This is a genomic window from Marinobacter sp. UBA3604 (assembly GCF_002375325.1).
Classification (GTDB): Bacteria; Pseudomonadota; Gammaproteobacteria; order Pseudomonadales; family Oleiphilaceae; genus Marinobacter; species Marinobacter salarius.
In genome coordinates this window covers 89,188-175,758 of record NZ_DFMB01000063.1, presented here as the reverse complement: position 1 = coordinate 175,758, position 86,571 = coordinate 89,188, and the positions used below count along the sequence as shown (strand labels likewise).

The window sequence follows — 86,571 nt, the reverse complement described above, 5'->3', positions numbered from 1 at the left end:
GAGATACACCGCATTGCGTCCGACAAAGCCTGCTGGGTGGAGACACTGATCACGGACCCGGCCACCGGGCAAGCATGGGATTGAGCCGGTCATGAGTGCTATTCAGGAAACAGCCTACCCACGGTTTCGGACGGATATCCCGCAACAGGAACTTGATGCAGTGTACACGCCGACGGCCGTCGAACAGCGCTGGGCTCGTCGGCGCACCCGGCAGATCCAGGAGCGCTTCTTTCTATTACTGCATCTGAAGGCGTATCAGAAACAGGGTTTCTTCTCCTCGTCGGTCGATTTGCCGGGCGATTTGCGTCGTCACATTGCGCAGTGCCTTGGTCTCGACAAGCAACCGACCAAAGCCCAACGACAACAGTATGATCGGTCTGCCACCCGTAAACGCCATATCCCTTGGATTCGGACCTATGTGGGCAGCCGGACGCTGGACGAGGCGGCTCATGCTTGGCTATCGAGCCAAGCAACGAAAGCCGCCGAGTCCCGCGAGGTGCTGGCCGATATCATCAATATCCTTCTGGAGGAATTAGTGCGTCACCGTTTCGAGATTCCCGGCTTTACGGTGTTATTGAGGCTCGCCAAGGATGCCCGGGCCACCGTCAATGACCGCTGTTACCGGTCCATCGTCAGCGAACTCAACGACGAAACAAAGGCACTGGTCAATGACTTGCTGGTATCGCCACCGGGAATCGAGATCAGCGGTTGGCAACGACTGAAGCGAGAAATCCGCAAGCCGACCAATAAAGAAATCCGGTCCTACCTGCAACACCTCAAGTGGCTGAAGGATATCGTCGAGCAATTGCCGGGTGTCAAATCAATTCCCGTGACCAAGCGGCGACAGTTCGCCCACGAAGCACGAGCGCTGGATGTGGCCAAAATGGCTCGAATCCCTGCGCGTAAACGCTATGCCCTGGCGGTGGTCCTGATCCGGCAACAGTATGCCCAGGCGCTGGATGATACCGCCGAGCTTCTGATCAAGCTGATGAGGCAACTGGAAACCACCGCCCAGCAAAATCTCCTGACCTATCAAATGGAGCAGGCCCAGCGTACCGATCGACTGGTGTCCTGCTTTAAAGACGTGTTGACTGCCATGGAGGCCGAGCCAAACCCGTGGCAATCGCTTCAGGCCGTTATCGGAGACAAGCGCCAGGAGTGGCTGGACGAATGCGAGGAGCATCTGGCCTACGCGGGCAATAACTACCTGCCTTTCATGTTGCGACCGTTTCGAACCAAACGCAGCCTGCTGTACAACTGCCTGGAAATACTCACGTTTCAAAGCACCTCCAGCGACTTACTGTCGATTCAACTGATCGAGTTACTCCGGAAGACCCGTTCATTGAAAGCCGAGACGCTGGATTTGCGGGTCCATGCGCCGGATCTGGTCGAAAGCATCCAGCAGACCAAGTGGACGCTCGAAAAGTGGCGCCGTCTGATTTTCATCCGGCCGGACAGTCTGACGGTTCACCGTAAATATTTTGAATTGGCCGTTTTGAATCTCGTAAAACAGGAACTGAAGTCGGCGGATCTGGCGGTCGTTCACGGAGATCGTTTCGACGACCATCGCGATCAACTGGTGAGCTGGTCGGATTACGAGCAGGAAATCGACCAGTACGGGCTGGAAGTGGAGCTTCCCATCGAACCGAAGGCTCTCAGTCGCCATCTCAAGGATCAATTGACTCAATTCAGCCGCTCGGTGGACGCCGCCTTCCCGGACAACACACACGCCGTGATCGAAGACGGTCGCATAGTCATCAAACGCAGTCAGAAGCAGGGGCTGCCAACAAACTGGCAGGCCCTCGATGACGACATCACACGGCGGCTTGGCACCCGCAGCATCGTCGACGTTCTGGTCGATGCGGAGCGCTGGCTTGGGTTACATCGGGAATTCGGGCCACTGTCAGGCTATGAGGGGCGCGTGGAAAACCCCCGGTTGCGGTTCATCGCTACGCTTTTCTGCTACGGCTGCAATCTGGGACCCTCCCAGACCGCCGACTCCATCAAGCAACTGAACCGTCGCCAGATAGCCTGGCTCAACCTTAACCACGTCACTGAAGACAGGCTAGACCGCGCAATCGTCAAGGTCATCAACGCGTACAAGAAATACGAACTGCCCGGATACTGGGGTACGGGTCGGCGGGCAGCCGCCGATGGCACCAAATGGAATCTTTACGAGCAAAATCTGCTCAGCGAATACCACATCCGCTATGGCGGCTACGGCGGCATCGGTTACTACCACGTCTCGGACACCTATATCGCGCTGTTCAGTCATTTCATCCCCTGTGGGGTTCACGAGGCGGTGTACATCCTTGACGGACTGCTTGAGAACCGGAGCGATATCCAGCCGGATACCTTGCACGGTGATACGCAGGCCCAGAGCTATCCCGTTTTCGGGCTGGCGTACCTACTGGGGATCAAGCTGATGCCGCGTATCCGGAATATCAAGGATCTGAACTTCTACCGGCCCGACAGGCGGTTCCGTTACGCGCATATCGAAGAGCTGTTCAACGGTCATATAGACTGGGCGCGGATTGAACGACACCTCCCGGATATGTTGCGTGTGGCCGTGTCCATCAAGCTTGGTAAAATTACGGCATCAACGATCCTGAGGCGGCTGGGAACCTACAGCCGCAAGAACAAACTGTATTTCGCCTTCCGGGAGCTGGGTAAGGTCGTGCGGACCGGTTTCCTGTTGAACTACATCGACGATGTGGAATTACGTCAGACCATTCACGCCGCAACCAACAAGAACGAGCAGTTTAACGGGTTTGCAAAATGGAGTTTTTTTGGTGGCGAGGGCATCATTGCGGCCAACCTCCGGCACGAACAGCAAAAGGTGGTGAAGTACAACCACCTGGTGGCGAATATGCTTATCTTACACAACGTCGAAGCCCTCAGCCGGGTGTTACGCGATATGGCAGCGGAAGGGATCGCCATCACCGAAGATGTCCTGAAAGCGCTATCGCCGTACCGAACCCGTCATATCAATCGTTTTGGAGATTACACATTGAACTTTAGACGTCCGGTAGGGCAGCAGTTGTTTGATTTGAAACTTGCTGAGCTTACCCCTCAAGGGACGGCCGGTGATCAGGTTAACCCCAAACATGAGCCGAAAAATACGGGCTAAACTACAACTAATTCATTTGGTTAGGGGTGTTTTTAGACTATTTTTCACGTTTGTCTGCCAACCCTCAGGCAGACAAGAAGTTTGCCGACGACGCCTTTGATTTCAATATCGACGAGTTTCTCAACCGGCATGATCAGTTAAAGCAGCAACAAACCCAACTCACAGGAATCGAGAAGGAGCGCCCTCGCTTCGAAAAGTTGTACCGTGATTACCAGTCCTACCAGACGCTTCTTCGCAGTCAGCACGATTTCGCCGCTTTCCGGGATGGCGTCAGTAATGCCCTGCAGGACATTGGCTCACGACGCAAAACCACAGTCGAGGCTTTCAATGAACAGAATGAGACGCTGCGCCATGTTGTGCAGACGCTGAAAGGACTGGAGCAGGAAGACCATGGCCTGAAGAAGATAATAAAGTCCGCAGACCAACGAATTAAAAGGGCAGACCAAAACCAGAAAGATGGTGATTTGCTGGTGTCCCATTACGGGGAGATGACCCTTCAGGAAATTGAGGACATCCAGAAAGAGGAACTCGATAGTAAGAAAGGGCATCTGGCTGCCCTCAAGAGTGCCGCCCAGGCGGAAATCCGGCTGGAGCAGATCCAGAAAAAGAAGCTAGAACTCGAGCGCAAGCTGGAATCCCTGAAGGATCGGGAAAGCAAGCAACATTGGCAGTTGCAGAACCAGTTGGATGAAGCCGCCGCGGCACCGCTGCGGGCCGTGGATCCTCGATTGGTGATGGCCAGCCCGGGCCAGGATCTGGACGCCGATAGCAAAGCGGCCATCGAAGCTTTCGCCCGGCTGTTTGTGCCCACGGGTAAAGGCTTCGACTGGTTCGACGCCGAATACTTGGCCCAGCCGGCCCGGCAGACTGACTTTGCAGAGCAGCGCCGGCATATCGAAGGCGAGCTTCATGGCCTGGAAAGGGAGCGGGCGGAGCTGGCAGACACAGCCAACCAGGAACATGACCGGCCGCGGTTGATCGAGCGCACCGAGAAAGAGATTCGCGCCATCGAGAAAGATCTGGAAACGCTCCAGCGTTACCCCGCTGCCACGACCACCCTGCGGGATGCCACTGAGGAAAAGCAGGCGGCGGAGGAACAGCTGGCCAAGCTGGAAGAACAGGCACGGTTGGAGCAGGAGAAGCAGGACGCGGTTCAGCAGAAGGCCGCCAAAGCCAGGGCCGAAAAAGAGCGTATCGAGGAGCGGGAACGGGAACTGGCGGGCCTGAGCCGCAGCGTCGGAACCGTGGAGCACCGATTCCCGCATCTGAAAACCGTGGAAGCGGAACAGCCGTTGGACATTGAACAGGTGTCCGTCGCGGCGTTTGACGATCTGCAAACCCAGTTGGACGACCTGGAAGAGCGCCGCCGCAGTATTCTCGACCACCTTCGCCAGTTCGTGTATCTCGACATTCACGAAGATACCGAAGGCGAATTGCAGAAAGACAGCCCGGCGTCATCCGTTATTCGCGAAACGTTCAAAAGCTTGTCGGATCTGTTTGCCGGCATGGCCGAGCGCTGGAATGTGCTGGAGCAGCAGGTTGGTATCCACAATGAAACCGTGGCGAGCTATCGGCAGGCCCTGAAATCCAACCACGAACACATCGCCCGTTTCGAAGCGCAGCTGAACCGCGAGCTGGAGGGCGTGCGCATCAACGATCTGGTGGAAATCCGCGTGGATATCCACACCGATCCGAAATTCCGCAATCTGGTGGAAGAAGCCAACAACATCGACCCTTATGGCAACCAGCTGCAGTCGGATGCGTTCTATGATCGTTTACGGGTGTTCGTGGCGGACTTTTTCGGGGAGGGCGGTAGCAAGCGCCTGACCATGGACAAGGTGATCACCGGCATTTCCTACCGCACTCGTAAGGAAAACGCCGCGAGCCTGGACAAGAAAGGCCAGTCCACCTCCACCACGGCGTTGATCAATCTGGAACTGGTGTACCGGCTGCTGAAACGGGTGTTGTACCCGGGCGTGCAGCTGTCGTTCCCCATGGTGCTGGACGAGCTTGCCAGCGTGGACATCAGCCAGATGCCCTCGCTGCTGGAACGGTTGCGCAAGCAGGGCTTCAATCTGTTCTCCGCCGCCACTCACAGTGCCAGCGCGGAAGTGATTTACCTGATCGGCCGGCACCTGGAAGTAGGGCAGATGCGCACGGCACGGCCTTACAGCCCACAACGCACCCTGGTTTTCTGGGGTGGGGCTGAGGGATTTACCAACGGCGAATCCCTGAGCCAATGGGCCGATCAGACCCAGAACAGCCTGCTGGAGCCGGCGGATGAGTAAACGCTTCAGCACCCTGGATACCACCCGGCTGTTGTTCGAGCACCCGAAGATTCTGTTCCGGATGATTGAGCGGATGGACCGTAACGAATCCCGGTATATTCGCGAGAGTGATCTGGTGGCCGAGGTGATGGACTATACCCGCACCCTTGGCAATGCGGACCGGGATCGGGTGCGGCTGGCTTTGAACACCGACAACCTGTTCCGCAGCGGCCTGGTGATCGACATCATCAAGGCCGAAGGTGAACGTCGCTTGGTGTTCCAGGATGCCCTGATCAATCTGATGCGGGCCTGTAATGCGTCGCTGTATCAGGAACTGACCGATGCTCGCCTGCGCGGCCATCTGGTGACCCTGCGGGATGTGCGCAATCGGCTGGAAACCAGCAGCTTCAGCGATGCGGACCCGGACTATACCGAATTGAGAGATGACTTGAACGAACGGGTCAGTCAGCTCATCGGCCTGCTGCGCCAGAACGTCCTGCGCATGCAGACCATCAGTGCCCAGCTGGCGGACCTGTCCGGCGACGCCAGCCGCGCGCCTGAGAAATACCTGGAGTTCCGCCAGAACCTGTTTGAGCAGATCGTTACCCTGTACGAGCGCCACATCAAGCCGACCCTGGTGTTTCTGAACCCGGACACCCGACTGCCGGACGGCAGCAACCTGTTCGAGACTCTGGAAGCGATGGTCCGGCTGCTGGAAAGCCACGGCGACCACAGCCTGGCAGACCAGTTGTTCCGTTCCTCGATCAGCCTCAACGCTTTGTACAAACCCATTCAGGCGGTGGCCCAGGAAGTGGAGCACTTCCTCCGGAAGACTCGCCAGGGCATGGTCCAGTACAACGCCATGGAGCATTTCTTTGGAAAACTGCAGGAGTTGAAGAGCGAAACCGAGACCCTCAGTCTCAAACGAAAATGGCTGGAAGGCGGAGACTTTGCCCGCAGCACCGGCTTCCTGGTGGGGCTGCGAGCCCAGCAGCGCCCAAAACACTATGCCTTCGGGAGTTCTTCGAGCTACTATCAGTTGCTGTTTAGCGAACTGGATTTGCGTTTGGACGATCTTCGACGAAAAGCCGAGGCGCCGGTCCTTCAGGAAGTCGATGGCAGCGGCCGCCACACCCGCATTGACCTTCAGCGTATCAACCAGCTCTATCAATGGCTGGAAACGCTGGAACTGCGGCCCACCACTGATCTGGTGCGGGAGCTGCACGGTCGCCTGGATGGCTTTATCCCCGGATACCGTTTTCCGGACTTGCTGGCGGCCCTGAATCGGTTGGTGAACTCACCACCAGAGGGCATGCAGGTGGTCACCACCAACCGCTTTAGAACCCTGGAACATTCACCCGATAGCGAACAGTTTGTCTACCGCAACCGCCGCCTGGAGCAACACCATGTCTGAATTTGATCAGATCCTGCCCGCCCACAGCGCTGCCATCTACCGGGAGTTCCAGGCTGGACGGGTTATTGTGCGTGATGCTTGGGACAGCAATCGTTCCGAGCTACGGTCCAATCCGCTTTATAACCTGCTCTATAACCACATGTCCCACTTTCGGACTTTCTATGAGCATCTCGGTAGTGAGTTGGTGTTCAACGAAACCGGAGCATTTTTCTTCCTTAAGGAAACCAGCGACGACGAAAGCGAGGAGCATGATGAAAACGCCTTTCGTGTGCAGGTGATATTGCTGATTATTGGCCGCTATTTCGCCCGCAGCGGCCGGGACGTTGAATACCTTGGCCGGCCCGATGCCGGTTTGAATGAGCAGGACCTGGCGGCTCTGGCGGGCGATGAGGAGTATCAGGAGATTATCAGGGCGACACGTTTTGAGAAAGGGGTGCCGGAAGCCCTGGATTATCTGGATAAACGCAATCTGCTGTTTCGCTCCGGTGCCGGCCGCTGCTTCCTGAGTTCGGCCGGCCTTTATTTCCTGCAGGAGTTGGTTCGGGAGTATGAGCAAGCGTAGACGCAGAACTACGGTATCAAGACTTGCTATGCATCCTCCCTGACTTTACCTCTTCGTAGTTTGAATATCGCCTTCAAAAATCTTTTTTACTTGAATAAATCGAGCGCTCGTTCTATTTTTGTTGGCGGAGGTCGCGATATGAATAATTCCAATCAAACGAATTCAGACAACGCAAATGGGTCTCTGCGGCTAGACGGCAAGACTGCTCTGGTAACGGGTGCTGCTGGCGGCTTGGGTCAGAGCTTTACTCGTTGTCTCGTTGAAGCTGGTGCCAGCGTCATTGTCAGTGGCCGTCGCCGAGAGCCGCTTGAGTCCCTCAAGGCCGAATTCCCGGAACATGCTGATCGTATCCACGTAGTCACTATGGATGTCACCAACGAGTCCAGTGTCGCTGAAGCCTTCAATACCATGGCTGATGAGATCGCTATCCCGGACGTCGTCGTTTCCAATGCCGGTGTGGCAACGAGCAAGAAGGCTCTGGACCTTAACGGTCAGGATTGGGACCGGGTTATCGACACAAACCTCAAGGGATGCTGGCTGGTTGGCAACGAAGCCGCCCGTCGTCTATCAGCAATTAATCGGGGCGGGAGCATCATCATGATTTCTTCCATCCTTGGTCATCGCGTGGCCGGTAACGTAGCTCCTTATGCCGCCGCCAAGGCTGGTGTCGAACAACTGACTCGTGCCCTTGCGCTGGAATGGGCCCGATATGGAATCCGCGTTAATGCACTGGCGCCGGGATACATAGAAACCGATCTGAACCGCGATTTCTTTGCCAGTGAACCCGGCCAGAAAATGATCCGCCGTATTCCTCAGCGTCGATTGGGGCAGGCTGATGACTTGAGTGGTCCGTTGTTGCTTCTGGCTTCAGGACTTTCCGACTATATGACCGGCAGCACCCTTGTGGTGGATGGCGGCCATCTTCAATCCTCGTTGTAAGGAGTGGGCTGTGGATTTCAATTTGGACCCCATGAACGAGTCGTACCGAAAACGCATCCGGGATTTTGTTGAACAGGAGCTGTTGCCGCTGGAGCAGAACCCGGAAGCCTACGATGAGCACGAGAACATTGCGACGGACTATCTTGAGCAGATGCGTGCAAAAGCAAAGCAGCAAGGCCTGTGGTGCTTGCAGCTTCCCGAGCGCCTGGGCGGCCAGGCGCTCGATATCTCGGGTATGGCTGCCTGTTACGAGGAAATGAACCGTTCGATTTTCGGGCCGGTGGTGTTCAATTCCGCGGCACCGGACGACGGCAACATGACCGTGCTTGCGAAAGTCGGGACAGAGGCCCAACAGGAGCGTTGGCTCAAACCCATCGTTGAGGGCAGGGTGCGTTCGTCTTTCGTCATGACCGAGCCACCTCCCGGTTGTGGCTCGGACCCCGGCATGATGCAGACTACCGCGACGCGCAAGGGCGATCGTTGGGTGATTCATGGCCACAAGCACTTCATCACCGGAGCAGCAGAAGCCTCCCATTTCATTCTGATTGCGCGCACCTCCGAAGATACTCGCAAAGGCCTGAGCGCGTTCCTGTTTCACAAAGACGATCCGGGCTGGGAGATCATCCGGCGTATTCCAATCATGGGGCCGGAAGAACACGGCGGCCACTGCGAGCTTCGCTTTGATGGCCTGGAAATCCCGGACGAAAATCGACTGATGGAGGTGGGTGACGGTCTCAAGGTGACCCAGATTCGACTGGGCACGGCCCGCCTTACCCACTGCATGCGCTGGCTGGGCCTCGCGAGACGCTCCCTGGAGATTGCCACTGACTATGTGGATAACCGGGAATCCTTTGGTCAGCCCCTGGCGCAACGCGAAGGTGTGCAATGGCTGCTTGGTGAGGCAGCAATGGAGATTCAGATCGGCCGATTACTGACGATGCACGCTGCCTGGAAACTGGACCAGGGTGACTTTGCCCGAAAGGAGGTTTCCATGGCCAAAGTGTCGGTGGCAGATACCTTGCACAAGGCGGTAGACACGGCAATCCAGCTCTGCGGCGCCAGGGGGTACTCCAAGGATACCCCGCTGGAGTGGATCTATCGCTATGCCCGCCAGGCAAGGTTGGTAGATGGCGCATCGGAAGTGCACAAAATGGTGTTCTCGAGAACACTCCTGGCTGAGCGTACAGACTTCTGGCACTGGGGAGTCGAAGCCTGATGTCTGCACTTGAGGATACCTTTGCCACTTTTATAACGCGGCAGACTAGAGCCTCCGACGCAACGGTCGTCTCTTTCGACAAGCTTTCCGGAGGGGCGATCCAGGATAACTTCGGGCTAACGCTGGATTTGGAGGGCGGTAACCGTCCTGGGCGGCACGAATTTGTGGTGCGACAGGACGCACCGTCCGGGGTGGCCGAGAGCTTGACCAGGCCGCAGGAATTTCGGGTGTTGCAGGCCGCTTTCGGTGCCGGGGTAACGGCGCCTGAACCTCTCTGGCTGTGCGAGGATCCTGTGGTCACCGGGCAGGTGTTTTATGTCATGGCTCGGGCTGCCGGGAGTGCGTCACCACGCAAGCTGGTCAAGTCGGAGTTTACTGACGAGCAGCGCCGCGCTCTTGTTCGAACGTTTGGCGCAGAGCTTGCCAGGCTTCACAGCGTCAGGCCGCCGGACGATTCGTTGGACTTTCTGTCCATGCCTAACCCGGACAATCCGGCCCTTAGTCGGGTCGCCCTTTACCGCCGCTATCTGGAAGAGATTGGTGAGCCACACCCGGTGCTGGAATGGGCACTGAACTGGCTTGAGGATAACGCGCCGGAACCAGGTCCCACCGTTCTATGCCACTGCGATTTCCGAACCGGCAATTACATGATAGATGGCGACAGACTGACGGCCATTCTGGATTGGGAATTTGCCGCCTGGAGCGACCCTTGCGAGGATCTGGGGTGGCTCTGCAGTCGCAGTTGGCGTTTCGGTGCTGATGAACGGGAAGTGGGCGGAATTGGAGATAAACAGGATCTTCTGGACGGCTACCGGGAGGTAACCGGAGTCAGCATTAGTCCAGCAAGGGTCAACTACTGGGAGGTCATGGCGCTGGTGCGCTGGGCTGCCATTGCCCTGCAACAGGCGCGTCGTCATATGTCGGGTGAGCAGCGCTCGCTTGAGTTGGCGTTGACCGGCCGCATGGTGGCTCAGATGGAATATGACCTGCTGAACCAGATTCAGGAACTGGAGGATGGCAATGATCAATCGACCTGAGACCCGTGACCTGCTAGCCGAGGCTCGCCAGGTGTTGCTGGATTCTCTGGCTCCCGAGCTTGGTGGAGAGCGCAAATACGAGGCATTGATGATCGCCAATGCAATGGGCATGGCCATCCGCGAACAGGAACAGCGAGAGGCGGGAGAGCCTGAATCAACCGACGTCATGCTCTCCCGTTTTCTGGCCGGGCACGCGCTGCCAGAAGAATCGGGGCAGGGTGAACAGACCCTGGCCAGGGCGCTTCGTGAACGCGTTGTCGACGGCAGCGACCGTGAGTTGCGGGCGGTCCTCCGCGCAATGACGGAGACTCGACTAAAAGTAAACAATCCGGGCTACCTGAAATAACCCGAACAATCCCGGATGGTGTGATTTGGGTGTGACATAGGTGCGACATGAACAAGTACAAGAACCTGAACAAGACCACCGCAAACTATTCGCCACTTACCCCGCTCACGCTGCTGCAGCGGTCCGCTCGGGTGTACCCGGACAAGCTGGCGGTGATTGATGATGACATGAACCTGTCCTACCGGGAGCTTTACGCCCGCTGCCGCCAGATGGCCAGTGCCCTGAGTCGACGCGGTATCGAGACAGGCGACACGGTAGCAATCCTGTGTCCGAACTCCCACGAAATGCTTGAGGCCCATTACTCCGTGCCTATGTCGGGTGCGGTACTGAACGCCATCAACATCCGCCTCGATGCTGGAGCCCTGTCTTTTATCCTGGCCCATGGTGAGGCACGGGTTCTGTTCTACGACACCCAGTGGGAAGAGCAGATCCGGGCCGCCGTAGCCGAGCTTGAGGTTAATCCCTTGTTGGTTGGCATCGATAGCAAGGCAGGGAAGAGCCAGGGTCTGGCGGATGTTGATTACGAAACCTTGCTGCAGGAAGGCGATGCGGAAGCTGGCTGGCAGCATGCCGCAGACGAGTGGGATGCCATTTCCCTGAATTACACCTCTGGAACCACCGGCAATCCCAAAGGCGTGGTTTACCACCATCGCGGCGCCTACCTGGCGGCCATGACCAACGCCATGGCTTTCGACATGACGGCCGAGACCGTCTACCTGTGGACCCTGCCAATGTTCCACTGCAATGGCTGGGCTTATACCTGGGCAATCACCGCCGTTGGCGGCACTCATGTGTGTCTTCGGGAGGTGGACAGTCAGGAGATCTACCGCCGAATCGAAGACTACGGTGTCACCCACATGTGCGGAGCGCCGGTGGTGATGAACCTGCTGATACAGGACCTGGGGCGCGCGAGCCTGACACTTTCCCGGCCGGCCCAATTTGCCCTGGGCGGCGCAGCGCCTCCCAGTAGTGTGATTCGCAAGGCAGAAGAAATCGGCTTCCAGATCACCCACCTGTATGGCCTGACCGAAACGTTTGGCCCCTCGACGCTCTGTGTGCCCCAGCCGGAATGGCAGCAATTGCCGCTGGAAGAACGGGCGTTAAAAATGTCCCGCCAGGGTGTTTCCACGCACGGGCTGGATGAAGTTGCGGTGCTGGATATGGTCAGCGGGGAGGCGGTGCCTGCAGACGGAAAAGCCATGGGCGAGATCTGTATTCGTGGCAACACGGTGATGAAGGGCTACCTGAAAAATGAGGAAGCCACCGAAAAGGCCTTCAGCGACGGCTGGTTCCACACCGGTGACCTGGCCGTCATGCATCCGGATCATTATGTCGAAATCCGGGACCGGGCCAAGGATGTGATTATCTCCGGCGGCGAAAACATCTCCAGCCTGGAAGTGGAGGAAGTGCTATACCGGCACCCGAAAGTGTCTGAGGCGGCAGTGGTGGCCATGGCCGACGAAAAATGGGGCGAGGTTCCATGCGCCTTTATTAATCCGATCGATGATGGTGAGGAACTCACGCCCGAGGAAATTATAGCCTTTTGTCGGGAGCAAATGGCGCACTTCAAGGCGCCGCGGAAGGTGGTGTTGGGTGAGTTGCCCAAGACTGCCACGGGCAAGATCCGCAAAAACATTCTAAGGGACACGTTGTCCTGATGACTACGCTGGCCATGGTCAGCAGGAGGTTGCGATAACGCGAACGACGAACTTATGACAATGAAATCGTGGCTTGATTTAACAGGCCAGAAAGTTCCAGTGACAAAAAAGACAAGAACACAGGAGCATTACCATGAAAACATCAAGCATCAAGAAACTGCTGGTTGCGATGACCGCAACCGCTACGTTGGGTACCGCCGGTACCAGTTATGCTGAGGAGCCCATCCGGCTCGGGGGCCTCTACATCCTCTCTGGCAGTGCTGCCACCTATGGTGAGTTTGCCCAGAAGGGCATCAACCTGGCAGTGGATGAAATCAACAGCTCCGGCGGCATTCTGGGTCGTCAGGTCGAAATGGTCTATGAGGACACCCAGGGGAAGGCTTCAGTAGCCATCCAGGCCGCTCGCAAACTGGTCTACTCGGAGGGTGTGGACGCCCTTGTGGGCCTGGACAGCTCTGGTGTGGCCCAGGGTATGGTTCCGACCATGCCGGAGTTACAGAAACCCCTGATCATTACCCACGCTGCCACGCCGGATGTCACCGGCAAGTTGTGTAATTCGTTCACCTACCGTATCAGTGTCAACGTGGCCCAGAATATGAAGGCCGCCGCGCTGGTGGCTGCAGAAACCGATGCCACCAACTGGACCACCATCGGTCCGGACTATGCCTTCGGCCATCAGTCCTGGGAATTCTTCGGAAACTACCTCAAAGAGATCAATCCGGACGTCAACCTGATGTCGGAGACCAACTTCCCGCGCTTCGGCGCCGAGGATTTCACCCCGTTCATTGACAGGGTCATGGACTCTGACGCCGAGGGCGTTCTGATCTCTGTCTGGGGCGGTGACCTGGTCAACTTTGTCCGCCAGGCAAACACCCGCGGGTTCTTCGAAGAGGACCTGGAGGTGATGTTTACCGTGGGCGCCGCGACCGAAGTACTGACCGCACTGGGCGAGGAAATGCCTGAGGGAGTGCACCTGTCTACACGTTACTGGTACGAGGCCTACGACAACGACATTAATGACCGCTTCGTGAAAGCCTACCTTGATGCCTACGGCAACCCTCCCAGCTATAACGCTGAGGGTGCGTATGCCGCCATCTACGCCTACAAGCAGGCGATGGAAGCGGCCGGCAGCACCGAGGGGCCGGCTGTGGCCAAGGCGCTCAGTGGCATGAGCATGGACGCCCCGAACGGTACGGTGACGTTCCGCAAAGGCGATAACCAGGCCATGGTCAGCCCGAACTGGGGTGTTTCCGGCTCCATGCATCCAGAGCATGGCATTCGCACGCTGAACAACCTGCAGATTTTTGACGGCGAAAAAGTAGCCCGCACCGTAGAAGAGACCGGTTGCAAGCTTTGATCTGACGATTGTTCTTTTGCTTGCCGTGGCGCCCTCAGGGGCGCCACGAATCCGGCCCTAACGTAATGAGGTAATACATGTCTGGCATCGGAGCGGCGTTGCTGAATAGTCTCGATATAGGGTTGCTGCTGTTCATTATCGCAGTGGGCCTTAATATCGTGTTCGGTGTGCTGAACATCATCAACTTTGCCCACGGGGCACTTTACATGCTGGGGGCCTATCTGGCCTTCACACTGATCAATATAGCGGGTATGCCCTTCTGGGCGGCCCTGATCCTGGCGCCCATTGGCGTCGCTATTCTGGCCGTCATCATCGACCGGTTGCTGTTGCGCTTTATCTATTCCCGTGACGTAGCAGACAGCCTGCTTCTGACATTCGCTATCCTGCTGATCATTAACGAGAGTGTGAGGATGATCTGGGGGAGTGGCATCCATGTGGTCCAGCCGCCGGATCTGCTGTCAGGTTCGGTGCGGCTGTTAGGCAGTTCGGTTGCCACCTACAGCCTGTTCGTGATCGTCATCGGCCTACTATTGCTAGCTGGTCTCTGGTACCTGTTCAACCGCACTCGTGTCGGCCGCATCATGCGAGCCGCGGCACTGGATCGCGATATGGCCGAAGCGCTGTGCATCAACACCCGGCTGGTGGTGACCGGCGTGTTTGCCTTTGGCGCCTGGCTGGCCGCCGTCGGTGGCGTCATGGCGGCACCCATGCGTGCGCTGGATCCCGGCATGGGGGACAAGATCATTATCGAGTCGTTCATTGTGGTGGTGATCGGAGGGCTGGGCAGCTTTCCGGGCGCCTTGCTTGGAGCCATCATCCTGGGCCTGATTCATGGCTTCGGTGGCCGCTACCTGCCGGAAGTGAACCTGCTGTTGCCGTTCGTCGGCATGGCGCTGGTTCTGTTGTTCAAACCACACGGCATTATGGGCAAAGGGGCAAATGCATGAAAACCAAGGTTCTGATGGCCATTCTGGCTGTGGTGATTGCCGGGCTGATTGCGGTGCCCTGGATTGCTTCCTATTTCTATGTGTTTATTTTTACCGAAATCCTGATCCTGGGTCTGTTCGCGGCCAGCTTCAACCTGATTTTCGGTTATACCGGCATGCTGAGCTTCGGGCATGCGGCGTTCTTCGGTATTGGCGCTTACGCCACGGCCCTGGTGCTGATTCACCTGGAGTGGCCGTTCCTGGTCTGTCTGCTGGTTTCCATGGGGGCGTCCGCACTACTGGCTTTGATGATCGGCTTCCTGAGCGTCCGCCTCAATGAGGTGTACTTTGCCATGCTGACCCTGGCTTTTGGCATGATGGTCTTTGCTATCGCCTACCAGTGGCGCTCGGTGACCAACGGCAGTGACGGCCTCGCCGGGTTTACCCTGGGCTCCTTCGGGCTGGGGCTTGACCTCACTCTGGCGAATCCCTCGGTCTATTACCATGTGGTGCTGGGTATTGTGGCCATCGCCGCGATCGTGCTTTACCTGATCTGCCGCAGTTCGTTTGGCATGATCCTCAAGGCAATCCGTCAGAATCCCGAGCGGGTATCCTTCGCCGGGCTGAACGTGCGGACGTATCGGCTTGTGGCTTTCGTCATCGCCGGAACCTTTGCGGGCCTGGCCGGTGGTCTGATCGCTCCATTCCTGCGCGTGGCGAGCCCCGAGCTTCTGCACTGGTCCATGTCCGCCGAACCGATACTGATGGCCATCCTGGGGGGTACCGGGTTTTTCCTGGGACCGTTCATCGGCTCTGCGGCGTTCGTATTGCTGGAAACCTGGATCACCACTTACACGGAATCCTGGATGCTGGTTCTGGGTATCATCCTGGCGCTGATGGTGATCTTCTTCCGCAAGGGACTGTTGGGCACCGCCATTGACTGGTGGATGGAGGTGAAAAAATGACGAACCCGGTCCTTACCATTGCTAACCTGACCAAGCGTTTTGGCGGTGTCACTGCGGTCTCCGATATCAACCTGGAGGTCATGCCCAAGGAAACCATCGCGATTATCGGCCCCAACGGTGCCGGCAAGACCACCTTCTACAACATGGTGTCCGGCCGGATGCAGCCGACGGAAGGCACGATCACGCTGGACGGCAAGGATATCACCGGCTTGCCTCCCCACAAGATCAGCCGGCTGGGCGTATCGCGATCGTTCCAGATCAATAATATCTTCCCGGAAATGACGGTGCAGGAGAACGTGGAAGTGGTGCTGTCGGCCTATCATGGCCACAGCCGCAAGCTGTTCAATATCGCGTCCCGCAATACCGAAATCCAGAACGAGGCGGTTGAGTTTCTGAAGCGTCTGGGCATCGACAGCCTGAAAGCACAGCGTGCAGAAGTGATCAGCTATGGCGACAAGCGATTACTGGAAATCGCCATGGTGCTGGCAACGCAACCCAAGCTGGTACTGCTGGACGAGCCAACGGCCGGGATGACTCCGGATGAAACCCGGCGCACCACCCAACTGATCAAACAGCTTGCCGGTAGCGGTGACTACACCTTCATGATCACCGAGCATGATATGGATGTGGTCTTCAATCTGGCGGATCGGATTCTGGTCATGCACCGTGGCGAGAAGCTTTTTGCCGGCACACCCGAGGAAGTCAAGAACCACCCGGAGGTGCGTGTTGCCTACCTGGGCGAAGAAGACGACGAAGCGGTCGAGGAGGCCAACCCATGATTCTTGATGTTCGCAACATTCAAACGTTCTACGGCGAGAGTCAGGCGCTCCAGGGTGTTACCCTTCAGCTCGAAGCCGGTGAGACGGTTTGCATCCTCGGCCGGAATGGGGCGGGAAAAAGCACCACTTTGAAAAGCATCATGGGGCTGACGCCTCCGAGATCCGGAGAGGTCGTCTATGAAGGCAAGCCGGTCAAGGGCTGGCCGGCACATCGCATCGCCCGTGCTGGCATCGGGTATGTACCGGAAGACCGCCGGATATTTCCCGGTCTGACGGTGCGGGATAACCTTGATGTAGCCTCCTATCAACGCAAGGGCAGTGCCGCGCGTTGGACGGTGGATGGCATCCTCAAGAAATACGAGATGCTGGGCGAACGGGCGGACCAGGACGGCGCGACCCTGTCCGGTGGCCAGCAACAGATGCTGGCGGTGGCAAGGTCCCTGATGATTCAGCCACGACTGTTGTTGCTGGATGAGCCCAACGAGGGGCTGGCCCCGGTTATCGTGCAGCAGATCGGTGAGCTGATTGACGATCTCAGCCAGACCACAACCATCCTGTTTACCGACCAAAGCGTGCGATTCGCACTCAAGCATGCTCAAAGAGCCTACATTCTGGAAAAGGGCCAGGTTGTGCACGAGGCGAGCAGTCAGGACCTGAAGGCGGACCAGGCTACCCAGGACCGATTCTTGTCCGTGGCATAGCGTGGCTTATAATCCCCGCCGCAGAGGCAAACGGACGTGGCAGTTATGATTGAAAATTACGAAGCATTCCGCGGTGAACTCCGCATGTCCAAGGAGGATGTGATCCGCGATGTGTACCGCCAGAACAAGGAACGCATCAGTATTAAAAAGGAGGCGACGGCGGTCAAGAATCTGACCCGAATCATCGACTCGACCCTGCGGCTGGCCAACTCCAAGGGATTTCATGCCATGACGTTGAGGGACCTTTGCGGAGATTCCGGCATGAGCATGGGTGGGCTGTATGCGTATATCCGCAACAAGGATGACCTGATCCACCTGATCCAGAGCCACGGATTCATTATCACGCGTCGGACTCTGATCCATTACACGGAAGACGTAGAGGATGTCCGGGACAGAATGTTCTCTGCGATTAAGGCACACCTGTATCTGAGCGAGCTGATGCGGGCCTGGTTCTACTTTTCCTACATGGAAGCGAAGAGCCTGCCTGCTGAGGAAAAACGCGACGCTGTCGCCATTGAGCTGGAGATCGAGGAGATCTTTCTCCGGCTCATTGAGGATGGCATAGAGGCCAAGGTTTACCGCTCGAGAAATGCCCGCCTTGTCGCCTCCATGATCAAAGCCTTATTGCAGGACTGGTACCTGAAACGCCGGAAATACCGTGACCAGAGTGTTGCGGTTGATGACTATGCCGCGTTTGTCAGGGATGTGATTGAAAGCTATCTGCTCGGAGAGCGTTGACTCTCCTTCTGTGAGGAATGTGATGACTATCAGACTGACAAACCCGGCACTATTGCGCGAAAACGCCCATATCAACGGCGAATGGGTCCAGGCCCGTTCGGGTAATCGGCTCGCGATAACCAATCCAGCCAATGGAGAGCATCTCGCTTATGTGCCGGATATGGACGCCGAAGATACCCGGCAGGCCATTCGGGCGGCCGAGGCAGCGTGGCCGGAATGGCGTGCTCGTCCGGCCAAGGAGCGAGCGGCTGTTCTGCGTCGGTGGTTCGATCTGGTGATGCAACATCAGGAGGACCTGGCCTGTCTGATGACGGCAGAGCAGGGCAAGCCGTTGGCCGAGGCACGCGGTGAGGTTGCGTACGGCGCCAGCTTTATCGAGTGGTTTGCCGAGGAAGCCAAGCGGGCCTATGGTGACGTCATTCCTGGCCACGGTCGTGACAAGAGGATTGTGGTCATCAAACAGCCGATCGGGGTAGTGGCGGCAATCACGCCCTGGAATTTCCCGGTGGCAATGATCACCCGTAAGGTCGCCCCGGCACTGGCTGCCGGTTGCCCAGTGGTGGTCAAACCTGCTGAAGACACGCCGTTGTGCGCGCTCGCGCTTGCGGTGTTGGCCGAGGACGCCGGAGTTCCACCGGGGATCCTCAACATCGTTACCTGCTCGAAAGACCGGGCGCCGCAGGTGGGAGAGGAACTGACCACCAGCCCTGTGGTTCGCAAGGTGTCGTTTACCGGGTCCACGCCCGTGGGCAAACTCCTGATGCGCCAGGCCAGTGGCACGGTCAAGAAAGTGAGCCTGGAATTGGGCGGCAATGCGCCGTTTATCGTGTTTGACGATGCCGATCTCGATGCCGCGGTAACCGGATTAATGGCCTCCAAGTACCGAAATACCGGGCAAACGTGTGTATGTGCCAACCGCATTTATGTGCAATCTGGCGTGTATGACGAGTTTGTTGACAAGCTTAAGGCTGCGGTTAGCAAGTTGGTCGTGGGAGCAGGCCTGGAAGGCGAAACGCATCAAGGTCCACTGATCAACCAGGCTGCGCTCGACAAAGTCAGGCGGCACATCGCCGATGCGACAGAACGGGGCGCAAAAGTGGTGATGGGAGGCCAGGCACACGCTCTCGGCGGCACTTTTTTCGAGCCCACCATTCTCACGGACGTCACCCAGGACATGCTGGTGGCCAGTGAGGAGACCTTTGGCCCGGTGGCACCGCTGTTCCGGTTTGAGACCGAGGAACAGGCCATCACCATGGCCAACGATTCGGAATTTGGTCTGGCAGCATACTTCTACAGTAATGACATCCGGCGCATCTGGCACGTGGCCGAGGCCCTCGAAACCGGCATGATTGGCATCAACGATGGCATCATTTCAACCGAGGCCGCTCCCTTCGGCGGGGTCAAGGAAAGCGGCTTGGGTCGTGAAGGGTCACGGCATGGCCTGGATGAGTTCATGGAACTCAAATACCTCTGCCTCGGTGGAATGCGCTGAGTCCCTTTTTCAAGGAGAATTGAATGTCTGGCTCCCTATCTCATTTGCGTGTCCTGGATCTTTCCAGAGTGTTGGCTGGTCCCTGGGCAGGGCAGATCCTTGGGGATCTCGGCGCAGAGGTTATCAAAATTGAACGCCCAAAATCCGGGGACGACACGCGCTCCTGGGGGCCACCTTATCTGCAGGGGGCTGATGGTAATGCAGATCTCTCTGCCTACTTCCTGACCGCCAATCGAAATAAGCAGTCCCTTGCGGTCGATATCGCCCATCCCGAAGGGCAGGAACTGATCCGAAAACTGGTCGCAGAGTCGGATGTCATCCTTGAAAACTTCAAGGTCGGGGGCCTCAAACGTTATGGCCTGGATTATGACAGCCTGAAGCAAATCAACCCCAAACTCATCTACTGCTCGATCACCGGATTTGGCCAGGATGGCCCTTACGCGAACCGGCCCGGATATGATTTCCTGATCCAGGCCATGGGCGGGCTTATGAGCATCACCGGGCAACCTGACGGCGAGCCCGGCGCCGGGCCAATGAAGGTCGGTGTAGCACTGACAGACATCATGACCGGGCTGTATGCCACCATTGGTGTGCTCGCTGCGCTCAGTCACCGTGACCGTACGGGAGAGGGGCAGTATGTCGAGGCGGCGCTGTTGGATGTGCAGGTAGCCTGTCTGGCGAATCAGGCCATGAATTACCTGACCACGGGCCAGGCGCCGGGGAGGATGGGGAACGCCCATCCGAATATCGTGCCTTACCAGGATTTTCCTACCGCAGATGGCAACATGGTGCTAACCGTCGGTAACGATGAGCAGTTCACCCGGTTGTGCGATGTTCTTGAGCATCCGGAGTGGGCGAGCGATGAGCGTTTTGCGACAAATCGGGCTCGCGTAGCGAATCGAAAGGAATTGATTCCCAGGCTGCGGCAGGCCACGGTGATGCGGTCAACACAGGAATGGGTGCAAATTCTGGAGCGTTCAGGGGTGCCCTGCGGGCCGGTTAACACCCTGGATCAGGTATTTGAAGACCCACAGGTTCTTGCGCGGGGAATGAAACAGTCTGTTCAGCATCCATCGCTGGGCGATGTGCCGACGGTTGGCAATCCGATCAGGCTGAAGCTGACACCGGTAAGTTACAGGACGGCGCCTCCGCTGTTGGGGGAGCAATCGAAACAGGTCCTTGAGAAGATTGTTGGCCTCTCTTCTGGCGAAATAGAGAGCCTAAGGGAGCGCGGCATAGTCTCGTGATCTGGTGTTGCGTTAGCTTTCCTCAGCCAACGCAACCAGATCCATACGGATATTCTCCACACTCAGCTCCGGCCGGATCAACAGACGGGCCTTTCCTTCGCGGTCGAACACATACACGGCGCCGCTGTGTGAGACGTTGTAGTTACCTTCCGCATCTGGCTCGTCGTAACCAAAGGTCGTGCGGTAACGCTTACTGAGTTCCCTGAGCGCTGGTTCCTCGCCGGTCAGGCCGATGGCCCGGTCGCTGAAAAAACTTACGTAGCTGTCGATGCGTTCGGGGGTGTCCCGCTGTGGGTCCACGCTGACAAAGACAATCTGCGTGTCCTCCCGTAACTCCGTGGGCAAATCCTTTACCGCCCTGGACAGTTTCTGGAGTGTGGCGGGGCAGATATCAGGGCAGGAGGTGAAGCCGAAGAACAGCAGCCGGATATTGCCGTCGGTTTGCTCGGCCGTCACCGTGTCGCCGGAGGTGCCAGTCAGCTCGAAGGCAAGTTCCGGCATCAGGCCGCTGATGTCTTTGCCATTCCAGTTTTCATCGTCGCCAAAGCACCCACCGAGCACCACTAGAGACGCCAAAAGTACCATGGCAGAGATCGCTTTATGACTGCAGGGTAGGAACCGGTTTTTCATGAATGGCTGGCCTTCAGCTTTTCGTTATAGGGCGACACCTTGCCATCTTCACGCATGGCACGTCGAAGGATAATCAGTATGCCGAGGATGCTCATCATGGCCGGGGGAATCCAGGTCAGCAATCCGCCCAGCAACTGGTCCGTTTCTGGCGGCATTGGCCAGGCGCGACCGCAGACTTCGTACACGTCGTACACCATGCCCCTTGAGAACACGATGGTGGCGCCCAGAACCATCTGGGGGATGGCAACCAGGGCCAGAAGAAGGATGCGTTTGCCGTAGCCCAGAGCGTCGCTGACGACGGGTGAACGTGGATCAAAGATCAACCACCAGAACAGCATGCCGTCCAGTAGCATGCTCCAGTTCATCACCCAATACAGATCCCGGCTGAGCATGGCGTCGAAGTGGATCGGGGGCCAGAGCCAGAAGTAGATGAGCCCCACAAACAGGAATGAGGCAATCGCCGGGTGCTGGAGAAAACGGTACACCCATCCCAGCGGTGTTAATGCCCGCCGTATGTCTGGATTGATCAGGCTGTAGAGGAATCGCATCACCGGAAGGGGATTGGACAGGGCAATCAGGATCGGCCCCAGGTGGTGCAGTATCAGATGCTGGCCCCGGTGAACAAAGAACATGTACTGGGAGTAGTAATCGAAACGGGTTTGCATCACGCCGTAACAAAGCATAACGCCCACCACAAATACCAGTATCCGGCCGCTTCCGGGCCGGTCTTCGGCTGACATCCTGACCAGGCCGTACCCGTAGAACGCCAGAACGAGCACGAAACTCAATATGGTGAGCGGCGAGAAGTCATAGGGTACGAGGTAGTCTAAGGCCGACATCGGGCTTGCCTTTGTGCTCTGGGGGTGGAACCGGGTGATTGTTGTTGTAGCTGATCCAGAGTTTTACCGGAGTGACGGCTAAATTCAAGAGATTGTTGGGTTTGCTGTGTTAATCGGGATACCCGGTAATATCCCGAATTTTACGGTACAGCGGCTGAAGCTGGGGATACATCTTCAGGTACACCTCACGATACAGGCGCTCGTAGAGTTTCTGGGTGTCGGCCTGCGGATGGAAGACATCACCCACTCGGGTCATCGCGTTCACCGCCGTCTCGAAATTCGGATGAAGCCCCAGGCCAACGGCGGCGTCGATGGCGGCGCCGAGGCCGGAGGTTTCGTAGGTGTGGGGCCGTTCCGCGGGAAGTCCGAAAACATCGGCGGTCAGTTGCATGGCGGCGTCGCTCTGGGAACCGCCCCCGGCGACTCTCAGCCTGCGGATAGGGACGCCGCTGCGTTTCTCGATCCGTTCCTTGCCTTCGCGCAGGGCGTAGGCCAAGCCTTCCAGTATGGCTCGGTAGATGTGGGAGCGGGTGTGGACGTCGCCAAACCCGATAATGGAGCCCTTGGCTTCCGGCCCCGGCTGGCGAACCCCGGGTGACCAGTAGGGTTGCAGCATCAACCCCATCGAACCGGCGGGAACGGCCCGAACCAGTTCATCAAACAGGACTTCCGGCTCCACGCCTTTTTGCTCAGCCAGTTTCTGTTCCCGTAGACCGAATTCGCGCTTGAACCAGCTCACCATCCAGAAGCCCCGGTAGATCATCACCTCGGTGGAAAAATGACCGGGCAGGGCGGAGGGATAGGGGGGCATCATGCGCACCGGTTCCAGGTAACGCTTGCTGGTGGTGTTGATGGTAGCGGTAGTGCCGTAGCTCATGCAGCCGACATCTGGTGTCAGGCCACCGGAGCCGAGGATTTCGCAGGCCTTGTCCGATGCCGCTGCAATCACTGGCAGTGGCGCCGGCAGGCCAAGGTGCCGGGCCGCGTCTTCGGTGAGGTTGCCGATCTTGTCGCCGGGCTTGACCAGCTCCGGCAACATCTCACGGCGAACGGGCATGGTGAGCCACTTGAAATCACGTTGGCCGGCCCACTGGTGGCGTTTGTAGTCGAACGGGATATACCCCACCTGACTGCCTACGGAGTCTCTGAACTGGCCTGTCAGGCGGTAGTTCAGGTAGCCCGACAGCAGCAGGTAATGCCGGGTGGCCGTCCAGATTTCGGGCTGGTTCTGGGCAATCCAGTTGGCCTGGGTTTTCTCTCGGAAGCGATCAACGGTGGGTTCCAGACGAAGCAGCTTGAACAACCAGCCCCATAAACCGGGCACAGGCCCTTCAACCCGGGCGTGACGTTGGTCGAGCCAGATGATGGCTGGCCGGAGTGGCTTGCCATGTTCGTCCAGATTTACAACGGTGCCACGCTGGGTGGTCAGCGTTACCCCGGCCACTTGCGCCGGCAAGGCATCGGTGTTTTTCCAGAGCAGTTGGCACGCTTTACCGAGGTTTTCCCAAAAATACTCTGGATGCTGTTCCGCCCAGCCCGGCTGCTCGGAGAAGTAGGGTTCAATCTCCTGTTTGCCCTTGCCGACGAGGTTGCCCCGAGTGTCGAACAGCAGGGCCCGCACGCTCTGGGTTCCGTTGTCGATAGCCAGGATGAGCGGTTTGGTCGTGTTCATCCAGTGGCCTCCGGTTTGGCCGGAAATGTGACCGGAAGCGAGTAGCAAGATCGCCAGAGCTCCAGATAACGTGCCTCTTCCCGTTCCCAGGTGGTGTCGTCCCAGGCCAGGATGGGTTTGCACAGGCAACGTATGTCCGGGAGCAGGTCTTCACCGCCTTTTGGAAGCACCAGCCCGAGCCGGGTACGGCGCAACATCAGGTCATCCAGGTGGATCACGCCGGTATTGGCGGCCGCCCAGGCCAGCTCCGCCCACAGGGTGTCGGTGCCGGCAACGGTTTCATGAGTGCCGGCACGCAGGACCTCTGGCAAAGCAGGGCCGTAGAAGCCCTGCAAACGATGCCAGTTCTGATGGCTGATGGCGTCAGGACGTTCGAGGTCTGGGGGCGAAGCAAATACCGGCAGCGCATCGTTTCTGAGATGAAAACCCGGCATTTGCCCCCGTTCGAGTACTTCCCGGGCAATCAACCGGAAGGTGGTTAACTTGCCACCGGCGACGCTGATCAGGCCATTGTCTGACCAGATCACATGCTCCCGATTTTCCTTTGAGGGTTTTCGCGTTCCCTTTGATTGATTAAGCGCGGGTGATTGGGTGACGACAGGGCGCACTCCCGCCCAGGTTGCGATCACGTCACGCTCGGTGATGGCACTGCTGGGGAACAGGCTTGAGGAGATCTTCAGCAGGTAGTCGAGCTCCTCCCGGTTGATGGCGGGCTCATGGGACAGCGATTCTGTGTGGTCGAGGTCCGTGGTCCCCAGCACCGTCGTGCCTTGCCATGGGAAGGCGAATACCGGCCGATGGTCCTCCGGATGAAACAGCGACACCGAACAGGACACCGGAAGCCGCGAATAGGGAACAACCAGGTGGCTTCCCCTCAGGGGACGTATTCGGGTGTCAGTACTGTCGGCCTGCTTCAGCTGGTCCGCCCAGGCACCCGTGGCGTTAATAACCAGTGGGGTGTTGACGGTCATTTCCAGCGTTTGGGAATCCGTGCTGGTGTCAAGAAGATGAACGCCTGTGACGGCGTTGGTCTCACTGTTGCGGAGAACTGCCTTCGCCTCCATATAGTTCAGGCAGATAGCACCGTCGGCCTCGGCTTCTTCGAGTACGCGTTGCACCAGACGCGCATCGTCGGTAACGGCATCGGTGAAGCCGCTGGCACCAGTCAGATGGTTGGTGGACAGGCCCGGCACCCACTGCGATGTGTCTGCCGGGCTGAGTCGCTGCCTGGATGGCTGTCCTGAAAGTCGGTCGTACAGACGCAGCAGCAACTGGAACAGCTTAGGGCCGGGGAACTGTTTCTGGTAGTGAGGCATTATGAAGCGCAGGGGGTCGATTAGCCCCGGCACCTCTGCCAGCATGCGCTCCCGTTCCCGCACCGCGTCCCGCGTCAGGCGAAAGTGCCCGCTGCCGAGGTAGCGCAGACCACCGTGGATCATTTTCGAAGAACGGCTGGAGGTCCCCCAGGAGAAGTCCCGTTGCTCCACCAGTAAGGTGCTCAAGCCGCTGCCGGCGGCTTCGCGAGCGATGCCCGCTCCGGTGATGCCCCCGCCGATCACAACCACATCGAAGGCGGCGTCGCCACGGGCCAGCTGGTCAAGCTTCTGTTCGCGCGTTAGAGGCATTACTTCTGAACCAGTGTTTGTGGATTCATCAAGCCGGTGGGATCGAATGTCTGGCAAAGAGATCCGATGGCCAGCATGCCCAGCTCGCCTTTTTCGACGGGCAGGAAGGGCGCATGATCCTTGCCAACGCCATGTTGATGGCTAATGGTGCCACGGTTGTTAACGATAATGTCCGACGTGCTGGTTTTCAGGGCTTTCCAGCGGGCCAGGGTTTCCTCGTAGCTGTCGGCCACCCGAAACACATAGGTGGTGTAGAGGCTGCAGCCCTGGGTATAAAAATGCGAAAGATGAGTAAAAACGTGAACCATCTCTTTCTTTTCATTCAGTTGGTTACGGAGGTTTTCTTCAATTTGGTTTAAGAGTTTGTCGACGTTGTCCCAGTCGGTGGCGGTTTCCAGGGTATCAACGGCGTACCCGAGTTCCCAGAGGGCTTCTCGCAGGTAGGGCATGGTGAAGCGTTTGGCGGCCCATTTGTCGCCCAGCTTTTTACCGGTGTAGATTCCACCAAACTCGCGGCAGAGTTCGCGAGTTTCCTTTAGGGCATTCCGGCATTGGCGTTTGCTGCCTGTGACGCCAAACGTCATCATGCATTTGCCGTCTTTGGCGCCCCGTAGGCCCAGATAGGACTCAAGCAGGCCAATCATCCCGGGGTGGCCCGCCAGGGCAAGCTGGGTTTCGGTCTCGGTGGCGTTGCTCAGGCGCAGCATCGAGAGCTGGGTGCGGTTCTGCACCAGCTTGCGACACGCTGTTCGAGCCTTGTCCCACGAAGGGAAGAACATGACATGAAAGCTTTCATGGGCCGGCAAGGGCGTGACACGCACTTTCACTTCAGTGATCAGGCCGATTCTACCCTCGGAGCCCAGGATCATCTCGCGGATGTCCGGGCCGGCACTGGAGGCGGGAATCGTGGGGATGTCCAGCGTGCCTTTCAGGGTTTCGATGCGGCCCCCGGCAAACAGCTGCTCGATACGACCATAGCGGAGTGATTGCTGCCCGCTGGACCGGCTGGCGACCCAGCCGCCAATGGTGGACAGTTCGAAAGACTGCGGAAAATGCCCCAGGGTATAACCCAGCGCCCGTAACTGTGACTCCACCAACGGTCCCGGGGTGCCAGCCCCAAAGGTGGCGATCTGGCTTTCCCTGTCCAGGTCTATCAGGCGATTCATCCGCCCCATATCAACGGTCAGCACCGGCTGATCACTGGCCACGGGGTTGATGTGGCCGGCCACGCTGGTGCCGCCGCCATAGGGAATGAGGGCAACATCGTTCTCTTCGGCATACTGAAGCAGGGCCTGGACATCCAGGGACGACTCCGGATAGGCAACACCATCGGGAAATACGCCAAAGTCGCCGCTGCGCATGGCGAGCCAGTCTGCGAGGCTTTGGCCGCGGGCGTGACGCACCCGATCTTCGGCCGTGTCGATACAGCCCGGATTTGGCGGCAGCCTACTGTCTGGCACCTGGGCACAAACATGTTCCAGAGATACATCCGCCAACGGAGTGGCGCTTCCTATGCGCTCGTCCAGAAACCGCCGCCCCTCTTTGGGTAATTCAAGATTGAACTGGTCATCTCCCCAGCCGTTCCAGCGTCGCATGTTGGCCGTTCCTTGTTGGTAAATGTGTGTGCGTGTGAATACTCGTGGGGCAGATTGTACCGCCGGGTACTGTTAACGCAGTGTCGCCTGGCGACAAGTCTTGTGTCTTATGCCGACAGCGGTGAGTCTAGCGAAGGCTGTCCACCATGCGATCATTGAGGCTCTGCCATTGCTCCAGTTTTCTCGCTTCTCCGATTCGTTCGGAGTCACCACTGGAACGGTTCAGCCACAGACCGTCACCGTTAAAACTGTAGACCGGTTCCAGGTCCTGCCTCTGGGACGCGGGTTTGATCTCGTTGATAAGGTTGTCGAGGATCAGTGGATCAGCGTCGGGCTCGGGATACCACGCCAGTACCATATGCGCCTGGTTCAGCTTGAGAGCTTTGACATAAACGATGCGGAGTTGCTCGTCGGGAACGCCCATGGATTTAAGGGTGAGGTATTTTGCGATGGAGAAGTCCTCGCAATCGCCGCCATTGGTGGTCAGCAGTTCAACAGGCGTCGCCCAGTAGTCTTCCTCGCCCCAGTGGGCAATGTCGCTGACAAACCGGACCCGGTTAAAGAAGGAATTCACGAGCCGGAGCTGGCGGTCGACCGCTGCCCGGGAAGCCATATCGTGAAGGTTTTGCCAGGTTTCCAGCCGGTCCTGGGCCTCCTGGCCGAATTCCGAACGCACGTAGGTCATGAGCCGTTCGCTGAGTTCGAAGGCGGCCACCGTTAACGTGATGACCATGAGTAGCATGGAAAGCAGGGAGCCGCTGCGGCGAGGATTCGATGCGGCCGTCTCCATGGCTGTCCTCAGTTGTTGGTTCTCAGGCGTTCGCGAAGTTGTTCCAGGCGCTGCCGGATTTCCTCGCGGCGTTGGTCGCTGGTGTCTGTGTTGGTGGAGGTAGATCGTCTGTCCACACCAGTTGGACGAATTTGAGTGCCACTGGGTTCCTCCTGCTCATTGGAGGTTTGCGTGGAAGCCATGGAGAGCCCCGTTCTGTCTTCATCTTCGGGAAAATAGAGGTTCTCGAGTTTGCCGCTGCGTTCAATGATGATGCGATTGGGGCGAACAGAACGAAGGGTCGCATTGCCAGGCAACTCATCACCCACCAGATAGGCTTCGGTGTTTCGCTTGTCGTCTTCAATCAACGCGCTACCAGGAAAGTCGCCCGAGGCGGCCAGCACACCGCGAAGAAACAGCCGCAGATTGGTTTCCGGCAGGTTTTCAGTATCGGGTTCCGTTTGGGGCGCCTCTTTACCGGGTTCTCCAAACAAGGCAAAAGAGGCCAGGTTTACCTCTGGCACCTTCCGGGTGTCGGTTTCCGCCATTGTCATGTCAGCAGTGGAAGTGGTGTCGCCGGCACTGGTTTCATTCTGCCAGAAACGAACGCCCTGCCACGCTGTCACAGTGATCATGGCGATGCCTGCGACGATGGTGAGTATCAGTGGTAACCTTGAACTGGTAAAAAGCATTGAATGTCCCGAAAAGAGCAGGTGTGGGCCGGCAAAAGGCTCACAGGTTATCAGACTGCAACGATTTATTGGCAGTATAGTGTATAGAGTTATTCAGCGGTTCCATATCCTATGGTAGCCTTTCTGAATTAATTGAATAGAAAGGGATTCCGGAACTTTTTTCTTCCCGCCCCGGCAACAAAACGAGGACGACCGTGGACACAGACACAGAACTTCAGCCGCAGGATGCTCCGCTGGGCCGTCTACCTTTCACGTTCGCCAAACGCAACGGTGTGATTCTGACACGTGACGACGATGGCGACCCTGTAATCCTGGTACGGCCCGGGGCGGGTCACTCAGCGCTGGCGGAAGCCAACCGCATCAGCGGGGGGCGTGCAAGGTTTTCTCCCATTGATCCGGCCCGGTTCGACGCCGCGCTGAACGCCGCCTACCAGAATGATTCCGCCGAAGCCATGCAGATGGTGGAAGGTATTGGCGATGATATGGACCTGGCGTCGCTGGCGGATTCGGTGCCCGAAACCGAAGATCTGCTGGAGCAGGAAGACGACGCCCCGATCATTCGGCTTATCAACGCCATTCTTACCGAGGCGGTCAAAACCAGCGCCTCTGATGTTCATATTGAAACCTACGAAACACGACTTGTGGTTCGCTTCCGGGTGGATGGTGTTCTGCGGGAAGTGGTACAGCCCAAGCGAGCGCTGGCGCCCTTGCTGGTGTCGCGGATCAAGGTTATGGCCAAGCTGGACATCGCGGAGAAACGGGTGCCACAGGATGGTCGTATCGCCCTGCGGGTTGCCGGACGTGAAGTCGACATTCGTGTGTCCACCATGCCGTCATCCAGCGGTGAACGGGTGGTATTGCGTCTTCTGGACAAGCAGGCCGGGAGCATTCGCCTGGAATCCCTTGGTATGGCGGGAGGCGATCTTAAAATACTGCGCCGGCTGATCTATCGGCCCTATGGCATCCTGCTGGTAACCGGTCCCACCGGTTCCGGCAAATCCACAACATTGTATGCGTCGCTGCAGGAAATCAACGATCGTAGCCGGAACATACTGACCGTTGAGGACCCGATCGAGTACAACCTGCCCGGTATCGGCCAGACCCAGGTCAACACCAAGGTGGATATGACCTTCGCCCGAGGGCTCCGGGCCATTCTGCGTCAGGACCCGGATGTGGTCATGATCGGTGAAATCCGTGACCTGGAAACGGCGGAAATCGCTGTTCAGGCCAGTTTGACCGGGCACCTGGTGTTGTCGACTCTCCACACCAACACCGCTGTGGGTGCGATTACCCGCTTGATGGACATGGGCATTGAGCCGTTCCTGATTTCTTCCAGTCTGGTGGGCATCGTGGCACAGCGATTGGTGCGCGTGCTCTGCAAGGACTGTTGTGAACCCTACACACCGAGCGAAGAGCATTGCGAATTTCTGCAGCAGGACCCGGCCAATCCGCCGACAATTCATCGCGCCAAGGGCTGCGAACACTGCAACCAGTTGGGGTATCGGGGCCGTATTGGTATCTACGAGGTGGTCGAGGTCAACGAGGAGATCAGCTCATTGATCCATAAGCGGGCAGGGGAGCTGGATCTCGAACACGAAGCCAGACTTCATGGCCCGAGCATCCATGCCGATGGCGTCCAGAAAATCCTGGATGGGGTAACCACGGTTGAAGAGGTCCTTCGCGTGACCCACCGGAGCAGGTAACTCCATGCCAGCATTCGATTACAAGGCACTCGACAGTCGCGGCAAACAGAAACAGGGCGTTGTCGAGGCCGATGCACCAAGGGCGGTTCGCCAGCAATTACGTGAACGGGGCCTGACGCCCCTGGCGGTGGAGCCGGCCTCGGAGAAACAGGCCCGGAGCAACCCACTGAGCAGCCGGGGCAGCCTGGCAACGGCGGACCTGGCTCTGGTGACCCGTCAGTTGGCGACGCTTATCCAGTCCGGCATCCCCATTGAACAGGCGCTTTCGGCGGCCGCCCAGCAGTCTTCCAAGCCTCGTATTCGCAGCATGCTGATTGCCATACGCGCCAAGGTCATGGAGGGGTACAGCCTGGCGGACAGCCTGGGTGAATTCCCACGGGCATTTCCACGGCTCTATCGCTCTACCGTGGCTGCGGGTGAACACGCCGGGCACCTGGATTTGGTGCTCAACCGGCTGGCGGACTATACCGAGGCCCGGCAGGAGGCTCGTCAGAAAATCCAGTTGGCGGCCATTTACCCAATCATTCTCAGCGTTGTGGCCATTGCCATTGTGGTGTTCCTGTTGACCTATGTTGTGCCGGACATCATCGAGGTGTTTGTAAAGCAGGGGCAGGAGCTTCCGGCGCTGACGGCCGCCATGCTGGCAGTCTCTGATTTTCTGGGCAACTACGGTATCTATCTGCTGATACTGATCATTATGGCACTGGTTGTTTTCCGGTGGTCATTGAAGAAACCCTCGTTCCGGCTCCGCTTCCATAAAAGCCTGCTGAACATGCCGCTGTTTTCAGGCATGGTTCGCGGTGTCAACACCGCACGCTATGCCAGTACACTGAGCATTCTGACCACCAGCGGTGTACCGTTGGTGGAAGCCATGCGTATTGCCGGTGAGGTGCTCTCAAATGACCACCTGCGTCAGGAGCTGCGGGATGCAGCAAGAAAGGTGAGTGAAGGCGGTTCCCTTCATCGCTCGCTGGACCAGACGGGGTACTTTCCACCGATGATGCTGCACATGATCGCCAGCGGTGAAGCCAGCGGCGAGCTGGACAGCATGCTGGAGCGGACTGCGACGATGCAGGAGAACACCCTGCAATCCAAGATTGCCGCCATCGTGGGCCTGTTCGAGCCGATGATGCTGCTGTTGATGGGCATGGTTGTGTTGATTATCGTGCTGGCAATCATGCTTCCGATCCTGAATATGAGCAACCTGGTTGGTTAGGCCAGGACCGGCAGGCCAACCCCATTTCCAAACCCAGAGATAGGGACAGATGAAGAGCGAAACAATGAAACATCAAATGGCACAACGGGGTTTTACCCTGATCGAAATCATGGTGGTCATGGTTATTCTGGGCTTGCTGGTAGCCATTGTGGCTCCCAACATCATGGGGCGAAGTGACCAGGCCCGCGTGACCGTCGCCGAAACCCAGATGAGCAACATCGCTAACGCGTTGGACCTCTACCGCCTTGATAACAGCCATTACCCGTCAACCCAGCAGGGCCTTGAGGCACTGGTGTCCAAGCCCAGTGGCAGCCCCGAGCCGCGGAACTGGAATCCGGAAGGGTACCTGAACAGCGTTCCCGAAGATCCCTGGGGTGCGCCATACCAGTATGTAAACCCAGGCACGGAAGGCCCTTATGATCTCTACTCGTACGGTGCCGATGGCCGAGAGGGCGGTGACGGTGATAACGCCGACATCAGCGTATGGAAGGTCAGGGACTGATAGTGCTCTCCAGGACGCGACAGTCGGGCTTCACACTGATCGAAATACTCGTTGTCCTGGTGGTGGTTGGGCTGCTCGCGGCGCTTGCGGTTATGTCGATGGGTGGTAGCTCGCGTGATCGCGAGATGGAAAATGAAGTACGCGAGCTCTACCTGCTGATGCAGACCGCCTCGGAGCAGGCGATACTGAACAATACTGAACTGGGCCTGATCCTCGAGGAAGACAGCTATCGTTTCGTCGCCTGGGAAGAGTTGAGTGGCGAATGGAAACAGCCAGCCGAGCGGATGTTCCGGACACGGAGTTTTCCGGAATGGATCACGGCGACTGAATACATCGAAAGCGATACCCCACGCCTGGCGTCTGACGAAGATGAACTGAGGCCGGATGTGGTGTTTTTCTCCAGCGGTGAAACCACGCCCTTTGAGATTGAGTTCCTTGTTGGCCGCGATGATTCCCGGATGCATACCATTGCGTCTGATGGCGTTTCTCCCTTGGAATGGCGCCATCCCGGAAGCGAGGAGGTCGAGGAAGAATGAAGGGCCAGCGCGGTTTCACACTGATTGAGGTCTTGGTGGCTCTGCTGGTTTTCGGCCTGATTGCCACCGCAGCCGCTGAGGTGGGTAGTCAGTATATTTCCAGCTATGAGCGGATTCGGGACAAAACACTGGCTGGCTGGGTGGCGGACAATCGCATCAACGAAATCCGGCTTCAGGAAAACCTGCCCTCTATTTCAGAGAACTCGGAAGACATCGAATACGGCTCGTATCAATGGCAGGTAACCACTGCTGTCCTTGCCACCGAAGACCCGTCCATTCTCCGTGTTGAGGTCACCGTGGCTCAGTATCGCGGCAACAGACCTGAGCCCGCCCCGATCCACACGCTGTCTGCGTTTATTGGTGAGAACTGATGTCGGCCCCCATGATCATTGCTCAACACAGGTCGCGTCCCTCCGCTCAAGCTGGCTTTACCCTGATGGAAGTGCTGATCGCGGTTACCATCACCGCTGTTATCGGCCTAGGGGTATGGCAGGTGCTGGGCAATGTGGTCTCGTCGAGGGACCGGGTCAACGAAGTCGCGGAACAGTTTGATAATATTCAACGCACCATGCTCTTGCTGGAGCGGGACATTACCCAGGTGGTGAACCGGTCCGCCCGTGACATTTACGGCGATTTCCGTCCTGCTCTGACCAGCCGTGAGGAAGAGTTTTCATTGATTCTCACCCGCCAGGGCTGGCGCAACCCACTGGGCACTCGCCGCAGCAGTCTGCAGCGGGTGGGCTGGGAATACACCGGGGATGAATTGCGCCGGCGGTACTGGGTAACCGTCGACAGGGGGCAGGAAGACAACAGCCAGGACCTTCTTCTGCTCTCGAACGTCACTGAGTTCACGGTTCGTTTTCTCGATGATCAGCGAAACTGGCGGGATGAATGGCCTGATGAAGAGAGTATGGCCAATATGACACCGGGTACGCGCCCCGATATTCCCTTACCGCTGGGTATTGAGGTCACCATTGAGCATGAACGTTTTGGAGAGCTGGTAAGAACCTTCACGCTTCCTGATTTTGACAACGACGTTGCCCAGGGTGTGGTGAATAGCGTCAACGATGCCGCAGACGATCAGGACGATGATCAACAACAGGATCAGGATCAGAATCCAAACCCTGGCCAGGACTCATCGGGGACAGGAGTGACGGGTGGCTAAGCATCCATTCATTGGTAGGCACGGTGGTCGCCAGAGTGGCGTTGCACTGATCATGGTGCTCCTCGCCATGGCGCTTGTGGTCATGCTGGCAACAGGCATGACCCAGCAGCAAAGCGTGCGGGTATTCCGAGCCAGCCACTACCTTGCCCAGCAGCAGGGGCACAGCGTGGCCCTGGGTGCGGAAGCCTTTGCCCGCCAGATTCTGGTGCGCGACTTTGAGGACGACAAGGAGAACAACCTCATGGTCGACAGCCTGGACGAATTCTGGGCAAAGAATGCCGCCATCCTCCCGCTGGACGACAACGGCGTGGCGGAGGTTCAGATTGATGATCTCGGTGGCAGGATCAACCTCAACGACCTGGTAAGCGCCAACGGGCAGGTCGACCCCATTGTTCGTGATCGAATCGCCCGTTTGCTCCAGGTGCTCGAAATCACCACGGTCAATGTCGATGCGCTGGTGGATTGGATCGACCCGAACGACCAGACCGTCAGCGCGTATGGGGCCGAGGACGGTCAGTACCTTTCTGCGGATCCGGCCTACCGGGCCGGCAATCAACCCTTTGTTGATGTTTCCGAGCTTCGCCTGATTGATGGTATGACCGAGGAAGCTTATCGGGCACTGAGACCACACGTAACGGCGTTACCGGTGACGGGGTTGGGCATTAACGTCAACACCGCGACGGCACCAGTGCTCAGGTCTCTCCATGAGGAACTGACACAGGCTCAGGCAGACGCTATTCTGGAAAGACGCACGGAAGAGCGCTTCGAGAATGTACAGGACTTCCTGGCACTGGATGAATTTGCGGGGCGGGGGATGAAACCCACTGGCCTCGGTCTGCAAACCCGTTTTTTTGAAGTAGTATCGCGGATTACCTACGATAACCGGGTTGCCAACCTGGTCAGCACGGTTTATCGAAGCCCGGAAGGCGAGATGCAAACCGTGTCTCGTGACACCGGGCAAAAGAATCGTATAACCAAGGAACCGTTCACGATCTCCGGGGAATAGGGAAGTCCGGAGCCGGAAAACCGTTACAAAAAGAACCGATAACCCCCAGAGGGTTTCGAAAAAGGAAACTGTTCAGAATGTCATATCGCCTCTACGTCAGGCCACGGCCACCGTTCGCGGACCCCGACGCCAACCCGGAAGCCCAGTTGTACAATTGGGTGCTGGTGGATGCCAGTGGAGATGCCCAGGCCCGGGGAACCGCGGATTCACGAGACACCATCGAGCAGACTCTGACCCAGAACGATCTCGATAACGTGTTGTTGGTGGGGCTCATTCCCGGCGATGAGGCGCTTTTCTGCGTAGCGGACATTCCCGCCAAACAGACGCGATTTGTTCATCAGGCGCTCCCTTACGCGGTTGAGGAGCAGGTTGCCCAGGACATCGAAAGTGTTCATCTGGCCCTGGGTAACCGCACGGAGAAAGGTTTTCGGGTGGCGGCCATAGATCACGGGCAAATGGCCGAATGGGTGATGATGTTCAGTGGTTGGAATCACCTTAAGCTGGATGCGATCTACCCGGATTCAAGCTTGCTACCGTTGACTGAGGGCGGCTGGTCGGTGTGCCTGGATGGCGATTCCGCCATGCTCTCCAGTGATCAGGGGGAGTGGCTCAGTGTTCATGCGCGAAATCTCGCGATGTTTGCACAGACGCTGGCGCTTCCGCCTTCTGATGAAGTCGTTGCCGAGGTGCCGGTGACGATTTATGGAACTGAGCAGGAATTTGAACACCAGCAGGCGGACCTGAGCGAGCTGAAATCGTCAGGGCGCCTGGTGGTTCGCGAGGAAACGCTGGAACTGATGCCGCTGGAACTGCTGGCACATTCCCACCATCATCACCTTTGCCAGCCGATCAACCTGTGCCAGGGGACCTACAGCATCCGCACTGGCAAATCGAGTGCGTTGGGCGCATGGAAGCCGCTGGTTGCCGTGGCCTGCGTATGGTTTGTGATCCAGATTGGCGTGGAAGTGGGCATGGGTTTCTACTATCAGCAGCAAGCCGACGAGATCCGGGAGCAGGCGATGGCGGTTTATCGTGAGGCCTTCCCGGGGGATACCAGGACCCATTCCGGTAACGTGCGCCGGGTTGTTGAAGGGCAGTTGCGTCAACTTCAGGCGGAAGGGCCAAACGCCGGTTTTCTCACGTTGATGAAGTACACGGGTGAACAGTACTCGAAGATTCCCGATTCACGCGCTGTCACCTTCAATTCGGTGAACTACAGCCAGAATCGCGGGGAACTTGTGGTCGATGTGCGCGCAGACAGCTATGACAAGCTCAGCACCCTAAGAAACGGCCTGACCAGTCGCGGATTGGAAGCGAAGATCGGCTCGGTGGTAAATGAATCCAATGGCGCCCGCGGACGCCTGACGGTTTCCGGAGGATAATGGCATGTTAAACAGGATCAAGGAGCAGCCAGCCGTCGGAAAGCTCATCGCCCAGTATGACCAGTTGCCTCGCAGGGACCAGCAGGCTCTGTCTGTTCTTGCGGTGGCCGTTCTCCTCGGCATTCTCTACTTCGGAGTCTGGCGCCCTGCCACGGGTTTCCACAACGAAGCTGTCGAGTCTAGGGAGCGTGCCACTGAACTTTTGGCGTGGCTTGAGGCTAATCGTCAGTCATTGGAGCGTCTGTCCAGTGCCAACTCGTCTTCGGGGGGCGCAGGTTCTGATACGCCGGTAGACGGTAGAGCACTTATGGCGCTGGTGACGCGCAGTGCCAGCGAATCAGGCCTTTCGCTTCAGCGCTTCGAGCCCAGTGGTGAGAACGCCATTCGCGTCTGGCTCGAGGGTGCACCGTTCACCGAGGTGGCCAACTGGTTGGAACGTCTGAACACTAGCCACGGTGTTCAGATAGATCAAGCGTCCATGGACCGACAGAACGATCCAGGGATCGTATCCGTACGTCTGACGTTAACGATTTGAGGCAGACACTGGAGAACATGTGATGAGTGACGGCACACAGAACAAGAATAGCCAGGAGCCAGTCATTGTTCGACTCGATGGAAGTGCCCGAAATGAGGCGATTTCCATATTAGTCCATGCGTACCGGGATGAACCGACGTTCCAGTACCTGTTTGATCATCGTCGGCCTGGCTATCAGCAGCGCGTGCGGGCCACGGTGCGGGAACTGATTGATCTCTATTTTGGTCTGAATCAGGATGCGGTGGGTGTGCTGGTGAACGATACACTTGTTGCCGTTGCCTTCATTGGCGAGCCGGAGCTCCGGCTGAACCTTGCGGAGCAGCTTAGCTGGCGCATTCGCATGGTTCTGACAGCCGGGTTTGCCTCTACCCGTCGTTACCTGGATTACCATGAGAAAATTCGGGAAATGCTACCCCAGCCTCTGGCTCACCAGTTGCCATTGATGGGAGTGAATCCGAACTATCAGAACAAGGGGTATGGGCGACTGCTGTTATCCACGGTTGAGAAGCTCTGTGCGGAAAATCCCCGGGGAAGCGGACTTGTCCTGGATACAGGCAACAGCCGCTACCTTCCGTTCTACGAGTCCGAAGGGTTCCGGAGCCTTGGCACCATTCGCCTGGGAAGCTTTGAGGATCACATACTATTCCGTGAGGTCCGCCCCGACGAACAGGCGGCGGTCTCCGGTTGAATGAACAGATTGTCGAAAAAGACAGGAGACGCTGTGTCTGACAGACAGGATTTTGATCTTATTATTGTGGGTGCCGGTTCCGGTGGTGTCAGGCTGGCACGCATGTCCGCTGCCAAGGGCGCTCGTGTGGCTGTGGTGGAATCGCGCTATCTCGGTGGAACCTGCGTGAATGTGGGCTGCGTGCCGAAGAAACTGTTTGTCTATGGTTCTCACGCGGGTGAAGACATCGAGGACGCTGCGGGCTATGGCTGGAACGTGCCAGGGGATCAGGTCAGTTTTGACTGGACCAGGCTGGTTGCCAACAAAAACGCCGAAATCGAACGTCTTAATGGTATCTATGGGCGCATGCTGGCCAATGCCGGCGTCACGGTTATCGAAGGCACCGCGACATTGAGCGATGCTCATACGGTGGTAGTGGGAGAGCGGTCTTATACCGCGAAGCATATCACTATTGCCACCGGCAGTTGGCCCGTGGTCCCGGATGTGCCAGGCAAGGAATGTGTTCTTACCTCGAACGAGATGTTCTATCTGCCGCAACTGCCGAGGCAGGCAGTGGTCTGGGGCGGTGGCTACATCGCGGTGGAGTTTGCCGGTATTCTTGCCGGGCTTGGCGTTGAGACAACACTTCTCTATCGCGGTGATCTGTTCCTCCGGGGCTTCGATGACGATGTTCGTGAGTTTACCGCTCAGGAAATGCGGAAAAAGGGCGTGGACCTGCGCTTTGGCGTCAATATCGAATCCATCGAGAGCGAGGACACTCACTACAACGTCAACCTGACCGATGGCTCCCGGCTGAATACCGGTCTTGTGATGGCGGCGACCGGGCGCCGTGCGTTGGTGGATGGCCTCGGACTTGAGGCGCTTGGGGTTCAGCTCAGTGCCTCCGGTCATGTGGTTGTGGACGATCACTTTCAGTCCGCCGTGCCCTCGATTACAGCTCTTGGCGATGTTATCGGCACCCCACAACTGACGCCGGTGGCGCTTGCCCAGGGCATGGTACTGTCCCGCCGACTGTTCGGAGACGGCCAGGGCGAGATGGACTATACCTGCATTCCTACGGCGGTCTTCTGCCAGCCCAATATCGGAACGGTCGGCCTGACGGAAGCAGAGGCGAGGGAAGCAGGGCATAAGCTCCGTATCTACCGGTCGGAGTTCAAACCGATGAAACATACCTTGAGTGGGCGGGATGAGCGGTCACTGATGAAACTGGTGGTGGACGCTGACACTGACCGGGTGCTGGGTGCTCATATGGTTGGGCCCGATGCCGGAGAAATAACCCAGGGGATAGCGGTTGCCCTGAAAGCTGGCGCGACCAAAGCGCAGTTCGACAGCACGATTGGTATTCATCCGACCTCCGCCGAAGAGTTCGTCACCATGCGCGAGCCCGTCGCGTAATCTTGCTAAAAGTCGCTGGTTACACCCGTATCCAGCGGCTGAGTACCGTTCTGAGGTGTTCTTTTCTCACAGGCTTGGCGAGGTAATCGTTCATGCCCGACTCTCGACAGCTGGTCTCGGTTCCCGGAAGGGCGTCCGCTGTCAGTGCGATAATCGGGGTTCCGCCCTGGCCGTTGCTCTTTTCCCATTCCCGGATGCAGCGGGTGGTTTCATAGCCGTCCATCACCGGCATCTGGCAATCCATCAGGATAACGTCGTAGCCGGAGTGATTGGTTCGAACCAGATCCAGTGCCTCCTCACCATTGGCCGCTGCGTCTGTCTCAAAGCCCAGCCGCCGGAGCAGGGCAGTGGCGACCCTCTGGTTCACCATGTTGTCCTCCACCACAAGAGCACGGGCTTGCTCGCCGCCGGTTTTGACAGGGCCCTGTTCCGCAGCCTCAACATGATCGACCCGGTTTGCCAATTCAAAGGGCAGCTCGAAGCGGAACTGCGACCCTTTCCCAATGTCGGTCTCGACTTTGACGTGACCGCCCATCAGCTCAACCAGCCTCTGGACCAGCGAAAGCCCCATGCCGGTTCCGCCATAACTGCGTGAATCACCCGTATCAAGCTGCTCAAATGAGTTAAAGATATCGTGAATTCGTTCAACAGGAATGCCGCAGCCGGAATCACTGACAGTGCAGTTGAGCACCAGGCAGTTATCCTCAAGAGAGAAAAAGCTGGCCTGTACTTTGATGAAGCCGTCGCCCGTGAACTTGATGGCATTATCGATAAGGCCCGCCAGGATCTGGCGCAGGCGCGGGGAGTCTCCCAGCACAAGCAGACGATCCGGCCAGTCTCCGATAAACTTGGTGGACAGCGCCAAACCCTGCTGCTCGGCGACATGACGGTAGCTGGCGGTGCAGTTGGTGATGAGCTCTTTCAGGTCAAACTCGCGGTTATCCAGTTCCAGCGTACCCCGGTCAATATGGGAATAGTCCAGGATGTCATTGATGACCGTCAGCAAGTCCTCAGTGGACTGCCGCGCCGTCTGGAGATAGTCCTTTTGCCGAGCGCTCAGGGCCTCATCGGTCACGAGTTCAATCATCCCCAGAACACCATTGAGCGGTGTCCGTAACTCATGGCTCATGGTGGCAAGAAACTCGGATTTGGCTCGATTCGCCATTTCCGCCCGTTCCCGGGCTTTTTCAGAAGAGGCCAGGGTCTCGTCCCGGGATGCCTTAAGGTTCCTCAGGTGCCTGGAGAGAGCATTGAGGCTTTCCTCCAGCTCCCGGGTTTCGCGGGTAGCGCCGGCAAGGCCTACCTCAACTTCCTCGTATTCCCGATTAATCAGTTTTGCAACCCGACGGGACAGGCCATGGATCGGTGAGACGATACTGTTCAGCGAGTGTTTGACGATTAGTAGCGTAAACAGCAGCAACGAAAACCCAACCGCCAGTGATGTCCAGAGGATGTCCTGCCGGCGTGCTGCGAGTTGGGCTTTGTTGACGCCCACCTGAACAGTACCGACGCGAAGCGCTCCTGACCCGAACCCGTAGTTGGGTTCGAACCATTCGGTCTGGCGATCTTCGCCCAGATCAAGCGGTTGCTGCAGTATCTCAGATTCGAAGACGTCGAAGGTCTCCTCAGCACTGATATTGCCCGGGTCGTCCGTGGAGACAAATCCAACCTCGTCGCCGACCACGTTGGAGACGCGTATCCATTGGGCGCGGCTGCGCCGCAGCGATTGCGACAGTATCTGTTCAAGGGACGCCGTGTTCCCCGAAACGACGGCGTATTCAACCGCCGGCGCAAGGCTGTCAGCCAGCATCTGACTGCTGTCAGCCAGGTCCTTGCGGGCGTCATCAAGCCGAGCAGACGTAAAGAACACCATCAATACGATGAACATGACGATCGCTGGAGCGGCACCCAATAGCAGCAGCTTCCGCGTGAGGGGGACTGGCCTGCCCATACGCTTACTCATCAGACGCCTCCTCGGACCCAGCCAACCGCTCGCTAATAGAGTTGATGATCTCCTGACGGTCGGGCAGCGGAATGTTCAGGGAACGCGCAACCTGGTCGTTTAGCTCAATTCTGAAGACATCGGGATAGGCGGGCGGGGGAAACTGACCATCACTGCGGTATTGTTCTATGTATTTTGCTGCGAGTTTGGAGATCTCGGTTAAAGGTGTATAGGTGGATGCCAGCGATCCCGCTTTGACATAAGCCTGACTCGGGCCGATGACAATCCGGTTGCGACGGTAGGCCGTCAACAGGATGTGCTTGATGGTTCGGGGGTTGTATATACCGCTGTCCGGCGCGGCCAGAATAAAGTCACCGTAGTTCAGCGCGTGAATGAGTGTTGGTATCAGGTCGTTGTCGGAACTGACGACAAATACTCGCGCCCGGAGCCCATAAGCTGGAAGTTCATCAACCAGGGACTCGTAGAGTTCGACGGTCTCGGGACGGGCAAGCATCGCCACCCGGGTGGCATGAGGCAGGATCTCCTTTCCAGCGACGGCCTGCCTGATTAATGGGGGGTTGTACAATATGCCTGAAACCGAACCTTCAGAGCGTCCCGCATATCCACTGATAAACGATTGATCCACAAGCAAAGCCAGGATAGGCACATCACGATTCTCTTGCCGAACTCGAGTAAAGGCTTCTGGCCCGAGCGTAATAACGGGCGTGGTTTTGTCCTGAGACGTCTGGCCGCTGCTGAAGGAGCGAATGTTGACGGTGCTGCCCAGCGCCTCCCTAAGAAGGGTGATCATGCGGCGGTTCAGAGCGGAGTTCTCGGAACCGGCCAGATACACCTGGGAACCCGACGAGGATTGCGCGTAAACAGGCTGAAAAGGCACAGACAACACGAAAAGCAGGAACAGTACGGCACCGCCCAGGGCGCGCCGACTGGCATGGCCGCCTGATTCTTTCCCCATTTTGGTGTTGTACGTTGGTTTCATACCGTCCAGGGTCGGGTATCGTCCGTGTGATGCCTTTAGAATCTTACGCCGACTTCAGCGAAGAACTGGTTATGATCCCTGATGATGTTATCAGGACTCAGATCCGTCGTGTCCTTATCCAGATAGTGTTGCATGGTAACGGCAAACTCATAGCTGTAGCCGGTTTTGAAAATGTGCCTTGCCAGCCTCAGGTCCAGACGTTCGAACTGTGAACGCCGGAATTCATCCGCAAAATAGAATGCCGCCGATGAGGTCAGGTTGAAAGGCAGATCCTGTATCCACGCAAAACTTCCTGAATGCCTGACTGACAAACGCCCCAACAGGTCAATGGCATATTGTTTGTCACCGGCATCACGATCATTGGCGCCGGTATAGCGGCCGTCCTGATCCAGATAAGCATAGCTCATCCTCAGTTTTGTATCGGGAAAGTCCAGTGACGCCTCTACTTCAAAGCCTTTCTGATCGAGTGCGACATTGTTGTCGATGGTCCAGTCTTCTTCATTGATGATACCGCTGATCATGTCCCGAAGCTTGTCGTTGAAATAGCGAACTTCCAGTGACAAGGTGGAACTGTCCAGATAGTACTGGCCAAAATAGCTTATTTCCCGGGAGATTATGTGCTCTTCTTCAAGTGTTTTACCATACGTCGACGTGGCGGGGTCGACCAGATTCGCGACCAGGAATCGTTGCCCTTCAAGAAACGTGTACGGTGGCTGAACATTCCTGGGACGATAGGACCAGTCCGGATTCTGTTCGAACGCATCCGGTGTGCGTACTGCCTCGGAGTAGACAAATCGGAGCGTGTGGTTGTTGGCCAGGATGAAGTTGGCCGCCACCCTGGGTGAAAAGTAGCCTTCGTCCGTGGTGGTGGTTTTTTCCCAGTTGCCGCCGGCGTTCAGGGTGAGCCAACGTAAAGGCGAGTACTCAAGGTTCGCAAAAACCTGTGACTGGTAGTTGTTACCGCGGCCATTGAAATAGGTCTCTGATCGATAGGTATCCTTACGATAACCAAGACCCGATACCAACTTCAGATCCCGGTTGAACAACAGGGTATCCTGGATTTCGAACTCCAGGCGGGATTCCTCAATGTCTTCATTCAAATTTGCCCTGAAAGGGTCTACTTCGTTGGCAGTGCAGGGTTCGAGATCAAAGCTGTTTCCCTGAAGAATATTGTTAAAGGTATCCCCGGGAATGCATATGCTCCAGCGCTGCCGCCGATCATAGTTCTGGAAGCTGGCCTGAACATGATAGAAATGGTTTTCGGAGGTCGTCACGTTCAGGCGGGTTTGTAGATAGTAGTCGTCGACGATGATGTCAGGATGGTCATCGGCGCCGAGCTTACCGTTCTTGATCTGGTCCTCCTCATTGACGCCATCCACCACACCGCCGCGCAGGTCCAAACTGTATTGGCTGTTCAGGAACAAACTGCTGTCGTAGTTAAAGGTGTTGATGTCATAGCCATCATGGAAAGGGTAGTAGATGTCGTCGTCTACTTGCTCGTCAAAACCGTCAGATTTGCGTTTCTCGTAGGCCAGTCGCCAGTTATAGTCACCTGAGACGTTGCCGGCGGAACCAAACACCCGTTTATAGCCTCTGGAACCGGTAATGGCGCGGGTTTCAACGCCGGCCGTATCCTCGGGCGCGCGGGTGATGATATTGATGGTTCCGAGGAAGGCATTGATGCCATACGCGGCGCTGTTTGGGCCGCGGCTGACCTCGATTCGTTCTATCAGCTCCAGGGGAACCGGCATGGTATTCCAGTCCATGTCGGACAGGTTAGGGCGGTATGACGTACGGCCATCGACCTGAACCTGCAATCGGCGCTGCTCATAATGTACAGTACCGTGGTAACTGGTCACCGGGTTGTTGCTGCCGACCTCCGCGACGGTCATGCCGGGGACCAGGCGAAACACCTCCACCAGGTTCATGATGCCGAGATCCCGGATCATTTCGCCGGTGATGATGGTGGTCGTGCCGGGCACACGTGACTTCGGTTGCCTGAGGCGGGTTGTGGTCAGCACCTCTGGAATTCTGGAATCCATTTCAAAGGCTTCCGGTGAATCACCAAACGCTGCCAGCTGGAAGATTTGGTCGTTGCTTTCCTCCGCTACCACCGGAACAACGGCAATGAACGTGCCCGCAAACACCGACATCAGGCGACTGCGATAAGTATCAGGGCGAACAAGCCCCGGAATTTTAATGAGATAGGTCGTAACGGGCATGAGTGTCGTTTTATACTTTGCCGAGTGTGGGATTTTTTATGGTGAACGCTTTTTTCATATCCTAGGTGACCAGATTACATTTGTCTCTCTAAAATTTAATGAAAGTCTGATGAATGAGTTACAACTCTATGAATTGTTGGGAAGTATTGGGTATCGAGCCCACCGGTGATCATGCCCGTATCAGGGCGGCATATGAGCGGCAGGAAAAGTTTGCCTCTGGCGAGGAACTGGAACGGCTGCGGCAGGCTTTCAAGGAAGCAACGGGCGGGGAACCGCAAACGGACAACAGTCCATCCGATGCCGGTAATGAAAGGCGGCCTCAGGTTGCTGAGACCCCTGCGGCAGTGAGGCAGGAGGACCAGGAGTTGGATGCCTCGGAACGACAGGTGGTACGAGAGGTGGTTATCCAGGTCCGAGCCTTGCTGAATGATTCAAGTCGCAGCAAGGACGCGCAGATCTGGAAAGCCATTCTTGGAGAGCCTCCTGCAGATCAGCCTCATGTTCGCAAGGAAATTGCCGACGCGCTGGAACCCCAGGTTCGGCCGATGGCGGAAAACGGCAGCTTCCCGGCGCCGGTTGTGCAGTTTCTGGCGGGGTGGTTCGACTGGTATAGCTTGCGGGATGCACATGCCCACGACGCTGACGAGGACGACATGGAGGCGGAAAAGTCAGCGGGGGATCAAGAGCCGCAGGAAGAACTGCCGCCCCAGATGGTTAACTTCTGGCCAGCGGTCATCGGCTGGATCGTCGGCCTGGCTGTATTGGCTACCTTATTCAGTGGTATGGGGGGCGGCGGCTGACGCGGCCTCAATCCTGCGGCGATACGCCTGAGCCAGCATGGCTCCCACAATGACCTGAATCTGGTTGTAGCACATGATAGGCAGCACGATCATGCCAAACCCGGGGTGCCCGGAGAACAGCACCTTGGCCATGGGCAGGCCGGACGCCAGACTCTTCTTTGAGCCGCAGAATACCACGGCGGCCTCGTCCTCCAAGCTGAATCCAAGCCGGCGAACCACAAACATCGCCAGTACCATAAAAAATCCCAGTAGCGCGAAGCACAGCACGATGGCCAGCAGAATCGCCTTCAACGGCAGGTTCTGCCACAGGCCACTCGCGACCGAATGGGAAAAGGCGGAATACACGATCAGCCAGATCACACACTGGTCATAGCGGGAGGTGAGCGTTTCATTCCGAGCCAGGAAACCACCCAACAAGGGGCGCAGGCCGTGGCCAACCGCAAACGGAAGAAGCAGTTGTAGCACAATGTCTTTGAGCGCCTCCGCCACCGAAAAGCCACCGTCGCCCGACGTGCTCACCAACAGTAACAGCAGAAATGGTGTCAGCATCATGCCAAAGACATTGGATGCAGCAGCGCTGCAGATGGCGGCAGGCACATTGCCCTTGGCCATGGCGGTATAGGCAATCGAGGAAGAAACGGCCGACGGCAGCACACCCAGATAGAGGAATCCCAGCCCCAGATCAGGCGGCATCCACTGAGGCGCAAAACGACTGATTTCATTGATGGGTAATGCCACGAGGGGAAAGAAAACAAAGGTGAAAGCGGTAATGATGATGTGCAGGCGCCAATGGGTGGCCCCGGCTACGATCTGTTCACGTGAAAGCGCCGCGCCATGAAGGAAAAACAGGAGTGCCACGGCCACAGTGCCTGCAGTTGCCAGGGCGTTGGCGGCATCACCACGCACCGGCAGGAACGTGGCAAGGACAATCGCACCTAACAGCAATAGCGTGAAGGTATCGAGCCTGAATTTCATGGATGCTTCTTCCCCAAGGCTTTAAGGCTCGGCTGGAGCAGCGCCCTCGACAGAGTTTCCGCCTTAACGGAGTCCTGTCGTCGGATCGCGGCGAGTAGCAGTTCATGATCCTCCTGGGAAGGTTCAGGAAGTCCTGAATCGAGCTCGGTCAGTTCAATGGTCTGTGCCACCGAATTGGCAAAATAGTCGTACAGCTCCGACAGGGCAGGGTTGTGTGACGCTGCGACCAGGGCTGTATGAAACGCATGATCGTGACGGATTCGGCTTTCAACATCGTCACCGGCTTTCGCCCGCTCATCCAGGGCGAGCGTCATTCTCTCCAGGTCCTTGGCGTCCCGGCGTTCCGCAGCGAGCTTCGCAGCCTCGGTTTCCAGCATGATCCGTACTTCGAGCTTGTCTCTTAACTGGGCCCGGTTGATTCTCCGCAGGGTTTCTCCTGCATCCTTTGTGGCTCGAACGTAGGTGCCATCCCCCTGACGTGTCTCCAGCATGCCGACATGCACCAGGACCCTGACCGCTTCACGAACGGTGTTACGGCTCACGCCGAGGGACTCCGACAGTTGCGCTTCAACGGGCAGCCGTTCGCCAATCGCCCAGTGGCCTTTTTCAATGGCCTGGCGCAGGCTTTCTATGGCGGTTTCGACGAGAGAGCCCTTGGAGATTCTGGCGAGCTGCATGTTTAAGATCCTGATAAATGATGACCCAATCATCCTATGAATATGCCGGGGCTGTCAAATGGACAAGCCTGGAGGGAGCAAAGAGAGGCTAAACGGAGGGTTGCAGGAACTCGTAGTCGTCCGGGTTCACCTCCCGCGTGGCCTTGCGGTAAGTGAAGGTGAAACCGGGCCAGTTCACCGTGTTCTTGCCATCGCTGTCCAGGTACCAGGAATGGCAACCGGATTCCCAAACGCTGTCTTTAAGCTTTGTCTGAACGCCCTCCGAGAACGTTCTAAGCCGATCTGGTTTTACATCCATAGCCGTGCCGGGTGTTGCGCTCAATGTATTGATACAACCCAGCACATACCGGACCTGGGACTCCAGCATGTACACAATGCTGTTGTGGGCGAGGTTTGTGTTGGGCCCGTAGAGCATGAAAAGGTTGGGAAACCCGGACACCGTAATGCCCTTGTAGGCCTCCGATCCAGTGGCCCAAGCCTGGTTGAGCGACGCGCCGTTGCGGCCGGTGATCTCCATCGGTGACAGGAAATCCGAAGCCGCAAATCCGGTCCCCAGGATTATCGTGTCCAACCGGTGCAGAGCGCCGTCGGTGGTAATCAGGCCTTCCTCCACGACACGCTCTATACCAGTGGTGACGAGCTCGACGTGAGACTGATCAACGGCTGAATACCAGTCGTTGGAAATCAGTATCCGCTTGCAGCCGATCTTGTAGTCCGGAATCAGATGCCTGAACTTCTCGGGATCGCGAACCTGGTGTTTGGCAAAGCGCTTTGCCTGCCAGGCAAAAAGCTCGAGCAAGCTGTTAAAGCGGGTGAACGCCAGGGCGCGGCTTTCATTCTTCCAATAGATCAGAGAGCGGTAGATGCGGTCCCAGGCCGGAACCTTCTGGAACAGTGCCTGCTCCCATTTATAGAACGGTCGGTCGGGTTTCGGCAGCACCCAGGCAGCGGAGCGCTGGAAAAGGCTGAGAGCTCTTACCTTTGGCACTATTTCCGGCACGAATTGAATGGCGCTGGCACCGGTGCCAATCACGCCAACATTCTTGCCACTCAGGTCGTAGTTATGGTCCCAACGGGCGGAATGGAACGTCGTGCCTGCAAAGGTATCCAGGCCGGGAATATTTGGCCATGCTGGCTGATTCAACTGGCCGGTAGCGGTAACAATGATATCGGCTGTCTGAGACTCTCCGTCGGTAGTGGTGACGGTCCAGGTGTTGGTGGCTTCGTTGAAAACCGCGCTGGCGACTTCGTTATTAAACTGAATATGCCCCGCCAAATCATATTTCTCAACGCAGTGCTGCATATAATCAAGAATTTCCGGCTGCAATCCGAACTTTCTTGACCAGTCGTGTTTGGGCTCAAAGGAGAAGGAGTACAAGTGAGACTGAACATCACAGGCCGCACCGGGGTAGGTATTATCTCGCCAGGTGCCTCCAACCCCGGACGCCTTTTCCAGGAGGGTAAAGGTTTCTATTCCGGCATTCCGGAGCTGGATGGCCATGCACAGGCCGCCAAAACCGGTGCCAATGATGATCACAGACGGTGTGGTACTGCGGACACTCTCGTTCACGGAATCTTCCCTTTGACGTTATTATGGGAATTCGGATACCGGGTAGAGTATACGTCTGACGCGACTTGCGGTAGATGGTCAGAACCGGATTAACGCAGAACCCCATGTAAACCCGCCGCCAAAGGCTTCCAACAGAAGCACCTCATTTTTCTGGATGCGACCATCGCGAACGGCAACGTCCAGCGCCAGCGGAATTGACGCAGCAGAGGTGTTACCGTGCTTGTTGACGGTCACCACCACCTGGTCCATGGACATGTTCAGCTTGCGAGCCGTGGCCGCGATAATCCTCAAATTCGCCTGGTGCGGTACCAGCCAGTCCACATCGGATTTCTTCATCTGGTTGGCTTCAAGGGTTTCGTCCACAATTCTGCCCAGGGTGTTCACGGCAATCTTGAACACTTCATTGCCCTTCATGTGAACATGGCCTTTGCCGGCCCGAACCTGGTCGAAGCCATCGCCAATACCAAAGGGTACGTGGAGCAGGTCTTCGTATTTGCCGTCAGCATGGATGTGGGTCGAGAGAATGCCGGTTTCCTCGCTGGCCTCCAACACTACGGCGCCGGCACCGTCACCGAACAGCACACAGGTGCCTCGGTCTTCCCAGTCCAGAATGCGGGAGAACAGCTCTGCGCCAACCACCAGAACCTTCTTGCTGCTGCCGGTTTTGATGAACTTGTCAGCAACCGATAGCGCATAGACAAACCCGCTGCAAACAGCCTGGATATCGAAAGCCGGGCAGCCATGGATATCGAGTCTCGCCTGTAGAATGCACGCCGAGCTGGGAAAGATCTTGTCAGGGGTGGATGTGGCGAACACAATCAGGTCGATGTCGGCAGGCTGAAGTCCGGCGGCTTCAATGGCCCTGCGGGATGCTTTTTCAGCAAGATCGACGGTGGTTTCACCTTCTACAGCGATGTGTCGCTGCTCAATGCCGGTACGCTCACGAATCCACTGGTCGCTGGTGTCGACGATTTTCTCCATGTCTTCGTTTGTCATGACATTCTCAGGCAGATAGGAGCCCGTGCCGACAATTCGCGCGTACGTCATGTGCTAGTTTCCTCAGGTGAACGGATCAATACTCAGATTCTTTCAATCATCCTATACCGTATTGATCGCCCCCAGCTATTAGCGTTTTGTCAAAGATGAGCGGGAGATACCCCGGAAAAGCTGGTACTCAGCCTGTAATCAGCTATACCTGTAGACAGGAACTCTTGTTGTGAAGGAGTGCTGCTGATGACAGACCTTCCCCTTGGTATGAAGTATTACCTGCTTATTCTCACCTCAAGCCTGATTGAAGACCTCAATGACTATGGCGTCAAATGGATTGCGAACGAACCGGGCATTGCGATTCGTGACGTTGAAAAGGCGTTTTTCTGTGCCCGGGCCCTCGAAAGCAGGATGCCGGACGAACCTGGCCAGGCGGACCCGCGCCTGTGGCCGGAGCTTATGAAATCTATCCATACCATTCGGCGCGTCCTGGATGTGGTCGAGAAAACCACGTTCGATGCCGTGATCGCCGAGGCCCTGGAAACCACGTCCGATATCGCGCGAGCAGATATCAAGCACGTCTTCGAACAAAAACGGGAAGCGGGGGAGGTGGATTTCCGTCTTCACGGACTTCTCAACACCAAACCGGATTCCGGCAAACCGGACCCTGCAGTGCGCGAGGCCTTCATGCTGAAGCGGGCACGTCGTTTTCAAAGCTTTATGGCGTTCGACGGCGCCACACTGAACGACGACGAGAAGGTGATATTGAATGATGCGCAATCGGTCGCCCGCCACATAATGGATGGCGACCGTGATAACCGTCGAATTGATGCACTGCTCGTTATGGGCGCCGTGCTGATTGAAACGGCCAGCGTGAGACCAAAAGCCAGGATCCCACGACTGATCCGGGAGAGCTTTGATCGCATGGCCACCAAGGCTGCGATGGCTCTCGGTGCCATTGTCTATCGTGACGAGTATCTTGAGTTTAAAGCTACTCTCGGATTGGAGCGGCTTGATTCGGATTTATAGGGAGCTGCTTTATACCGTTTTAACGGTTCACAACTCCCGATGATGAATGGCATCCTGACTAACCACTCTGCGAAAAGAAGGAGACGAGGTAATGGGCATTTCCAACCACGAACTTCATAACGAATTCCCTCAGTTTGGCGAATTGATCGACGAACTGAGAAAGAACGACCCGACGTTCCAGCACCATTTTCGGCAGTACGCAGAGCTGGACCAGGAAATCGAAGGCCTGGAACGCAGGGATGCCCCGATCGGAGACGATCAGTTGCACCAGATGAAACAACAGCGACTGCAACTGAAAGATGATCTGTATAAGACGCTTGTAAAGAAGTCGAACGGGGCGGCATAGGTACAAGTTGCTAGGCTCAAAGGCCCCAAAACAAGGCCTCGTAGTGGTTTCCAAGTATGGGGCCGGACAGGAATCATCCATAAAATAGGTAACTACTTAAAACCGATTACGGTTTAACCCTTTGTTGTTATCGATAGATGGATGATTGAAATGAAAAGAGCCGCATCACTGTACAAAGGGTGGAGAACGAAGCGTAACTTCCTCCACCTGGTCCTGACCATGGAACCCCGTCTTCTGAAGGACGTTGGTTACCCACCTGAGCTTGTTGCACAGCGTCTGGATACACCGTTCTGGAAGTTCTGATCTGTTATAAAACAGATGACTATAGAGACATCCTTAGAAACTGGATGAACTCCTTGGCACGCCTTGGCAGGTACCGCCGATCCGAATACATTGCGTAGATCGAGCGGGGTACCGGCTCCGCGCCAAGCTTTAAATGCTGAAGCGTGCCGGCTCCAAGTTCCGCGGCCACATAGTCGCGAGGCACCATTGCGATGCCCAGCCCCTCTTTTACCGCCTCGATTAACATCATGGAGTTGTCCGCAACCAGCGGACCAGCGACGCTGACAGATTTTGTCTGGCCCGAGCCAGTCGAGAGCAGAAACTCCCATCGCTTTGCATCTGAGCTCATGCTGTACATAAGGCATTGATGGGAAGGCAGATCATCGATCGTGGCGGGCACACCTGCCTCGGCCAGATAACCTGGTGACGCCACCAGAATACGATCGAGCGACCCCAGCCGCATTGCAACAAGCGATGAGTCTTCCGGTGCTTCTATCCCCCGAATGGCCACATCAACGCCGCTTCCAACCAAATCGGTAAGTTGGTCGCTCATCTGTAGCCGAAGGGACAGCGACGGGTGTTCTTTCTTGAACTGGAGAATTAACGGGCTGAGAACCTTGATGGACAAGGAAACCGGGCTGGCAATAACCAACTCGCCCGACAGATCGCCGGTATCAGCAACGGAATCGAGCATTTCGCTGGTCTGCTCAATGATAGAAAGGCAATAGGTGTAGAATCGCTCGCCTTCGTCCGTAAAGCTGATCGTACGGGTATTGCGGTTGATCAGCTTCGAGCCCGTCCAGGATTCGAGGAACCGGACGTACTTGGATATAACTGCATTCGAGCACTGGAACTCGTCGGCAGCAGCCGTAAACGAGCCCAGCTCGTAAATTCGCTTGAAATACTCCACACCCTTGAGGCGATCCATGCCGGCGCTCCACATCAGATCTTGATTGATGAGGGAATTATACAGGCAAGCGCCGGTGTGTGGCTGAATTCTATCGGGCCTGTTGATCAGACTCTTTGAATCAGTTGGGAGAGGGGTCGGCGCACCTTTGGCATGTTCGCCATCCGGTCCTCCGCCGTATCACGGTACCCCAATGCTGCAATGACCACGCTGCTCAGATTATCCTCGTTCAATCGCAGGACGCGATCGAGGGCGGCGGGATCAAAGCCTTCCATCGGCGAGGCATCGACACGCTCTATAGCGGCGGCGGCAAGGGTAAAGCCCAGGGCAATGTAAGCCTGCTTTGCGGCCCAGGCCTGCTTGTCAGCGGCCGTTTCCAAACCATTGATGGTACCTTTGATAGCGTCAGCGAACCCGTTCAGATCGGCAATCGCAACCCCTCTCTCGGTCGCCGCCAACTCGATGTAATGATCAACCGTTGAGTCATCCAGATCCGTCTTGGTCGCAAACACCAACAGGTGGGAGCATTCCTTGACCTGTGGTTGCGGTGCAGCGTCTTCATGGATGCGGTCAAGCAGCGAGCGGTCGCTGATGACTTTGATGGTGTAGGGTTGCAACCCATAAGAGGACGGCGCCAATCGTGTGGCCTCCAGTATTCTCTCCAGCGTGCCTTCCGGGAGAGATTTGCCATTCATGCGTTTTGTGGCGTAACGCCATTCTAGGGCTTCCAGAAAATCCATAACAGTCTTCCTGTGTCGGTTTTGGTGGTTGGTTGACTGCTGACACTAAACGATGAGTTTCGGGGAATCGATGCGCAAATCGGCAAAGGAGTTTTCACGAAACGTGTAGTGATCCGTGGTCGCCGCATCGGGATGATAGGGCTCGCAACTAACGGAGAAAAAACCATGAAACAACATGCGAGTACCGCATCTCATCAACCCGATGTAACGTCCATGCTTCTGTTGTTGGGCGTTGGCGTACTGATTGCCCTGATGCTGCCGCTTTCCAGGGCCGCCATGGACATCGGCATGACACCACTGGCGTACGCCTTCTGGCAGGCTTTGGGTGGCGGTATCCTGCTGGTTCTCTGCGGTCGCCGGGGTTCCCCGGTGCGATTCAGCAGGCCCCTGTTTCAATACTTTGGCATCAGCGGACTGACCGCCATTGCCGTACCCAATGCGCTGGCCTTCATTGTTGTTGCCAATATTGGGTCCGGCCTGACGGCGACTCTCTATGCGCTGCCATCCCTTGCCACCTACGGGATCTCCGTCATTCTGGGCATGGAAACACTGAGCAGGAAAAAGTCCATTGGGCTGAGTCTGGGCGTTGCCGGTTGTGTCTGGATTCTGTCGCCCAATCCCGCGGGCATCAATCCGGACTCGCTGCCATGGCTGCTGTTAGGTATGTTGGTTCCGCTGTCCCTCGCTATTGGCAATGTGTATCGCACGTCTCACTGGCCGAAAGGGGCTACTCCAGAGCAGCTGGCCCCTGGAATGCTTCTCGCCGGTGCCGTACTGATTTTACTGGTGGTCGTGGTGACTGGGGGCGCACATTCGCTGCTTGTTAGCGGGATGGATCTCTGGACCATTGTGGCCGTTCAGTCTGTCCTGACTGCGATCAGTTATCGCGGCTTCTTTCACTTACAGAAGCGGACATCGCCAACGTTTCTCAGCCAACTGGGGTTCGTGATTACACCCGCTGGCCTATTGTTCGGGATCGTTTTCTTTGGTGAGTCTTATGGTTGGGCCGTGTGGGGTGGCGTGGTGCTGCTCTTGATAGGTGTTGTACTGGCAAACGGCGCCACCCGTGAACGCAAAACCTGCAACGCGGTCAGGAATCCTGGCTAAGCGCAACGTCGTCGACACGCTCTGGGCCGGACTGCTGACGCCATGCCAACAGAAATATCGCGAGCCCGGCAACGGCGGTTGTGGCACCAACATACCCTGTGGACTGCCATCCAAGGCCGGCACTGATAGCCATCCCGCCCAGCCAGGGTCCAAGAGCATTGGCCACGTTGAACGCTGCGTGGTGAGAGGCGGCGGCCAGTGTCTGGGCACCGTGCGCCACGTCCATCAGGTGGGTTTGCAGCGCGGGCCCAAGGCCAACCATCAAGGCGACCAGGAAGCACATCACCAGCATGGTCCAGATGGTTTCCGTGGCGTAGGGATACAGAAGTAGCATGCTGATGCTCCACAGCAACATCCAGCCAACGCTGCGGAACTGGAGGCGATCAAACAGCCATCCTCCGAGGATGTTCCCAATGAACCCCCCAAGCCCGAAGACCGCGAGTGCGATCGGAATCCAGAAGGGGTCGACCCCGGTGACTTCCAGCAATGTCGGAGCCAAATAGCTGAACACACAGAACATACCGGCAAACCCGATGGAGCCGATCGCCAACGGGTACCAGATTTCCGGACGATTGAACGCCCGGATTTCTGAGAACGGGCTTTGCCGTTCCTCTTGTCGGTTGAGAGGAAGGAAAAGAACAATCATCAACCCGGTAAGGGCTGCAACAGCGCCCACGAACCCGAAGGCGTACCGCCAATCCAGGTGCTGCCCTAGAATCGTTGCCAGTGGGTTTCCGATCAACAGCGCGAAGGTGAGGCCCATCATGACCAGGCTCACTATCTTGGCGCGCTTGTTAAAAGGTACGAGTGAGGCGGCGACCAGAGCAGCAACACCGAAATAGGCCCCATGGGGAAGGCCGGCAATGAACCGGAACACCAGAAGTGATCCATACCCCGGTGCCAGGGCACTGGCAATATTTCCCAGTGCGTAGAACGACATCAATAGGATCAGCAGGTGCCGGCGATAGAGTCTGGCTCCACCAATGGCCAGGATCGGGGCGCCCACGACGACGCCCAGCGCGTACGCACTGATCAAGTGGCCAACCTGTGGTTCCGTAACACCCAGATCCGCAGCAACGCCGGGCATAAGCCCCATGATGGCGAACTCTCCCGTACCTATCCCGAATCCGCCCATGGCGAGAGAGAATATGATCAGTGTAATCCTGGCGGGAGAGTAGGGGGCTTCCTGCAATTGAGAGGGCATGGGGTGGTTGGCCTTGGCTACCAGTCAGTAAATTTGAAACAAGGCCATCCAGTGTGAGCTAATCCACGGCACTTCGGAATACGCGTATGTCCTCAGATCAGCCAGCCGAAGAGGAAGTCGAATAGCGAGCTGAAAAAACCGCCACTGCTCTTGGTGACAGTGGTTGGTTCCGAAGTGTTGTCTGAGGACGAACTTGTGGCCTGCAATGATTCCGAAATCTCCGGATTGCCCGAAGTCGTCGTTTCCTGTGGCAACTGATAATCAACATCCGTTGATGTCTCTTCGGTCGCCTCGGAAGGCACATTGAGTGCTATGGAAGGCTCGGCATCAACGGTTGAAAGCTCTTCGACAGTGGAGGGCTCCTCAACAATCGGGCGCTCGACAGTGGTTTGGGGCTTTTCCGTGGCTGAGGGCTCTTCAGCAACCGCAACTGCAACAGGTTCGCTTTCCGGTTCTTCTACTGTTTGAGGGGCGGGCATTGATGCTTGGGCTATTGTCGGCTCGGGCTGAATTACCGGGTTATCGTCCGTTGCCAGAATGGCATCAGGTACAGGCACCGCTTCTTCTTCCAGGGGTGGTGATTCTGTCGGAACCAGCGCTGGCTCCGGTTGGACCTCTGGTTCAGGCGCTGCAGCAACGAGTTGTTCCTCATTGGCCGACCCGAAACGCTCCTTGTCGATTCCCGCATCAGCCATCGCCCCCTCACGGTTCTGCGCGGTGTTGCCAGTCACTGGATCGCCGTCCTTAACGGCGATTCCCAGGGCGGACAGCGTTTGTGGGTCCAGGTCTCCAGTGGCCTGCAACCCGTCGTGACCCGATTGATACTTCCGGATGGCTGAGCGCAGGGTGTTATCCATCCACCCATCGGCTTTGCCGATATCGTAGCCTGCGCCATAGAGGGCATTTTCAGCAGCAAAGATGGTGTCGGCAGGATCGGCCTGAGCGACTGCACAGAAGGACACCGTCAACGCGGCAAGAAAACCGGGCATCCTGGTAAAACGTGAATGGCTCATGGGTAAATCTCTCCCTGATACGCCGTATTGCTTTTGTTTGAGTATTGAAAGTATCAGTAATTGAACATGTCGCCTATGACGCAGTTAACACAAGCGGAAAAGGGCTCTAGTCCGATGTCTTGAAGCGACGTACCAGGCCGTTAAGGTCCTCTGCCATATCCGCCAGGGAATTGCTGGATTGGTTTACGTGGGCGATATCGTCGGTGAGTTTATCAATGGCACTACTACTGGCCTCCACGTTCTGAGTCATTTCAGCAGCGGTCGCTCGCTGTTGCTCGGTGGCGCTTGCAACTTGTGTCGTCATGTCCACGATCCGGTTCACGGCAGCCATAATTTCCGACAGGGCAGCGCCGGATTTGCCAGCTTCTTCACTGGCTTCCGAGGCCATCTGTTTGGCCTTACTCATATCAACCACCGCGCCAGCGGCACCGCTTTGCAGATTCGAAACGATCCGCTCGATATCGACCGTGGAATCCTGAACCCGCTTAGCGAGGCCACGAACCTCATCGGCAACCACCGAAAACCCGCGTCCCGCGTCTCCCGCACGCGCTGCCTCGATGGCGGCATTGAGGGCAAGGAGGTTGGTTTGTTCTGCGATGGCCTGGATAACGTCCAGTACGTTTCCGATCTCACCGGACTCATCTTCGAGTCGTTGGATGCGCTTTGACCCTGCTTCGACCTGTTCCGCCAGTCGGGTAACGGATTTAATCGCGGTCGACACCGTTTCCTGACCGGTTCCTGCCAGGTCGGCGGCCTGGCGTGCGGATTCATCCGTGTCATTGGTGTTGGAGGCGATCTCGTCGGAGGTGGAGACCATTTCCTGCATCGCCGCCGAAACTTGAGTCACCTGGTCCCGTTGTTGTTCGGCATTGGCAGTGGTGCTGTTTGTAATGCCAGACAATGACTCAGATTCCGTACTGAGACGCCGGGACGACGCGACAATCCGGGAAATGATGTCTTCCAGGGTTTCCAGGAAGGCATTGACCGCTGAGATGAAATCGCCAATCTCGTCAGGGCGGCCCTTGGTCAGCCGGGTAGAAACGTCGCCTTCGTTATTGCCAATATTTTCCAGGTAACCCAGAATTTCCGACCGCGCACGTTTGACGCTGTTGCCCATCATGCGGCTCATCAGCAGGGCGACGACCAACCCCAGAATGACAGACGCAATAAAAGCGGCGAGTGTCAGCTTAAGCGCAGCCTCGGTCTCTGCTTCCGCTTCGTCTGCCACGGTTTCGAGGGAGGCAAAAACCTCTCTCTCAAGACCCTGAGCCATGTCAGTGATTTGGGGTCCCAGAACGTCAAGCTTGTCTTCTTTCGTCCGGATCATCGCTTTTTGCTGAACCAGCAGTTCATTGACCGATGACTGGTATTTCCCAAGTGCCTCTATCGCCGTATCGACATACTGCCTGACGTAACCGGGGACTGAGTCCATATCCAGAAACTCGAGCGCATCGGAAATATCCTCCATGGCATAACCCAGTGCCGTTTCCGAGGACTCGTCGCCATCAGCAAAGAAGCGCTGTGAGGCCATTCGCATCATGAGCGTATCGTGAATCAACTGTTCCAGAACAACTCGCAACCGGCTGTCCGGCTCTCTGTTGGTAACGCCATCCATAGCCCTGCGCAGCGCCTCTGAAGCAGTGGGGCCGTATTGGTCGAGTTCATTGGCAATGATATTTTTGACTTGCTGCTTGGCGGGTACCAGTTCGTTATTGAAGACATTCGCGTACTGCAGTGTCGCCTCCTCGATCTCAGCAACCAGTTGCACGCGGTTGGTACTTTTAATCGTCTGCTGCGCCGCTGACAGCTCACTGAAAAAATCCGTCTCGAGCTGCTTGAAGCGTGCCAGGATGTCTTCGTTACCGGTAGCGTAGTAGTCAAAGACTCCCAATCTCATATTGTAAAGATTGATTAGCACACCGGTCGCAACGGCGGTTTCCGGTGCAAGATCCCTTGCCACTGTATCCATTCGCGCATCAAGGTTTTGAAATTCCCGGATGCTGTAGAAGGTTACGAGTGCGAATAAAAGCAGAATAAAAACAGGTGCGATCAGGAGTTTTCCGCTGACACCTAGCCGACGCTCAATAACTTCTAATTTTTCTACAGCCACTGGTCTGCCCCTCTATGCATGCGAGATCTCTTGGTTAACGGCGGGTTCGGGATAATCTGGAGCCGCTCAGCCAATTTATTCAACGAAGTTTGCTTGGGTCGCAATCATGGGGGAAAGCTCCAGGCTCCAGTGAGCCATCCCGCTTCGGCTATAGATGTAGTGCCCGCTCAGGGAATTCATTTTGGGGATGCGGGCGGGTTTGACACCATTCATGATCAGGGACGCCAAGCGGGCGGCAGTGATGCCCTCCTGGTGAGCCGAAATGGTGAAGCCGCCAATCGCTTGCTGCTTACCAATGTTAATATCCCAAAAGGAAAAGATGGGAACCCGGCTTTGATTAAATGCCCTGGTAATGAGTTCGTCCGGCGCGATATAGGTGCCTTCTGCGTCTCGTATGGTGTGGTGGGTCCCAACGATAATTGCGTCGTACAGTTCGTGGGCCTGAACTACCGACTGCAACCAGGTGTCCTTGTCGTTGGTAAGGACGATGTCCAGTTTGGAGCCATATATTTCGGCACTTCTCTTGTCGCCGAAGTATTCGTTGACTGCGTTTCGCATGGTGGGTGAATCGTCCATTAATACCAGAAAGTGCTCATCCACTTTCAGTACTTTCTGCAGATGACGGATGCTCTCCTCAAAAAATGGCCGTTCCAGCAAGCCGGCGACCAAATCGTGTTCAAGGGTAGGGTGCTGCGCCGGACCGCCGTTGACGCCCAGGAATACCACCGGAATCTTCCGTTCAACCAAGTGGTTGGCCATCAGGGAGAATGCGTTGTCATCTCCAAGAATGGCAATGTCAGGCTGGATCTCGGTAATGGATTGTTGGAGGCGGGCTACTTTTTGGGGCCATTCTGATTTCGGTAATCGTTTGGTGTCGAGGGCAAGCACGCGAATATCGTGGTCCTCGCCCAGCACTGATTGGATAGCGGCAATATAATCGGCATCCCATTTGTAGCCTTGATGATAACTTTCGATAATCACCACGGTTTTGCTGAAACACAGGGGGCTTACCAGCAGAAGAGCCAGGAGGAGCGTACGCATTGGGTGTTCCTTGTTATTTTCCGAGTGAAGTCTGCACCCGTTCTTTCTTGTTGGAAGCGCTTGTTTTTATGGTTATTCCACTGCACCAAACAGGAACCGTGCCAAATTTCTACGTTATTGTTTTATAACAATATTTATTGAAAGGACAGGCAACGGAGTGGGTTTATCGGTGCCGAGTGTCTGGTTTCAGGGACACAATGACCTGGATAGGGGAAAGATTGTCTGATTTATCGGACATCACTGTCCTGGTTTCCGGACTTTGATGGGTTCCACGATCTCCGTGTTTCAGGCATCTCTTTCTGAGTTCGCAGCTTGGCTGGACGCCCAGGCGAACCCGAGCAACCCGAGAATTGGGCCAGGAACCAGAAGCCAGGCGGCATCCAGACCGATATGATCGAACAGCGCAGTGGTTGCGGCTATCGATACCACTGAAATTGCAAAGCCGATGGAGTTCTGGATCGCCAGTGCGGCACCGACCACTTCTTTCGGGCAAGCCTGGGCGGCCAGGGCGGAGAACTGGGGCGAGTCCGCGATCACGGTGGCGCCCCAGGCAAGTAGAAGGACTCCTAGCCACGTGGCGGGTAAGTCACGCCAGAAAAGGGCAAACACCACAGCGCAAACGCAGGAAGATGCCAGCGCACCGAGCGCGACCTTTGCGCTCCCAATACGACGTGACAGAAATCCCCCGACGAGACACCCCAAAGCCCCAATGCCTATGATACTGAACGCCATGCCCGATAATCCGACGGCCGAGTACTCACTGAGCAATGCCGTGTTGGCCACAAGCAGTGGTACTACCGTCCAGAACGCGTAGAGCTCCCACATGTGCCCGAAATAGCCCAGAGCTGCGGCACGAAATCGATTGACCTTGAAGGCGTCAAAGACCGTCAGCTCACGCTCGGAGGTGGTGCCCGACGCATGCTTCGCCTGACCTGTACCGGGTAAATGGGGCCCGTCCCCAAGCAGGTGGATAAGGAATGCACCAAGCAGTGCAAGCATCGATGACGCAAGGATAACGTACTGCCAGGGAAGATCCGCACCGGCTTCTCGTAATGCATGGGGCAGTGCGGTGCCAAGCGTCAACATTGCGACAAGCTGGGCAAGGGCCTGTCCGGTCCTTTCAGGAGCCCAACTGACAATCAACTTCATGCCCACGGGGTAGATACCCGCCAAGCTAAGGCCGACCAGGAAGCGGAACACAATGCCACTGGCCAAGCCCTCCGAAAACCAGGCGAAGCAGGCATTGAATAACGCGCCGCAGGCTGCACTGACCACGAAAATGAGACTCGCACGATACCGTTCTGCCAGGCCTCCCAAAGCCATGATCATTGTGCCCAGGATAAAACCGCCCTGAACGGCGCTGGTCAGCCAGCCAATATCAGCAGCACTGATTTGCCAACTGGTCATCAGAGTGTCCGTGGCACTGTTGGCGCTGAACCACAGCGATGTTCCGAACAGTTGAGCGAGGGCGATTGTCGCAACGGGGCCAAGCCAGCGCAAAAATCTTGAAGGGATGGGGGGAGCCCCCTCAAATTGTCCAGACGTCATAAGTGCGCTCCATATCCGTCGCGGCCATCAGTGTAGACTGACCGGCTGGCACAGTATACTGATGCACCATTCGTCATTTGTCGTAGAACCTGGGCGCCAGATGAAATGGGCAGGAGTGTGGCAGGTTTTCAGTGTTCGCTGGAAGCGTGGTACCTTCGGGCAAGACTTTATCGTTGGATATCAGAAAACTAAAGCGGGTGGATAGACTTTATGGACGTAATAATCATCGGCGCGGGGATTATGGGGACCACTTTTGCCACGTTGGCAAAAGAGCTGGCTCCTGAGTTGAACATCACCATCCTGGAGAGATTGGAGAGCGCTGGAGAGGGTAACTCGTGGGTGTTCAACAACGCTGGCACGGGACACGAGGCAAACTGTGAACTGAACTACACGCCGGTGGATGAAGAAGTTATCTCCGTCGAAAAAGCCTTGAAGATCCATGCGCAATTCAATGTGGCCAAGCAGTTCTGGGCGCACCTGATCAAGAAAGGCGCCATTAAGGACCCCAAGACGTTCATCAATCAGACCAAACATTGCACCATCGTGTCTGAATCCTCAATCGATGAATTGCGACTGCGGTTCAAGGAAATGTCCGCTCATCATTTTTTTGAGACTATGCGTTTCTCAGAGGATTTCGACGAAATCAAGGGCTGGATTCCCTATCTGATGGAGGGGCGTCCGCGCCATGAAAAAATGGCGGCAACTGTCATAGAAACAGGCACGGACGTAAATTTCGGTGCTCTGACCCAACAAATGGCGAAACATGCCGCCCAGGATCTCGGTGTGAAGATTGAGTACGGCACCCACGTAAAGCGCGTGCACAAGAGCCCTGCAGGGAGCTGGCTTGTTGAAACCGAACGTCACGGAGCGCCCGTGCGCTACAAGGCCGATGTGCTGTTTGTTGGTGCGGGTGGGGGTGCATTCCCAATCCTGAAGAAAAGCCACCTGCCATTTGCAAAGCGGTTTACTGGCTTTCCAGTCGGTGGGCGTTTTCTACAAGCCCCGATCAGTGCAGAGCAGGCTGATCATTACCGGGCGAAAACCTACGGTAAAGCAAAAGTGGGCGCGCCTCCCATGTCTGTGCCGCATCTGGATCTTCGGGTGGCAGATGGCCAGCACTACTTACTGTTCGGCCCTTTCGCCTCCTTCAAGCCCGTTCTTGAGAAAGGCCGCGGATTCTTTGATTACCTTCGGGCAATGCGCCTGCATGATATTCCAGGTTTGCTGAATGTCACTCTGGAGCACTTTCCGTTGGTGAAATACCTGGTTTCAGAGACCTTCAAGGGCGAGAAGAGCATGTTCGAGGAGCTTGAAAGCTTTGCGCCCGGCCTGAGCAAAAAGTTTGAATGGAAACCGGTTCACGCTGGCCAACGGGTTCAGATTATCAAGGACGGCGACCTGCAGATGGGAACGGAAATTCTCGTGTCCAAGGACAAGACGTACGGAACGTTGTTGGGAGCATCGCCAGGGGCATCGGTTTCGCCGGAGGTTATGCTGCGGTGCCTTGAACAACTGCTACCGGCCATTTTTTCCAAAGAGGAAGCCAGGAAAGCGAAGAAAGAGATTTTTCCTGAAGATGATCTGGATACCCTGGCCACGAATCCTGATCGTTATCGGGAAATTCGTGATGCCGTTAATAAACAGTTGGGGATAGTTTGAAGAAAGGCGTTCCATGATTCCCGAGTTACAGGTCAGAATCATGGAACGCCATATCAAGAGCTCCTGAGTGGGCGGTGACTGCCCTAGACGTAGAAGTCCAAATCCTCCTGGGCTTTCAACAGATCCCGCATCTTGATGGGGTCATCGCCAAAGAAGAAGACCAGGCCCCAGTGAGTGCCGAAGGCGGACCGGTCAGGAACCGTTTCTTCCACCGGTGCAACGAGTTCGTGTGACTCAAAATAGGGGTGATCAACGCATTCCGGAGGCATTTCCAGCTTGCTGACCACGCGGCGGCGCGGATAAACACCGAAGCAACCGGCATAGCCCTTGGCATCGACCACTTCGCGTGGGAAGAACTTTTCCACTTCCTCTTTGGTGCTCTTGGGATCAAACACCAGCATTGACGCCTGGTACGCATTGAACCCATACGCACGTTCAATCAGCTCAAACGCCTTGAAACCGGGTGGTCGATAAGCAACCTCACCAAAGTACATTTCACCATCAGCAGTAACGAAATACTCCGGATGAATCAAGCCAAACTGAATATCGAACGTTTTGATCAGCAACTCAATCTGCTTGGTAATGGCATTGCGCCAGCTTTCGAGTTGCTCGGTCGCCGGAACGAAAACGGAATAGCCTAGCGTTACGTACTCAGAGATATTCAGAAACTTGATCTTGCCATCGTGAATCCATGCCTCAACGGCAAACTCCCAGCCGCTCAGGTGGCTTTCCATGAGCAACGGATACTCTTCCGCTGGAATGCTGTCAATTTCCTCAAGCGTACGGATCATTCGATGGCCGAGGCAACCAGCCTTGTCAAACGCCTTAACGTGAATCGGGTCGTCCGGGTCGCCATCCAGTTTCAGCAGGGTCTGGTTGACACGCTTCATGAAACGGACGATGTCGTCTTTCTCGTGGGCCTCCTCGAAGATCCCAACCCGAATGCCGCCAAGCTGGGCACGACGCTTCATCAAAGCCTTGTCACGGAACAGAATCGACTGCCCGTACATGCGAGGGCTATTCAGGAGCACTGAGTTGATCGCCCCGGACCACTCAACGGTCTCTTCAAACAGCGGTATGGCAACATCAACGCCTTCCTCTTTCAGCCTTTGAGCAATCTCCAGGGACCGATCATTCAAACGGATAAAGTCCCAAGGGATAAAGGGAATCTTGTTTGCGGTACAGAAATCCGTAGCCCATTCTGGAGCAACTACGATGTAGCGGCGGTCGAACTTCTGTGCGGCCTTGATGGCATTGACGCTCCAGCCAAGCAGGGCGATATAGCCTTTGTTCGGATCCTTTGGGGTCTCCGTACCTTTAACAGAGTCCATTTCCGGATCAAGCCAGGCGGCCACATCATTTGATAAGGGCGCTTCTTGTGTTGTCGACATGTGTCGTTCTCCTTGCAACCTGCCCGATAGGAGCATGTAAGTAGTTGAAATTATTGCGGGGCAAGTGTCGTGAGTTAATACATCCTCTCTACCAACATAGTCGCTATCAACCCAAAATGAAAAGAAGATGGTGTTTATGCCGCTAATCGCTGTCAGCGCGAAACACAGCGCCACTATGAAGTACTGGATACGCATTTTTGGCAATTTCACCCAGTAACCGGATGCCGGCGATACGTTCGTTGGTGGGTTGCTCTATCGGTTGTCGGACCTGGATATAACCGCTGCCGGTCTTGAAGCGTTGGGCGAAGACCCGGAGCAACTTGAAGACATACTGACCTTTGCCAGCGCCTGTCGTGCGCACGCGGTGACTCATGCAGGCGCCTTATAGCTTTCTCGCAAAGATGACTGCGGTCAGTGCCGGCACGCCGAAAACGAACAAGAAGATAGGCAGTTCCGCCATAAAGGAGTATCCGGCATGAAGGATCCCAACCCCCATGTTTACCGCTGCGCACAGGAACCAGGCAACAATGTAGAGGGGCAAAACAGATTTGAACGTCCGGCCCGTAGTCCGGGTGACAATGATCGCAACAGCCAGAAGAGCGAAACCACCCAGAATAATCATTAAGGTATGCATTAATTGAGTCCTCTAGTACTGGTATATGGCGAGTGAAGAGAATGAGGTCGACAGTAGGTTAAGGAGGCGGTAACACCGCCTCCTCTTGGTTGTCCGATTACTTGGTAGTATAGCCACCGTTCACTAAAATGGTTTGCCCCGTCATCCACCATCCTTCGGATACCATGAATCGCACATAGGGGACGATATCCTCGATTTCTGTTAGCCCAGACTTGGAGAACGACGAAAGGGCGGCTGCCGTTTTGTGAAACGCTACAGCATCGTCGCTTTCTGCTGGGTAGAAAAAAGGTGTATCCATTGGGCCGGGACCAATGGCGGTCACTGAAATGCCGCGTTCCCCAAATTCTTTGGAGGCGGCCCGGGTAAAGTGTTCCACTGGCGCTTTCATACCCGCATATGCCGCATAGAAAGGTGTGTAGGCGCCCAACAGAGAGGTCACTAACGTGCAGATCTTTCCATTGTCATTGAGGTATTTCCCCGCCTCTTTCAGGAAAAAGAATGCGGACTTCGAGTTAATCGCACTCATGGCGTCGTATTCTTGCTCGCTGATTTCTACCATGGGCTTCTTCAACACCATGCCTACGGTATTGATCGCAATATCCGGCTTGCCGAAAGTCGCCTCGGTGTCTGCAAATAGCTTTTCGACATTGTCAGCCTTGGTCAAATCCTGTTGAAAGATCGCAGCTTCAGCCCCTGCGGCACGAACCTTAGAGGCCGTTTCTTCGGCCGCTGCCTTTGTTGAATCACTGTTGTAATGAATAACGATGGCTTTCGCTTTATGGGCGGCAAGGTCCTCTGCCAGGAGCCCGCCCAGGTTCTTGGCGCCACCGGCTATGAGCACTACTTTGCCTTCAATGCTGTTTCGAGACATTGTCTTTATCCCTTGCTGTGTGTTTTTCGATTGGCGGATGCTTCCCGCCAGGTTCACAATCAGGTTAGGCTGTAGGTTATCCTGAATAAATAATGCATTTAGAACAGCAGTTGTCGAAAAACACGAACAATTGGATGGTATGGACAGGATTCGGCAAGTACAGGTTTTTATCCAGGTTATGGAAAGCGGGAATTTCACGCGCGCGGCTGAAGCACTGAGCATTCCCCGCTCGACCGTATCTACGACTATCCAGGCCTTGGAGGATCGGCTGGAAGCCCAACTATTGCAGCGTACGACCCGGCAAGTTGTGCCCACTCACGATGGGTTGCAGTTTTTCGAGGCTGCACAAACGCTTGTAGAGGCTTTTGAGGCGGCAGAATCGATATTTCGTCAAAGCCCCCAACAGGCAGAAGGGCGCTTGCACGTAGATATCCCGAGCCGTATCGGGCGTCGTATCGTTATTCCGGCATTGCCTGAGTTTCTGAAGCAGAATCCAAGGGTAAAACTGGAATTCAGTATGAACGACCGAATCATCAACATGCTGACGGAGGGCGTGGATTGTGTGGTCAGGGTCGGACACCTCCCAGACTCCGAGCTGGTATGCAGAAAATTGGGTGATATCGAAGTCATAAACTGTGCCAGTCCGATTTATCTAGCGCAGCATGGTACGCCGATGTCTCTAGACGACATGGGTGGCCACATTCTTGTCAACTACGCGGTCAATCTGCCAGCGTTAGCGGCAGAATGGGAATACGTGGAGGACGGTCGGCAACGGGTAATGAAAATGCAGAGTGCGATTACCGTGGATAACGCAGAGGCCTATATCGCCAGTGCAAAGGCAGGTATTGGCATTATTCAGGTTCCAAAATTTGACGTTCAGGATGATCTTGAAAGCGGGGACCTGGTACAGATTCTCGAAGCCTATAAAGCACCCTCCTTACCTATATCGTTGTTGTATCCGAGCCGTCGAAATCTGCCGTTGAGATTACGTGTGTTCCAGAGCTGGGTAACGGAATTGTTATCAAAATATGGTTTGTGGAGGGACGGTTAATGACGTCCAGCTTCGGTTAGTGTTCGTCACAATTGTCTATACTTATCAGACTATAAGAACGGCGATGACTGCCGTTTCCGAACCAAAAGCGTAGTGGGGCGCCTTTCATGCAGCGTGCAGTATCAGTTGCCATACATTATGGAGTTGTCGCGGTGTTGCTGGTGTCCTTTGGAGCTATTAGCCACGCGGCTGCACCAACGTCAACGGTAAAAATCTGTTATGAGTCCTGGGCTCCCTACATCTTTAAGGATCACGAGGGAGAGATGCGCGGCATTGCCGTGGAACTGATGAATACAGCCCTTAGTGATCTGGAGTTGGAAGCCACTTACGAGGAACTACCGTTCAAACGCTGCGTATCCGAGGTCCAGTCAGGCGCATCGGACGTTGCCATGCCAGTAACGGAAGGGCGGAGCTATCTACTGCACTCACGGACGGTGTTCGCTCACTGGACGTTGGCTGCGATCGTACCTGAGAGTCTATCCATTGAAGAGCCGGTAACTCTGGAGAAGCTGAACGACGTTAGCGTGCTTATTATCAGCGGCTATGTATACCCGGAAAATATTGCACGCTGGGCAGAAACCCATCCGGATATTACAGACATAACCTATTCCGCTGATGGCGAAGGGACGGTGCCTTTCCGCATGCTCGAATTCGGGCGGGCCGACGTATTCATTGAGGACAATTTCTGGAGCGCCAATCTGATTCAAGATCACGATCTGTCGCTTCGCGTTCTGGAACCCGCACTGGGTTCCGCTGTCAGTGTTGCCGGTTATCGCAAGGAACTTACAGGTCTGCGCGATGACATTGACCGTATCCTGGAGACACGAGGACAGTCTTTCAGGGATGAGCTGTTTACGAAGTACACCGGTTATACCGAGTCGTTTTTCTCCGGTCAGTAAACTCAAGCTTCCCGATAAAGCAAACCTAACAACATGGTGATGGGAGAGACCAATGGTCAACCTGAGGATAAACGGACAAGAGCACGAGCTGGACGTTCCGGATAATATGCCCCTGCTGTGGGCTATTCGGGACGTTGTGGGGATGAAAGGCACCAAGTTTGGATGCGGTATCGCGCAGTGCGGTGCCTGCACCGTTCACCTTGATGGGGTAGCGACCCGGTCCTGTGTAATGCCCGTTTCTGCCGCCAAAGGTGAAATCACAACGATCGAGGCCATGTCTGATGACGCGGTTGGCCAAAAAGTCCAGCAGGCCTGGCTGGACCTGGGTGTGGCCCAGTGTGGCTACTGCCAGGGTGGCCAGATCATGAATGCCACAGCTCTGCTGAAGAAAACACCGGAACCGGAAACCCAGGAAATCATCGATGCCATGGCGGGCAACCTCTGCCGGTGTGGCACCTACAATCGCATTCTGGCGGCCATTGAGCGGGCTGCGGACAAGGAGGTGAGCTCATGAGCCAATCCGACGACACACTGCTGCTTGCGAATATCAGCCGCCGCGGTCTTCTCAAAGGGTTGGCCGGAGCCTCTGCGCTCCTGCTCGCAGCCCGATGGGATATTGGGCTGGCCAATGAACAGGCTCAGTTCGGGGCCGGGGCCATGCCGGGGGGCTGGGTAGACAACCCGAATGTGTTTATCCATATCGACGCCAACGGCCTTGTCACCATCGTCAACAACCGTGCCGAAATGGGACAGGGTATTCGCACCAGCCTGGTTATGGTGGCCGCGGATGAACTGGGCGCAGACTGGGACCGGGTTCGCGCGGAACAGGCAGACGGCGATCAGGATAAGTTTGGCAACCAGAATACCGATGGTTCCCGCAGCATGCGTCACTGGTACGACCCCATGCGCCGTGCGGCCGCTGCTGCCAGGCTGATGCTTGAGCAGGCCGCGGCCAATCAATGGGGTGTATCGGTCGACCAAGTAAGGGCGGATATTCATAAGGTTGTTCATCCTGCCACTGGACGTGAACTCGACTTTGGCCAGCTTGCAGAAGCCGCACGGGAGCTGGACGTTCCTGGCCGGGACGGGTTGGTTCTGAAATCCGATAGTGAGCTGCGTTTCATTGGCAAGGAATCCGGCCTGATCAATGGCGAGCTGAAGTCCACGCACCCCAAAGCAATCGATGGTGAAGACATTGTCACCGGCAAGGCGATTTTTGGCGCCGATGTGGATCTGGAAAACACCCTCTATGCAGTGGTGGCCAGACCACCGGTTTATGGTGCGACGGTGAAGAGCGTCGATGACAGTGAGGCCCTGAAGGTCAGAGGTGTTAAGAAAACTGTACGCATTGATGGCACGGGCCAGCCTGCAGCATTTAATCCGCTCGGGGGTGTTGCAGTAGTAGCCACCAACACCTGGGCTGCCATGGAAGGCCGCAGAGCTTTGAAGATAGAGTGGGACAATACTCCGGCCGGTAACAACGCCGATTACACATCGGATACTTACCGTGAATCTCTGGAAAAAGCGGCGCAATCGCCGGGCAAGGTTATACGCCAGTCCGGTGATGTTGAGGCCGCTTTGAAAGAAGCCAATAAGCGGGTGTCAGCCACCTACTACATGCCCCATATGGCTCAGGCTCCCATGGAGCCCCCCGTCGCCGTGGTTCGCGTAAGCGGGGGCCAAGCCGAGGCCTGGGCGCCAGTGCAGAACCCCAGGGCGACGCGAGAAGGCATCGCCGGGCTTCTGGAGATCGACCTGGAAAACGTGACCGTTCATCAAACCCTGCTGGGTGGCGGTTTTGGCCGTAAATCGAAGCCAGACTTCGTGATTGAGGCCGCTCAAGTGGCCAAGGCCTTTGAAGGGCAGCCCATCAAACTGCAGTGGTCCCGTGAGGACGACATTCAGCATGCCTACTTCCATGCGGTTTCTGTGGATCACCTGGAAGCGGGGCTCGACGGTAATGGCAAAGCGACCAGTTGGCGCCACCGTACTCTGTCTCCCAGCATTGCATCGCTGTTCGCGCCGGACCCCAAACACAAGGCGGGCTTTGAGCTGGGAATGGGGTTTAACACCATGCCATTCAGCATCCCTGCTATCCGTTTGGAGAACCCGCCGGCACCGGCTCATGTCCGCATCGGGTGGTTCCGCTCGGTGTACAACCTGCCGCATGCGTGGGCCATCCAGAGCTTTGCCCACGAGATGGCGGTAGCCGCAGGCAAGGACCATCGCGATTACGTACTGGACCTGCTGGGGCCAGGGCGTGAGGTTCACAATCTCACGGTGGGCGACGGCTGGAACTACGGTGAAGATCCTGAGATGTACCCGATCGATGTGGGCCGTATGCGCCGGGTTATTGAGCGTGCCACCGAAGAAGCGGGCTGGGGAAAGGAAAGAGCAAAGGGGCGTGGCCTTGGGCTTGCCTTCCACCACAGCTTTGTTTCCTACACCGCCGTCGTCTTTGACGTGGAAGTGGATGACGGCGGGCAAGTGACCATTCACCGCGCCGACATTGCCTTTGATTGCGGGCCGCAGGCCAACCCGGAGCGAATCCGGTCACAGATGGAGGGTTCCTGCGTGATGGGAATCGGCATTGCCCTGCAAAATGAGGTGACGTTCCAGGATGGTGTCGCTCAACAAAGTAACTTCGACAGATACCTGTTGCCGCGAATGCCAAACGCGCCGAAAGTGGTCCGAGTGCACCTGATTGATAATCCCGATGACGCCATGGGCGGTGTGGGCGAGCCGGGGTTGCCACCGGTCGCGCCGGCACTGTGCAACGCCATCTATGCAGCCACAGGGAAACGCATCCGGCGTCTTCCTGTTGGTGATCAGTTGAGTGCATGACCATGCAAAGTCTGGATGCTCGGGTAGTGGAGCAGGCGATCGAATGGCTGGGGAGTGGCCGGACGATCTGGTTGTGCACGGTGTTGTCCACCTTCGGATCATCGCCCAGGGAGCCGGGCTCACTGATGGTTGCCACCTCGGATGGACATCATGTGGGCTCGCTCTCGGGTGGTTGCGTCGAGGAAGACTTCCTCGAGCGCGTTGCCGCCGGAGAGTACGAACAACCTGCTGTTATTGTTCGTTATGGCTCTCCGGGCAGCAACAGCCCGGAGAGCCCCCGTATTCGCTTGCCGTGCGGGGGCATTCTCGACGTCCTGGTGGAACGTATGGTTGCCACCGCAAAGACCCGGGATCACCTTGAGCGGATTCAGCAGGCCCTGTCCGGCCAAAATGAAATCGCACGGCATATCAGATTGACGGATGCAGTGTGGTGGCTGTCCGATGCTGAACCCACGGGGCCGCGGGTGTTGCAAAATGAAACCGAAGAGACGGTGACGGTTCGTATTGGCCCCGTCGCCAAGCTAATTCTTGCCGGCTATTCAACGGTATCAGAGGCCTGTGCACAGTTCGCCTTAAGCCTTGGTTATGAGGTGGTGCTGTGTGACCCACGGGAGGAAGTCACCAATGGCATGAGCCTGCCGCCGGGTGTTGAGTTTGTGCCCCAACTGCCGTCGCTGTATATCGCTTCGCCTGGTGCTTGCACGCCCTCCACAGCGATAGTCGCCGCAACCCATGACCCCCGCATTGATGATCTGGCCATGATGGCTGCTGTCAAAACCTCGGCAAGCTACATTGGTGTGATGGGCTCTGTTCGTACTTCCCAGGCCCGATCCGAACGACTTCGTCGGACTGGTGGCCTGTCAAAGGAAGACGTTGGGCGGATCCACATGCCCATCGGACTCAACCTCGGCAGTAAAACCCCTTCTGAAATTGCACTGGCCATCGTTGCGGACATGGTGCGTGTCAGGCGAGGGCGTTCGCGTGTCGAATTGTGAGCGCCCTTGCTCACGCCTAGGTTAACGAAAGGTCGGTGGGTCATTGCCCACCGAATACCGGATTACTCGTAAGCGCCTGCGGAGTAGGTCAGCTCGTAACTGTGGCTGTAGATCTCGAGAATGTTTCCGAACGGATCTTCCATGTAAACCATGCGGTAGGGCTTTTCGCCGGGGAAGTATTCACGAACTGGCATGCGCTGTTTACCGCCTGCCGCAACGATTTTCTCTGCAAGGCCTTCCACGTCCGGGTCCTGGACACAAAAGTGAAACACGCCGGTTTTCCAGTACTCGAAGTTGTCTTCCGGCTTTTCTGCGTTGTTGAATTCAAAGATTTCCACACCGATTCGGTCGCCAGTGGAAAGGTGAGCAATCCGGAAAGAGTTCCAGCCTGCGCCAAACACATCGGTACACATGACCCCAATAGGGCTGTCATCTTCCGTGATAGTGGTTTGCGGCATGATCAGATACCAGCCCATTACTTCTGTATAGAACTTCACAGCGGCATCAAGGTCGGTCACCGAAATCCCGATATGGGAAAAACTGCGTGGGTAAGTGGTGCTCATGGTTCTTCTCCTCTGGAAAGTGTAGAACCAGAGTAAGCGGCAATTGCTATAATATAAACAGGTCATTGCTTATCAAATTAATAAGAGTTTCTTATGCTTAATCCCCAATGGTTACGTTCGTTCGTTGTACTTGCAGACGTCGGCAGTTTTACCCGGACAGCCGACCAGCTCGGCCTGACCCAGGCAGCCGTCAGTCAGCATGTAAGACATCTTGAAGAACAGCTGGGGACCCTGGTGATACGGCAACCTCGACGGATGGAGTTAACACCGGCCGGCCACGCACTCCTGGCGTATTGTGATGAGATGGAACAGGCCGATATGCGCTTACGCCTGCGAATGTCGGAAGGCGATAAAACAAAAGGTGAGCTCAGTCTTATCACGCCGGGGAGCTGCGGCTTGCTGCTATACCCACTGTTGCTCGATCTGCAGGAGCAGCATCCTGATTTGGTGGTCCGTCATCGATTTGCACCGGATACGGAAATATTGGATGCGGTCTTGGGTAAACGCTATGAGATCGGCTTGGTTACGGCAAAGCCTGACGATCCCCACTTGACGTCCTCCCACTTCGCCGGAGAGCCACTGGAACTGATTGTGCCGGCAGGGCAATCGGTATCGAGCTGGGCGGATTTGGAGCGATTAGGCTATATCGACCACCCTGATGGCCGGGCCATGGCTACGCGCCTGTTGAGCCGCTGCTTTCCGGGGGAGCCTGGAATCCGCAATATTCCGGTGCGCGGTTTTGTTAATCAGGTAGGCTTAATTCTCGAACCCGTAGCCAGGGGCATGGGCTTTACCGTACTACCGCAATACGCGAGGCAGGCCTTTGCCCGACACAGCGAAATCAAGGTTATGACGCTTGAAAGGGACGTGGTGGATTCGCTCTGGATGATCTCCCGGGCGGAATGGCCCCTGTCTGCGCGCGCTCGCTATGCCATGGAATATCTGAGGCAACAATTGGGAGATCGGTGACGACAACCAAGAAAGCCAAAAGACGTAACCATTGGTTGTGATTGGCATACATTTAATCGATTTTAGCTACGCTATTAGGTGGGATACGTTTTTACCAGCATCACAACGGAATAAGGGGAAGGAACATGGGCACGACCGACAAACCCATTGCGCTGGTGGTTGGGGCTGGTGATCATTTAGGGTCGGCGATCGCACGCCGATTTGCCAGGGAAGGATTCCATCTCGTGGTAACCCGTCGCCGGGGAGATCTGGAAAAGCTCTGTCGTGAAATCAGCGACATCGGATCCACGGCAACGGCAATTCATTCCGACGCCCGTGATGAGACGCAAGTAACGGAGCTGATCAATCGGGTGGAATCAGAGTTGGGCCCTATACGGGTTGCTATCTTCAACGTGGGTGGAAACGTTCGATTCGATCTCTGCGAAACAACCGCCCGGGTGTACCAGAAAGTCTGGGAGATGTGTGCGCTGGCGGGCTTTCTGGTGGGCCGGGAGGTGGCGGCGAAGATGCTGACCCGTAGCGAGGGTACCATCCTGTTCACCGGTGCATCGGCAAGCCTGAGAGGTGGGGCCGGTTTTTCTGCCTTTGCGGGCGGCAAGCACGCGTTACGGGCCCTGGCTCAAAGCATGGCGCGGGAGCTTGGACCAAAAGGAATCCACGTAGGTCACGTTATTGTTGATGGACTGATACGAAACGAGGCGACCGCTGAGTTTCTGCCTGATCTTTATGCCAGTAAGGGGGAGGGTGGCATCATCGAGCCCGATGATCTTGCCGACATTTACTGGCATCTCCATACACAGCCCCGGTCAGCCTGGACATTCGAGCAGGATGCGCGGCCATTTTCTGAGCCTTGGTAAACCCTTTCCAACAAGAGGTAACGATAATGAGTACGAATATCGACTTTTACTATGATTTCATAAGCCCCGCGTCCTATTTCGCATGGATGCGGTTGAAGGAACTCACTGAGGGGACGGGCGCCAATATCAATTACAAGCCGATTCTTCTCGGGGGCATCCTCAAGGCCACAGGCAATACGTCTCCGGTGACCGTCCCAGCCAAATGGGAATGGATCAAAACCGACTTTCAGCGCCATGCCGATCACTATGGCATTCCGTACCGGTTTAACCCGCACTTTATTTTCAGCACGGTCAATGCAATGAGAGGGGCTCTCTGGGCGCTATCGAACGGACAAATCGAACCCTACAACCAGGCAATGTTTTCAGCCGCATGGGCCCAGGGAGAGGACCTTTCATCCCCGGATGCATTGAGGGAGATCTTAACCAACGCTGGTTTTGATCCGGAACAGGTAGCGGTCGCGATGGCGCAACCCCAGATAAAAACAGCGCTGATCGAGGCGACGGATGACGCCGCCAAGAGGGGCGTGTTCGGAGCCCCCACCTTCTTCGTCAACGACGAGATGTTCTTCGGCCAGGACCGTATGGACTGGGTTAAGCGGGCGCTTGGATAACCTGGGCCGCCCTCAGCACCAACACACACCTATTGATTAGCGTCCGCAATCGGAATGCCGTGATAGGCTCATGGAGGTGCAGATTCAGCGTCTGCTCTCATCCCTTACGGATCGATTGCAAGGCACTGGCCCATTTCTCCAACTCCTCGAGCATCGCTTTCCCGGAACCTTCGTGATGCTCGCTCGCCTGGAACACCTTATTCTCATCGAGGAGGTTCCAGGGCATCTGAACCATCACGCCCTCCATCATTGGCATCATTTTCAATGTCGTTACCAGCTGTTTCGCGAGTTGCGCCGAGCGCAGACCACCGGATACGCCACCGTAGCTCACAAACCCGCACGGCTTGTAGTTCCACTCGGTGTACACGTAATCCAGCGCGTTTGTGAAGGAGGGGGGAGGGCAATAGTTATACTCGGGGATAACGTAAACGTACGCATCAGCTGCATCGACGCTTTTTGACCACGCCTTGGTATGATCATGCTCGTATTTCTGTAAACGCGGATGGTTTGGTTCGTTGTAGACCGGTAGTTCAAAATCTGCCAAGTCGACAAGCTCCGACTCAAATCGTCCGTCGGCATTGGCGAATTCGTTGAACCATTTAGCGATCGATGGGCCAACCCTTCCAGGGCGCGTGCTGCAGATGATTGTTTGAAGTTTCAGCGTCATAGCAATTTCCCTCAGTGTTGTGTTCCCTAGTGTCCAAACAAGTGCGAAAGGCCGCAGGTCTTTACCATATCTTTCCGCCGGTCGTACGGCAAAACTGCCATAGAAAATCGATCTGTACCTCTGCCCCTAGCGCTGTCGACTAACGAAACAGCCAGTTTGCAACGAGTCGAACCACTCGGGGCATGATCAAATAGACCACTAGTGCGACGACAGTGGCTGCCACCAAACCATGACGCACACCCCATAACGCAAGCACTGGAAGTTGATCAAATATGGGCTGAAAGACCATTGGTACGATCAACGAGAGTGGCCAAATAACCGCTGTAGTAATGAGCCATTGCTTCCAGCGAGTAGGTTGTTTGGCTTTTGACGTGGGTGGGGTGAACCAGTAATCGATGCCGGTCTGAATCTCTACCTGTTCTTCAGAGGCCAGCGCCGGAACGATGTCGGATACCAATTCCCGCCGAACATCGGAGTTCAGCCAAGTATCGGCTTCTTCGGGTTGAGAAAAGCGCACCGCGATTTCAAAGGTGTCATGCCCTTCGGGCGGTCGTACCACATGAACGCCTTGGTGCCCGGAAAACTGGGCTGCGGCGGCAATAATCTGCCTGAGCCAGGTTTCATAGTGGTCACGGTGTCCGGGTTTCACGGTGTGCCGGATTATGATGGATCGACCAGAGTCATAGTGGATGCTTGGGGCGGCGTCTGCCTCTTGTTCGTTCATAGCGTGCTTCCCAATCTTTGATTGATTGGGGGCGACGTCCTGTCAGCCCCTCAAAAGCAGTTCATGCTCTTTACCCTTGCTAGAGAGCGCCGAATTTTCCTGATTGAAAGTCGAGCATGGCCTGTTTGATTTCTCCCTCTGTATTCATCACAAAGGGTCCATAGCCCACGACCGGCTCATCAATGGGTTCTCCACTCAACACAAGCAGCCGAGCGTCATTATTGGACTCCAGCACAATCTCTTGACCTTCTCTGTCCAGGTTCGCAAGCTCTGCCTCACGCAACACATCAGTGTCATTGATCTGAACTGAACCGTTCAGCACTGCCACCAAGGTGGTGTGGCCTTTGGGCACCGGCAAATTCACACGGGCACCAGGCTCCAGCTTAAGATCCCACACATTGATTGGCGTGAATGTGTTGGCAGGCCCTTTATGCTCAAGATACTCACCGGCGATGACTCGGAGCGTTCCACCATCATCTTCCAGGGACACACGAGGGATATCCTTATTGAGCAACGTCTGGTAAGCCGCCGGCGTGTCCTTTGCCGATGCTGGTAAGTTGACCCAGAGCTGCACCATTTTCAGCAAACCACCTTGTTCAGTGAATTGCTGTGAATGGAACTCCTCGTGTACGATTCCCGCGCCAGCGGTCATCCATTGGACGTCTCCCTCGCCAATGAGCCCACCTGCACCCGAGGTATCCCGGTGTTCCAGCTCACCGCTGTAGACCACTGTCACGGTTTCAAAGCCTCGGTGTGGATGTTGACCAACCCCCCGGGGACGTTGAGCCGGAGGAAATTCCGATGGCCCGGCGTAATCCAGTAGCAGAAACGGCGAGATATTCGATGCGCCCATGCGATCGTAGGAGAAGAGCGAACGAACCGGAAAGCCATCACCCACCCAATGACCGCGAGGGGGACCGTACGTTGTCAGAATCTTTTTCACTTTGACCTCCTAACGGGTCCATCGACCCAACGTTTTTACTGCATCAATGTGACGATAAAACAGCGTACGGGCCCTGAATAGATAGCAATATTCGCACTCAGTGTTCTATACCTAGAACGCTCGCCGCCCGACAGAACCTGACCGGACGACGCCGTTTGACTGAATCAGTCAATCATTATCGGATTGAGTCCAGCGCCTCATTGTTCTGGACTACCTCTTGCGCTCTGGCGTAGCTTTCGATGAGCAATTGGTAGGCAGGGAAGATATAGGTATAGGCTTCCGCCCATGCCTGAGCATCATCACAATGCCAGGTTTTTTGCAGCTCTGAGGCGACCGCAGCGGTGTCCATCGGAACCACACCGGCCTGGACAACTCGAGCCATCGTGATCTCTTGAGCCATTTTGCTGTAGGTGCCGGATGCATCGACGACCGTGAATACCTTATAGCCGTCAGCTACGGCGCTAATAGCAGGGAAGGCCATGCACACGCTAGTGATTGTCCCTGCAATGATTAGCGTTTTGCGACCGGTTGCTTCTACCGCCGCAACGAAATCCGGGTTATCCCAGGCATTTATTTCACCTTTTCGTGCCACGTATTGCGCATGGGGCGCATTTTCGTGTATCTCCGGTATCAGTGGGCCGTTAGGGCCCTGGGGGACAGATGCCGTGGTGATCACGGGAAGCTTGGATAGTGTGGCAATCTTAGCCAGTGCAGTGGCACGAGCTCGAAGTTCGGTCATGGGCATGTCACCGATGGTCTGAAACAGACCGCTTTGGTGATCAATCAGAAGCAATACGGCGTCGTCTGGATCAATAACCGGGCGCTGACCATTAAAATTTGCGGGAGAAGTCATGATGATATTCCCTGTATAAAGATACGATGGGTTGGGGGAGGTATTCGCTGGAAGGACACGAATACCCCGTCATTACGCTACTGCTTCTCAGGCAGAGTGTTGTAACTGGTAATCAAGTTTCGGTAGTCAGGGATGTGGTTTGAGAACAGGGCTCCGAGCCCCTCAATATCGTTGCGCCAGTCACGGTGCAGCTCACAAGCCAGTCCGAACCATGTCATCAATTGGGCACCGGCCTGCGACATCCGATCCCAGGCGGAATGTCGGGTCAGCTCGTTGAACGTGCCGGAGGCGTCCGTCACCACGAATACATCATAGCCTTCGGCCAGCGCGGAGAGCGCCGGAAAAGCAACACACACTTCTGTCACGACGCCGGCGATGATCAGTTGTTTCTTTCCCGTATCTTTAACGGCCTTAACAAAATCCTCATTGTCCCAAGCGTTAATCTGCCCTGGGCGGGCGATGTAAGGGGCAGAGGGAAACTGTTCTTTCAGCTCCGGAACCAATGGGCCGTTAGGGCCAGTCTCAAAACTGGTTGTCAGAATGGTCGGAAGCCCAAAGTATTGAGCCAGGTCACCCATCGCCAATACGTTGTTCTTGAACTTGTCCGGGTCAATATCGCGGACCAAGGAGAGCAGGCCAGTCTGATGATCTACCATCAGTACCGCAGCATCGTTTTTATCGAGTCGAACATAGGGTTTGCTCATGACGTTCTCCTTTCTGGGCTTAGACGGCGCAGTGCACCGTCGTCGTTGGCCCCCTCTCCTTTGGCACTGGAAAAGGGAATAAATTTAACGATAGTTCAGCCAGGGTGGCCTGAGTAGGCACTAATTCTTATACTCAGAGTTCTATATATAGGACGATCGTATATGCAGGATCTGAACGATCTTTTTTACTTCGTGAAGGTGGTAGATCACGGCGGATTTGCGCCAGCGGGCAGGGCACTTGGGTTACCCAAATCCAAGTTGAGCCGGCGCGTGGCAGAGCTCGAGAGTCGGCTTGATACCCGGCTGATTAATCGCTCACCGCGTGTCTTCACTGTTACGGAGTTGGGGAAAGAGTATTATCGCCACTGCGTGGCAATGCTGGTGGAGGCCGATGCGGCACAGGAAGTCATCGATCATTCCCGCTCCGAGCCAGTGGGTTCGATACGGGTGAGCTGCCCGCCGGGAATCATCTACTTTCTGGTGGCCCCGTTGATTATCCGGTTTATGCAGCAGTACCCGAAAGTAAAAATCGAAATGGAGGCTACGAGCCGACGGATCGACGTTGTCAGGGAGGGGTTCGATGTTGCCTTGCGAGTGAGATACCCGCCGCTCGAAGACAGTGACTTAACGATGAAAGTGCTGTCTAAAAGCCCTCAGTGCTTGATGGCCGCGCCAGAGGTGGTTGCGCAGTATCCGAAACCAATAACTCCCGACGATTTATCAAAACTTCCCAGTATCGATTTTGAGCAATGGGATGGACAGCATGTCTGGTGCCTGGATGGGCCCGCTGGTGCGGCCGTTAAAATCCATCACCAGCCACGCCTGGTCACCGATGATGTCTTTACGTTGCTCAAAGCTGCTGTGGGTGGTTTAGGTGTGGTAAAAATGCCGCTCATCGTCGGTGGGCAGGACCTGATTGACGGCAATCTCGTCAGTATTTTACCGGACTGGCGACCACGCGGAGGGATTTTCCATGCTGTTTTCCCGTCGCGCCGAGGGCTGCTTCCTGCGGTAAGAGCATTTTTGGACTTCCTGGCAGACTCACTTGAGGAAGTGGATTTCAGGCTACCGGGCGACGAATGATTTGGCGCCATTGCAGGCCGCATTAGCCGGGGACGTTACCGGGTTGGTCCGTTACCTCATTTACCCTTCGCCAGAGAAATACTGGCACAGGAGAACGCAGCCCTGGCGGCGATGGGGTTCGGCAATGAACATGTGGCTGGGACATTGAGATTGACTGCATCCAGCACGTTTGCCCAGCAGTATGTGTTACCGCTGATGCCGGAGTTTCTGGAGCTTTACCCAGGCATCAATCTGGACTTGCGACTGTCGGATATGGAGCTTGATCTTATCCAGGGAAGTTTTGACCTGGCATTGCGGGACTCGGTGCTTCCAGACAGTAATTTGAAGGCTCGTAAACTGGCAGACGACAGGCGATTGTTGTGCGCCTCCCCGGAGTACCTGGCGAAGTGGGGCACACCGAAGCATCCCGACGACCTTTGTTCCCACCAACTGATTGCGTTTAAATCCCAGGCGACCATCAACCTGATTGGCCCAGATGGTGAACAGGGTAAATTCAACCCGCGTGCGCCTGGTAACCGCCTGATCATTGATGACGGGCTAAGTTATAAGATCGCCACCATGGCAGGCGCTGGCATTGCCATGCATGCTTTATGGAGTGTTCATCGTGAACTTGCGGAGGGCACACTGGTACAGGTTCTTGGGGACTTCCGGATGGACGCAGAGCCGGCGCTCTGGCTGGTTTATCCCAAGTCTAATGTTTTAACGGCGAAGGTACGGGTCTTTATTGATTTCCTGTTGGAGCGGATTGGTAACCGTCCACCGTGGTTGGAGGGAGAGGCGGTAACGCCATCCGAAGCGGATTGACAAAAAAGCACCGTCCCTGGTGCCAAGACGCAAAGAAAGACTTATCGCTCAACCGTGGCTTTCAGGCCGCACTTCACCTCGGATAACGATGTGACCGCTGTAGGGGGCGGGTTCTGCTGAACGGCCTGCTGCATCACGGTCCTGTATCTCACCACGTATGACGAGCTGGCCGCTGTACGGGGCCGGTTGAGCGTTTTCAAAATGAGTCTCGTCCGATTTCCGATCAGCCAGGGTCGCGTGTGCAGGCAGCGCAGCAGCGGCTAAGAGTGATGTAAGGGCAACCAGTACAGTTGTACGCATAACATGTTCTCCAGTTTTGATAAGCGAAGGCTGATCTCCGTTTCGCCAATCGGCGCGAGATCAGATGGAGTGGAGTATGAGCTTGAAGAGAGGTCACGAATAATCAGGAGGCCGCATGAGTCACATCACCAAAACTGATAAATAGAGCTTTTCGGCGACTTACTTCGATGTCTCCTATCTTGACTGATTTTATCGAAATGCATGGAAATAAATTAAATACAATATGTTAAAGGACTAACTTAAATCGTTTTATAGAACCCGCCCCGCCGACAACGATGTAAACATCGCAGTACAAACACCTATTCATCAAAATACATGATGTTTTCAATATCGAGCCCTGATTAGTCGCGCAAGGCGTTCAGTTGAAAAATAGCAGCCAACTTGTTTCCGACCTATCGTCTTTCGGAGTTGGCCATGTCTCATCGTCTGCTTGTACTTTTTCTCACTGTTCTGGTTTTGTCTCCGATGGCTCATGCTGAGAACTCTGATTCTGTCATTGCGCTTTCTACGGACAATGATCTTTTTGCACCCACCCAAACCGATCGGGATTACACCGCAGGTTTGGCCATAACCTATTCCTCAAACTCGGAGGACTTCCTGGGAAATCCGGTTTCCGGAATCAGCCAAAACCTGGACAGGTTCGTGTTGTCGGGTATTGGCGCAGATATTAACGAGCCCGAAAGTGCAGCCCTGGAATTTGGCATCTACGGATTCACCCCTGAGGAAATCAAGGCGAGGGATATCGATCGGGATGATCGTCCCTACAGCAGCCTCGTTTATTTATCGTCAAGCCATAGTTACAGGACCCTGAGTGACGATTCCGGGTGGACCACCTCGATGACCGTCGGAGTGCTGGGCCTGGATGTTTTTAAATCGGGTCAGAATGCGGTTCACAAGGTGGTAGGAAGTGACCGTGCCAACGGCTGGGATCATCAGGTCTCCAATGGCGGGGAACCAACATTCCGATACTCCGCTGCCTATCATCAGTATCTGGATAAAAGCCGGCCGGACCAGCAATTCAAAGTCACGTATTTCGGGTCGGTGGGTTATTTGACTGAGTTTGGTGCCGCGCTTGTTTTTCGGGACGGGCTGATTTCCTCCCCGGACAATCGTTTCAACCCTGAGCTTATGGCTTACGGCGAACGAGCGCCGGGAGTCGCAGCCCCTGGCGGCCGGGAGCATTATTTCTGGGGCGGCGTGTCTGTTAAAGCTCGGGCCTATAATGCGTTCCTTCAAGGCCAATTCAGGCACTCCGACCACGAACTGGATGCCAACGACCTTAACGTGCTCCTGGCGGAAATCTGGGCGGGCTATACCCACAGTTTCGTCGCTGGCACCGAGTTGAGTTACGTGCTCCGGGTCCAGAGCTCCGAAATTAAGAGCGGGACCGGAAACCGCACGCTTGCGTGGGGTGGGCTGGTATTCAGTAAGCGCCTTTAACGGGCTCTATGCCAACCCATCATTGTGAGAAATGGGATCTATATGGCACTGAAATTAGTGCTATCAGCTTGGAGGACCCAGTATTGAAGGTGAGCAATTCCATTCAGGAGCAGATATTATGACGACCATTATTCATGTAACCGATGCGAATTTTGAAAAAGCGGTTGTTCAGAGCGACCGGACAGTTCTGGTTGACTTCTGGGCACCCTGGTGTGGCCCTTGCAAGACGGTAGCCCCGCTGCTTGAGGACATCGCCGATGAGTTCAGTGAGCAACTGACCGTTGCCAAGGTCAACGTGGATGATAGCCCGGAGATTACTGCAAAAATGCGTATCCGTGGCATTCCAACATTGGCCCTGTTTCAGGATGGCGATGTGATTGCCCAACATGCCGGGGCAGGGAGCCTCAGCCAGTTGAGAACGTTCGTTAAAGGGCACTTATAGTTACGCCGAGAACTTACTATGAAAACTCAAGAGCTCCAGTTGCTGTACATCTTCGATGCCATTATGACGGAGCGTTCAGTGACTCGTGCGGCGGATCGCCTGGCCATGACGCAGCCTGCGGTATCAAATGCGATTTCCAGGATGCGCCAGATCTGGAATGATCCGCTCTTTGTGCGAAAGGGCCGCAACATCGAACCCACCTCCTATGCGCTCAGCCTATGGGATCAGGTGGGTGACCCTATGTTCGCTCTGACAAACGCCGTCAGCGCTACGCAGTTTGACCCGGCCTCCGCCCGGCGGACGTTCCGCATTGCAGTAACCGACGTCATCGTCGAGATGATCTGGCGTCAGCTTATTGACTTGCTTGAGCGTGAGGCGCCGGGCGTGGACGTACACGCCGTTCCCTATACACCTGAAGGGAGCTACGACGACCTGAGATCAGCTCACGTTGACCTCGCGATTGGCGTGCTTAACCAGCACGATTACAGTTTGCGGAGTACCTGGCTTCTTGATAGCGGATTTGTTCTCGCAATGCGGGCAGACCACCCGCTGGCAGGCCGGCAAATCACCATGGAAGAGTTTCTGGAAGCCCGGCATCTGTTGGTCACCATGTCGGGCGACGCACACGGTTCTGTTGACAGTTATCTTGATCAAAAAGGGCAGAGCAGGCGTATCGCCGCAACAATGAACCATTTTGCGTCCGTTCCTCAAGTGTTAAGGGAGTCCAATCTCATCGCGGCCGTTCCTGAGCTAATCAGCCAGGATTGCGGATTCGTCGATGGGTTATGGATGGGGGAGCTACCCTTCGATGTAGATCCAACCAGCCTCTACCTCATCTGGCACGCACGCCATGATAGAGAACCGGGGATTATCTGGATCAGGAATCATATCGAAAGACTGCTCCAGGCTCGCTGGCACGACATCATGACCAATTCGCCCTGTGGCCGGCACCTGAAGGCGGTCTAGACCTGATATGCACCAGCGCCGAACGACATCACCGTCGGATTAGGCCGAAGCATGTGCGTATGTCATAAAAAAGGCTGCCCCTGTTGGGCAGCCCTTGAGATTCATCCCTCACTACTGCAACCAGTCAAGCGGCACGTTTCCGGTTAAACCAGTCCTCGGTGCCGCCTTCATAGTCGTAGACTTCCGTAAAGCCGGCATCTTCCAGCTTCTTGGCAGCCTTGGGAGAAGCATCACATTCGAAGTTCGCGCAGTAGACAACGATTTTCCGATCTTTGCTGCCGGTAACTGCCTCGACCTGTTCCAAAAAGGACGGTTCCTCCACAGGAACACTGATGGATGTGCGGATATGTTCTCGGTTGAAGGCATCCCTCGGCAGGACATTGATGAGCACAAAATCTTCGTGCTCGGTTTCGTTCATCTGTTTGAGGTCGTCACGGCTAATACTCTTCATAGCGTTTCTCCTTCGTTAAGGAAATGGCTACCTCACTATCTGACTGTGATGGTTTGAGACGCGATTTCAAGGTCGTTAGCGGCCATCCTCCCGATAGAAAGCACGGCTTTTCTCGTAAACGGCCGCCATATCAATCAGGACAAAGCCCAGCTCCGATTCATGCAGGAAGAAGGTGTAAGTCACTTCTGAGGGAAGGCTCTGCCAATATTCAGGGATACTGCTTTCCCGTTGGTCAATCGCAGGGTAATGCGAATGTTCAAAGTAGCCGGTTTTAGTGTTGTCGTAGGCAACGGTCAGTGGTTCGGGGGATACCACCAACGCGTACCGCTGAAGACCGGGATAGGTAGCGGCGAAGGCGATGATACAGAGCAGGGCAGCAAGGCCGAAGCGCTCTGCTCGGGGAGCACCTTTCCCCAGTTGAACCCCCAAAACACCGAGCAGCAGCCCGGTTGAAATGAATGGCCAAAGTGGCAAGTCACCAATCACGAGATAGTTGGTGAGCAGTACGTAGTCAACGAGAGCATAGGTGCCGAGCACAGCCAGCAGAATTAGCTGCAGCACCATGCCTTTGTGTTTCAATAAGTTGAAATGGTTGGCCAATGGCCCGGTTCGATCAGTTTGGGTTGACGTAAAGTCCACGTTGCCGGTGATTCCGGACAGAGCTTTGACAAGAGGGGCCTCGGTAATGATGGATTCCAATCTCGCCTTGGGCTTTCCAAAGGCGCTGCCCATGCCGATACGGTGATCCGGGTGGCCCTCTCTCAAAAAATGGTAGGGTTGCAGACGATAGGTCCGCCTGTCGGTAACGAGACTGAGTTTTGACTGCTGAAGTGCCTGAGCCATATTCCGGAATCCCGTAACGGCGGTCAGCTCAACTTTCCGAATAGTATTTAACGGAATGCGGTGGTCTCCGGTGGTAAATCCCATTAGCCCGAGGCCGGTCAACCGCGGGATGTGAATCGTCAGATTCTCGCTGTCCAGTTCCAGCCAGACCCGGCGATTAACAAACGCCACGACGCAACCCAGCAGCAAACACAACGCAATTAGGTGCAGTTCGAAAGGCACGTTACCGTGTTCTTCCAGGTATAGTTGGCTGAAATCCTGTTCACCGAGGTTAGGCAGTGCCAATAGCAGCAGGCTTCCAAGCAAAATCGTCAGCAAGGCTCCAATTGTTGCAAACAGGTGGCTGGGTTTGAGAATGCTGGCAGAGTAACGAAAGCGCTGTTTACCCATGGTTCAATGTCGTCCCTGAATCTGTATCCGTGAGTTAGAAGTGTATGATAGATAAAGAGGAGTCCCTATTATGTTAACGCGACATCATTTGGAAATGCCTACAACGGTCGCGACCCTCGACGATCTCGCACCGCTGGCAGACTATTCACTCATGGACACGCTCAACTGCGACCCTGAGGGTAAAGCAAACGGAGCTGATCACGCGCCAAGACAAGTCTTCTCGGGCCACTATGTTCCGGTTAGCCCCACGCCCATCGAAAACCCCGAATACGTCGCCCATGGGAAAAACCTGTTTCACGAACTGGGTTTCGCCGACAGCATGGCGCAGTCCAGCGACTTCATCCGTATGTTCTCCGGCGACTTGTCGCATGTTCCGGAGCCTCTGCGCAACGTGGGGTGGGCGTGTGGCTACGCACTTTCCATCTACGGCACCGAATTCTACCAACAATGCCCGTTCCAGACTGGCAATGGCTACGGCGACGGCCGCGCGATTTCCGTGCTCGAGGCTGTCATCAACAAGCAGCGCTGGGAAATGCAGTTAAAAGGGGCAGGGCGCACGCCCTACTGCCGCGGCGCAGACGGCCGGGCAGTTCTGCGTTCCAGTGTGCGGGAGTTCCTGGCCCAAGAGCATATGCACGCGCTGGGCGTGCCCACGTCACGGTCTCTGAGTCTGTACGTGTCGACAACCGAGAAAGTCAGGCGCCCCTGGTATTCGGAGGGTTCACGCTCGGTAGATCCCGATATTCTTGTATCCGAGCCAGTGGCCATCTCGACACGTGTTGCACCTTCGTTCATTCGGGTAGGGCAGCTGGAGCTCTTTAGTCGTCGTGCCCGCAAGCAGGAACACCCGCAGGCGATGGAGGAGCTCGAGAGGATCGTATTGCACCTGATTGATCGCGAGTACGATGACGTTATCGATCGGTCGCGGACCACAGCTGAAAAAGTGGTGTCGCTCGCACATGAGTTCCGCAGACGACTGACCTCGCTTGTCGCCAACTGGATCCGTGTTGGCTACTGCCAGGGTAACTTCAACAGCGACAACTGTGCCGCGGGCGGCTTCACGCTCGACTATGGACCCTTCGGGTTCTGCGATGTGTTTGATCCGCAGTACCAGCCATGGACGGGCGGGGGAAATCACTTCGCGTTCCTCAACCAACCAGCAGCAGCCGAACGCAATTTCTACTCGTTCTGTTCGGCGGTTCGGCCTTTGTTGGCAGGGCATCCAGAGTGTCTGCAGCAGCTGGAGGACATTCAAAGTGATTTCCCAAAGGTGATGCAGGCGCAAATGGAGACGATGTGGGCGGCCAAACTCGGACTCGACGCGTTTGACGCGGCTTTATTCCGCGAGCTGGCAACACTGATGATGCAGACGCCTGTTGATTACACCATGTTCTTCCGGGAACTCTCATCGTTGCCAGATGACATTGAGCCGCTTAAGAAAAGCTTCTACAAAGGCTCGACCTATGCTGCAGATCCCGAAGGGCTAGACAAGCGTTGGTCAGCGTGGCTCACAAATTGGCAATCGCTGATTCAGCCTGGCACGCCTGAGGAGCTTTCCAGTAAGATGAAGCTCGTTAACCCGAAGTACAGCTTGAGAGAGTGGTTCGTTGTGCCCGCCTATCAGCAAGCGGCAGAGGGTAATTACGCTTTGCTGCGAGAACTGCAGGACGTGATGACGCAGCCGTACGCTGAGCAATCAGAGGCCGTAGATAGAAAATACTATAGGCTGAAGCCGCTGGAGCTCTTTGGTGTTGGCGGGGCGTCGCACCTTAGCTGCTCATCCTGATCGCGCCCCTGATCCAGGCGCTTTCAGCGGCTCCTGAAATCAATGTCCCAGTACATCGGTTTCATTTTTCTTTGCGTTCTTCTCCTTTTTCTTTTCCTTGGGGGTTAAAAGCGGTTTCTTTTTAATGTCTTTTTTTCTGTCCTGACTCTTACTCATGGGATCTGTCCACCTTTAGTTGTGGGTGCATTGGCATTACGCCTTGCCTGATGCCAATGCTTTCAACGCCCAGTATGAACTCAATTTAGCGTAACTGATACGGTCTGGAGGTCAGTGTAATTACCTAAACTCTCTCAGGAATACACTTCCACACCCTCTACAAGATTCGCAAATCTCCCATAACATGAAAATAGCTCCTTATCATTGCTGAGGTCGCTTTCCAAGAACAAGCGGGCCAGCCTTATGCGACCAATAGGATAGTAGCTATTCATATTATCAACCTTATCGAAATATGGTCGCAGTGCCTTATAAGCCTCACTTGCAGCGCTATCACCTTGTTTACTTAGCAGCATTCTTTCAAGCGCTTTTCGTTCCTTCTTTATTCTTTCTAATTTGCACATTTAATCACCTAATAAGGTAGGGGCGGTATCAGTCGATACACGCGCTTGTG

General features: G+C 55.9%; 81 protein-coding genes. 48 read left to right on the top strand and 33 right to left on the bottom strand.

Annotation, left to right across the window (positions count from 1 at the left end; genetic code table 11):
- The first annotated feature begins 91 nt into the window (after nt 1–91).
- From B2590_RS19190 to B2590_RS19110, 17 genes are all read left to right on the top strand, one after another.
- Nucleotides 92–3,130: a Tn3 family transposase gene (locus B2590_RS19190; RefSeq protein WP_227544225.1), complete on the top strand. Its 3,039-nt coding sequence runs from the start codon at nt 92–94 to the stop codon at nt 3,128–3,130.
- 50 nt (nt 3,131–3,180) lie between these two features.
- Nucleotides 3,181–5,418, top strand: coding sequence for a hypothetical protein (locus B2590_RS19185; protein WP_286810133.1), 2,238 nt, complete (start codon nt 3,181–3,183; stop codon nt 5,416–5,418).
- The gene (locus B2590_RS19180; protein WP_286810132.1) at nt 5,411–6,811 is read left to right on the top strand and encodes a hypothetical protein; all 1,401 of its coding nucleotides are present in this window, start codon (nt 5,411–5,413) and stop codon (nt 6,809–6,811) included. The genes B2590_RS19185 and B2590_RS19180 overlap by 8 nt, the downstream gene beginning before the upstream one ends.
- Entirely contained in the window at nt 6,804–7,373 is a 570-nt protein-coding gene (locus B2590_RS19175) for a condensin complex protein MksE (RefSeq protein WP_286810131.1), read from the top strand. Before B2590_RS19180 ends, B2590_RS19175 begins: the two co-directional genes overlap by 8 nt.
- Nucleotides 7,374–7,511: 138 nt before the next feature.
- On the top strand, nt 7,512–8,312 hold the full coding sequence (locus B2590_RS19170; protein ID WP_286810130.1) for an SDR family NAD(P)-dependent oxidoreductase: 801 nt from the start codon (nt 7,512–7,514) through the stop codon (nt 8,310–8,312).
- A gap of 10 nt (nt 8,313–8,322) precedes the next feature.
- Nucleotides 8,323–9,528, top strand: a complete 1,206-nt coding sequence (locus B2590_RS19165; protein WP_286810129.1) for an acyl-CoA dehydrogenase family protein — start codon at nt 8,323–8,325, stop codon at nt 9,526–9,528.
- Entirely contained in the window at nt 9,528–10,565 is a 1,038-nt protein-coding gene (locus B2590_RS19160; protein WP_286810128.1) for a phosphotransferase family protein, read from the top strand. Before B2590_RS19165 ends, B2590_RS19160 begins: the two co-directional genes overlap by 1 nt.
- Entirely contained in the window at nt 10,549–10,911 is a 363-nt protein-coding gene (locus B2590_RS19155; protein WP_286810127.1) for a DUF6285 domain-containing protein, read from the top strand. Before B2590_RS19160 ends, B2590_RS19155 begins: the two co-directional genes overlap by 17 nt.
- Nucleotides 10,912–10,958: 47 nt before the next feature.
- A complete protein-coding gene (locus B2590_RS19150) occupies nt 10,959–12,569 on the top strand; it encodes a long-chain-fatty-acid--CoA ligase (RefSeq protein ID WP_286810126.1) in 1,611 nt (536 codons plus the stop codon).
- A gap of 133 nt (nt 12,570–12,702) precedes the next feature.
- Complete coding sequence (locus tag B2590_RS19145) at nt 12,703–13,926, top strand: ABC transporter substrate-binding protein (protein WP_286810125.1); 1,224 nt, start codon at nt 12,703–12,705, stop codon at nt 13,924–13,926.
- Between the two features lie 77 nt (nt 13,927–14,003).
- Nucleotides 14,004–14,873 (top strand): branched-chain amino acid ABC transporter permease, encoded by an 870-nt coding sequence (locus B2590_RS19140; protein WP_041334926.1) that lies wholly within the window; start codon nt 14,004–14,006, stop codon nt 14,871–14,873.
- Nucleotides 14,870–15,817, top strand: a complete 948-nt coding sequence (locus B2590_RS19135) for a branched-chain amino acid ABC transporter permease (protein WP_085680780.1) — start codon at nt 14,870–14,872, stop codon at nt 15,815–15,817. The genes B2590_RS19140 and B2590_RS19135 overlap by 4 nt, the downstream gene beginning before the upstream one ends.
- Nucleotides 15,814–16,596, top strand: coding sequence for an ABC transporter ATP-binding protein (locus B2590_RS19130; protein ID WP_091643804.1), 783 nt, complete (start codon nt 15,814–15,816; stop codon nt 16,594–16,596). The genes B2590_RS19135 and B2590_RS19130 overlap by 4 nt, the downstream gene beginning before the upstream one ends.
- The gene (locus B2590_RS19125) at nt 16,593–17,297 is read left to right on the top strand and encodes an ABC transporter ATP-binding protein (RefSeq protein ID WP_286810124.1); all 705 of its coding nucleotides are present in this window, start codon (nt 16,593–16,595) and stop codon (nt 17,295–17,297) included. The genes B2590_RS19130 and B2590_RS19125 overlap by 4 nt, the downstream gene beginning before the upstream one ends.
- A 45-nt stretch (nt 17,298–17,342) precedes the next feature.
- Nucleotides 17,343–18,035 carry a TetR/AcrR family transcriptional regulator gene (locus tag B2590_RS19120; protein WP_085680776.1) on the top strand — a complete coding sequence of 231 codons (693 nt, stop codon included), beginning with the start codon at nt 17,343–17,345 and terminating at the stop codon, nt 18,033–18,035.
- Between the two features lie 28 nt (nt 18,036–18,063).
- Nucleotides 18,064–19,527 carry an NAD-dependent succinate-semialdehyde dehydrogenase gene (locus tag B2590_RS19115; RefSeq protein ID WP_286810141.1) on the top strand — a complete coding sequence of 488 codons (1,464 nt, stop codon included), beginning with the start codon at nt 18,064–18,066 and terminating at the stop codon, nt 19,525–19,527.
- A gap of 23 nt (nt 19,528–19,550) precedes the next feature.
- A complete protein-coding gene (locus B2590_RS19110; RefSeq protein WP_286810123.1) occupies nt 19,551–20,774 on the top strand; it encodes a CaiB/BaiF CoA transferase family protein in 1,224 nt (407 codons plus the stop codon).
- A 12-nt stretch (nt 20,775–20,786) separates the two neighbouring features.
- Here B2590_RS19110 and B2590_RS19105 read toward each other — a convergent pair whose 3' ends face one another.
- From B2590_RS19105 to B2590_RS19075, 7 genes are all read right to left on the bottom strand, one after another.
- The gene (locus tag B2590_RS19105; RefSeq protein WP_414673538.1) at nt 20,787–21,404 is read right to left on the bottom strand and encodes an SCO family protein; all 618 of its coding nucleotides are present in this window, start codon (nt 21,402–21,404) and stop codon (nt 20,787–20,789) included.
- A complete protein-coding gene (locus tag B2590_RS19100; protein WP_286810122.1) occupies nt 21,401–22,243 on the bottom strand; it encodes a cytochrome c oxidase assembly protein in 843 nt (280 codons plus the stop codon). Before B2590_RS19100 ends, B2590_RS19105 begins: the two co-directional genes overlap by 4 nt.
- A 109-nt stretch (nt 22,244–22,352) precedes the next feature.
- Complete coding sequence (locus B2590_RS19095) at nt 22,353–23,915, bottom strand: FGGY-family carbohydrate kinase (RefSeq protein ID WP_286810121.1); 1,563 nt, start codon at nt 23,913–23,915, stop codon at nt 22,353–22,355.
- Nucleotides 23,912–25,540 (bottom strand): glycerol-3-phosphate dehydrogenase/oxidase, encoded by a 1,629-nt coding sequence (locus B2590_RS19090; protein WP_286810120.1) that lies wholly within the window; start codon nt 25,538–25,540, stop codon nt 23,912–23,914. The genes B2590_RS19095 and B2590_RS19090 overlap by 4 nt, the downstream gene beginning before the upstream one ends.
- Nucleotides 25,540–27,135, bottom strand: coding sequence for an FAD-binding oxidoreductase (locus tag B2590_RS19085; RefSeq protein ID WP_286810119.1), 1,596 nt, complete (start codon nt 27,133–27,135; stop codon nt 25,540–25,542). The genes B2590_RS19090 and B2590_RS19085 overlap by 1 nt, the downstream gene beginning before the upstream one ends.
- A gap of 127 nt (nt 27,136–27,262) precedes the next feature.
- A complete protein-coding gene (locus tag B2590_RS19080) occupies nt 27,263–27,925 on the bottom strand; it encodes a transglutaminase-like cysteine peptidase (RefSeq protein WP_041334914.1) in 663 nt (220 codons plus the stop codon).
- A gap of 8 nt (nt 27,926–27,933) precedes the next feature.
- A complete protein-coding gene (locus B2590_RS19075) occupies nt 27,934–28,596 on the bottom strand; it encodes a type II secretion system protein N (protein WP_075194812.1) in 663 nt (220 codons plus the stop codon).
- A 194-nt stretch (nt 28,597–28,790) separates the two neighbouring features.
- Here B2590_RS19075 and gspE point away from each other — a divergent pair, with 194 nt between their 5' ends.
- From gspE to gorA, 11 genes are all read left to right on the top strand, one after another.
- Nucleotides 28,791–30,299: a type II secretion system ATPase GspE gene (gene gspE / locus B2590_RS19070; protein ID WP_036207103.1), complete on the top strand. Its 1,509-nt coding sequence runs from the start codon at nt 28,791–28,793 to the stop codon at nt 30,297–30,299.
- Nucleotides 30,300–30,303: 4 nt separating this feature from the next.
- A complete protein-coding gene (gene gspF / locus B2590_RS19065) occupies nt 30,304–31,515 on the top strand; it encodes a type II secretion system inner membrane protein GspF (RefSeq protein ID WP_041334911.1) in 1,212 nt (403 codons plus the stop codon).
- A 64-nt stretch (nt 31,516–31,579) separates the two neighbouring features.
- Nucleotides 31,580–32,017, top strand: a complete 438-nt coding sequence (gene gspG, locus B2590_RS19060) for a type II secretion system major pseudopilin GspG (protein ID WP_164732128.1) — start codon at nt 31,580–31,582, stop codon at nt 32,015–32,017.
- On the top strand, nt 31,999–32,553 hold the full coding sequence (gspH, locus tag B2590_RS19055) for a type II secretion system minor pseudopilin GspH (RefSeq protein WP_052479533.1): 555 nt from the start codon (nt 31,999–32,001) through the stop codon (nt 32,551–32,553). The genes gspG and gspH overlap by 19 nt, the downstream gene beginning before the upstream one ends.
- Nucleotides 32,550–32,924 carry a type II secretion system minor pseudopilin GspI gene (gene gspI / locus B2590_RS19050; RefSeq protein ID WP_036207111.1) on the top strand — a complete coding sequence of 125 codons (375 nt, stop codon included), beginning with the start codon at nt 32,550–32,552 and terminating at the stop codon, nt 32,922–32,924. Before gspH ends, gspI begins: the two co-directional genes overlap by 4 nt.
- A complete protein-coding gene (gspJ, locus tag B2590_RS19045; RefSeq protein WP_227664091.1) occupies nt 32,924–33,718 on the top strand; it encodes a type II secretion system minor pseudopilin GspJ in 795 nt (264 codons plus the stop codon). Before gspI ends, gspJ begins: the two co-directional genes overlap by 1 nt.
- Nucleotides 33,711–34,724 (top strand): type II secretion system minor pseudopilin GspK, encoded by a 1,014-nt coding sequence (gene gspK / locus B2590_RS19040; RefSeq protein WP_159265640.1) that lies wholly within the window; start codon nt 33,711–33,713, stop codon nt 34,722–34,724. Before gspJ ends, gspK begins: the two co-directional genes overlap by 8 nt.
- 77 nt (nt 34,725–34,801) lie before the next feature.
- Nucleotides 34,802–36,106 (top strand): type II secretion system protein GspL, encoded by a 1,305-nt coding sequence (gspL, locus tag B2590_RS19035; protein ID WP_091643784.1) that lies wholly within the window; start codon nt 34,802–34,804, stop codon nt 36,104–36,106.
- A gap of 4 nt (nt 36,107–36,110) precedes the next feature.
- Nucleotides 36,111–36,641, top strand: a complete 531-nt coding sequence (gspM, locus tag B2590_RS19030; protein WP_091643781.1) for a type II secretion system protein GspM — start codon at nt 36,111–36,113, stop codon at nt 36,639–36,641.
- Nucleotides 36,642–36,663: 22 nt separating this feature from the next.
- On the top strand, nt 36,664–37,329 hold the full coding sequence (locus tag B2590_RS19025) for a GNAT family N-acetyltransferase (protein WP_041334903.1): 666 nt from the start codon (nt 36,664–36,666) through the stop codon (nt 37,327–37,329).
- The gene (gorA, locus tag B2590_RS19020) at nt 37,330–38,724 is read left to right on the top strand and encodes a glutathione-disulfide reductase (protein WP_258955221.1); all 1,395 of its coding nucleotides are present in this window, start codon (nt 37,330–37,332) and stop codon (nt 38,722–38,724) included.
- Between the two features lie 19 nt (nt 38,725–38,743).
- Here the strand turns inward: gorA and B2590_RS19015 are convergent, their stop codons facing one another.
- The 3 genes from B2590_RS19015 to B2590_RS19005 are packed head-to-tail and all read right to left on the bottom strand — an operon-like array spanning nt 38,744 to nt 43,888.
- The gene (locus tag B2590_RS19015; protein WP_075194815.1) at nt 38,744–40,687 is read right to left on the bottom strand and encodes an ATP-binding protein; all 1,944 of its coding nucleotides are present in this window, start codon (nt 40,685–40,687) and stop codon (nt 38,744–38,746) included.
- Nucleotides 40,680–41,666, bottom strand: coding sequence for an ABC transporter substrate-binding protein (locus tag B2590_RS19010; RefSeq protein ID WP_041334900.1), 987 nt, complete (start codon nt 41,664–41,666; stop codon nt 40,680–40,682). The genes B2590_RS19015 and B2590_RS19010 overlap by 8 nt, the downstream gene beginning before the upstream one ends.
- A 35-nt stretch (nt 41,667–41,701) precedes the next feature.
- Nucleotides 41,702–43,888, bottom strand: a complete 2,187-nt coding sequence (locus tag B2590_RS19005; RefSeq protein WP_199448643.1) for a TonB-dependent receptor plug domain-containing protein — start codon at nt 43,886–43,888, stop codon at nt 41,702–41,704.
- A gap of 128 nt (nt 43,889–44,016) precedes the next feature.
- Here B2590_RS19005 and B2590_RS19000 point away from each other — a divergent pair, with 128 nt between their 5' ends.
- A complete protein-coding gene (locus B2590_RS19000; protein ID WP_036207134.1) occupies nt 44,017–44,688 on the top strand; it encodes a molecular chaperone DnaJ in 672 nt (223 codons plus the stop codon).
- Here the strand turns inward: B2590_RS19000 and B2590_RS18995 are convergent.
- From B2590_RS18995 to B2590_RS18980, 4 genes are all read right to left on the bottom strand, one after another.
- Nucleotides 44,659–45,663, bottom strand: a complete 1,005-nt coding sequence (locus B2590_RS18995; RefSeq protein ID WP_036207138.1) for a bile acid:sodium symporter family protein — start codon at nt 45,661–45,663, stop codon at nt 44,659–44,661. The genes B2590_RS19000 and B2590_RS18995 overlap by 30 nt on opposite strands.
- Nucleotides 45,660–46,340: a FadR/GntR family transcriptional regulator gene (locus tag B2590_RS18990; protein WP_036207141.1), complete on the bottom strand. Its 681-nt coding sequence runs from the start codon at nt 46,338–46,340 to the stop codon at nt 45,660–45,662. Before B2590_RS18990 ends, B2590_RS18995 begins: the two co-directional genes overlap by 4 nt.
- An 88-nt stretch (nt 46,341–46,428) precedes the next feature.
- Nucleotides 46,429–47,910, bottom strand: a complete 1,482-nt coding sequence (locus B2590_RS18985) for a flavin-containing monooxygenase (protein ID WP_228209647.1) — start codon at nt 47,908–47,910, stop codon at nt 46,429–46,431.
- Between the two features lie 78 nt (nt 47,911–47,988).
- Nucleotides 47,989–48,957, bottom strand: coding sequence for a beta-ketoacyl-ACP synthase III (locus B2590_RS18980; RefSeq protein WP_075194819.1), 969 nt, complete (start codon nt 48,955–48,957; stop codon nt 47,989–47,991).
- 186 nt (nt 48,958–49,143) lie between these two features.
- Here B2590_RS18980 and B2590_RS18975 point away from each other — a divergent pair, with 186 nt between their 5' ends.
- From B2590_RS18975 to B2590_RS18965, 3 genes are all read left to right on the top strand, one after another.
- Nucleotides 49,144–49,926: a hypothetical protein gene (locus tag B2590_RS18975; protein ID WP_075194820.1), complete on the top strand. Its 783-nt coding sequence runs from the start codon at nt 49,144–49,146 to the stop codon at nt 49,924–49,926.
- Nucleotides 49,927–50,017: 91 nt separating this feature from the next.
- The gene (locus tag B2590_RS18970) at nt 50,018–50,272 is read left to right on the top strand and encodes a YdcH family protein (protein ID WP_036207155.1); all 255 of its coding nucleotides are present in this window, start codon (nt 50,018–50,020) and stop codon (nt 50,270–50,272) included.
- Nucleotides 50,273–50,422: 150 nt separating this feature from the next.
- Entirely contained in the window at nt 50,423–50,575 is a 153-nt protein-coding gene (locus tag B2590_RS18965) for a hypothetical protein (protein WP_286810595.1), read from the top strand.
- 19 nt (nt 50,576–50,594) lie between these two features.
- Here the strand turns inward: B2590_RS18965 and B2590_RS18960 are convergent, their stop codons facing one another.
- Together B2590_RS18960 and B2590_RS18955 are read right to left on the bottom strand one after the other, a co-directional pair.
- On the bottom strand, nt 50,595–51,482 hold the full coding sequence (locus tag B2590_RS18960; RefSeq protein WP_199448644.1) for a LysR family transcriptional regulator: 888 nt from the start codon (nt 51,480–51,482) through the stop codon (nt 50,595–50,597).
- A gap of 86 nt (nt 51,483–51,568) precedes the next feature.
- Entirely contained in the window at nt 51,569–52,201 is a 633-nt protein-coding gene (locus B2590_RS18955) for an NAD(P)H-dependent oxidoreductase (protein WP_199448645.1), read from the bottom strand.
- A 165-nt stretch (nt 52,202–52,366) separates the two neighbouring features.
- On the opposite strand from B2590_RS18955, the gene B2590_RS18950 reads away from it, so the two are divergent.
- A complete protein-coding gene (locus tag B2590_RS18950; RefSeq protein WP_051946927.1) occupies nt 52,367–53,308 on the top strand; it encodes a DMT family transporter in 942 nt (313 codons plus the stop codon).
- On the opposite strand, the gene B2590_RS18945 is transcribed toward B2590_RS18950, so the two are convergent.
- The 5 genes from B2590_RS18945 to B2590_RS18925 all read right to left on the bottom strand — a co-directional run bounded on the left by B2590_RS18945 (nt 53,292) and on the right by B2590_RS18925 (nt 60,224).
- A complete protein-coding gene (locus B2590_RS18945) occupies nt 53,292–54,512 on the bottom strand; it encodes an MFS transporter (protein ID WP_286810597.1) in 1,221 nt (406 codons plus the stop codon). The two genes, B2590_RS18950 and B2590_RS18945, sit on opposite strands and share 17 nt — an antisense overlap.
- 92 nt (nt 54,513–54,604) lie before the next feature.
- Nucleotides 54,605–55,525, bottom strand: a complete 921-nt coding sequence (locus B2590_RS18940) for a peptidoglycan-binding domain-containing protein (protein WP_286848045.1) — start codon at nt 55,523–55,525, stop codon at nt 54,605–54,607.
- Between the two features lie 106 nt (nt 55,526–55,631).
- The gene (locus B2590_RS18935; protein ID WP_286810599.1) at nt 55,632–57,635 is read right to left on the bottom strand and encodes a HAMP domain-containing methyl-accepting chemotaxis protein; all 2,004 of its coding nucleotides are present in this window, start codon (nt 57,633–57,635) and stop codon (nt 55,632–55,634) included.
- Between the two features lie 75 nt (nt 57,636–57,710).
- Complete coding sequence (locus tag B2590_RS18930) at nt 57,711–58,616, bottom strand: ABC transporter substrate-binding protein (protein ID WP_286810600.1); 906 nt, start codon at nt 58,614–58,616, stop codon at nt 57,711–57,713.
- A gap of 345 nt (nt 58,617–58,961) precedes the next feature.
- Nucleotides 58,962–60,224: an MFS transporter gene (locus B2590_RS18925; RefSeq protein WP_286810601.1), complete on the bottom strand. Its 1,263-nt coding sequence runs from the start codon at nt 60,222–60,224 to the stop codon at nt 58,962–58,964.
- 210 nt (nt 60,225–60,434) lie between these two features.
- Here B2590_RS18925 and B2590_RS18920 point away from each other — a divergent pair, with 210 nt between their 5' ends.
- A complete protein-coding gene (locus B2590_RS18920; protein WP_286810602.1) occupies nt 60,435–61,883 on the top strand; it encodes a malate:quinone oxidoreductase in 1,449 nt (482 codons plus the stop codon).
- A gap of 83 nt (nt 61,884–61,966) precedes the next feature.
- On the opposite strand, the gene B2590_RS18915 is transcribed toward B2590_RS18920, so the two are convergent.
- The 3 genes from B2590_RS18915 to B2590_RS18905 form a co-directional block, all read right to left on the bottom strand.
- Nucleotides 61,967–63,274 (bottom strand): ATP-grasp domain-containing protein, encoded by a 1,308-nt coding sequence (locus B2590_RS18915; RefSeq protein WP_286810603.1) that lies wholly within the window; start codon nt 63,272–63,274, stop codon nt 61,967–61,969.
- Between the two features lie 142 nt (nt 63,275–63,416).
- Nucleotides 63,417–63,647, bottom strand: coding sequence for a hypothetical protein (locus tag B2590_RS18910; RefSeq protein ID WP_164732125.1), 231 nt, complete (start codon nt 63,645–63,647; stop codon nt 63,417–63,419).
- A 358-nt stretch (nt 63,648–64,005) separates the two neighbouring features.
- Nucleotides 64,006–64,779, bottom strand: coding sequence for an SDR family oxidoreductase (locus B2590_RS18905; RefSeq protein ID WP_126812751.1), 774 nt, complete (start codon nt 64,777–64,779; stop codon nt 64,006–64,008).
- A gap of 139 nt (nt 64,780–64,918) precedes the next feature.
- Here B2590_RS18905 and B2590_RS18900 point away from each other — a divergent pair, with 139 nt between their 5' ends.
- The 5 genes from B2590_RS18900 to B2590_RS18880 all read left to right on the top strand — a co-directional run bounded on the left by B2590_RS18900 (nt 64,919) and on the right by B2590_RS18880 (nt 70,568).
- On the top strand, nt 64,919–65,830 hold the full coding sequence (locus B2590_RS18900) for a LysR family transcriptional regulator (protein WP_127402383.1): 912 nt from the start codon (nt 64,919–64,921) through the stop codon (nt 65,828–65,830).
- 107 nt (nt 65,831–65,937) lie between these two features.
- Nucleotides 65,938–66,729: a substrate-binding periplasmic protein gene (locus tag B2590_RS18895; RefSeq protein WP_127401240.1), complete on the top strand. Its 792-nt coding sequence runs from the start codon at nt 65,938–65,940 to the stop codon at nt 66,727–66,729.
- A gap of 52 nt (nt 66,730–66,781) precedes the next feature.
- Entirely contained in the window at nt 66,782–67,243 is a 462-nt protein-coding gene (locus B2590_RS18890) for a (2Fe-2S)-binding protein (protein ID WP_127401242.1), read from the top strand.
- Nucleotides 67,240–69,573, top strand: coding sequence for a xanthine dehydrogenase family protein molybdopterin-binding subunit (locus B2590_RS18885; RefSeq protein ID WP_075194840.1), 2,334 nt, complete (start codon nt 67,240–67,242; stop codon nt 69,571–69,573). The genes B2590_RS18890 and B2590_RS18885 overlap by 4 nt, the downstream gene beginning before the upstream one ends.
- A gap of 2 nt (nt 69,574–69,575) precedes the next feature.
- Nucleotides 69,576–70,568, top strand: a complete 993-nt coding sequence (locus B2590_RS18880) for an XdhC family protein (RefSeq protein WP_075194887.1) — start codon at nt 69,576–69,578, stop codon at nt 70,566–70,568.
- 62 nt (nt 70,569–70,630) lie between these two features.
- Here the strand turns inward: B2590_RS18880 and B2590_RS18875 are convergent, their stop codons facing one another.
- Entirely contained in the window at nt 70,631–71,131 is a 501-nt protein-coding gene (locus B2590_RS18875; RefSeq protein ID WP_075194841.1) for a lactoylglutathione lyase family protein, read from the bottom strand.
- Nucleotides 71,132–71,224: 93 nt separating this feature from the next.
- On the opposite strand from B2590_RS18875, the gene B2590_RS18870 reads away from it, so the two are divergent.
- The 3 genes from B2590_RS18870 to B2590_RS18860 all read left to right on the top strand — a co-directional run bounded on the left by B2590_RS18870 (nt 71,225) and on the right by B2590_RS18860 (nt 73,568).
- A complete protein-coding gene (locus tag B2590_RS18870) occupies nt 71,225–72,100 on the top strand; it encodes a LysR family transcriptional regulator (protein ID WP_075194842.1) in 876 nt (291 codons plus the stop codon).
- 125 nt (nt 72,101–72,225) lie between these two features.
- Nucleotides 72,226–72,957 (top strand): SDR family NAD(P)-dependent oxidoreductase, encoded by a 732-nt coding sequence (locus B2590_RS18865; protein WP_075194843.1) that lies wholly within the window; start codon nt 72,226–72,228, stop codon nt 72,955–72,957.
- 26 nt (nt 72,958–72,983) lie between these two features.
- Nucleotides 72,984–73,568: a 2-hydroxychromene-2-carboxylate isomerase gene (locus B2590_RS18860; RefSeq protein ID WP_075194844.1), complete on the top strand. Its 585-nt coding sequence runs from the start codon at nt 72,984–72,986 to the stop codon at nt 73,566–73,568.
- A gap of 97 nt (nt 73,569–73,665) precedes the next feature.
- Here the strand turns inward: B2590_RS18860 and B2590_RS18855 are convergent, their stop codons facing one another.
- The 5 genes from B2590_RS18855 to ycaC form a co-directional block, all read right to left on the bottom strand.
- Complete coding sequence (locus tag B2590_RS18855) at nt 73,666–74,235, bottom strand: NADPH-dependent FMN reductase (RefSeq protein ID WP_036207193.1); 570 nt, start codon at nt 74,233–74,235, stop codon at nt 73,666–73,668.
- 139 nt (nt 74,236–74,374) lie between these two features.
- Nucleotides 74,375–74,959 (bottom strand): antibiotic biosynthesis monooxygenase, encoded by a 585-nt coding sequence (locus B2590_RS18850; RefSeq protein ID WP_075194845.1) that lies wholly within the window; start codon nt 74,957–74,959, stop codon nt 74,375–74,377.
- A gap of 79 nt (nt 74,960–75,038) precedes the next feature.
- On the bottom strand, nt 75,039–75,902 hold the full coding sequence (locus B2590_RS18845) for a pirin family protein (protein WP_075194846.1): 864 nt from the start codon (nt 75,900–75,902) through the stop codon (nt 75,039–75,041).
- 175 nt (nt 75,903–76,077) lie between these two features.
- Nucleotides 76,078–76,755, bottom strand: a complete 678-nt coding sequence (locus B2590_RS18840; RefSeq protein WP_041334863.1) for a hydrolase — start codon at nt 76,753–76,755, stop codon at nt 76,078–76,080.
- A gap of 77 nt (nt 76,756–76,832) precedes the next feature.
- The gene (gene ycaC, locus B2590_RS18835; protein ID WP_041334861.1) at nt 76,833–77,459 is read right to left on the bottom strand and encodes an isochorismate family cysteine hydrolase YcaC; all 627 of its coding nucleotides are present in this window, start codon (nt 77,457–77,459) and stop codon (nt 76,833–76,835) included.
- A gap of 162 nt (nt 77,460–77,621) precedes the next feature.
- Between ycaC and B2590_RS18830 the strand changes: the two genes are divergently transcribed.
- From B2590_RS18830 to B2590_RS18810, 5 genes are all read left to right on the top strand, one after another.
- On the top strand, nt 77,622–78,542 hold the full coding sequence (locus B2590_RS18830) for a LysR substrate-binding domain-containing protein (RefSeq protein WP_075194847.1): 921 nt from the start codon (nt 77,622–77,624) through the stop codon (nt 78,540–78,542).
- A 111-nt stretch (nt 78,543–78,653) separates the two neighbouring features.
- The gene (locus tag B2590_RS18825; protein WP_081899276.1) at nt 78,654–79,346 is read left to right on the top strand and encodes a substrate binding domain-containing protein; all 693 of its coding nucleotides are present in this window, start codon (nt 78,654–78,656) and stop codon (nt 79,344–79,346) included.
- A 714-nt stretch (nt 79,347–80,060) separates the two neighbouring features.
- A complete protein-coding gene (locus tag B2590_RS18820; RefSeq protein WP_286810604.1) occupies nt 80,061–81,086 on the top strand; it encodes a lipid A deacylase LpxR family protein in 1,026 nt (341 codons plus the stop codon).
- A 118-nt stretch (nt 81,087–81,204) separates the two neighbouring features.
- Complete coding sequence (gene trxA, locus B2590_RS18815; RefSeq protein ID WP_126812730.1) at nt 81,205–81,528, top strand: thioredoxin; 324 nt, start codon at nt 81,205–81,207, stop codon at nt 81,526–81,528.
- 18 nt (nt 81,529–81,546) lie between these two features.
- The gene (locus B2590_RS18810) at nt 81,547–82,494 is read left to right on the top strand and encodes a LysR family transcriptional regulator (RefSeq protein WP_007152207.1); all 948 of its coding nucleotides are present in this window, start codon (nt 81,547–81,549) and stop codon (nt 82,492–82,494) included.
- A 124-nt stretch (nt 82,495–82,618) separates the two neighbouring features.
- On the opposite strand, the gene B2590_RS18805 is transcribed toward B2590_RS18810, so the two are convergent.
- Nucleotides 82,619–82,945, bottom strand: a complete 327-nt coding sequence (locus B2590_RS18805; RefSeq protein WP_085680664.1) for a rhodanese-like domain-containing protein — start codon at nt 82,943–82,945, stop codon at nt 82,619–82,621.
- A gap of 75 nt (nt 82,946–83,020) precedes the next feature.
- Entirely contained in the window at nt 83,021–84,178 is a 1,158-nt protein-coding gene (locus tag B2590_RS18800; RefSeq protein WP_091644317.1) for a hypothetical protein, read from the bottom strand.
- 70 nt (nt 84,179–84,248) lie between these two features.
- Between B2590_RS18800 and B2590_RS18795 the strand changes: the two genes are divergently transcribed.
- On the top strand, nt 84,249–85,964 hold the full coding sequence (locus B2590_RS18795; protein ID WP_091644315.1) for a protein adenylyltransferase SelO: 1,716 nt from the start codon (nt 84,249–84,251) through the stop codon (nt 85,962–85,964).
- 290 nt (nt 85,965–86,254) lie between these two features.
- On the opposite strand, the gene B2590_RS18790 is transcribed toward B2590_RS18795, so the two are convergent.
- On the bottom strand, nt 86,255–86,521 hold the full coding sequence (locus tag B2590_RS18790) for a hypothetical protein (RefSeq protein WP_075194849.1): 267 nt from the start codon (nt 86,519–86,521) through the stop codon (nt 86,255–86,257).
- Nucleotides 86,522–86,571 lie beyond the last annotated feature (50 nt).

Excerpts from the sequence above, each read along its gene's own strand:
- B2590_RS19190 (WP_227544225.1), top strand. The coding sequence starts at position 92 with ATGAGTGCTATTCAGGAAACAGCCTACCCACGGTTTCGGACGGATATC.
- B2590_RS19180 (WP_286810132.1), top strand. The coding sequence starts at position 5,411 with ATGAGTAAACGCTTCAGCACCCTGGATACCACCCGGCTGTTGTTCGAG.
- B2590_RS19175 (WP_286810131.1), top strand. The coding sequence starts at position 6,804 with ATGTCTGAATTTGATCAGATCCTGCCCGCCCACAGCGCTGCCATCTAC.
- B2590_RS19170 (WP_286810130.1), top strand. The coding sequence starts at position 7,512 with ATGAATAATTCCAATCAAACGAATTCAGACAACGCAAATGGGTCTCTG.
- B2590_RS19160 (WP_286810128.1), top strand. The coding sequence starts at position 9,528 with ATGTCTGCACTTGAGGATACCTTTGCCACTTTTATAACGCGGCAGACT.
- B2590_RS19155 (WP_286810127.1), top strand. The coding sequence starts at position 10,549 with ATGATCAATCGACCTGAGACCCGTGACCTGCTAGCCGAGGCTCGCCAG.
- B2590_RS19150 (WP_286810126.1), top strand. The coding sequence starts at position 10,959 with ATGAACAAGTACAAGAACCTGAACAAGACCACCGCAAACTATTCGCCA.
- B2590_RS19145 (WP_286810125.1), top strand. The coding sequence starts at position 12,703 with ATGAAAACATCAAGCATCAAGAAACTGCTGGTTGCGATGACCGCAACC.
- B2590_RS19140 (WP_041334926.1), top strand. The coding sequence starts at position 14,004 with ATGTCTGGCATCGGAGCGGCGTTGCTGAATAGTCTCGATATAGGGTTG.
- B2590_RS19135 (WP_085680780.1), top strand. The coding sequence starts at position 14,870 with ATGAAAACCAAGGTTCTGATGGCCATTCTGGCTGTGGTGATTGCCGGG.
- B2590_RS19130 (WP_091643804.1), top strand. The coding sequence starts at position 15,814 with ATGACGAACCCGGTCCTTACCATTGCTAACCTGACCAAGCGTTTTGGC.
- B2590_RS19125 (WP_286810124.1), top strand. The coding sequence starts at position 16,593 with ATGATTCTTGATGTTCGCAACATTCAAACGTTCTACGGCGAGAGTCAG.
- B2590_RS19120 (WP_085680776.1), top strand. The coding sequence starts at position 17,343 with ATGATTGAAAATTACGAAGCATTCCGCGGTGAACTCCGCATGTCCAAG.
- B2590_RS19110 (WP_286810123.1), top strand. The coding sequence starts at position 19,551 with ATGTCTGGCTCCCTATCTCATTTGCGTGTCCTGGATCTTTCCAGAGTG.
- B2590_RS19105 (WP_414673538.1), bottom strand. The coding sequence starts at position 21,404 with ATGAAAAACCGGTTCCTACCCTGCAGTCATAAAGCGATCTCTGCCATG.
- B2590_RS19100 (WP_286810122.1), bottom strand. The coding sequence starts at position 22,243 with ATGTCGGCCTTAGACTACCTCGTACCCTATGACTTCTCGCCGCTCACC.
- B2590_RS19095 (WP_286810121.1), bottom strand. The coding sequence starts at position 23,915 with ATGAACACGACCAAACCGCTCATCCTGGCTATCGACAACGGAACCCAG.
- B2590_RS19090 (WP_286810120.1), bottom strand. The coding sequence starts at position 25,540 with ATGCCTCTAACGCGCGAACAGAAGCTTGACCAGCTGGCCCGTGGCGAC.
- B2590_RS19085 (WP_286810119.1), bottom strand. The coding sequence starts at position 27,135 with ATGCGACGCTGGAACGGCTGGGGAGATGACCAGTTCAATCTTGAATTA.
- B2590_RS19080 (WP_041334914.1), bottom strand. The coding sequence starts at position 27,925 with ATGGAGACGGCCGCATCGAATCCTCGCCGCAGCGGCTCCCTGCTTTCC.
- B2590_RS19075 (WP_075194812.1), bottom strand. The coding sequence starts at position 28,596 with ATGCTTTTTACCAGTTCAAGGTTACCACTGATACTCACCATCGTCGCA.
- gspF (WP_041334911.1), top strand. The coding sequence starts at position 30,304 with ATGCCAGCATTCGATTACAAGGCACTCGACAGTCGCGGCAAACAGAAA.
- gspG (WP_164732128.1), top strand. The coding sequence starts at position 31,580 with ATGAAACATCAAATGGCACAACGGGGTTTTACCCTGATCGAAATCATG.
- gspH (WP_052479533.1), top strand. The coding sequence starts at position 31,999 with ATGGAAGGTCAGGGACTGATAGTGCTCTCCAGGACGCGACAGTCGGGC.
- gspI (WP_036207111.1), top strand. The coding sequence starts at position 32,550 with ATGAAGGGCCAGCGCGGTTTCACACTGATTGAGGTCTTGGTGGCTCTG.
- gspJ (WP_227664091.1), top strand. The coding sequence starts at position 32,924 with ATGTCGGCCCCCATGATCATTGCTCAACACAGGTCGCGTCCCTCCGCT.
- gspL (WP_091643784.1), top strand. The coding sequence starts at position 34,802 with ATGTCATATCGCCTCTACGTCAGGCCACGGCCACCGTTCGCGGACCCC.
- gspM (WP_091643781.1), top strand. The coding sequence starts at position 36,111 with ATGTTAAACAGGATCAAGGAGCAGCCAGCCGTCGGAAAGCTCATCGCC.
- B2590_RS19025 (WP_041334903.1), top strand. The coding sequence starts at position 36,664 with ATGAGTGACGGCACACAGAACAAGAATAGCCAGGAGCCAGTCATTGTT.
- gorA (WP_258955221.1), top strand. The coding sequence starts at position 37,330 with ATGAACAGATTGTCGAAAAAGACAGGAGACGCTGTGTCTGACAGACAG.
- B2590_RS19015 (WP_075194815.1), bottom strand. The coding sequence starts at position 40,687 with ATGAGTAAGCGTATGGGCAGGCCAGTCCCCCTCACGCGGAAGCTGCTG.
- B2590_RS19010 (WP_041334900.1), bottom strand. The coding sequence starts at position 41,666 with ATGAAACCAACGTACAACACCAAAATGGGGAAAGAATCAGGCGGCCAT.
- B2590_RS19005 (WP_199448643.1), bottom strand. The coding sequence starts at position 43,888 with ATGCCCGTTACGACCTATCTCATTAAAATTCCGGGGCTTGTTCGCCCT.
- B2590_RS19000 (WP_036207134.1), top strand. The coding sequence starts at position 44,017 with ATGAATTGTTGGGAAGTATTGGGTATCGAGCCCACCGGTGATCATGCC.
- B2590_RS18995 (WP_036207138.1), bottom strand. The coding sequence starts at position 45,663 with ATGAAATTCAGGCTCGATACCTTCACGCTATTGCTGTTAGGTGCGATT.
- B2590_RS18990 (WP_036207141.1), bottom strand. The coding sequence starts at position 46,340 with ATGCAGCTCGCCAGAATCTCCAAGGGCTCTCTCGTCGAAACCGCCATA.
- B2590_RS18980 (WP_075194819.1), bottom strand. The coding sequence starts at position 48,957 with ATGACGTACGCGCGAATTGTCGGCACGGGCTCCTATCTGCCTGAGAAT.
- B2590_RS18975 (WP_075194820.1), top strand. The coding sequence starts at position 49,144 with ATGACAGACCTTCCCCTTGGTATGAAGTATTACCTGCTTATTCTCACC.
- B2590_RS18970 (WP_036207155.1), top strand. The coding sequence starts at position 50,018 with ATGGGCATTTCCAACCACGAACTTCATAACGAATTCCCTCAGTTTGGC.
- B2590_RS18965 (WP_286810595.1), top strand. The coding sequence starts at position 50,423 with ATGAAAAGAGCCGCATCACTGTACAAAGGGTGGAGAACGAAGCGTAAC.
- B2590_RS18960 (WP_199448644.1), bottom strand. The coding sequence starts at position 51,482 with ATGGATCGCCTCAAGGGTGTGGAGTATTTCAAGCGAATTTACGAGCTG.
- B2590_RS18955 (WP_199448645.1), bottom strand. The coding sequence starts at position 52,201 with ATGGATTTTCTGGAAGCCCTAGAATGGCGTTACGCCACAAAACGCATG.
- B2590_RS18950 (WP_051946927.1), top strand. The coding sequence starts at position 52,367 with ATGAAACAACATGCGAGTACCGCATCTCATCAACCCGATGTAACGTCC.
- B2590_RS18945 (WP_286810597.1), bottom strand. The coding sequence starts at position 54,512 with ATGCCCTCTCAATTGCAGGAAGCCCCCTACTCTCCCGCCAGGATTACA.
- B2590_RS18940 (WP_286848045.1), bottom strand. The coding sequence starts at position 55,525 with ATGAGCCATTCACGTTTTACCAGGATGCCCGGTTTTCTTGCCGCGTTG.
- B2590_RS18925 (WP_286810601.1), bottom strand. The coding sequence starts at position 60,224 with ATGACGTCTGGACAATTTGAGGGGGCTCCCCCCATCCCTTCAAGATTT.
- B2590_RS18920 (WP_286810602.1), top strand. The coding sequence starts at position 60,435 with ATGGACGTAATAATCATCGGCGCGGGGATTATGGGGACCACTTTTGCC.
- B2590_RS18915 (WP_286810603.1), bottom strand. The coding sequence starts at position 63,274 with ATGTCGACAACACAAGAAGCGCCCTTATCAAATGATGTGGCCGCCTGG.
- B2590_RS18910 (WP_164732125.1), bottom strand. The coding sequence starts at position 63,647 with ATGAGTCACCGCGTGCGCACGACAGGCGCTGGCAAAGGTCAGTATGTC.
- B2590_RS18905 (WP_126812751.1), bottom strand. The coding sequence starts at position 64,779 with ATGTCTCGAAACAGCATTGAAGGCAAAGTAGTGCTCATAGCCGGTGGC.
- B2590_RS18900 (WP_127402383.1), top strand. The coding sequence starts at position 64,919 with ATGGACAGGATTCGGCAAGTACAGGTTTTTATCCAGGTTATGGAAAGC.
- B2590_RS18895 (WP_127401240.1), top strand. The coding sequence starts at position 65,938 with ATGCAGCGTGCAGTATCAGTTGCCATACATTATGGAGTTGTCGCGGTG.
- B2590_RS18890 (WP_127401242.1), top strand. The coding sequence starts at position 66,782 with ATGGTCAACCTGAGGATAAACGGACAAGAGCACGAGCTGGACGTTCCG.
- B2590_RS18885 (WP_075194840.1), top strand. The coding sequence starts at position 67,240 with ATGAGCCAATCCGACGACACACTGCTGCTTGCGAATATCAGCCGCCGC.
- B2590_RS18880 (WP_075194887.1), top strand. The coding sequence starts at position 69,576 with ATGCAAAGTCTGGATGCTCGGGTAGTGGAGCAGGCGATCGAATGGCTG.
- B2590_RS18875 (WP_075194841.1), bottom strand. The coding sequence starts at position 71,131 with ATGAGCACCACTTACCCACGCAGTTTTTCCCATATCGGGATTTCGGTG.
- B2590_RS18870 (WP_075194842.1), top strand. The coding sequence starts at position 71,225 with ATGCTTAATCCCCAATGGTTACGTTCGTTCGTTGTACTTGCAGACGTC.
- B2590_RS18865 (WP_075194843.1), top strand. The coding sequence starts at position 72,226 with ATGGGCACGACCGACAAACCCATTGCGCTGGTGGTTGGGGCTGGTGAT.
- B2590_RS18860 (WP_075194844.1), top strand. The coding sequence starts at position 72,984 with ATGAGTACGAATATCGACTTTTACTATGATTTCATAAGCCCCGCGTCC.
- B2590_RS18855 (WP_036207193.1), bottom strand. The coding sequence starts at position 74,235 with ATGACGCTGAAACTTCAAACAATCATCTGCAGCACGCGCCCTGGAAGG.
- B2590_RS18850 (WP_075194845.1), bottom strand. The coding sequence starts at position 74,959 with ATGAACGAACAAGAGGCAGACGCCGCCCCAAGCATCCACTATGACTCT.
- B2590_RS18840 (WP_041334863.1), bottom strand. The coding sequence starts at position 76,755 with ATGACTTCTCCCGCAAATTTTAATGGTCAGCGCCCGGTTATTGATCCA.
- ycaC (WP_041334861.1), bottom strand. The coding sequence starts at position 77,459 with ATGAGCAAACCCTATGTTCGACTCGATAAAAACGATGCTGCGGTACTG.
- B2590_RS18830 (WP_075194847.1), top strand. The coding sequence starts at position 77,622 with ATGCAGGATCTGAACGATCTTTTTTACTTCGTGAAGGTGGTAGATCAC.
- B2590_RS18825 (WP_081899276.1), top strand. The coding sequence starts at position 78,654 with ATGGGGTTCGGCAATGAACATGTGGCTGGGACATTGAGATTGACTGCA.
- B2590_RS18820 (WP_286810604.1), top strand. The coding sequence starts at position 80,061 with ATGTCTCATCGTCTGCTTGTACTTTTTCTCACTGTTCTGGTTTTGTCT.
- trxA (WP_126812730.1), top strand. The coding sequence starts at position 81,205 with ATGACGACCATTATTCATGTAACCGATGCGAATTTTGAAAAAGCGGTT.
- B2590_RS18810 (WP_007152207.1), top strand. The coding sequence starts at position 81,547 with ATGAAAACTCAAGAGCTCCAGTTGCTGTACATCTTCGATGCCATTATG.
- B2590_RS18805 (WP_085680664.1), bottom strand. The coding sequence starts at position 82,945 with ATGAAGAGTATTAGCCGTGACGACCTCAAACAGATGAACGAAACCGAG.
- B2590_RS18800 (WP_091644317.1), bottom strand. The coding sequence starts at position 84,178 with ATGGGTAAACAGCGCTTTCGTTACTCTGCCAGCATTCTCAAACCCAGC.
- B2590_RS18795 (WP_091644315.1), top strand. The coding sequence starts at position 84,249 with ATGTTAACGCGACATCATTTGGAAATGCCTACAACGGTCGCGACCCTC.
- B2590_RS18790 (WP_075194849.1), bottom strand. The coding sequence starts at position 86,521 with ATGTGCAAATTAGAAAGAATAAAGAAGGAACGAAAAGCGCTTGAAAGA.